Annotated in this window: 106 protein-coding genes and 4 tRNA genes (2 of these 110 cut by a window edge); 79 read left to right on the top strand and 31 right to left on the bottom strand. The window is 70.7% G+C overall.

What is annotated here, in order from left to right; translation table 11 throughout:
• A protein-coding gene (locus EUA94_RS02580) for a lytic transglycosylase domain-containing protein (RefSeq protein WP_207210369.1) crosses the window boundary here: on the bottom strand, window positions 1-642 show its 5' portion. Its footprint begins 555 nt before the window's first position; only the first 642 of its 1,197 coding nucleotides appear in the window; it begins with the start codon at window positions 640-642; the stop codon falls past the left edge of the window.
• 179 nt (window positions 643-821) lie between these two features.
• Between EUA94_RS02580 and hemL the strand changes: the two genes are divergently transcribed.
• The 8 genes from hemL (at window position 822) to EUA94_RS02540 (ending at window position 8,266) form a co-directional block, all read left to right on the top strand.
• Window positions 822-2,150 (top strand): glutamate-1-semialdehyde 2,1-aminomutase, encoded by a 1,329-nt coding sequence (gene hemL, locus EUA94_RS02575; RefSeq protein ID WP_422879876.1) that lies wholly within the window; start codon window positions 822-824, stop codon window positions 2,148-2,150.
• A 1-nt stretch (window position 2,151) separates the two neighbouring features.
• Complete coding sequence (locus EUA94_RS02570; protein WP_129424375.1) at window positions 2,152-2,829, top strand: histidine phosphatase family protein; 678 nt, start codon at window positions 2,152-2,154, stop codon at window positions 2,827-2,829.
• Between the two features lie 29 nt (window positions 2,830-2,858).
• Window positions 2,859-3,398 carry a TlpA family protein disulfide reductase gene (locus tag EUA94_RS02565; RefSeq protein WP_242494632.1) on the top strand — a complete coding sequence of 180 codons (540 nt, stop codon included), beginning with the start codon at window positions 2,859-2,861 and terminating at the stop codon, window positions 3,396-3,398.
• Window positions 3,391-4,137 (top strand): cytochrome c biogenesis CcdA family protein, encoded by a 747-nt coding sequence (locus tag EUA94_RS02560; RefSeq protein WP_129424373.1) that lies wholly within the window; start codon window positions 3,391-3,393, stop codon window positions 4,135-4,137. Before EUA94_RS02565 ends, EUA94_RS02560 begins: the two co-directional genes overlap by 8 nt.
• A complete protein-coding gene (resB, locus tag EUA94_RS02555) occupies window positions 4,134-5,768 on the top strand; it encodes a cytochrome c biogenesis protein ResB (RefSeq protein WP_242494631.1) in 1,635 nt (544 codons plus the stop codon). Before EUA94_RS02560 ends, resB begins: the two co-directional genes overlap by 4 nt.
• Entirely contained in the window at window positions 5,765-6,799 is a 1,035-nt protein-coding gene (gene ccsB, locus EUA94_RS02550; protein WP_129424371.1) for a c-type cytochrome biogenesis protein CcsB, read from the top strand. The genes resB and ccsB overlap by 4 nt, the downstream gene beginning before the upstream one ends.
• Window positions 6,800-6,929: 130 nt before the next feature.
• Complete coding sequence (locus EUA94_RS02545; RefSeq protein WP_129424369.1) at window positions 6,930-7,193, top strand: DUF4229 domain-containing protein; 264 nt, start codon at window positions 6,930-6,932, stop codon at window positions 7,191-7,193.
• 2 nt (window positions 7,194-7,195) lie between these two features.
• Window positions 7,196-8,266 (top strand): DNA glycosylase AlkZ-like family protein, encoded by a 1,071-nt coding sequence (locus tag EUA94_RS02540; protein WP_165356773.1) that lies wholly within the window; start codon window positions 7,196-7,198, stop codon window positions 8,264-8,266.
• Here EUA94_RS02540 and EUA94_RS02535 read toward each other — a convergent pair.
• From EUA94_RS02535 to EUA94_RS02520, 4 genes are read right to left on the bottom strand one after another with little or no spacing between them, the layout of a single operon-like run.
• Window positions 8,253-9,509, bottom strand: coding sequence for a GNAT family N-acetyltransferase (locus tag EUA94_RS02535; protein ID WP_129424365.1), 1,257 nt, complete (start codon window positions 9,507-9,509; stop codon window positions 8,253-8,255). The genes EUA94_RS02540 and EUA94_RS02535 overlap by 14 nt on opposite strands.
• A 51-nt stretch (window positions 9,510-9,560) precedes the next feature.
• Window positions 9,561-10,070: a DUF1707 SHOCT-like domain-containing protein gene (locus EUA94_RS02530; RefSeq protein ID WP_129424363.1), complete on the bottom strand. Its 510-nt coding sequence runs from the start codon at window positions 10,068-10,070 to the stop codon at window positions 9,561-9,563.
• Between the two features lie 51 nt (window positions 10,071-10,121).
• Window positions 10,122-11,009 (bottom strand): 1,4-dihydroxy-2-naphthoate polyprenyltransferase, encoded by an 888-nt coding sequence (locus tag EUA94_RS02525; RefSeq protein WP_129424361.1) that lies wholly within the window; start codon window positions 11,007-11,009, stop codon window positions 10,122-10,124.
• Window positions 10,993-12,348 carry an MFS transporter gene (locus EUA94_RS02520; RefSeq protein WP_129424359.1) on the bottom strand — a complete coding sequence of 452 codons (1,356 nt, stop codon included), beginning with the start codon at window positions 12,346-12,348 and terminating at the stop codon, window positions 10,993-10,995. The genes EUA94_RS02525 and EUA94_RS02520 overlap by 17 nt, the downstream gene beginning before the upstream one ends.
• A 162-nt stretch (window positions 12,349-12,510) precedes the next feature.
• Between EUA94_RS02520 and EUA94_RS02515 the strand changes: the two genes are divergently transcribed.
• The 3 genes from EUA94_RS02515 (at window position 12,511) to EUA94_RS02505 (ending at window position 14,960) form a co-directional block, all read left to right on the top strand.
• Complete coding sequence (locus tag EUA94_RS02515; RefSeq protein ID WP_129424357.1) at window positions 12,511-13,977, top strand: HNH endonuclease signature motif containing protein; 1,467 nt, start codon at window positions 12,511-12,513, stop codon at window positions 13,975-13,977.
• A 104-nt stretch (window positions 13,978-14,081) separates the two neighbouring features.
• Window positions 14,082-14,432, top strand: a complete 351-nt coding sequence (locus EUA94_RS02510) for a hypothetical protein (protein WP_129424355.1) — start codon at window positions 14,082-14,084, stop codon at window positions 14,430-14,432.
• 75 nt (window positions 14,433-14,507) lie between these two features.
• Window positions 14,508-14,960 (top strand): mycothiol transferase, encoded by a 453-nt coding sequence (locus EUA94_RS02505; protein ID WP_165356772.1) that lies wholly within the window; start codon window positions 14,508-14,510, stop codon window positions 14,958-14,960.
• A gap of 71 nt (window positions 14,961-15,031) precedes the next feature.
• Here EUA94_RS02505 and EUA94_RS02500 read toward each other — a convergent pair whose 3' ends face one another.
• From EUA94_RS02500 to EUA94_RS02490, 3 genes are read right to left on the bottom strand one after another with little or no spacing between them, the layout of a single operon-like run.
• Complete coding sequence (locus tag EUA94_RS02500) at window positions 15,032-15,322, bottom strand: hypothetical protein (protein WP_129424351.1); 291 nt, start codon at window positions 15,320-15,322, stop codon at window positions 15,032-15,034.
• A 31-nt stretch (window positions 15,323-15,353) separates the two neighbouring features.
• Window positions 15,354-15,695, bottom strand: a complete 342-nt coding sequence (locus tag EUA94_RS02495) for a DUF1801 domain-containing protein (protein ID WP_129424349.1) — start codon at window positions 15,693-15,695, stop codon at window positions 15,354-15,356.
• Between the two features lie 3 nt (window positions 15,696-15,698).
• Entirely contained in the window at window positions 15,699-15,992 is a 294-nt protein-coding gene (locus EUA94_RS02490) for a DUF1330 domain-containing protein (RefSeq protein WP_129424347.1), read from the bottom strand.
• A gap of 166 nt (window positions 15,993-16,158) precedes the next feature.
• Between EUA94_RS02490 and EUA94_RS02485 the strand changes: the two genes are divergently transcribed.
• From EUA94_RS02485 to menD, 3 genes are read left to right on the top strand one after another with little or no spacing between them, the layout of a single operon-like run.
• Window positions 16,159-17,178 (top strand): AMP-binding protein, encoded by a 1,020-nt coding sequence (locus EUA94_RS02485; protein WP_242494630.1) that lies wholly within the window; start codon window positions 16,159-16,161, stop codon window positions 17,176-17,178.
• Window positions 17,178-18,134, top strand: a complete 957-nt coding sequence (locus EUA94_RS02480; RefSeq protein WP_129424345.1) for an o-succinylbenzoate synthase — start codon at window positions 17,178-17,180, stop codon at window positions 18,132-18,134. Before EUA94_RS02485 ends, EUA94_RS02480 begins: the two co-directional genes overlap by 1 nt.
• Window positions 18,131-19,732 carry a 2-succinyl-5-enolpyruvyl-6-hydroxy-3-cyclohexene-1-carboxylic-acid synthase gene (menD, locus tag EUA94_RS02475; protein ID WP_129424343.1) on the top strand — a complete coding sequence of 534 codons (1,602 nt, stop codon included), beginning with the start codon at window positions 18,131-18,133 and terminating at the stop codon, window positions 19,730-19,732. Before EUA94_RS02480 ends, menD begins: the two co-directional genes overlap by 4 nt.
• Before the next feature lie 53 nt (window positions 19,733-19,785).
• On the opposite strand, the gene EUA94_RS02470 is transcribed toward menD, so the two are convergent.
• Window positions 19,786-20,991 (bottom strand): glycoside hydrolase family 16 protein, encoded by a 1,206-nt coding sequence (locus tag EUA94_RS02470; RefSeq protein ID WP_129424341.1) that lies wholly within the window; start codon window positions 20,989-20,991, stop codon window positions 19,786-19,788.
• Between the two features lie 137 nt (window positions 20,992-21,128).
• Here EUA94_RS02470 and EUA94_RS02465 point away from each other — a divergent pair, with 137 nt between their 5' ends.
• Window positions 21,129-21,764, top strand: a complete 636-nt coding sequence (locus EUA94_RS02465) for an MBL fold metallo-hydrolase (protein ID WP_129424339.1) — start codon at window positions 21,129-21,131, stop codon at window positions 21,762-21,764.
• Window position 21,765: 1 nt separating this feature from the next.
• Here EUA94_RS02465 and EUA94_RS02460 read toward each other — a convergent pair whose 3' ends face one another.
• Complete coding sequence (locus EUA94_RS02460) at window positions 21,766-23,016, bottom strand: isochorismate synthase (RefSeq protein WP_129424337.1); 1,251 nt, start codon at window positions 23,014-23,016, stop codon at window positions 21,766-21,768.
• A gap of 119 nt (window positions 23,017-23,135) precedes the next feature.
• On the opposite strand from EUA94_RS02460, the gene EUA94_RS02455 reads away from it, so the two are divergent.
• The gene (locus EUA94_RS02455; RefSeq protein ID WP_165356771.1) at window positions 23,136-24,326 is read left to right on the top strand and encodes an AMP-binding protein; all 1,191 of its coding nucleotides are present in this window, start codon (window positions 23,136-23,138) and stop codon (window positions 24,324-24,326) included.
• A 3-nt stretch (window positions 24,327-24,329) separates the two neighbouring features.
• Here EUA94_RS02455 and EUA94_RS02450 read toward each other — a convergent pair whose 3' ends face one another.
• Window positions 24,330-25,322, bottom strand: a complete 993-nt coding sequence (locus EUA94_RS02450; protein WP_129424333.1) for a L,D-transpeptidase family protein — start codon at window positions 25,320-25,322, stop codon at window positions 24,330-24,332.
• 100 nt (window positions 25,323-25,422) lie between these two features.
• Here EUA94_RS02450 and EUA94_RS02445 point away from each other — a divergent pair, with 100 nt between their 5' ends.
• From EUA94_RS02445 to EUA94_RS02365, 17 genes are all read left to right on the top strand, one after another.
• Window positions 25,423-26,112: a demethylmenaquinone methyltransferase gene (locus EUA94_RS02445; RefSeq protein WP_129424331.1), complete on the top strand. Its 690-nt coding sequence runs from the start codon at window positions 25,423-25,425 to the stop codon at window positions 26,110-26,112.
• Between the two features lie 191 nt (window positions 26,113-26,303).
• Entirely contained in the window at window positions 26,304-26,663 is a 360-nt protein-coding gene (locus EUA94_RS02440; protein ID WP_129424329.1) for an NADH-quinone oxidoreductase subunit A, read from the top strand.
• 10 nt (window positions 26,664-26,673) lie between these two features.
• On the top strand, window positions 26,674-27,228 hold the full coding sequence (locus EUA94_RS02435; RefSeq protein WP_129424328.1) for a NuoB/complex I 20 kDa subunit family protein: 555 nt from the start codon (window positions 26,674-26,676) through the stop codon (window positions 27,226-27,228).
• Complete coding sequence (locus EUA94_RS02430; RefSeq protein WP_129424326.1) at window positions 27,225-28,043, top strand: NADH-quinone oxidoreductase subunit C; 819 nt, start codon at window positions 27,225-27,227, stop codon at window positions 28,041-28,043. The genes EUA94_RS02435 and EUA94_RS02430 overlap by 4 nt, the downstream gene beginning before the upstream one ends.
• Window positions 28,043-29,383 carry an NADH-quinone oxidoreductase subunit D gene (locus EUA94_RS02425; protein ID WP_129424324.1) on the top strand — a complete coding sequence of 447 codons (1,341 nt, stop codon included), beginning with the start codon at window positions 28,043-28,045 and terminating at the stop codon, window positions 29,381-29,383. The genes EUA94_RS02430 and EUA94_RS02425 overlap by 1 nt, the downstream gene beginning before the upstream one ends.
• Window positions 29,380-30,111 carry an NADH-quinone oxidoreductase subunit NuoE gene (gene nuoE, locus EUA94_RS02420; protein ID WP_129424322.1) on the top strand — a complete coding sequence of 244 codons (732 nt, stop codon included), beginning with the start codon at window positions 29,380-29,382 and terminating at the stop codon, window positions 30,109-30,111. The genes EUA94_RS02425 and nuoE overlap by 4 nt, the downstream gene beginning before the upstream one ends.
• Window positions 30,108-31,418, top strand: coding sequence for an NADH-quinone oxidoreductase subunit NuoF (gene nuoF / locus EUA94_RS02415; RefSeq protein ID WP_129424320.1), 1,311 nt, complete (start codon window positions 30,108-30,110; stop codon window positions 31,416-31,418). Before nuoE ends, nuoF begins: the two co-directional genes overlap by 4 nt.
• On the top strand, window positions 31,415-33,859 hold the full coding sequence (locus EUA94_RS02410; RefSeq protein ID WP_129424319.1) for an NADH-quinone oxidoreductase subunit G: 2,445 nt from the start codon (window positions 31,415-31,417) through the stop codon (window positions 33,857-33,859). The genes nuoF and EUA94_RS02410 overlap by 4 nt, the downstream gene beginning before the upstream one ends.
• On the top strand, window positions 33,859-35,196 hold the full coding sequence (gene nuoH / locus EUA94_RS02405) for an NADH-quinone oxidoreductase subunit NuoH (RefSeq protein ID WP_129424631.1): 1,338 nt from the start codon (window positions 33,859-33,861) through the stop codon (window positions 35,194-35,196). The genes EUA94_RS02410 and nuoH overlap by 1 nt, the downstream gene beginning before the upstream one ends.
• Entirely contained in the window at window positions 35,189-35,734 is a 546-nt protein-coding gene (gene nuoI / locus EUA94_RS02400; RefSeq protein WP_129424318.1) for an NADH-quinone oxidoreductase subunit NuoI, read from the top strand. Before nuoH ends, nuoI begins: the two co-directional genes overlap by 8 nt.
• Window positions 35,735-35,757: 23 nt before the next feature.
• Window positions 35,758-36,546: an NADH-quinone oxidoreductase subunit J gene (locus EUA94_RS02395; RefSeq protein ID WP_129424629.1), complete on the top strand. Its 789-nt coding sequence runs from the start codon at window positions 35,758-35,760 to the stop codon at window positions 36,544-36,546.
• Between the two features lie 99 nt (window positions 36,547-36,645).
• Window positions 36,646-36,939: an NADH-quinone oxidoreductase subunit NuoK gene (nuoK, locus tag EUA94_RS02390; RefSeq protein ID WP_129424317.1), complete on the top strand. Its 294-nt coding sequence runs from the start codon at window positions 36,646-36,648 to the stop codon at window positions 36,937-36,939.
• Between the two features lie 64 nt (window positions 36,940-37,003).
• Window positions 37,004-38,929, top strand: a complete 1,926-nt coding sequence (gene nuoL / locus EUA94_RS02385; protein ID WP_242494628.1) for an NADH-quinone oxidoreductase subunit L — start codon at window positions 37,004-37,006, stop codon at window positions 38,927-38,929.
• Window positions 38,926-40,404 carry an NADH-quinone oxidoreductase subunit M gene (locus EUA94_RS02380; RefSeq protein ID WP_129424316.1) on the top strand — a complete coding sequence of 493 codons (1,479 nt, stop codon included), beginning with the start codon at window positions 38,926-38,928 and terminating at the stop codon, window positions 40,402-40,404. Before nuoL ends, EUA94_RS02380 begins: the two co-directional genes overlap by 4 nt.
• Complete coding sequence (gene nuoN / locus EUA94_RS02375; protein WP_129424315.1) at window positions 40,401-41,993, top strand: NADH-quinone oxidoreductase subunit NuoN; 1,593 nt, start codon at window positions 40,401-40,403, stop codon at window positions 41,991-41,993. Before EUA94_RS02380 ends, nuoN begins: the two co-directional genes overlap by 4 nt.
• Window positions 41,990-42,988, top strand: coding sequence for a polyprenyl synthetase family protein (locus EUA94_RS02370; protein WP_129424314.1), 999 nt, complete (start codon window positions 41,990-41,992; stop codon window positions 42,986-42,988). Before nuoN ends, EUA94_RS02370 begins: the two co-directional genes overlap by 4 nt.
• A gap of 109 nt (window positions 42,989-43,097) precedes the next feature.
• On the top strand, window positions 43,098-46,079 hold the full coding sequence (locus tag EUA94_RS02365) for a reprolysin-like metallopeptidase (protein ID WP_207210368.1): 2,982 nt from the start codon (window positions 43,098-43,100) through the stop codon (window positions 46,077-46,079).
• 60 nt (window positions 46,080-46,139) lie between these two features.
• On the opposite strand, the gene rarD is transcribed toward EUA94_RS02365, so the two are convergent.
• Window positions 46,140-47,048 carry an EamA family transporter RarD gene (gene rarD / locus EUA94_RS02360; RefSeq protein WP_129424312.1) on the bottom strand — a complete coding sequence of 303 codons (909 nt, stop codon included), beginning with the start codon at window positions 47,046-47,048 and terminating at the stop codon, window positions 46,140-46,142.
• 102 nt (window positions 47,049-47,150) lie between these two features.
• On the opposite strand from rarD, the gene EUA94_RS02355 reads away from it, so the two are divergent.
• Window positions 47,151-47,561: a hypothetical protein gene (locus EUA94_RS02355; protein ID WP_129424310.1), complete on the top strand. Its 411-nt coding sequence runs from the start codon at window positions 47,151-47,153 to the stop codon at window positions 47,559-47,561.
• Window positions 47,562-47,574: 13 nt separating this feature from the next.
• On the opposite strand, the gene EUA94_RS02350 is transcribed toward EUA94_RS02355, so the two are convergent.
• Together EUA94_RS02350 and EUA94_RS02345 are read right to left on the bottom strand one after the other, a co-directional pair.
• Window positions 47,575-48,693: a 2-oxoacid:ferredoxin oxidoreductase subunit beta gene (locus EUA94_RS02350; RefSeq protein WP_479724694.1), complete on the bottom strand. Its 1,119-nt coding sequence runs from the start codon at window positions 48,691-48,693 to the stop codon at window positions 47,575-47,577.
• Window positions 48,694-48,701: 8 nt separating this feature from the next.
• Entirely contained in the window at window positions 48,702-50,822 is a 2,121-nt protein-coding gene (locus tag EUA94_RS02345) for a 2-oxoacid:acceptor oxidoreductase subunit alpha (protein WP_479724692.1), read from the bottom strand.
• Window positions 50,823-50,854: 32 nt separating this feature from the next.
• Between EUA94_RS02345 and EUA94_RS02340 the strand changes: the two genes are divergently transcribed.
• The 5 genes from EUA94_RS02340 to EUA94_RS02320 are packed head-to-tail and all read left to right on the top strand — an operon-like array spanning window position 50,855 to window position 55,353.
• Window positions 50,855-51,901 carry a sulfate ABC transporter substrate-binding protein gene (locus tag EUA94_RS02340; RefSeq protein WP_129424306.1) on the top strand — a complete coding sequence of 349 codons (1,047 nt, stop codon included), beginning with the start codon at window positions 50,855-50,857 and terminating at the stop codon, window positions 51,899-51,901.
• 17 nt (window positions 51,902-51,918) lie between these two features.
• Entirely contained in the window at window positions 51,919-52,767 is an 849-nt protein-coding gene (gene cysT, locus EUA94_RS02335) for a sulfate ABC transporter permease subunit CysT (protein ID WP_129424304.1), read from the top strand.
• Window positions 52,760-53,632 (top strand): sulfate ABC transporter permease, encoded by an 873-nt coding sequence (locus tag EUA94_RS02330; RefSeq protein ID WP_242494625.1) that lies wholly within the window; start codon window positions 52,760-52,762, stop codon window positions 53,630-53,632. Before cysT ends, EUA94_RS02330 begins: the two co-directional genes overlap by 8 nt.
• 41 nt (window positions 53,633-53,673) lie before the next feature.
• A complete protein-coding gene (locus EUA94_RS02325; RefSeq protein WP_129424302.1) occupies window positions 53,674-54,651 on the top strand; it encodes a sulfate/molybdate ABC transporter ATP-binding protein in 978 nt (325 codons plus the stop codon).
• Between the two features lie 48 nt (window positions 54,652-54,699).
• A complete protein-coding gene (locus EUA94_RS02320) occupies window positions 54,700-55,353 on the top strand; it encodes a cobalamin B12-binding domain-containing protein (protein ID WP_129424300.1) in 654 nt (217 codons plus the stop codon).
• Here the strand turns inward: EUA94_RS02320 and EUA94_RS02315 are convergent.
• Entirely contained in the window at window positions 55,337-55,828 is a 492-nt protein-coding gene (locus tag EUA94_RS02315; protein WP_129424298.1) for a YajQ family cyclic di-GMP-binding protein, read from the bottom strand. The genes EUA94_RS02320 and EUA94_RS02315 overlap by 17 nt on opposite strands.
• Window positions 55,829-55,922: 94 nt before the next feature.
• Here EUA94_RS02315 and EUA94_RS02310 point away from each other — a divergent pair.
• The 5 genes from EUA94_RS02310 (at window position 55,923) to EUA94_RS02290 (ending at window position 60,700) form a co-directional block, all read left to right on the top strand.
• Window positions 55,923-56,004: transfer RNA gene (locus EUA94_RS02310), tRNA-Tyr, on the top strand.
• Between the two features lie 101 nt (window positions 56,005-56,105).
• On the top strand, window positions 56,106-57,341 hold the full coding sequence (locus EUA94_RS02305; protein ID WP_129424296.1) for an AGE family epimerase/isomerase: 1,236 nt from the start codon (window positions 56,106-56,108) through the stop codon (window positions 57,339-57,341).
• A 7-nt stretch (window positions 57,342-57,348) separates the two neighbouring features.
• Complete coding sequence (locus EUA94_RS02300) at window positions 57,349-58,302, top strand: carbohydrate kinase family protein (protein WP_129424294.1); 954 nt, start codon at window positions 57,349-57,351, stop codon at window positions 58,300-58,302.
• The gene (locus tag EUA94_RS02295; protein ID WP_129424292.1) at window positions 58,299-59,639 is read left to right on the top strand and encodes an MFS transporter; all 1,341 of its coding nucleotides are present in this window, start codon (window positions 58,299-58,301) and stop codon (window positions 59,637-59,639) included. Before EUA94_RS02300 ends, EUA94_RS02295 begins: the two co-directional genes overlap by 4 nt.
• Before the next feature lie 128 nt (window positions 59,640-59,767).
• A complete protein-coding gene (locus EUA94_RS02290) occupies window positions 59,768-60,700 on the top strand; it encodes a hypothetical protein (RefSeq protein ID WP_129424290.1) in 933 nt (310 codons plus the stop codon).
• 6 nt (window positions 60,701-60,706) lie between these two features.
• Here the strand turns inward: EUA94_RS02290 and EUA94_RS02285 are convergent, their stop codons facing one another.
• The 4 genes from EUA94_RS02285 to EUA94_RS02270 are packed head-to-tail and all read right to left on the bottom strand — an operon-like array spanning window position 60,707 to window position 64,407.
• On the bottom strand, window positions 60,707-61,387 hold the full coding sequence (locus EUA94_RS02285; protein ID WP_129424288.1) for a histidine phosphatase family protein: 681 nt from the start codon (window positions 61,385-61,387) through the stop codon (window positions 60,707-60,709).
• An 8-nt stretch (window positions 61,388-61,395) separates the two neighbouring features.
• Entirely contained in the window at window positions 61,396-62,304 is a 909-nt protein-coding gene (locus EUA94_RS02280) for a phosphodiesterase (RefSeq protein ID WP_129424286.1), read from the bottom strand.
• Between the two features lie 28 nt (window positions 62,305-62,332).
• On the bottom strand, window positions 62,333-63,547 hold the full coding sequence (gene fahA / locus EUA94_RS02275; RefSeq protein ID WP_129424284.1) for a fumarylacetoacetase: 1,215 nt from the start codon (window positions 63,545-63,547) through the stop codon (window positions 62,333-62,335).
• Window positions 63,544-64,407, bottom strand: a complete 864-nt coding sequence (locus EUA94_RS02270) for a hypothetical protein (RefSeq protein ID WP_129424282.1) — start codon at window positions 64,405-64,407, stop codon at window positions 63,544-63,546. The genes fahA and EUA94_RS02270 overlap by 4 nt, the downstream gene beginning before the upstream one ends.
• A 52-nt stretch (window positions 64,408-64,459) precedes the next feature.
• Here EUA94_RS02270 and EUA94_RS02265 point away from each other — a divergent pair, with 52 nt between their 5' ends.
• Entirely contained in the window at window positions 64,460-65,704 is a 1,245-nt protein-coding gene (locus EUA94_RS02265; protein ID WP_479724691.1) for a homogentisate 1,2-dioxygenase domain-containing protein, read from the top strand.
• Between the two features lie 51 nt (window positions 65,705-65,755).
• Window positions 65,756-66,988, top strand: coding sequence for a multidrug effflux MFS transporter (locus tag EUA94_RS02260; protein WP_207210367.1), 1,233 nt, complete (start codon window positions 65,756-65,758; stop codon window positions 66,986-66,988).
• A 93-nt stretch (window positions 66,989-67,081) separates the two neighbouring features.
• Here EUA94_RS02260 and EUA94_RS02255 read toward each other — a convergent pair whose 3' ends face one another.
• The 3 genes from EUA94_RS02255 to nemA form a co-directional block, all read right to left on the bottom strand.
• On the bottom strand, window positions 67,082-68,998 hold the full coding sequence (locus EUA94_RS02255) for an ABC transporter ATP-binding protein (RefSeq protein WP_129424280.1): 1,917 nt from the start codon (window positions 68,996-68,998) through the stop codon (window positions 67,082-67,084).
• Window positions 68,995-70,881 (bottom strand): ABC transporter ATP-binding protein, encoded by a 1,887-nt coding sequence (locus EUA94_RS02250; protein WP_129424278.1) that lies wholly within the window; start codon window positions 70,879-70,881, stop codon window positions 68,995-68,997. Before EUA94_RS02250 ends, EUA94_RS02255 begins: the two co-directional genes overlap by 4 nt.
• A 74-nt stretch (window positions 70,882-70,955) precedes the next feature.
• Window positions 70,956-72,050 carry an N-ethylmaleimide reductase gene (nemA, locus tag EUA94_RS02245; RefSeq protein WP_129424276.1) on the bottom strand — a complete coding sequence of 365 codons (1,095 nt, stop codon included), beginning with the start codon at window positions 72,048-72,050 and terminating at the stop codon, window positions 70,956-70,958.
• Window positions 72,051-72,101: 51 nt separating this feature from the next.
• Here nemA and EUA94_RS02240 point away from each other — a divergent pair, with 51 nt between their 5' ends.
• From EUA94_RS02240 to EUA94_RS02190, 11 genes are all read left to right on the top strand, one after another.
• Window positions 72,102-74,504: an FdhF/YdeP family oxidoreductase gene (locus tag EUA94_RS02240; RefSeq protein ID WP_340640848.1), complete on the top strand. Its 2,403-nt coding sequence runs from the start codon at window positions 72,102-72,104 to the stop codon at window positions 74,502-74,504.
• Window positions 74,505-74,559: 55 nt separating this feature from the next.
• Window positions 74,560-75,501 (top strand): pirin family protein, encoded by a 942-nt coding sequence (locus EUA94_RS02235; protein WP_129424274.1) that lies wholly within the window; start codon window positions 74,560-74,562, stop codon window positions 75,499-75,501.
• Between the two features lie 244 nt (window positions 75,502-75,745).
• Complete coding sequence (locus tag EUA94_RS02230) at window positions 75,746-77,419, top strand: MFS transporter (protein WP_129424272.1); 1,674 nt, start codon at window positions 75,746-75,748, stop codon at window positions 77,417-77,419.
• A gap of 35 nt (window positions 77,420-77,454) precedes the next feature.
• On the top strand, window positions 77,455-78,045 hold the full coding sequence (locus EUA94_RS02225) for a DNA-3-methyladenine glycosylase I (RefSeq protein WP_129424270.1): 591 nt from the start codon (window positions 77,455-77,457) through the stop codon (window positions 78,043-78,045).
• A 112-nt stretch (window positions 78,046-78,157) separates the two neighbouring features.
• Window positions 78,158-79,600, top strand: a complete 1,443-nt coding sequence (locus EUA94_RS02220) for an amidase (RefSeq protein ID WP_129424268.1) — start codon at window positions 78,158-78,160, stop codon at window positions 79,598-79,600.
• Window positions 79,601-79,647: 47 nt separating this feature from the next.
• Window positions 79,648-79,720, top strand: a tRNA-Thr gene (locus EUA94_RS02215).
• Between the two features lie 38 nt (window positions 79,721-79,758).
• Window positions 79,759-79,832 (top strand) — tRNA-Met (locus EUA94_RS02210).
• Window positions 79,833-79,889: 57 nt separating this feature from the next.
• Complete coding sequence (gene rpmG / locus EUA94_RS02205) at window positions 79,890-80,060, top strand: 50S ribosomal protein L33 (RefSeq protein WP_090969093.1); 171 nt, start codon at window positions 79,890-79,892, stop codon at window positions 80,058-80,060.
• Between the two features lie 80 nt (window positions 80,061-80,140).
• Window positions 80,141-80,536: an FAS1-like dehydratase domain-containing protein gene (locus EUA94_RS02200; protein WP_129424266.1), complete on the top strand. Its 396-nt coding sequence runs from the start codon at window positions 80,141-80,143 to the stop codon at window positions 80,534-80,536.
• The gene (locus EUA94_RS02195; RefSeq protein WP_129424264.1) at window positions 80,533-80,934 is read left to right on the top strand and encodes a MaoC/PaaZ C-terminal domain-containing protein; all 402 of its coding nucleotides are present in this window, start codon (window positions 80,533-80,535) and stop codon (window positions 80,932-80,934) included. Before EUA94_RS02200 ends, EUA94_RS02195 begins: the two co-directional genes overlap by 4 nt.
• A complete protein-coding gene (locus tag EUA94_RS02190) occupies window positions 80,927-81,988 on the top strand; it encodes a UDP-N-acetylmuramate dehydrogenase (RefSeq protein WP_242494624.1) in 1,062 nt (353 codons plus the stop codon). Before EUA94_RS02195 ends, EUA94_RS02190 begins: the two co-directional genes overlap by 8 nt.
• Before the next feature lie 92 nt (window positions 81,989-82,080).
• On the opposite strand, the gene EUA94_RS02185 is transcribed toward EUA94_RS02190, so the two are convergent.
• Window positions 82,081-83,097, bottom strand: a complete 1,017-nt coding sequence (locus EUA94_RS02185) for an adenosine deaminase (protein WP_129424262.1) — start codon at window positions 83,095-83,097, stop codon at window positions 82,081-82,083.
• A 116-nt stretch (window positions 83,098-83,213) separates the two neighbouring features.
• Here EUA94_RS02185 and EUA94_RS02180 point away from each other — a divergent pair.
• From EUA94_RS02180 to EUA94_RS02155, 6 genes are all read left to right on the top strand, one after another.
• Window positions 83,214-83,286, top strand: a tRNA-Trp gene (locus EUA94_RS02180).
• Window positions 83,287-83,328: 42 nt separating this feature from the next.
• A complete protein-coding gene (gene secE / locus EUA94_RS02175; protein WP_340640847.1) occupies window positions 83,329-83,586 on the top strand; it encodes a preprotein translocase subunit SecE in 258 nt (85 codons plus the stop codon).
• A gap of 106 nt (window positions 83,587-83,692) precedes the next feature.
• Window positions 83,693-84,556, top strand: a complete 864-nt coding sequence (gene nusG / locus EUA94_RS02170; RefSeq protein WP_242494622.1) for a transcription termination/antitermination protein NusG — start codon at window positions 83,693-83,695, stop codon at window positions 84,554-84,556.
• A gap of 107 nt (window positions 84,557-84,663) precedes the next feature.
• Complete coding sequence (rplK, locus tag EUA94_RS02165; RefSeq protein ID WP_129424260.1) at window positions 84,664-85,092, top strand: 50S ribosomal protein L11; 429 nt, start codon at window positions 84,664-84,666, stop codon at window positions 85,090-85,092.
• A gap of 62 nt (window positions 85,093-85,154) precedes the next feature.
• On the top strand, window positions 85,155-85,877 hold the full coding sequence (gene rplA / locus EUA94_RS02160) for a 50S ribosomal protein L1 (protein ID WP_129424258.1): 723 nt from the start codon (window positions 85,155-85,157) through the stop codon (window positions 85,875-85,877).
• A gap of 144 nt (window positions 85,878-86,021) precedes the next feature.
• Window positions 86,022-86,903: an SCO4651 family lipoprotein gene (locus tag EUA94_RS02155; RefSeq protein ID WP_129424256.1), complete on the top strand. Its 882-nt coding sequence runs from the start codon at window positions 86,022-86,024 to the stop codon at window positions 86,901-86,903.
• A 4-nt stretch (window positions 86,904-86,907) separates the two neighbouring features.
• Here the strand turns inward: EUA94_RS02155 and EUA94_RS02150 are convergent, their stop codons facing one another.
• Window positions 86,908-87,897 (bottom strand): DnaB-like helicase C-terminal domain-containing protein, encoded by a 990-nt coding sequence (locus tag EUA94_RS02150; protein WP_165356770.1) that lies wholly within the window; start codon window positions 87,895-87,897, stop codon window positions 86,908-86,910.
• 289 nt (window positions 87,898-88,186) lie between these two features.
• Here EUA94_RS02150 and rplJ point away from each other — a divergent pair, with 289 nt between their 5' ends.
• The 3 genes from rplJ (at window position 88,187) to EUA94_RS02135 (ending at window position 90,318) form a co-directional block, all read left to right on the top strand.
• Window positions 88,187-88,852: a 50S ribosomal protein L10 gene (gene rplJ, locus EUA94_RS02145; protein WP_129424252.1), complete on the top strand. Its 666-nt coding sequence runs from the start codon at window positions 88,187-88,189 to the stop codon at window positions 88,850-88,852.
• Between the two features lie 78 nt (window positions 88,853-88,930).
• Window positions 88,931-89,317 carry a 50S ribosomal protein L7/L12 gene (rplL, locus tag EUA94_RS02140; protein ID WP_129424251.1) on the top strand — a complete coding sequence of 129 codons (387 nt, stop codon included), beginning with the start codon at window positions 88,931-88,933 and terminating at the stop codon, window positions 89,315-89,317.
• 155 nt (window positions 89,318-89,472) lie between these two features.
• Window positions 89,473-90,318, top strand: a complete 846-nt coding sequence (locus EUA94_RS02135) for a methylenetetrahydrofolate reductase (protein ID WP_129424249.1) — start codon at window positions 89,473-89,475, stop codon at window positions 90,316-90,318.
• Here the strand turns inward: EUA94_RS02135 and EUA94_RS02130 are convergent.
• The 5 genes from EUA94_RS02130 to EUA94_RS02110 are packed head-to-tail and all read right to left on the bottom strand — an operon-like array spanning window position 90,315 to window position 95,241.
• On the bottom strand, window positions 90,315-90,971 hold the full coding sequence (locus tag EUA94_RS02130) for a DUF1638 domain-containing protein (RefSeq protein WP_165356769.1): 657 nt from the start codon (window positions 90,969-90,971) through the stop codon (window positions 90,315-90,317). The two genes, EUA94_RS02135 and EUA94_RS02130, sit on opposite strands and share 4 nt — an antisense overlap.
• Window positions 90,910-92,901, bottom strand: a complete 1,992-nt coding sequence (locus EUA94_RS02125; RefSeq protein ID WP_207210365.1) for an ASKHA domain-containing protein — start codon at window positions 92,899-92,901, stop codon at window positions 90,910-90,912. The genes EUA94_RS02130 and EUA94_RS02125 overlap by 62 nt, the downstream gene beginning before the upstream one ends.
• Window positions 92,898-93,782, bottom strand: coding sequence for a dihydropteroate synthase (locus tag EUA94_RS02120; RefSeq protein ID WP_129424247.1), 885 nt, complete (start codon window positions 93,780-93,782; stop codon window positions 92,898-92,900). Before EUA94_RS02120 ends, EUA94_RS02125 begins: the two co-directional genes overlap by 4 nt.
• Window positions 93,782-94,447 (bottom strand): corrinoid protein, encoded by a 666-nt coding sequence (locus tag EUA94_RS02115; protein WP_129424245.1) that lies wholly within the window; start codon window positions 94,445-94,447, stop codon window positions 93,782-93,784. Before EUA94_RS02115 ends, EUA94_RS02120 begins: the two co-directional genes overlap by 1 nt.
• The gene (locus tag EUA94_RS02110; protein ID WP_165356768.1) at window positions 94,444-95,241 is read right to left on the bottom strand and encodes an IclR family transcriptional regulator; all 798 of its coding nucleotides are present in this window, start codon (window positions 95,239-95,241) and stop codon (window positions 94,444-94,446) included. The genes EUA94_RS02115 and EUA94_RS02110 overlap by 4 nt, the downstream gene beginning before the upstream one ends.
• Before the next feature lie 137 nt (window positions 95,242-95,378).
• Here EUA94_RS02110 and EUA94_RS02105 point away from each other — a divergent pair, with 137 nt between their 5' ends.
• Complete coding sequence (locus EUA94_RS02105) at window positions 95,379-96,818, top strand: trimethylamine methyltransferase family protein (RefSeq protein WP_129424241.1); 1,440 nt, start codon at window positions 95,379-95,381, stop codon at window positions 96,816-96,818.
• Window positions 96,819-96,836: 18 nt separating this feature from the next.
• Here the strand turns inward: EUA94_RS02105 and EUA94_RS02100 are convergent, their stop codons facing one another.
• Window positions 96,837-98,516 (bottom strand): formate--tetrahydrofolate ligase, encoded by a 1,680-nt coding sequence (locus EUA94_RS02100; RefSeq protein ID WP_129424239.1) that lies wholly within the window; start codon window positions 98,514-98,516, stop codon window positions 96,837-96,839.
• Between the two features lie 32 nt (window positions 98,517-98,548).
• A complete protein-coding gene (purU, locus tag EUA94_RS02095; RefSeq protein WP_129424237.1) occupies window positions 98,549-99,421 on the bottom strand; it encodes a formyltetrahydrofolate deformylase in 873 nt (290 codons plus the stop codon).
• Window positions 99,422-99,524: 103 nt separating this feature from the next.
• On the opposite strand from purU, the gene EUA94_RS02090 reads away from it, so the two are divergent.
• The 12 genes from EUA94_RS02090 to EUA94_RS02035 form a co-directional block, all read left to right on the top strand.
• Window positions 99,525-100,355 (top strand): IclR family transcriptional regulator, encoded by an 831-nt coding sequence (locus EUA94_RS02090; protein WP_129424235.1) that lies wholly within the window; start codon window positions 99,525-99,527, stop codon window positions 100,353-100,355.
• A gap of 124 nt (window positions 100,356-100,479) precedes the next feature.
• A complete protein-coding gene (locus EUA94_RS02085; RefSeq protein WP_129424233.1) occupies window positions 100,480-101,976 on the top strand; it encodes an aldehyde dehydrogenase family protein in 1,497 nt (498 codons plus the stop codon).
• A gap of 3 nt (window positions 101,977-101,979) precedes the next feature.
• On the top strand, window positions 101,980-103,731 hold the full coding sequence (gene betA, locus EUA94_RS02080; protein WP_129424231.1) for a choline dehydrogenase: 1,752 nt from the start codon (window positions 101,980-101,982) through the stop codon (window positions 103,729-103,731).
• Window positions 103,728-104,753: a quaternary amine ABC transporter ATP-binding protein gene (locus tag EUA94_RS02075; RefSeq protein ID WP_129424229.1), complete on the top strand. Its 1,026-nt coding sequence runs from the start codon at window positions 103,728-103,730 to the stop codon at window positions 104,751-104,753. The genes betA and EUA94_RS02075 overlap by 4 nt, the downstream gene beginning before the upstream one ends.
• Window positions 104,750-106,855, top strand: coding sequence for an ABC transporter permease (locus tag EUA94_RS02070; protein WP_129424227.1), 2,106 nt, complete (start codon window positions 104,750-104,752; stop codon window positions 106,853-106,855). The genes EUA94_RS02075 and EUA94_RS02070 overlap by 4 nt, the downstream gene beginning before the upstream one ends.
• A 59-nt stretch (window positions 106,856-106,914) precedes the next feature.
• The gene (locus EUA94_RS02065; protein WP_129424225.1) at window positions 106,915-107,907 is read left to right on the top strand and encodes an ABC transporter substrate-binding protein; all 993 of its coding nucleotides are present in this window, start codon (window positions 106,915-106,917) and stop codon (window positions 107,905-107,907) included.
• Window positions 107,908-108,048: 141 nt separating this feature from the next.
• Window positions 108,049-110,574, top strand: coding sequence for a GcvT family protein (locus EUA94_RS02060; protein ID WP_129424223.1), 2,526 nt, complete (start codon window positions 108,049-108,051; stop codon window positions 110,572-110,574).
• The gene (locus EUA94_RS02055; RefSeq protein WP_129424221.1) at window positions 110,571-111,344 is read left to right on the top strand and encodes an electron transfer flavoprotein subunit beta/FixA family protein; all 774 of its coding nucleotides are present in this window, start codon (window positions 110,571-110,573) and stop codon (window positions 111,342-111,344) included. Before EUA94_RS02060 ends, EUA94_RS02055 begins: the two co-directional genes overlap by 4 nt.
• A complete protein-coding gene (locus tag EUA94_RS02050; protein ID WP_129424219.1) occupies window positions 111,341-112,321 on the top strand; it encodes an electron transfer flavoprotein subunit alpha/FixB family protein in 981 nt (326 codons plus the stop codon). Before EUA94_RS02055 ends, EUA94_RS02050 begins: the two co-directional genes overlap by 4 nt.
• Before the next feature lie 122 nt (window positions 112,322-112,443).
• Complete coding sequence (locus EUA94_RS02045) at window positions 112,444-113,400, top strand: ABC transporter ATP-binding protein (protein ID WP_129424217.1); 957 nt, start codon at window positions 112,444-112,446, stop codon at window positions 113,398-113,400.
• An 18-nt stretch (window positions 113,401-113,418) separates the two neighbouring features.
• Window positions 113,419-114,192 (top strand): MlaE family ABC transporter permease, encoded by a 774-nt coding sequence (locus tag EUA94_RS02040; protein WP_129424605.1) that lies wholly within the window; start codon window positions 113,419-113,421, stop codon window positions 114,190-114,192.
• 2 nt (window positions 114,193-114,194) lie between these two features.
• Window positions 114,195-114,311, top strand: the 5' portion of a protein-coding gene (locus EUA94_RS02035) for an MlaE family ABC transporter permease (RefSeq protein ID WP_129424215.1). It continues 693 nt past the right edge of the window; the window shows 117 of its 810 coding nt (coding positions 1-117); its start codon is at window positions 114,195-114,197; its stop codon lies beyond the right edge, outside the window.

The following is a 114,311-nucleotide window of genomic DNA, read 5'->3' as shown; positions in this document are numbered from 1 at the left end:
GTCGTCGTCGCCGGAGCAGAGGTAGACGGCGGTCGCGAGCGCCGCGTCGTCGATGTCCTGCGGGTTGCGGGTGCCGTCGGCGTCGCCGTCCACGCCCACGACCGACCAGGTCGAGGGGATGAACTGCATCGGGCCGACGGCGCGGTCCCAGCGGGTGTCGTCGTCGTACTGGCCGGCGTCGGTGTCGCTGATGCTCTGGGTGTTGTTCTTGCCGTTGAGCGGGATGCCGTAGATGCCCGGCCGGGCGACGCCCTCGTCGTCGAGGACGTTGCCGCCGAAGCGACCGTGGTCGGACTCGACACGACCGATGGCGGCGATGAGCTCCCACGGGAGGCGGCAGCCGCGGTCGGCCTGGTTGATCACGGCCTCGGCGCGCTGGTAGGCCGACAGCGCGGCCTGCGGGATGCTGCTGGCCGAGCCGGGGGTGAGGGCGGCGGCGCGGGAGACGGGGTCGCCGACGCTGGCGGGCGCCTCGATGGCGGAGGCGGGGAGAACCGTGCCGTCCGGGAGCGTGCCCGGGCCGTCGACGTCGGCACTCGCGGAGTTCACGCCCGCGCCGATGAGGCTGGCGGTCCAGGCGGCACTGAGCACGGCCAACGGGACGATCGTGGCCGCCCTGTGGAGTCGGCTGGATGTCGACATGTGGTGGTCTCCCCTGTGATGCGGTGGTGTCATGATGCCCCCTCCGGGCTCACCTACACCCTCCAACGAGGAACAATCCCCCCAAGTTACGCGCCAGTCACTTGTGGGCCAAGCCACATCCCACCCGCAGGGGCGCAGCCGCCTGTGGCCGGCTTGCGCGGCTACGCGACAATGAGCCGGTGACCCCCGTGAGCACGCCCGCCACCACCGCGGCCAGCGAGGCGCTCTTCGAGCGTGCCCGCGCCGTGACGCCGGGAGGCGTGAACTCGCCGGTCCGGGCGTTCACCGCCGTCGGCGGCACTCCCCGCTTCATCACCTCGGCGTCCGGAGCCTGGCTGACCGACGCCGACGGCAACGACTACGTCGACCTGATCTGCTCGTGGGGGCCGATGCTGCTCGGCCACGCCCACCCCGACGTCCAGGCCGCCGTCGCCGGCGCGGTGGCCCGCGGCACGTCGTACGGCACCCCCACCGAGCCCGAGGTCGAGCTCGCCGAGGAGATCGTCGCGCGTACGCCGGTCGAGCGGGTCCGGTTCGTCTCGTCCGGGACCGAGGCGACGATGTCGGCGATCCGCCTGGCGCGCGGCGCCACCGGCCGCGACCTGGTCGTGAAGTTCGCCGGTTGCTACCACGGCCACGTCGACACGCTGCTGGCCGAGGCCGGCTCCGGGCTCGCGACGCTGGCGGTCCCCGGCACCAGTGGCGTACCGGCGTCGTCGGCCGCCGAGACGCTGGTCCTGCCCTACAACGACCGCGCGGCCGTGCTCGCCGCCTTCGAGGCCCACGGGGCCCACATCGCCTGCCTGATCACCGAGGCCTCGCCCGGCAACATGGGCGTCGTCCCGCCGGCGCCGGGCTTCAACGCCTTCCTCGCCGAGACCTGCCGTGCTCACGGTGCGCTCTTCATCAGCGACGAGGTGATGACCGGCTTCCGCGCCACCGCGCAGGGCGGCTGGGGCCTGGACGGTGCCATCGAGGGCTGGGTGCCCGACCTGATGACCTTCGGCAAGGTGATGGGCGGCGGCTTCCCCGCCGCCGCGTTCGGCGGCCGCGCCGACCTCATGTCCCACCTCGCTCCGGAGGGGTCGGTCTACCAGGCCGGCACGCTCTCGGGGAACCCGGTGGCCACCACCGCCGGGCTTGCCACGCTGCGGCTCGCCACGCCCGAGGTGTACGCCCACCTCGACGCCACGGCCGCCACGATCCGCGCGGCTGTCTCCGAGGCCCTCCACGCGGCATCGGTGCCGCACACCGTGCAGGTCGCGGGCACGATGTTCTCGGTCTTCTTCCGCGAGGCGCCGGTGCGCGACTTCGCCGAGGCCGGCCAGCAGGACACCGCGGCCTACGCCGCCTTCTTCCACTCGATGCTCGACCAGGGGGTCTACCTCCCCCCGTCGGCGTACGAGGCGTGGTTCGTCTCCGCGGCCCACGACGACCGCGCCGTCTCGACGATCCTCGACGCGCTCCCGGCCGCCGCGCTCGCGGCCACCACGGCAGGAGGCTTCTGACATGGGTGTGCAGACCACGGTCCACCTGCTGCGCCACGGCGAGGTCCACAACCCTGAGGGCGTCCTCTACGGCCGCCGCGACGGGTTCCACCTCTCCGACCTCGGCAACCAGATGGCGCAGCGGATCGCCGAGTCGGTCGGCGACCGCGACATTGTCCACATGCGTACGTCGCCGCTCGAGCGGGCCCAGGAGACGGGCGCGCCGCTGGCCGCGGTCCGCGGGCTCACGCCGGTCATCGACCCGCGGGTGATCGAGTCGACCAACGACTTCGAGGGGCTCAGCTTCGCCGACGGCGCGATGACGATCGTGAAGCGCCCGCACCTGTGGCGCCACCTCTACAACCCGTTCAAGCCCTCGTGGGGCGAGCCCTACGACGAGATCGCCGGGCGCATGGTCGCCGCGATCCACGACGCGCGCGACGCGGCGGCGGGCCACGAGGCGGTCATCGTGTCCCACCAGCTGCCGATCTGGACGACGCGGCTCTTCCTCGAGAAGCGCAGCTACATCCATCACCCCAAGAACCGCCAGTGCACGCTCTGCTCGCTCACCAGCGTCGTCTTCGACGACGACCGGATGGTGCAGGTGCGCTACTCCGAGCCCGCGGGCGACCTGATCCCCGCCGGCGACCGGTCGGCCCCGTTCTCGGCCGGCGGCGCCCCGCAGGAGGACCGGCCCTGAGGTTCCTCCGCCTGCTCGTCGCTCCTCTCGTGGGACTCGTCTGCCTGGTCGCCCTGGCGGGCTGCACGAGCCTGTCCGGCACCGGTGACAAGGGCTACATCTCCGGTGAGGGCGTGCCCACAGAGGTGCGGGCCGTCGACCGGGGGAGCCCGATCGAGCTGACCGGCACCGACCTCGACGGCAACGACGTCGACCTGGCCGACCTCCGCGGCAAGCCCGTGGTCGTCAACGTGTGGGCGTCCTGGTGCGGCCCGTGCATCGTCGAGCAGCCCGACCTCAACGAGGTGGCGGCGGAGCTCGGCGACGACGTCACCTTCCTCGGCCTCAACATCCGCGACGCCTCCCAGGACGACGCCGCCGCGTTCACCCGCAAGCTCGACGTGGGCTACGCGTCCGTCTACTCGCCCGACGGCGCGGCCCTGCTGCCCTTCGCGGGCACCCTGACCCCGCGGTCCATCCCGAGCACGGTGGTGCTCGACGCCGACGGCCGGGTCGCCGCGTCGATCCAGGGCCGCATCCCCACCCCGCAGACCCTGGTCTCGATCGTCGAGAAGGTGCTCGGTGAGTGACTGGTTCCAGGACACCGCGATGTCCGGGTCGATGGCGCTGGCGCTGCCCGTCGCGCTGCTCGCCGGACTGGTGTCGTTCTTCAGCCCGTGCGTGATCCCGCTGCTGCCCGGCTACCTGTCCTACGCCACCGGTCTCTCGGGCGGTGAGCTCGCCGACGCCCGGCGCAGCCGGCTGGTCGCCGGAGCGGTGCTGTTCGTCCTCGGCTTCTCCGTCGTCTTCGTGCTGCTCGGCAGCCTCACCGGTGCGGCGGGCGCGTGGCTGTTCGTCCACACGCGCGAGCTCAACGTCGTGCTGGGAATCCTGACGATCCTGCTCGGCATCGCCTTCCTCGGCGGCATCGGCTTCCTGCAGCGTGACTGGCGCATCCACCGGGTGCCGGCCGTCGGCCTGGCCGCGGCGCCGCTGCTCGGGTTCCTCTTCGGAGTCGGGTGGACGCCCTGCGTCGGGCCGACACTGGGCGCGATCAACCTGCTGTCGGTCAACGAGGCGACTGCCGGGCGCGGCGCCGTGCTGTCGGGCGTCTTCGCCCTCGGTCTCGGGCTGCCCTTCATCGCCGCTGCCCTGGCCTACCGCCGGATGATCCGCGCCTTCGCGGTCGTACGCCGCCACCAGGTGCTGGTCATGCGCCTCGGTGGCGCGATGATGATCGTCATCGGGCTGCTCCTCGTGAGTGGCTGGTGGGACCGGCTGGCGCAGGCGCTGCAGGGTGCCGTGCTCGGATTCTGGGTGCCGGTGTGACGCAGCTCGACCGTCGCCCCTCCGACGACCGCCAGGCGCCCGCGCTCCCCGCCGACCTCGACGCGCGCTCCCTCGCCCGGTGGACCTGGCGCCAGCTCACGTCGATGCGTACGGCGCTCGTGCTCCTGCTGCTGCTCGCGCTCGCCGCGATCCCGGGCTCGGTGATCCCGCAGGAGGACATCGACTCGCTCGCGGTCGCGCAGTGGCGCGACAACCACCCACGGCTGGCGCCGATCTGGGACCGGCTCGACCTGTTCGCGGTCTACGGCTCGGTCTGGTTCTCCGCGATCTACATCCTGCTGATGGTCTCCCTCGTCGGCTGCATCGTGCCGCGCCTCTTCGTGTACGCCCGCGCGATCGGCGCCCGACCGCCGCGCGCGCCGCGCCACCTCTCGCGCCTGCCGGACAGCACGTCGTACACGACCGACGAGGCCCCCGACGTCGTCCTGGCCCGCGCTGAGAAGGTCGTCAGACGACGGCACTTCCGCGTCGAGCGGGCCGAGGGTGCCGACGCCGTCGCGGCTGAGCGCGGCTACCTCCGCGAGGCGGGCAACCTGGTCTTCCACTTCGCCGTGATCGTCGTGCTGGTCGGCGTCGCGACCGGCAGCCTGTTCGGCTACAAGGGTGGCGTCATCCTGCTGAACGGCGACGACTACGGCTTCTCCAACAACCTCACGCAGTACGACGACTTCGCCCCCGGCAGCCTCTTCGACCCGGCCGTGATGGAGCCCTTCACCTTCACGATCACCGACTTCGACGTCGAGTGGATGACCGAGGGTCGCCGGGCCGGCCAGGCCCGCAAGTTCGTCGCGCACCTCGACTACAAGACCGACAAGGACGCGCCGACGCAGCAGTACGACCTGAAGGTCAACCACCCGCTGTCCATCGGCGACACCGACATCTTCCTCATCGGCCACGGCTACGCGCCCGTCATCACGATCCGCGACGGCGAGGGCAACGTGACCAAGTCCGGTCCCGCCGTCTTCCTGCCGACCAACGGCCAGACCTTCGAGTCCTTCGGGGTGATCAAGGCCCCGTTCGCCGAGCCGACGCAGATCGGGCTGGAGGGCACCTTCTACCCGACCTTCCAGCTGGGCCGTGACGCCGACGGCAACCTGTCGATGCCGTCCTCGGCCTTCGGCAACGCCATCGACCCGCTCGTGTCGCTCCAGGTCTGGACCGGCGACATCGGCGTGGACGACGGCTCCGCCTCGTCGGTCTACGTCCTCGACAAGGCCAGGGCCACCCGGCTCACCAAGGCCGACGGCCAGCCCTTCCGGATGGACCTGCGGCCCGGCGAGACCGTGACCCTCCCCGACGACCTCGGCAGCGTGACGTTCGAGGGCCTCGAGCGGTGGAACAAGATCCAGATCAGCCGTACGCCCGGCAAGCTCGTCGCCCTCGGCGGCATGGTGGTCGCGCTGCTCGGACTGCTCGGCTCGCTCTTCGTGCGACCGCGCCGACTCTGGGTGCGGGCACGTCGTCAGGACGACGGGACCACACTGGTGGAGGTGGCGCGGCTCGACCGCTCCTCCGGAAGCGACCCGGAGTCCGGTCGCGCCGAGCTCGCCGGGATCGTGGCCGGCCTGCAGATCAACCAGCAGAGAAGCAAGGAAGAGGACAGGTCATGACCGACGCACAGTGGGAGACCCTGAGCAACCAGGGCGTGGCGGCCGCCGGGGTGGTCTACTTCCTCGCGCTGCTCGCGTACGCCGTCCAGTGGGCCGCGCTGCGTGACGTGCCGGTCCGGCAGTCGGTCGCGGCCGGCGGCGGCGGGACGATCGTCGACGACGCGGACGACCAGGACGTCGCCCCGCGCACCGAGATGGCCGGTCGACTCGGCGTCCTGCTGGTCGGGATCGGCGCGCTGGCCCACTTCATCGCGCTGCTCGGGCGCGGCATGGCCGCGGACCCCAACCGGGTGCCGTGGGGCAACATGTACGAGTTCACGCTGAGCGGCACCTTCGTCGTCGTCGCGCTGTTCCTCGCCACCACGAACCGCTGGCGGCTCGCCTGGCTGGGCCCGATCGTCGTCGGCTTCGTGCTGTGCGTGCTGCTCGCCGACGTCCTGTGGCTCTACGAGCCGGTCGCCCCGCTCACCGAGGCGCTCGAGTCCTACTGGCTGGTGATCCACGTCGTGTCCGCCGTCATCGCGACCGGCGCGTTCACCCTCGGCGGGATCACGTCGCTCCTCTACCTGCTCAAGGCCCGCTCGACGAAGGAGAAGGGCTACCTCGCCCGCCTCCCCGAGCTCCCGGCCCTGGACCGGATCTCCTACCGGATGCACGCGTTCGGCTTCCCGGTGTGGACGTTCGGGGTGCTGATCTCTGGCCCGATCTGGGCGCACCAGGCGTGGTCGTCGTACTGGAACTGGGACCCCAAGGAGGTGTGGGCCTTCATCACCTGGGTGGTCTACGCCGCCTACCTCCACGCCCGCGCGACGGCGGGCTGGCGCGGGCGCAACGCGGCGATCCTGGCCCTCGTCGGTGTCGCGACGCTGTGGTTCAACTTCATCGGCATCAACTTCTTCAGCACGACGAGCCGGCACTCGTACGCCGACGGCGTGGGCGAGGAGCGGTCAGTCGTCCTCAGGCTTGCGGGGCCGGTCGAGGCCACGGAGGAAGTCCGGGTCGTCGTCGGGGCCCATCGTCCGGGGACGTGACGCACCGCCTCCGTCGAGGCGCCGCAGCATCAGCTTCACGAGCACCCACACGAGCAACGCGATCGCGGCGACGACGAGCACGACCTTCAGCATTCCTCCAATGTAGTCGCGCAGACCTAGGCTGGTGGCCGTGAAGGAGTTCGTGGTCTACACCGTCCTGCGGATCGTGCTGTTCCTCGCCTCGTTCGGCGTCATCATCGGCGTCATGGCGCTGGCCTTCGACGGCCGCTACCACCTGTTCTGGGCCGTGGTGCTGTCGTTCCTGGTCTCCGGCGTCGCGTCGTACTTCATCCTCGAGCGGCAGCGCGAGGCCTTCGCCCGACGGGTCGAGACGCGCGCCGCCAAGGCTGCCGCGGCCTTCGAGGAGCGCAAGGCGCGCGAGGACGCGGACTGACCGTGCCTGTGCCGTCGGTGACGCGCCAGCAGGCGCTGTCGTGGCGGCTGCGTCGTCAGCACCTCATCAGTGGTGCGGCCGACGCGACCGAGGTCGTGCGCACGTTGGGCGCCGTCTCCATCTTCGGCAGCGATGCCGACCTCGCCGTACGCCGTCGGCTCGCGTCGCCCGGACCGCCGGGCGAGGTGGCGCGGGCGCTGGCCGACGGCCGGTTGATGCGGACGTTCTCGTTCCGCGGCTCCGTCCAGTTGATGGCTCCCGAGACCGCCGGCGCCTACCTCGCGCTGCGCGCCGCCGGCCGGCAGTGGGCACTGAAGAGCTGGGTCGAGCACTACCGGCTGCAGTCCGACGAGTGGCCCGACCTGCGCGAGATCGTGCGCGACGTCGTGGCGGGCGGACCCGTGTCTCCCCAGGCAGTCGCCGACGCGCTCGAGGGGCGCGCGCGTTTCGGCCACCTGGCGCAGGAGTTCGCCGAGCCCAACTACACCTTCCTCAAGCCCTTTGCGTGGCAGGGCGACGTCGCGCTCGGTCCAGACCTCGACGGGCCCTTGACGTTGCATAGCCCTGCGACCGCACCTGCTTGGGCCGCCATCCCGCCGCTCGACGAGGCCGGCCCCGCCGCGATCCGCGACTACCTCGGCGCGTACGGCCCGGCGGCGCCCGAGCACCTCGACTACTGGCTCGGTGAGGGCCTCAGCGCCGGCCGCTCCCGGCTGACCCGCTGGTGGGCGGACCTCGAGGCCGACCTGGTCGAGGTCGACGTCGAGGGTGATCGGCGGTGGCTGCTCGCCGAGCACGCCGACGAGCTCGGCGCCGGACGGCCGGAGACGTCAGTCGTGCTCCTGCCGGGCAAGGACGACTGGGTGATGGGGCCGGGCACCAAGGACACCTGGGTCGTGCCATCTCGACAGCGCACCGCGATGACGCGCGGCGCCAACCCCGTCCTCGTCGACGGTGTGGTCCGCGGCACGTGGAAGGTCCACGACGGCGCGGTCGTGCTCGACGCCGGCGAGCTGCCCGACGAAGCGGCGGCCGAGGTCGAGCGCCTGGAAGGCCTGCTCAGAACCCCGTGAGGCAATAGGGCGGCTCGACGAGGTCCGCCATCGCGGCGAAGCGGCGTACGGCCTCGGCGGTGCCGTGCACGCGGCCGGCTGCATGCAGCAGGCTCACCCGCGGACCGCCGAGGTAGAGCGAGCCCAGCGTCTCAGCGGTGAGGGTGACGTCGGCGGGCTGCTCGGTGCGGGTCACGCGCGCCCGGCCCCCGGAGGTCTCGACCGCGAAGTGCCCGGACGCGTGGCCCTGCGGGTCGTCGACGGCCAGGACGACCTGTCCGTCGGCGGTCCACGGCCGCGCGGCCAGGGCCCGCTCGACGTCGAGGACCCGGATCCAGAGGAACTCCCCGAGTGCGGTGACCTTGACCCGGTTGAGGTCGACGAGCGCCCACTGGAGCGGGTCGTCGGGGTGGGCGATGTTGAAGGTCACCGACTTCACCAGGTCCGAGGTGGCCAGGAAGGACCAGAGGCTGAGCTGGGCTGCGGGGTTGAGGGCGACCATCTCGTCGACCTTGGTCACGCCCTTCTCGCCGGGCGTGTAGACGACGAAGCCGTCGATCGTCCCGTCGGCGTCGAGGTGGACCGCCGCACGTACCTTCGAGTTGGGGCTGCGGTCGTTGAAGTCGTACGCGCCGGTGTGGATGTCCTTGTACTGCGCGGGCCACTCGACCGAGCCGCGCTGCCGGGAGTGGAAGGTGTCGAAGACGCCCTTCACGTGGACCCAGGCGTCGGCGGGCTCGACGAGCTCCACGCGACCGGGGTCGGTGAAGTCGCGCAGCGCGAAGCCGGGGGAGGCGTCGAGCTCGATCGTCATGTTGAAGGTCGCCGGGCCGAAGCCCCAGCGGCCGTAGATCGTGGCCTCCGAGGCGGTCAGCGCGGCGACCGGTACGCCCTGGGCGACGGCGTCGGCCAGGTCGTCCTCGATGAGTCGCGTGAGGAGGCCGCGACGTCGGTGGGTCGGGCTGGTGGTGACATCGGTGATCATCCGCAGCGGCAGCAGCTCGTGGCCGGCGTTGAGGGTCTTGTCGAGGCTGGCGTACGTCGCCACCGGCAGCGGGCCCGCGCCGAACTCGCCCTCGGGGAGCCAGGCGCCGCTCACGTTGACGCGGTCGTTCCGGTAGTGGTCGACCCAGCGCGTGATCATCTCGTCGTCGGGACGGGGGTCGCGGAAGCCGCGCAGCACCGCGCCGATCCAGCCGCGCCGGCGCGCGGTGGCCTCGTCGGAGTCGTCCGCGAGGTCGAGGAGGGCGAAGTCGTAGTCCACCCGGATGACGCTAGTGAGCGCGCGCTGCTGCGGCCACGGGTTTTCGCGTGGTCAGCGCGTGGACGGCCAGCGCGCCGCGGCGGTCTTGGGGAAAGCCCACCGGTGCAGCGCGAACAGGCCGGGCGCGAAGAGCATCAGGAGGAAGAACCCGACGATGTGCGAGCCCAGGCCGCTGCCGGCGAGGAACAGGCCGAGGCCCATCATCAGGAACGGTGACGTCATCACCGTGACGCCCCAGAAGACCACCTTGCGGGCTCCGGGGACGCGGGCCGGTGCGGCAGTGACCTGGAGACCGGTCAGGACCTGGTCGAGGTCGCCGTGCGTACGTGCGGTGAAGGCGCGAGTGGTGCGCTCGGCGTGCTCCTCCGACGTCAGCCGGCCCTGCGCGAAGGCGTCATTGAGGACGTTGGCTGTCAGGTCCCGGTCCGTGTCCGAGGCAAGCGTGCTGCTGCGCAGCGTCGCCTCGGCGTCCTCCCGTTCGCGGCGGCGACGGGTGGCGTCGGCGATGTGTCGCTGCACGAACTCGTCGAGCGGTGCGGTCTCGTCGGGCTGCTGGGACATGGCACGAGAATCCCATGGCCGCGCCGGGCCGGCTGGAGAATCCCGGGATTCTCAGGCCAGCAGCAGGGGCACGGCGACGAGGACCGACCAGGCCAGCTCGGAAGCGCCCGTGCCGGCCAGCACCGGGATGAGGGCAGGTCCGGTCGCGCCGGAGAGGACGGCCCGCGTCGGGGCGGCGGCGCGCGCGAGGAAGCCGAGGCCGAGCAGCGCCCACCAGGTGGTGGCCGAGGCGACGGCGACGACCGCGGCCGCCGCGACGAGCACGAGGAAGGCGTACAGGTAGCGGGTGCGCTCGTCGCTGAGCCGCACCGCGAGCGTGCGCTTGCCGGCAACGGTGTCGGTGGGGATGTCGCGCAGGTTGTTGGCGACGAGGATCGCGCACGCGAGCGCACCGACGCCGACCCCGGCGTAGAGGGCGGGCCACTCCCAGGTCTCGGTCAGCACGTACGTCGTCCCGATCACCGCGACGAGCCCGAAGAAGACGAACACCATGACCTCGCCGAGGCCGAGGTAGCCGTAGGGCTTGTCGCCTCCCGTGTAGAACCAGGCGGCCACGACGCAGACGACACCGACGGCGACGAGCCACCACGCGGTCGTGGCGGCGAGGACGAGGCCGGCGAGGGCCGCGACCCCGAAGGCCGCGAAGGCGGCGGTCTTCACGGCCCGCGGCGTCGCCCGACCGGAACCGACCAGGCGCATCGGGCCGACCCGGTCGGCGTCGGTGCCGCGGATGCCGTCGGAGTAGTCGTTGGCGTAGTTGACGCCCACCTGCAGGGCAAGGCTGACGACAAGGGCGAGGAGCGCCTTCCACCACTGGAGGTCGACGAGCGCAACCTGGTCGACGTACGCCGCGACTCCGGTGCCGGCGAGGACGGGAGCCACGGCGGCAGGGAGGGTGCGCGGCCGGGCGCCGGCGATCCAGTCAGCGGATGAGGTCACCGGTGGATTCTGGCAGTGCAGCGTCGGGATCCATCAGCGAGGGCGGTCCCGCTGCTGCGGCGTCCTCGGTGTCGGGGGCGTCGGCGCGCGCGTCGGCCAGCACGTCGGCCGGGACGTGCTCCTCGAGGAAGCGTCGACCGGCGTGCGCCGCGACGTGCAGCCCCGCCGCTCCGGCGGTGACGATGGCAGCGATGGTGAGCCAGCCGAAGGCGCCCCACTCCATGGCGAGGAAGCCGTAGACGGCCGGCGCCCAGAACCGGCCCAGGGTGCCGCCGAGCTCTGAGACGCCCTGGTAGTCGCCGCGTCGCCGCGGGTCCATCAGCTCGGCCTCGAGGGTCCAGCCGGACGCGGACAGGAAGAGCTCGGCCCAGGTGAGGACGACGTGGCCCAGGAAGAACATCGCGATCGTCAGCCAGCCCACGGTCTCGTGCGTGGCGAGCGTGATCAGGCAGGTCAGCACGAAGAAGAGGGTGGAGAACCGCACCGCCCGCAGCGCCGTGGTGATGTCGTGGATGCCGCGGGACGCCAGACGTGGGAGCACGATGCACATGACCGTGTTGGTGCCGAACAGGATCGCGACCAGCACCTCGGGGGCGTCGGTCTCGGTCAACAGCCACACCGGGATCACCGTGTGCAGCAGCACCTGGTTGGTCCACATGACGCCGGTGAAGGCGGTGACCGCGATCCAGGCCCGGTTGCGGATCGCGGGGATGCCCTCCGGCTTGGCGCGCGGTTCGCTGCTGCGCACGTCGTGGCTGGCGTCCGGCAGCCGCAGGATCGCGGCGCTGTTGGCCACGAACAGCACGGCGCTCAGCAGGGGTGCCCACCGCACGACATCGGTGCCGAAGGCGATCGCCCCGCCACCGATCAGGGCGCCGAGGCTGAAGCCGACGTTGAGGGCGGAGTACATGTACGCCCGCGACTCGACCCGCTCCGACGGCGGCAGGACGTCGATGACGTACGCGCCGTGAGCCGTCCCGCCCAGCGTGCCAGCGACCTCCATCGCAATTGCCAGGGCGACGTACTCCGGGAAGCTGTCGATGAACGGCCAGGCGAAGAACAGCGCGCCTTGGATCACGGCGCTGAGCGACCACATCCGCTTGGGGCCGAAGTGGTCGACCAGCTTGCCCATGGGGACGGCCACCACGAAGCTCGCGATCGCGGCGACGGTGAGGCCGATGCCGATCTGGCCCAGCGACAGGCCCACGACCATGGTGAAGAACACCGCCGAGCCGGCCAGGAAGGTGCCGTCGCCGGAGGCGAAGATCAGGGACTGCAGCGAGAGTCTCCCGGCGAGCGAGGACGGGGGAGTGGCGTAACGGATCAGTGCGGTGAGCATCGCCGTCATTGTCGCCCGCGGCACCGACAACCGTCCTGCCATTTACTGTGCGCTGCGTCTCGGTGGCGATCCGCTCCGAGTGCGGTCACCTGTTCGGAAACTGCTCTCCACAGATCTGTTTGCGCAGGTGGGAGTGTCGGTGGTCTCTGGGATGATGGACGCATGTCCACCTCCACGCTCGCCTCCGGCGCCCGGGTCTCTGACCGGGTGGCGCTGGATCGCGCGGCCGCGGCTCTGGCTGCGCGTCGTCACGCGGACGTGGAGGTGCTGGACTCCGCGCTGGCGTGGGCGCAGGCACACGTGGTGTCTCCGAACGCTGATCCTTGCGAGGTCGCGGGCTGGCGCTCGGACACGATCCGCACGCCCGGGACTGCGGCGGCGTTGTTCGGTGAGCGTGCGCTCCCGATCGCCGGGGAGGGCACGCCGTCGGTGGCGGAGTTCTGCGTGATGGAGCTCGCCGCGGTGCTGGACCTCTCCCACGAGGCGACGCTCGCGCTTCTGGGTGACGTGCTGGACCTGGCCCATCGCCTCCCGCGCGTATGGGCGTTGGTGCGTGGGTTGCGGGTGCCGGCTCACCTGGGCCGCGAGGCGGCGCGGGAGTCGCGTGACCTGTCCGTGGCTGCGGCTTCCCATGCGGACCGGTTGCTGGCCTGGCAGCCGCGTCGGCTCAACCCCCACCGGATCGGGACCTTGGTCCACGAGGCCCGGTTGTACGCCGACCCGGACCGCGCGATCGCCGACCACGACGCGGCCCTCGAGACGCGGAAGGTCGAGGTGCGTCTCGACCGGGGCGCGCCGGGCACCGGCGAGGTGTTCATGGTCCTCGACGAGGCGGACACGATCGCGTTCGACCACACCGTGTCGACCATGGCCGCGACGATGCGATCGCTCGGGCACGAGGGTGATCTCGGTGTACGGCGTGCTCACGCCGTCGGGCTGCTCGCCGACCCGCAGGCCGCCCTCGACCTGCTGGCAGCCCAGGACATCGCGGACGCGGACCGGGCCGTCGACCCCGACGACGATCCCACGGTCTGTGTGGCAGGGGACGTCGCCCACGAGCCGGCGAACCCGTTCCGGCGGCCTGCTGGTGAGCAGGCGGGTAGGCAGGCGGGTGGTCAGGCGGGTGAGGGTGGTGGGGTGGTGCTGGTCTTCCACGTCACCGACCGCGACCTCCTCGACGACCGTCACGGTGTCGCCCACTCCCCGAAGCTCGGACCGATGCTCGTCGGACGCCTGCGGTCATGGCTGCTGTGCGCGGGAACGGTCACGATCAAGCCGGTCGTGGACCTCGACCCCGACGCGCACCCGCCGGTCGACTTCCACGACCCGCCGGCCCGGATGGCCGCGATGGTCCGGCTGCGCGACGAGACCTGTGTCTACCCGCACTGTGGGCGTCCCTCGGTGGCCTGCGACCTCGACCACATCGAGCCCTACGTCGCGATGGGTGACGGCGGGCCACCGGGCCAGACCCATCCGGGGAACCTGGCACCCCTGTGCCGGCGGCACCACCGCGCCAAGACCTTCGGCCGCTTCACCTACCGACGCCTGGGCGACGGGTCGTACGAGTGGACCCTCCCCACCGGAACCACGATCACGACCGACCCGCCCGGGCAACGCCCGAGACCGTGACCGCCCTGTCAGCCCGACACCACCCGGTGATCGGGCCACAGGCACGTGCGGAGCTTCCGACAAACACGTGCCGTCGCGGGAGCCAGCCCGCTTAGGCTCAGCGCGTGTACGACGACTCCTACGTGGATGCCCTCTTCGGTCGCCTTCGGTCGCCATTCGTCGACGTCCGTGCGTTGGCTGCCGATGAGGCCACCGACCGAGTGTCCGCTTGGGGCAATCACTCCTACACGGCGTCGCAGGCCGCTCGGATCACGGGCGCTCTCGTCGATGCGCTCGCACGCGAGACCGCGGCCGTTTCACGCGAGGCGACACTGAACGCCATTGCCACGCTCGTGGAGTGGGATCTTGCTCCGATCGGGGACATCCGCCGAGCAATCAGGCTTCCCCGTCCGCAGGACCACGCCCTCGCCGACTACTGGCAGTACATCGCGGAATGCGCCGAGCGGCAGGACTGACTTGTCGGATCTGCCGCGGCCCAGGCGATGCCACCTCCGACGACTGATCTCATTCGGACCGCTTTACTGGACTGCGTGACCACCTCCGACGACCTCGTGCGCGACGAGCTGCTGGGCTGGTTGGACAGCAAGCGCCGACACGTCATCGCCCAGGTCGAGGCGATGCCCGCCGAGGCGCGGCGGCGTACGCACGTGCCGTCCGGTTGGACTCCGCTGGGGCTGGTGCGTCACCTGACGCTCGATGTGGAGCGGGTGTGGCTGCGCGGCGCGATGGCGGGCGAGCCGGTGGAGATCCCGCAGGGCTACGACGGCTGGGTGGCCCCGGACGGCCTTTCGGACGAGCAGGTGCTGCAGGACTACCGAGACGAGTGCCGGGAGGCCAGTGCGGCGGTCGCGTCGATGCCGCTGGGCCAGGGACTCGCCTGGTGGTTCGACGGCGAGCGGCCGTACTCATCGCTGCGCGAGGTGCTGCTCCACGTGCTGGTCGAGACGACCACCCCACGCCGGCCACCTCGACATCTGCCGTGAGCTGGTCGACGGCGGTCAGCGTCTCGTCCTCGACAAGCCAGACTGACCAGCTCGCCGCCGGCCGGCACATCTCACTCGGCCCCGCCGGCGTCCCAGCCGCGAGCCTGGGAATCCTGCCGAAGCTCGTCCCGGATCGGCACAAGATCGACCGCCAGTCGGCTGAGGGCCCGTTCGTCGACGCGGCCCCACTGCGGCCAGAGCTCCCAGAGTCGATGGGCCAGGGGCTGCCCGTCCTGCAGGAGCGAGTCGCCACCCAGGTGCCTGATCTCCCTGATGAGCGAGTCCGTCGGCTCGCCGAAGGCCGGGCGTTCCCAGGTGAACATGTCGGTGTACCAGTGGTCGCCTGGTCCGCCCATACTCACGGCAGTAAGTCTCTCACCGGCCGCACCGGGCTCACGCCCGGTTCGCCGCGACTGCCTCGCGTACGAGCGCGACGAAGGCGTCCTCGTCGAGCTCGTCACCCTCGAGGACATCGATCGCGCGGCGGGTGCCGGCGTCGAGGCTGGCGTTGAAGACGCCGTTCGGATCATCGAGCGAGGCGCCCTTGGCGAAGGTGAGCTTGATCTTGTCCTTGTAGGTCTCGACGGTGCAGATGAGGCCGTCGAGGAAGAAGGTCGGCACCCCGTCGGGGTTGGACGCCTTGCGCCACTTCACGTCCTCGGTCGCGTCGGGCTCGGCCTCCAGGATGAGGGAGCGCATGCGGTTCACGGCCTGCTCACGCCAGTCACCGCTCACGCGTCAGCCCTCCCAGCCCGGCACCACCCGGAGGTCGCGGTCGGCGCCGTCGCCGAGCGCGCGCAGCGCCTCCTGGTAGGCCTCGCTGTCGTGGGTCGCGACGGCCGCCTCGACCGACGGGAACTCGATCACCACGGTGCGGGTGACCTCGGCCTGCTCGAAGGTCGCCTCGGGGTTGCCGCGGGCGAGGAAGCGACCGCCGCCCGCCTTGATCGCCGGACCGGCGAGCTCGGCGTACGCCGTCACCTTGTCCTGGTCGTGCACGGCCTTGTAGACGCAGATCCAGTACGCACTCATGTCGCCGAGCCTATGACGTCACCCGAGCCTCACACAGCCGACCCGTGGCGGGCGCCACAGCGCTCGGCGGAAGCTGCCTGCGCCACCACGAGTCGCGCTGCGTGCCGTCCTGTGTGTCCGCCCGTTCCATCGCGCCCATGGTGGCAGAGCGACTAGCGTTCGTCCCGTGAGTTTCCTCCGGCCCTCGGACGAGCCCTCGGTCGCGATCAGGCAGCTGTCGCGATGGCTCGAGGCCGACAACCCAGACCCGCTGCTGATCGAGACCTCCGGTTCCACCGCGAGGCCCAAGGGAGTCGTGCTCCCGCGTCGCGCGGTGCTGGCGAGCGTCGAGGCCTCGGCCGCACGACTCGGCGACACCGGGCGGTGGCTGCTGGCGCTTCCGTCGTCGTACGTCGCCGGCGTGCAGGTGATCGTGCGATCACTCATCGCCGGCCACGAGCCGATCGTCGTCGACGGCCTGGACGTCGGGCGCGCTGCCGCGTCCGACCACAGCACCACGCCGGCATTCGTGTCGCTGGTGCCGACGCAGCTGCACCGCATCATGACCAACCCCGACCAGCTCGCCGCGCTCGCGCACTGCCACACCGTGCTCGTCGGCGGCGCCGGGCTCGACCGTGACCAGCGCAGCCGCGCCGTGGAGGCCGGGGTCAACGTCGTCACCACGTACGGCTCCTCGGAGACCGCAGGCGGCTGCGTCTACGACGGCCTGCCCCTCGACGGCGTCGCGGTGACCCTCGGCCTGGGAGGGCGCGTCCGGATCGCCGGACCGACCATGTTCAGCCACTACGAGAGCGACCCCGAGCTCACCGCGCAGTCCGTCGTCGACGGCTGGTACCTCACGTCCGACGAGGGCAGGTTCGCCGAGGACGGCCGGCTCGAGATCGTCGGCCGCATGGACGACGTCGTGATCAGCGGCGGCGTGAAGATCCCGCTGGCGGCCGTCGCCGACCGGATGCGCCAGCACCTCCAGGTCGAGCAGGCCGAGGTCTTCGGCGTGCCCGACGTCGAGTGGGGCCAGAAGGTCGTCGCGGTCATCGTCGGCACCGCCAACGAGGCCGAGCTCCGCGACTGGATCAGCATGGTCCACCCCCGGTCGTGGGCGCCGCGGGAGTTCGTCCGGGCCGCCAGCCTCCCGATGCTCGCCAACGGCAAGGTCGACCGGCAGGCCATCCAGGCCGGACTCTGATGCCGGACCACGATCTCGTCGTCTTCTCCATCCCGCTCCGCACCCGCTTCCGCGGGATCACCGTGCGCGAAGGCGTGCTGCTCCCCGGCGAGGCCGGATGGGGTGAGTGGTCGCCGTTCCTCGAGTACGACGACGCCATCTCGCGCCCGTGGCTGGCGTGTGCGCGCGAGGCCGCCGACGAGGGCTGGCCGGAGCCGCTGCGCCACCGGGTGCCGGTCAACGTCACCGTCCCTGCGACGGACCCCGAGCACGCCCACGCGATCGTGGTCGCCGGGGGTTGTCGCACCGCGAAGGTGAAGGTCGCCGAGCGCGGGCAGGTCCTGGCCGACGACCTCGCCCGGGTGGAGGCCGTCCGCGACGCCCTCGGCGCCGGCGGCCTCATCCGGGTCGACGCCAACGGTGCATGGGACGTCGACGAGGCCGTACGCGCGATCGCGGCGCTCGACCGCGCCGCAGGAGGGCTGGAGTACGTCGAGCAGCCGGTCGCCTCGGTCGAGGACCTCGCGGTCGTACGCCGCCGGGTCGGTGTCCCGATCGCGGCCGACGAGTCGATCCGGAGGGCCGAGGACCCCTACCGGGTGCGGGACCTCGAGGCCGCGGACATCGCCGTGCTCAAGGTCCAGCCGCTGGGCGGCGTACGCGCCTGCCTGCGCATCGCCGAGGACATCGGGATGCCGGTGGTCGTCTCCAGCGCCGTCGAGTCGAGCGTCGGCATCGCCGCCGGGGTCGCGCTCGCGGCCGCCCTGCCCGAGCTGCACCACGCCTGCGGGCTGGCGACGATCCAGCTCCTCACCGACGACGTCGCCATCGAGCCGATGCTGCCGGTCGACGGGATGCTCGCCGTGACCCGGCCCGAGCTGGACGACGACGCGCTCCACCGGCTTTCGGCGCCCGCCGACCGGGTGGCCCACTGGCGCCAGCGGCTCGCGTCGGTAGGGCAGGATCAGCCAGCGTGACCAACCCCTCGACCCAGCTCGCCCGCACCGTGGTGACGGCGCTCCGCGGCTCCCGCGTGGAGCACGTCGTGCTGGCGCCGGGATCGCGCAACGCACCGCTCTCGTTCGCGCTGTACGACGCCACGGAAGCCGGCGGCCTCCACCTGCACACGCGGATCGACGAGCGCACCGGCGCCTTCCTCGCGCTCGGCCTGGCGAAGGTCAGCGGTCGACCGGCTGCCGTCGTCTGCACCTCCGGGACCGCCGTGGCCAACCTGCTCCCGGCCGTGGTCGAGGCGGCCCACGCCGGCGTACCGCTCGTGGTGGTGACCGCGGACCGGCCAGCGAGGTTGCGCGGCACGGGCGCCAACCAGACCACCGACCAGGTGGGGGTCTTCGGCACCTTCGCGCCGACGCTCGACGTGGCGGGCGCCGACCTCGACGAGCTGCTGGACTTCGTCCGCACGCACGACCACCGGCGTCCGGTTCACCTCAACGTCCAGCTCGACGACCCGTTGCTGCCCGACGACGGCTGGACCGGGGGAGAGGCGCCCACCTGGGCGGTCACCCTCCAGGCCTCGGAGCGCGACGTCGTCGACCTCGACCTCGGTCCGCGCACCGTCGTGGTCGCGGGCGACGACGCCGGACCGCCGGCCCGCCAGCTCGCGGAGAGCGGGAACTGGCCGCTCCTGGCCGAGCCGAGCAGCGGCTGCCGCACCGGCGACACCGTGATCCGCACCTACCGGCTCCTGCTCGGCAGCGAGCTGGGCGACCGCATCGAGCGCGTGGTCGTCTTCGGCCACCCGACCCTGTCCCGACCGGTCTCGCGCCTGCTCGCCCGCGACGACGTCGAGGTGGTCTCGGTCCGGCACCGAGGTCGCTGGCCCGACCGCCCCTTCCCGGTGGCGAGCGAGCACGACGGCGTACGCGTCGCCGTGGCCGAGGACCCCGCGTGGCTGGAGGAGTGGCATCTCGCCGACCTGTCCGTCGGACGACAGCTCGACCGCCTCCTCGCCGCCGAGCCCGACCTCACGCCCCACGAGGTCGCAGGCGCGGTCAGCCGCGCGCTTCCGGCCGGAGGCCTGCTGTTCGTCGGCGCGTCCAACCCGATCCGCGACCTCGACCTCATGGTCGCGCCGTACGACGTGGGCGGGCGCCGCAAGGTCATCGCCAACCGCGGCCTTGCCGGCATCGACGGGACCACCAGCTCGGCGATCGGGGCGGCGCTCGGCCGCCCGCGGTCGTCGCGCGCCCTGGCCCTGATGGGCGACGTGACCTTCCTCCACGACACGACCGGCCTCTTCCTCGGACCGCGCGAGGCCCGGCCCGACCTGACGATCGTCGTGGTCAACGACGACGGCGGGTCGATCTTCGCGACGCTCGAGCAGGGGGCGCCGGCGTACGCCGACCGCTTCGACACGTTGTTCGGCACCCCGCACGGCGTGGACCTCGCCAGCCTGTGCGCGGCCGCCCGCGTCGCGCACCTGCGGGTCGACAGCCTGCCCGAGCTCGAGCAGGCGCTGGCGATGCCCAACGGCGGCATCGAGGTCGTCGAGGCCCGCGTACGGCGCGACAACCGCGCGGACCTCGACCAACGAATCCGCGCCCTGACCCCCTAGGGGTCAAGGCGCGGAACGGTGGATCAGTTGTTCTGTGGCTCAGCGGGAGCCGGTCAGGAGACCGGGGTCTCCCAGACGCGCACCCAGTCGACGTACATGTGCTGGGGGAGCTTCGTGTCGGCCATCTCCAGCGCCTCGTAGTCCGAGGCGAGCAGGCTCAGGATGAGGTACTGCTGGGCCTTGGAGACGCGGGCCGACGTGCGCCAGGTCTCCTTGCCGTCGATGTAGAAGATGATGACGTTGGGCGTCCACTGGACCGAGAACACGTGGTAGTTCTTCGACCAGCCGTCGCGCTTGTTCTGCAGGAACGTGGTCGAGTTCTTGATCCACGAGCCGGTCTTGATCAGGCGCTGGCCCTTGTACCAGTGGATGAAGCTCGTCAGGCCACCCTGCGGGTGCTTGTCACCGAAGTACTCGATGATGTCGATCTCGTGGCCGTCGCTGCCGGGCTTGTTCTCGCCCAGGGGCTGCATCCAGAAGCTGGAGTGCTGGCCCTGCAGCTTGTGCATCTTGATGCGGGCCGACGCGACGCCGTAGCGGAAGCTGAAGGCCTTGGCGGTGCCGACGTGCCCGTTGAGGCGGTAGGAGATCCGCTTGGTCTCCTTGCGCGAGACCGCCTTGCACTTGTCGGTGCGCGAGCGGTCCTTGATGACGCTCAGGCGCAGCGTGCCGCCGGAGACGTCGACGGCCGACGGATCGCCCTTCGAGCAGACCCGCTTGCTGGTGGGCTCGTACTCCTGGCCGCGCATGCCCCAGACGGGGTTGAGCGTCGAGCCGCTGAACTCGTCGGTGAAGGTCGGGGTGAGCCACCGCGTCGTGTCGACGCTGGCGCTCTTCACGGCCTTCAGCGAGCCGAGCTTCTGCGCGGTCACGCGGTAGGTCAGCGCCGCGCCACTCTTGGAGACGGCGGCCTTGAAGTAGGCCTTGCCGGACTTCTCCTGCTTGGCGGTGCCGACCTTCTTCCACGACGAGCCGTTGAGCTGCTCGAGGACGACCGAGCGGCCGACCTTGACCGGCTTGATGGTCGCGATCGCGGACCCCTTCGCCGCGTTGGCGCTGGCGGCGCGCTTGCCGGGCTGGACGATCTGCGGCAGCACCTCCAGCGAGATCTTCTGACCGGCCTTCTTCGTGACCGACGTCGACGCGGCGCGGGCCGCGGAGTCGGAGTCGGTGGCCGAACCCGTCTCGGTGTTCAGGAGCAGGGACGCGGGCAGGATCAGCGCGAGTGCGCTGCCTGCGAGCACGCGGCGTGCAGACATGTGAACTCTCTTCGTCTCGGGTGCGATGGACGTACTTCCCCCAGGGCTCTCCACCCCAAGGAGGCGCCTCCACCCTAACCGCGCACCCCTCCGCCGGGGCGATTCGGCCGACATTCGGCGGGCCTAGTCTGGACGGCATGCGGATCACCAAGTTCGGTCATGCGTGCGTACGGATCCAGGCAGAGGGCGGGGTCGTCGTCATCGACCCGGGCAACCTCAGCGAGGCAGAGGCGCTCGACGGTGCCGATGCCGTCCTGATCACCCACGAGCACGCCGACCACGTGCACCCGGCCCACCTGCGCGGCTCCGACGCCCCGATCTGGACGATCGCGGCCGTCGAGCGGATGCTGCGGACCGAGGCTCCCGACGTGGCCGAGCGCGTCACGGTCGTACGCCCCGGCGACCGGTTCGAGGTCGCGGGAACGTCCGTCGAGGTGATCGGCGAGAAGCACGCCGTGATCCACCCCGACTACGACCGCTTCGACAACTCCGGCTACGTCCTCGAGTCCGGGGGCGCGAGCGTCTACCACCCGGGGGACGCGCTGACCGGGCCGGGCCGCGCGGTCGACGTGCTGCTGGCTCCCGCCAGCGCGCCGTGGCTCAAGGTCGGCGAGGCCGTCGACTTCGTCCGCGAGGTGGCGGCCCCGACGTCGCTGGCGATCCACGACCGGATCTACAGCGACATCGGCCTCGCGATGGTCGAGCGGCACATGGCCAACCTGCTGCCCGACGGCCAGGCGTTCGTGCGCAGGCAGTCCGGACAGGACCTGTAGGTCAGGCCTCGAGGGCGTCGCGCACCGGGACGAACTTCGCCTGCGACTCGGCCAGCTCCGCCTCGGGGTCCGAGCTCGCCACGATGCCGCAGCCGGCGAACAGGCGTACGCCGCTGTCGGTGACCATCGCCGAGCGCAGCGCGATGCCCCACTCGCCGTCGCCGGAGGCGTCCATCCAGCCGACCGGTCCGGCGTAGCGATCGCGCGGCATGCCCTCGATCTCGTCGATCAGCGCCGTGGCGGACGCGGTGGGCGTGCCACCCACCGCCGCGGAGGGGTGGAGCGACTCGGCCAGCTGCAGCGACGACGCGAGGTCGTGGACCACGCCGTTCACGTCGGTGGCCAGGTGCATCACGTTGGGCAGGTGGAGCACGAACGGCGCCTCGGGGACGTTCATCGACGAGCAGTGCGGCTCGAGCGCGTCGGCGACCGAGCGCACGGCGTACTCGTGCTCCTCGAGGTCCTTCGACGAGCGAGCCAGGGTGGCGGCGAGTGCGAGGTCGCGCTCGTCGTCGCCCGTACGCCGGATCGTGCCCGCCAGCACCCGTGAGGTCACCAGGCCTCGCTCGCGGCGCACCAGCATCTCGGGGGTGGCGCCGAAGAGGCCGTCGACGTGGAACGTCCAGCACATCTCGTACTGGTCGGCCAGCCGGTGCAGCGGCCAGCGCACGTCGAGGGGCTCGTCGGTCGAGGCGATCAGGTCGCGGGCCAGCACCACCTTCTCGAGCTCGCCGGAGGTGATCCGGCCGACGGCCTCGGCCACGACGGACATCCACTCCTCGCCGTTGCGGGCGCCGTCGGAGAAGGTCAGGCCCGCGGGCGCGCGGGGTGGGGACGCGGGCGCGAGGTCAGGGGCCTCGACCGAGACGGTCGTCAGCCAGGTGCGGTCCCCGCGGCGACCGACGATGACCTGGGGGATGACCAGCACGGAGTCGCCGGGCTCGTCGGCGAACGCGAACGCCCCGAAGCAGACCGGGCCGCTGCCCGGCTCGCCCACCCGGTCGTCGACGTCGGCGCGGAGGATGATCTCCGACCACCACTTCACGGCGTCGCTGAACCGGGTCGGTCCCGAGGTGTCCAGGCGGGCGGCGACGCCCCACCCGACAAGGCCCTCGCCACGGCGCAGCCAGCTCACCGGCTGCTGCTCGGGCAGCAGGTCGAGCAGCGGGAGATCCGCCAGGTCCACCGGGACCGTGCGCACGACGAGGGGTGCGGCTGATCCGCCGAGGGGGGCGGACGCGGGGATCGTCACGAAGCGGGAGCCTACGCCGGGGCTCACAGCGCCCGGACGCGAGATCGGCCAAACGGCGAACAAGGACACCCCTCGTCGCCTACCTTTCGTCGGTACACGACGTACGGAGGAGGTCGCAAGTGCCTGTTCACGAATCGCCACTCGCACGGCTCGAGCGGCACGCCCGCGGGCGTGCCCTCGATGTTGCCGTGGTCGAGCAGCGCATGGTGGACGGCCGCACCGAGTGGCCCTCCCTGACGTGGAACGAGCTCTACCGACGCGTCATCGACGGGGCCGCCGGCATGATCGAGGCCGGCGTCAACCCCGGCCAGGTCGTCGTGATCCGGGTACCCACCGGCATCCGTCAGCTCGAGCTGGAGCTGGCCACCCGGGTCGCCGGTGCCGTCCCGTTGCTGCTGCCCGACCACATGCACCCTGTCGAGGTCGGCCGACTCCTCGACGAGATCCAGGTGCGCCTGGTGATCGTCGACCACGAGAGCCGACTGCCGCTGCTGCGCCGCGCCGCGCTCGGCGAGGCCCAGCTCTTCGAGTGCGACGACCACTCGTGGGAGCGGCTGCGCGGGATGGGCCTCGAGCGCCGCAAGCGCCAGCCCGACCTGCTGTCGTACGTCGACTCGGTGCGCGCCGACGCTCCCTCGGGCGCCGTGCTCGGCCTCACGCGCGAGAAGGCGCAGGCCTGGCTCTTCCGTCCCGAGTGCTCCGGCACGCTCTCCGACCTGAGGGCCGACGACGTCGTGCTGCTCGCAGGCGAGGCCACCGACCGTTTCACCGCGGTCGTCCGCGATGCCCACCTGACCGCCGGCTGCACCCTGGCCTGGGTGGAGACGCCCGACCAGCTCGAGGCCGCACTGGCACACGTCCGGCCGACCCACGTGCTGCTGGACCACACCACCGCCAAGGTGCTCGAGGAGCTCCTCGAGGCCGGCCTCGTCCATGGTGCCCCGTGGCACGAGACGCCGCGCGACGTCCTGGAGGCCACGTCGGCCCGCGTCGCCGACGCCCGGCTCACCTCCCGCACCAGAAAGCTCGCCGCCGACGTCACGGCGCTGGAACCGTGGTGGGGCGGGCGGGTGCGGCTGCTGGCCCTCGACACGCGGGTCAACCGGACGATCAGCGGCCTGGCGAACGCACTCGGGTTCCGGATCGGGCGCATCGCGCACCACCCGGCCGTCCGGCTCGAGCTCGCCCGCGAGCACTCCGTGGTGACGGTGCCCGAGGCGTCCACCATCGCGGTGTCGACCGTGACGCTGCCGCGCCGCGGTGGCGTCGGCGCCGACCTGGACTCCGCCTTCTCGCTCGCCGGCTCCTAGCGCTCAGGAGCGGTAGACGATCACCTTGTCGCCGAGCTGGACCTCGTCGAAGAGCCACTCGACGGCGGCGCGGTCGCGCACGTTGACGCACCCGTGCGACGCCCCGTTGTAGCCGTTGGCCGCGAAGTCGGGGGAGTAGTGCACCGCCTGCCCGCCGGAGAAGAACATGGCGAAGGGCATCGACGTGTCGTAGAGGCTGGACACGTGGTCGCGCGACTTGCGGAACACCGCGAAGGCGCCCTCGCGCGTCGGCAGCTCGTCGGAGCCGAAGCGCACCTCGACCGTACGGAGCACCACGCCGTCGACCACCCAGCGCAAGGATCGCGACGACTTGTCGACGCACATCGCTCGCCCGGTCTGGCAGCGCGGGTCGAGGGCCGGGCCCTGCGGGACGATGTTGAAGAGCTCGGCCTTCGTGGGCTCCCGGGTCATGTCCTTGAGCCGGGTGAGGGTGCGCCGGTCGACCTGTCCGGTGACGGGGATCTTCCGCTTGGCCTGGAAGCCCTCGACGGCCGTGACGGTCGTCCCGGTGTAGCGGCCGCTCACCTTCGCGTCGTACCACCGCACCTGCTGTAGCCGGGCCTGCACCTGGCGCACCCACATGCCGCTGTCGCCGCGCTCGAGCAGCGGGCGGCCGGGCGTGTAGACGTTGTGCAGCGCCTCGGGCGTGGGCTCCGTGGTGAGGCTGAGGAGCTTGGTCCAGGTGCGCTCGTCGACCACGCCGGCGGTGTCGGGCCCGTGGCGGCGCTGGAACCTGGCCACCCCGGCGCGGGTCTCCGCGTCATAGCGGTTGGTCACGACCTCGGAGTGGAGCCCGAGCTGGTGCAGCCGGCTCTGCAGCTCGCGTACGCGCCAGCTGCTCTCGCCGGGACGGATGGGCGCGAACTCCGCGCGGGACGAGGAGTCGGCCGATGCGGTGCCGGCGCCGACGCCGACGGAGAGGGTGCCGAGCGAGCAGATCAGGGCGAGCAGCAGGGCGACGAGACGGCGTGGCATGGATGGTTCCCCCGGAACGGTGTGAGTGTGTCGAGTGTAGGGACGCAGCAGGAGGCCCCCAAGTTGCACCGGACGTGTGACCCACGCCTACGCTCGGAGCGTGGCCCGCGCTGACCTGGACAAGCAACCGACCGACGTACGTCGGATGTTCGACACCGTGGCCAAGCGCTACGACCTGACCAACGACCTGATGACCGCCGGCATCCAGCGCAGCTGGCGCCGGTCGATGGTCGAGGCCGTCGCCCCCCACCGCGGCGACCTGGTGCTCGACCTCGCCGCCGGCACCGGGTGCTCGAGCGAGCCGTTCGGTGCGCACGGCGCCACCGCGGTCGCCTGCGACTTCTCGGTCGGCATGCTCCGGCAGGGCAAGAAGGACCGGCCCGGCCTGCCCTTCGTGGCAGGGGACGGCACGCGGTTGCCGTTCCTCGACGACACCTTCGACGCGGTGACCATCTCCTACGGCCTGCGCAACTTCGTCGACCCGGTCGCCGGGCTGAAGGAGATGCTGCGAGTCACCCGCCCCGGCGGCCGCCTGGTGGTGTGCGAGTTCAGCCGGCCGACCAACGGCGCGCTGCGCACGGTCTACCTCGACGGCTTCATGCAGGCCCTGCCGAAGATCGCCGCCGTCACGGCGAGCGCAGCCGACGCGTACGTCTACCTCGCCGAGTCGATCCGGGCCTGGCCCGACCAGGCCGGGCTCGCCGACATGATCGCCGCGGCCGGCTGGCAGCACCCGGAGTGGCGCAACCTCACGGGCGGCATCGTCGCGCTGCACCGCGCCACTGCCTGACCCCGACCGCGACCCCATTTAGGGCACGCGCGTATGGCCTAAATATGCAGGTCATACGGCCCGAGATCGGTCCCACCCCCGACGTGACGCACGCCGCATCCGAGTCCTAGACTGTGGCCCGCGCCACTCGTGAAGCCATTCACAAAGTCACATGCACCACCGACCTGGCGCGGTCCACCGGAAGGGAATCGATGGAGCTCTACACGCCGGTCCTGGCCCTGGCCCTCCTCGCGACGGGCTTCGCGGTCTTCTCCGTCGCCATCAGCGCCTTCGTCGGCCCCAAGCGCTACAACCGGGCCAAGCTCGACTCCTACGAGTGCGGCATCGAGCCGACGCCGCAGCCCGTGGGCGGCGGCCGCTTCCCGGTGAAGTACTTCATCACCGCGATGCTCTTCATCGTCTTCGACATCGAGATCATCTTCCTCTACCCGTGGGCCGTGCACTTCGACGCGATGCGCCTGTTCGGCCTGATCGAGATGGTCCTGTTCATCGCCACTGTCTTCGTCGCGTACGCCTACGTGTGGCGCCGCGGCGGACTCGACTGGGACTGAGGGAAACACCATGGGACTCGAAGAGAAGCTGCCGAGCGGCGTCCTGCTCACCACGGTCGAGGGCGTCGCCGGCTACATGCGCAAGGCGTCGTTCTGGCCCGCCACCTTCGGCCTGGCCTGCTGCGCCATCGAGATGATGACCACCGGCGGCCCGAAGTACGACCTCGCGCGCTTCGGCATGGAGGTCTTCCGGGCCAGCCCGCGCCAGGCCGACCTGATGATCGTCGCCGGTCGCGTCAGCCAGAAGATGGCCCCCGTCCTGCGCCAGATCTACGACCAGATGCCTGAGCCCAAGTGGGTGATCGCGATGGGTGTCTGCGCCTCGTCGGGCGGCATGTTCAACAACTACGCCGTCGTCCAGGGCGTCGACCACGTCGTCCCCGTCGACATGTACCTCCCCGGCTGCCCGCCGCGCCCGGAGATGCTGATCGACGCGATCCTCAAGCTCCACGACCAGGTGCAGGCCACCAAGCTGGGCGTGAACCGCACGAACCAGATCGCCGAGCTCGAGACCGCGGCCCTGCGCGCGCTGCCCACCTCGGAGATGAAGGGCCTGCTGCGGTGACCGACGACAAGACCGACGACAAGTCCGACAAGAACGAGTCCGCCCGGCCCGCCGAGGAGCGCAACCTCGAGGCGGCCAAGGACAAGACGGGCACCGGCACCGGTGTCGAGCAGGCCGCGCCCGAGCAGTCCCCGGAGAACGTGCCGGCGCCGACCGGCGAGGTCCGCGCGGTCGGCGTACGCCACGGCATGTTCGGCACGTCCGGCACCGGCGACACCTCCGGCTACGGCGGCCTGGTCAGCGCCAAGGTCTTCCCGACGCCCACCCAGAAGCCCTACGGCGGCTGGTTCGACGAGGTCTCCGACGCGCTCGAGGCGCGGCTCGGGTCCACCGACCTCACCTCGGCGATCGAGAGCGTCGTGGTCCACCGCGGCGAGATCACCTTCCACGTACGCCGCGAGGACCTGCCCTTCGTCGCGCAGATGCTGCGCGACGACGAGGCGCTGCGCTTCGAGTTCTGCTCCGGCGTCAGCGGGGTGCACTACCCCGACGACGCCGGCCGCGAGCTGCACGCGGTCTACCACTTCACCTCGATGACCCACAACCGTCGGATCCGCGTCGAGGTCTCCGTGCCGGACAGCGACCCGCACGTCCCCAGCCTGGTGAGCATCTACCCCACCCTCGACTGGCACGAGCGCGAGACGTACGACATGTTCGGGCTGATCTTCGACGGTCACCCCGCTCTGACCCGGGTGCTCATGCCGGACGACTGGCCCGGCCACCCGCAGCGCAAGGACTACCCCCTCGGCGGCATCCCCGTGGAGTACAAGGGCGGTTCCATCCCTCCGCCCGACCAGCGCAGGAGCTACAACTGATGACGACAGAACAAGACTTCTACGCAGCGCCCGGCGACACCAGCCAGGGCAAGGTCTTCACCGTCACGGGCCAGGACTGGGACTCGATCACCCAGAGCATCGGCGAGTCCGCCGAGGAGCGGGTCGTGGTCAACATGGGCCCGCAGCACCCGTCCACCCACGGCGTGCTCCGACTCATCCTCGAGCTGGAGGGCGAGACCGTCACCGAGGCGCGGTGCGGCATCGGCTACCTCCACACCGGCATCGAGAAGAACATGGAGTACCGCTCCTGGGTGCAGGGCGTGACCTTCTGCACCCGGATGGACTACCTCTCCCCGTTCTACAACGAGGCGACCTACGTCCTCGGCGTCGAGCGGCTGCTCGACATCGAGGACGACATCCCGGAGAAGGCGCAGGTCATGCGCGTGCTCCTGATGGAGCTCAACCGGATCTCCTCCCACCTCGTCGCGATCGCCACCGGCGGCATGGAGATCGGTGCCCTGACCGTGATGACCATCGGGTTCCGCGAGCGCGAGCTCGTGCTCGACCTGTTCGAGCTCATCACCGGCCTCCGGATGAACCACGGCTTCATCCGCCCCGGCGGTGTCGCCCAGGACCTGCCTCCCGGCGCCCTTGACGAGATCCGCGACTTCATCGTCCTGATGAAGAAGCGCCTGCCCGAGTACGCCGCCCTCTGCAACGCCAACCCGATCTTCAAGGGACGCCTCGAGGGCGTCGGCCACCTCGACCTGGCCGGGTGCATGGCGCTCGGCCTCACCGGTCCGGTGCTCCGCTCGACCGGCTACGCGTGGGACCTCCGCAAGACCCAGCCCTACAGCGGCTACGAGGACTACGACTTCGAGGTCCAGACCTGGGACACGAGCGACTCGTACGGTCGCTTCCGGATCCGGCTCGACGAGATGTGGGAGTCGCTCAAGATCGTCGAGCAGGCCGTCGACCGGCTCGCCGGCCTCGAGGGTGCGCCCGTCATGGTCGGTGACAAGAAGATCGCCTGGCCCAGCCAGCTCGCGATCGGCAGTGACGGCATGGGCAACAGCCTCGACCACATCCGCCACATCATGGGTGAGTCGATGGAGGCGCTGATCCACCACTTCAAGCTGGTCACCGAGGGCTTCCGGGTCCCGGCAGGTCAGGCCTACGTCCCGATCGAGTCGCCGCGCGGCGAGCTCGGCGCGCATGTGGTCTCCGACGGCGGTACGCGCCCCTTCCGCGCGCACTTCCGCGACCCGTCGTTCACCAACCTGCAGGCAACGAGCGTGATGAGCGAGGGCGGCATGGTCGCCGATGTCATCGTCGCCATCGCCTCCATCGACCCCGTCATGGGAGGAGTCGACCGATGAGTGTGGACACCAATCCGGGAGACAACAGCCTCGAGCGCGCGGGCCTGGACCAGAAGACCTGGGACGAGCTGCGCGAGATCGCGGCCCGCTACCCCGAGGCTCGCTCCGGGCTGCTCCCGATGCTGCACCTCGTGCAGTCCGTCGAGGGCCGGATCACCCCCGAGGGCATCGAGGCGTGCGCCGAGGTCCTCGGCATCAGCGCCGCCGAGGTCAACGGCGTGGCGACCTTCTACACGATGTACAAGCGCAAGCCGGTCGGCGACTACCACGTCGGGGTGTGCACCAACACGCTGTGCGCGGTGATGGGCGGCGACCTGATCTTCGAGCGTCTCAAGGACCACCTCGACGTCGGCAACGACGAGACCACCGAGGACGGCAAGGTCACCCTCGAGCACATCGAGTGCAACGCGGCCTGCGACTACGCCCCGGTGATGATGGTCAACTGGGAGTTCATGGACAACCAGACCCCCGAGTCGGCCATCCAGGTCGTCGACGACCTGCGCGCCGGTACGGAGGTCCACTCCACCCGCGGGCCGCGGCTGGGCACCTGGCGCGAGGCCGAGCGCGTGCTCGCCGGCTTCCCCGACGACCGTGCCGACGAGGGCCCCGCGGCCGGAGCACCGTCGCTGGTCGGCCTCAGGATCGCCCGCGAGAACGGCTGGACGGCGGGCACGGACACGACCGGCCAGGACGCCACGGCGGCATCGACCAAGGGAGACGACCAGTGACGGACATGCTCACCCCGGTCCTCACGGACAACTGGGACGCCGAGCGCGCCTGGACCCTGGCGTCGTACGAGGAGCACGGTGGCTACGCCGCCCTCGACAAGGCCTTCGCGATGGCCCCCGACGACGTGATCAACGCCGTCAAGGAGTCGGGCCTGCGCGGCCGCGGCGGCGCGGGCTTCCCCACCGGCATGAAGTGGGGCTTCATCCCGCAGGACAACCCGAAGCCGAAGTACCTCGTCGTCAACGCCGACGAGTCCGAGCCGGGCACCTGCAAGGACACCCCGCTCATGCTCGCCAGCCCGCACACGCTGGTCGAGGGCGTGATCATCAGCTCGTACGCCATCCGCGCCAACACCGCGTTCATCTACGTCCGCGGCGAGATCATCCACGTCATCCGTCGGCTCCAGCGTGCGGTGCAGGAGGCCTACCTCGCGGGCCATCTCGGCAAGAACATCCACGGCTCGGGCTACGACCTGGACCTGATCGTCCACGCCGGTGCCGGCGCGTACATCTGCGGTGAGGAGACTGCGCTGCTCGAGGGGCTCGAGGGCCGCCGCGGCCAGCCGCGCCTGCGTCCGCCGTTCCCCGCGGTCGCCGGCCTCTACGCCAGCCCGACGGTCATCAACAACGTCGAGTCGATCGCCTCCGTGCCGAGCATCATCAACCACGGCGCTGCCTGGTTCGCCGGCATGGGCACCGAGAAGTCCAACGGCTACGGCATCTTCAGCCTCTCGGGCCACGTGACCAAGCCCGGCCAGTACGAAGCCCCGCTGGGCATCACGCTGCGCGAGCTGATCGACCTGGCCGGCGGCATGCGCGAGGGCCACGAGCTGAAGTTCTGGACGCCCGGCGGATCGAGCACCCCGCTCCTGACGCCCGAGCACCTCGACGTGCCGCTCGACTTCGAGTCGGTCGGTGCGGCCGGCTCGATGCTCGGCACCCGCGCCCTGCAGCTCTTCGACGAGACCACCTGCGTCGTACGGGCCGTGCTGCGTTGGACCGAGTTCTACAAGCACGAGTCCTGCGGCAAGTGCACCCCGTGCCGCGAGGGCACGTGGTGGCTGACGCAGACCCTCGCCCGGCTCGAGAAGGGGCAGGGCAGCGAGGCCGACCTCGACCTGCTCCTCGACCAGTGCGACAACATCCTGGGCCGGTCGTTCTGCGCGCTCGGCGACGGCGCCACCAGTCCGATCTCGAGCTCGATCCAGCACTTCCGCGACGAGTACCTCGCGCACCTGTCCCACGGCGGCTGCCCGTTCGACCACGCCGCATCGACCGTCTTCTCACCTGTCGGAGCTGACGCATGACGACCACCGACAAGGCGCCCGACACGGTTGACACCGACCTGGTCACGCTGACCATCGACGGCGTCCAGGTGAGCGTCCCCAAGGACACCCTGGTGATCCGTGCGGCCGAGCAGGTCGGCGTGCAGATCCCGCGGTTCTGCGACCACCCGCTGCTCGACCCGGTCGGCGCCTGCCGCCAGTGCCTGGTCGACATCCCGGACGCGGGCAACGGCCGCGGCTTCCCCAAGCCGCAGGCGTCCTGCACGCTGCCGGTCGCCGAGGGCATGGTCGTCAACACCCAGGCGACCAGCGAGGTGGCCGACAAGGCCCAGCAGGGCGTCATGGAGTTCCTGCTGATCAACCACCCGCTCGACTGCCCCGTCTGCGACAAGGGCGGCGAGTGCCCCCTGCAGAACCAGGCGATGAGCAACGGCCGCGGCGAGAGCCGCTTCGCCGAGTCCGGCGGTGTGAAGCGCACCTTCCCCAAGCCGATCAACATCTCCGCCCAGGTGCTGCTCGACCGCGAGCGCTGCGTGCTGTGCGCCCGCTGCACCCGCTTCTCCGAGCAGGTCGCCGGCGACCCGTTCATCGCCCTGGCCGAGCGCGGCGCGCTGCAGCAGGTCGCGATCTACGAGCGCGAGCCCTTCGAGAGCTACTTCTCCGGCAACGCCATCCAGATCTGCCCGGTGGGCGCGCTCACCTCGGCCGACTACCGCTTCCGCTCGCGCCCCTTCGACCTGGTCTCGACGCCGGGTGTTGCCGAGCACGACGCCTGTGGCGCCGCGATCCGGATCGACCACCGTCGCGGCAAGGTGATGCGTCGTCTCGCCGGCAACGAGCCCGAGATCAACGAGGAGTGGATCAGCGACAAGGACCGCTTCGCGTTCCGCTACTCCCAGGTCGACGACCGGATCACCTACCCGCAGGTCCGCGAGGACGGAGAGCTCCGGCCCGCGTCGTGGACCGAGGCCTTCGCGGTCGCGGCCCGCGGCCTGCGTGACGCCGGTGCCGGCGCCGTCCTCACCGGTGGTCGGCTGACCGCCGAGGACGCGTACGCCTACGCCAAGTTCGCCCGCGTGGCGCTCCAGACCAACGACGTCGACTTCCGCGCCCGCCCGCACAGCGCCGAGGAGGCCTCGTTCCTGGCCTCGCACGTCGCGCTGTCCGGCGGCGTGACGTACGCCGACCTCGAGGCCGCACCCGTCGTGGTGCTGCTGGGTCTCGAGCCCGAGGACGAGGCGGCGACGATCTTCCTGCGGCTGCGCAAGGCGGCCCGCCAGGGTCGTACGCAGGTCGTGTCCGTCGCACCGTGGACCTCGCGCGGCCTGCAGAAGATGAAGGGCCGCCTCGTGCCCGCCGTTCCCGGCACCGAGGCCGAGGTCATCGCCTCGCTCGCCGACGCCGAGCACGGCGTCTCGAAGGACGCGGTCATCCTCGTCGGCGAGCGCCTCGCCGGCACCCACGGCGCCCTGTCGGCCGCGGCCGACCTGGCCGCCCGGACCGGCGCCCGCCTGGCGTGGGTCCCGCGGCGTGCTGGTGACCGCGGTGCGGTCGAGGCCGGCGCCCTGCCCAACCTGCTGCCCGGTGGCCGACCGCTCGCCGAGGCCTCGGCCCGCGTCGACGTGGCCGCCGCCTGGGGCGTGGAGTCGCTGCCCGCCAAGGTCGGCCGCGACGGCAACGCCATCGTCGCCGCGCTCGCCAAGGGTGACCTCGGGGGCCTGGTCGTCGCCGGCGTCGACCCCGACGACACGGCCGACCCCGCTGCCTTCCGCGCGGCGCTCGACGCGGCCGGCTTCGTGGTGAGCCTCGAGCTGCGGGCCACCGGCGTGACCCGGGTGGCCGACGTCGTCCTGCCGGTCGCCCCGATGACCGACAAGGCCGGCACCTTCGTCACCTGGGACGGACGCGCGCGCGACTTCGACGCCGTCTTCACCAACCCGGCGTCGCTGCCCGACCTGCGGATCCTGTCCGGCATCGCCGACGAGCTGGCCGCGCTCGGCCAGGGCGCGCCGCTCGGCTTCCGTACGGTCGGCGAGGTGCGTGCCGAGATGCAGGCCCTCGGCCCGTGGGACGGCGCCCGCCCGGCGCACGACGCGGGCAAGGCGCCGCGCGTCGGCAAGGCACCCAAGGCCGACTCCTTCACGCTCGCCACCTGGAAGCAGCTCATCGACCTCGGGTCGATGCAGGACGGCGAGGTGCACCTCCGCGCCACCGCCCGGACCCCGGTCGTCCGGCTCAACCGGGCGGCGTACGAGTCGGTCTTCGGCATGCTCGAGGGTGAGCCCGGTCGCGACCAGCTCGCCACCGTCACCGGTGACCGCGGCAGTGTCACGCTGCCGGTCGCGGTCGCCGACCTGCCCGACGGCGTGGTCTGGGTCCCGGCCCGGTCCTTCGGCCGCGGAGTCCTCGCCGAGCTGGCCTCGCCCGGCAGCTCGGTCACCGTGAAGGGAGCCCAGCAATGATGAGCCTCGTGCCGTTCGCCGCGGACCTGCCCGAGACCGAGCTGGCCGCGTTCGGCCAGGACCCGTGGTGGGTCATCCTCCTCAAGGCCGTCTTCATCTTCCTGATCCTCGTGCTGCTCACGCTCTTCAACATCTGGTTCGAGCGCCGGGTGGTGGCCCGGATGCAGCACCGCGTCGGTCCCAACGTGCACGGCCCCTTCGGCCTGCTGCAGTCGCTCGCCGACGGCGTGAAGCTGGCGCTGAAGGAGGACATCATCCCCAAGGCGGCCGACAAGGTCGTCTTCCTGCTGGCGCCGATCATCGCGGTCGTGCCGGCGTTCATCACGTGGGCAGTCATCCCGCTCGGTCCCGAGGTGAACTTCTTCGGCCACCGCACGCCACTGCAGCTGACCGACATGCCGGTCGCCGTGCTCTTCATGCTCGCGATCGCCTCGATCGGGATCTACGGCATCGTCCTCGGCGGCTGGTCCTCCGGCTCGACGTACTCCCTGCTCGGCGGCCTGCGCTCGAGCGCGCAGATGATCTCCTACGAGGTCGCGATGGGCCTCGCGCTGGTCGCGGTCTTCCTCTACGCCGGCTCGATGTCGACGTCGGAGATCGTCGCGGCCCAGGACCGCCTGTGGTTCGGCCTGATCCTGATGCCGTCGTTCGTCATCTACGTCATCGCGATGATCGGCGAGACCAACCGCGCCCCCTTCGACCTCCCCGAGGCTGAGGGCGAGCTGGTCGGCGGCTTCCACACCGAGTACTCCAGCCTCAAGTTCGCGCTGTTCTTCCTGGCCGAGTACATCAACCTCGCGACCGTGTCCGCGATCGCCACGACGCTGTTCCTCGGCGGCTGGGCAGCTCCGTGGGGCATCGAGAACGTGTGGGAGGGCGCCAACACCGGCTACTGGCCCCTGCTCTGGTTCTTCAGCAAGATGTTCATCTTCATCTTCCTGTTCGTCTGGCTGCGCGGCTCGCTGCCCCGCATGCGCTACGACCAGTTCATGGCTCTCGGCTGGAAGGTCCTGATCCCGGTCTCGCTGGCCTGGACCGTCGCCGTCGCCACCATCCGCGTCATCTCGCTCGAGGCGGACAACGGCATCAACCGCTCCTACCTCGTGGCCGCGATCGCCGTGCTGCTCGTCCTGACCGTCGCGCTGATGTTCGTCGGCGAGGGCAAGGACGACAGCGAGCCGGTCGAGGTCAGCCAGGAGCCGCACGACGCGTTCGCGGGCGGGTTCCCCGTCCCCCCGATGCCGGCGGGAGGCGCCGTACGCGGTGCTGCCGAGCCGCTGTCGTTCGCCTCGGGCCGCACCACCGTCACCGCTTCAGCGGAGGAGAACCATGAGTGAGTCTGGCAAGGATTCCAAGGGCATCAAGGAAAGCCTCTGGGACCCGATCGCGGGCTTCGGGGTCACGTTCCGGACGATGTTCAAGAAGGTCGTCACCGAGCAGTACCCCTTCGAGAAGCTCCCGACCGCGCCGCGCTTCCACGGCCGCCACCAGCTCAACCGCTGGCCCGACGGCCTGGAGAAGTGCATCGGCTGCGAGCTGTGCGCGTGGGCCTGTCCTGCCGACGCGATCTACGTCGAGGGTGCGTCCAACTCCGACGGTCCCGACGGGGAGCGCTTCAGCCCCGGCGAGCGCTACGGCCGCGTCTACCAGATCAACTACCTGCGCTGCATCCTCTGCGGCCTGTGCATCGAGGCATGCCCGACCCGTGCGCTGACGATGACCAACGAGTACGAGCTGGCCGACAACAACCGCGCCGACCTCATCTACGAGAAGTCCGACCTGCTGGCGCCGCTGCTGCCCGGCATGGAGCAGCCGCCGCACCCGATGCGCCTCGGCGACGACGAGGGCGACTACTACAGGGGGACGACCCGGTGACCTTCTGGATCCTCGCGCCGCTGATGGTGCTCGCCGCCCTCGGCATCCTGTTCGTCCGCAAGGCCGTGCACGCCGCGCTGCTCCTGGCCGTGGTCATGATCAGCCTGGCGTTCCTCTACGCGGTCATGGACGCGCCGTTCCTCTTCGCGGTGCAGATCATCGTCTACACCGGCGCCATCCTCATGCTCTTCCTGTTCGTGATGATGCTGATCGGCGTCGACGCCTCCGACTCGACCGTGGAGACCATCCGCGGCCAGCGGGCGATGGCGACCGTGCTCGGGCTCCTCTTCGGCACCGTGCTCGTGGTCGGCGTCAGCCAGGTCACGCTCGGCACGGTGGTGGGCCTCGACGAGGCCAACAGTGGTGGCAACGTCCCGGCCATCGCCAACATCCTGTTCTCGCGCTACGTCTTCGCGTTCGAGGCGACCAGTGCCCTGCTGATCACGGCGGTCCTCGGCGCCATGGTGCTCGCGCACCGCGAGCGGCTCACGCCCAAGGCGACGCAGGCCAGCCTCGCCGCGCAGCGCATCCGCGACTTCGGTGACCACGGCAAGCACCCCGGACCCCTGCCGTCGCCCGGTGTGTACGCCCGCCACAACGCGGTCGACACCCCGGCCCTCCTGCCCGACGGCACCGCCGCCGAGTCCTCGGTCTCCCGTGTGCTCGCCGCGCGTGGCACGGTGCGCTCGGCGCCCGCGCTGGCTGACGACATCGACCTGGTGACCGCCCAGATCGGCGACCCGGCCAAGGCGCCCGACACGTCCGGCAAGGCCGGCGCTCCGGCGAACACCGAAGAGGACGTGACCAAATGACCCAGTACGTCGTGGCCACCCCAGCGACTTCTTCGCTCCTCCGCTGCGCTCCTCCGCGAACAACTCGCCGGGGACCCCGACCCTCGAAGAGGTCGTGCCTTGACTGAGTACGTTGTCTTGTCCGCCATCCTCTTCACGATCGGCTGCGTGGGTGTCCTCACCCGCCGCAACGCGCTCGTCGTGTTCATGTGCGTCGAGCTGATGCTCAACGCCTGCAACCTCGCGTTCGTCGCCTTCGCCAAGCAGCACGGCAACCTCGACGGCCAGATCACCGCCTTCTTCGTGATGGTGGTGGCTGCTGCCGAGGTCGTGATCGGACTCGCGATCATCATGACCATCTTCCGCACCCGACGCTCGGCCTCGGTCGACGACGCCAGCCTGCTGAAGTACTGAGGGAGAGCTCGTGAACCTGTTGTCCCACTCAGTCCTTCTGTCGGCCGAGGGAGGCGCTGCGCCCGTGGTCGCGCCCGACACCGGCGCCGGCGGCGTGTTCGACCTGCTGTGGCTGGTCATCGCGCTGCCGCTGCTCGGCGCGTTCCTGCTGCTCGGCGTCGCCCCGTTCCTCCAGGGCTCCCTCAAGGCGAGCGCCGACAGGCACGGCCACCTCGTCGGCACCGCCGCGGCTGCCGCGTCGTTCGTGCTCAGCCTCGTGCTGTTCATCGCGCTGCTGGGTCGCGGTGCCGAGGAGCGCCAGATCGGCCAGCACCTCTGGACCTGGTTCGAGACCGGCACCATCAGCGTCGGCATGGACCTGCTCTACGACCAGCTCGCTGCGCTGTTCCTGCTGCTCATCACCGGTGTGGGCTCGCTGATCCACGTCTACGCCATCGGCTACATGGAGCACGACGTACGCCGCCGCAGGTTCTTCGGCTACCTCAACCTCTTCGTCGCGGCGATGCTCACGCTGATCCTCTCGGCGAACTTCGTGGGCCTGTTCCTGGGCTGGGAGGGCGTCGGCCTGGCGTCGTACCTGCTCATCGGGTTCTGGCAGCACAAGCCGTCCGCCGCCGCGGCCGCCAAGAAGGCCTTCGTCATCAACCGCGTCGGTGACATCGGCCTCTCGCTCGCGATCGCACTGCTGTTCGCGACGTACGGCACGACCGACTTCGCCGGAGTCAGCGAGCACGCGGCCGACGCGTCGCAGGACACCCTGACCGCACTCGGCCTGCTCCTCCTCCTCGGGGCCTGCGGCAAGTCCGCCCAGGTGCCGCTGCAGGCCTGGCTGCTCGACGCGATGGAGGGCCCGACCCCGGTCTCCGCCCTCATCCACGCGGCGACGATGGTCACCGCCGGCGTCTACCTCGTGGTCCGCTCCAACTTCATCTTCGAGCTCGCGCCGATCGCGCAGACCGCGGTCGTCGTCGTCGCCACCGTCACGCTCCTCTGGGGTGCGGTCCTCGGCTGCGCCAAGGACGACATCAAGAAGGCGCTGGCCGGCTCGACGATGAGCCAGATCGGCTACATGATGCTCGCCGCCGGCCTCGGCCCGGTGGGCTATCCCTTCGCGATCTTCCACCTGCTGACGCACGGCTTCTTCAAGGCCAACATGTTCCTTGGCGCCGGCTCGGTCATGCACGGCATGGACGACGACGTCGACATGCGCCACTACGGCGGTCTCAACAAGGCGATGCCGGTCACCTTCCTGACGTTCGCGATGGGCTACCTCGCGATCATCGGCTTCCCCGGCTTCTCCGGCTTCTGGTCCAAGGACCGGATCATCGAGTCGGCCCTGGCCGACAACCTGCTGGTGGGCGTGCTCGCGATGCTGGGCGCCGGCATCACGGCGTTCTACATGACGCGCCTGATGCTGATGACGTTCTTCACCGAGAAGCGCTGGGCGAAGGACGTGCACCCGCACGAGTCGCCCAAGGTGATGACGATCCCGCTGATGGTCCTCGCCGCACTCTCCGTGCTCGGCGGCGTGCTGCTCGCGGGCGACTGGATCGTCACCTGGCTCGAGCCGGTCACCGGTCACGCGGAGCACTACGAGCCCCCGCTGCCGGCGCTCGTGATCACGCTCCTCATCACCGCTGTCGTCGCCGTCGGTGTCGCCACCGCCTGGTTCCTCGTCGGCAAGCGCGACGTCCCGCGCGAGGCACCCCGTGAGGTGTCGTTCGCGACCCGGGCGGCCCGTGCCGACCTGTACGGCGACGCGATCAACGACGCGGTCGTGGTCCGGCCCGGCGCCTCGCTCGTCGGTGGCCTGACGACGTTCGACCGGGTCGGCGTCGACGGGGCTGTCGAGGGCGGCTCGTCCGCCGTCGGCGGGATCTCCACCACGATGCGACGCCTGCAGAACGGCTTCGTCCGCTCCTATGCCCTGTCCGTCCTCGCCGGTGCGCTGCTCGTGGTCCTGGCACTCCTGGCGGTGAACCTCGCATGATCCTGACCATCCTCATCCTCCTGCCGCTCGTCGGCGCGCTCGCGACCGCATTCGCGCCCGCAGCGCTCGCGCGGACGCTCGGCCTCGGCTTCGCCGTCGCGACGCTGCTCGCCGGCGTCGTCGCGGCCAGCCAGTACGAGCTCGACGCGGGCATGCAGCTCACCGAGACCCACACCTGGATCGAGTCGCTCGGCGTGCACTACGCCCTCGGCGTCGACGGGCTCGGCCTGCTGATGGTGCTGCTCACCGTCGTCCTCGTACCGATCGTGCTCCTCGCCGGCTGGCGCGAGTCCGACGCGGCGGGCAACGGCGGCGCCAAGGCGTTCTTCGCCTGGACCCTTGCCCTCGAGGCGATGTCGCTGGCCGTGTTCACCGCGACCGACGTGCTGCTCTTCTACGTCGTGTTCGAGGCCACCCTCATCCCGGCGTACTTCCTCATCGGCGGCTTCGGTCGCGCCGGGCGCGGCCGCGCCGCGACGAAGTTCCTGATCTACCAGCTCGCCGGTGGGCTCGTGATGCTCGCCTCGGTGATCGGGCTCTACGTCGTCTCGGCCAACGCCGGCAACCCGAGCTTCCTGCTCAGCGACCTCGCCGCGATCGACATCGACCCGATCACGCAGCGCTGGCTGTTCGTCGGCTTCTTCATCGCCTTCGCGATCAAGGCCCCGATGTTCCCGGTCCACACCTGGCTGGCCGACACCACCGAGAAGGCGACTCCCGGCACCTCGGTGCTGCTGGTCTGCATCCTCGACAAGATCGGCACGTTCGGGATGCTGCGGTTCTGCCTCGGCCTGCTGCCCGACGCCTCGCAGTGGGCGACGCCCGCGGTCGTGGTGCTCGCGCTGATCTCGATCATCTACGGCGCATTGGTCGCCATCGGCCAGGACGACGTCCTGCGCCTCATCGGCCTCACGTCGCTCTCGCACTTCGGCTTCATCGTGCTGGGCATCTTCGTGCTCAGCCCGACCGGCGGCACCGGTGCGATCCTCTACATGGTCAACCACGGCATCGCGACCGCACTGATGTTCCTGGTCGCCGGGTTCCTCATCCAGCGCACCGGCACCGCGTCCATCCGCGAGATGGGCGGCGTCGAGAAGTCCGCGCCGGTCCTCGCCGGGTTCTTCCTCGTCGCCGGCCTCGCCGCCTGTGGCCTGCCCGGCCTGTCGCCGTTCGTCTCGGAGATGATGGTGATCATCGCCGCGTTCGACCACCACTGGCTGGTCGGCTCGGTCGCGGTGCTGGCCATCGTCCTGGCCGCGTTCTACGCACTCTGGATGTACCAGCGCACGATGACCGGTCCCGGCCTGGTGTCGGTGGCCGACCTCGACCGGCGTGAGGTGGGCATCGTGGCGCCGCTGCTGCTCGCGCTGGTGCTCTTCGGCTTCTTCCCGATGCCGCTGCTCGACGTCATCAATCCCGTCGTCCACGACACTCTCGCCGGAGTGGGCATCGCCCAGGAGGGTGGTCACCAGTGACCGAGTTCACCAAGCCCAGCGTCGAGTACTTCGAGCTCTGGCCCCTCCTGGTCGTCTTCGGTGTCGCCTGCCTCGGCGTCGTCGTCGAGGCGTTCGCGCCGCGCGCCGCGCGCTACGTGTCGCAGGTCGTACTGGCCCTCGCAGGCCTCGTCGCCGCGATGGTGGGCGTCGTCCTCATCGCCCGCGACGTCACGACGTACGACGACGGTGCCGCCCGCGGCATCCTCGCCGTCGGCGGGACGATCGCCGTCGACGGACCGAGCCTCTTCATCTGGGGCCTCGTGCTGGCCCTGGCCATCGGTGGCGTCCTGCTGTTCGCCGAGCGTCACCTCGACGGCGGTTCGTCCGCCTTCGCGGGGCAGGCGTCCGCGGTGCCCGGCACCGACGCGGAGACCGCGGCGCTCGCGGCCCGCCGCGAGCACACCGAGGTCTACCCGCTGCTGATGTTCGCGGTCTTCGGGATGATGCTGTTCCCCGCCGCCAACGACCTGCTCACCATGTTCGTCGGCCTCGAGGTGCTCTCGCTCCCGCTCTACCTCCTGTGCGGCCTCGCGCGTCGCCGCCGCCTGCTGAGCCAGGAGGCCGCGCTCAAGTACTTCCTGCTCGGTGCCTTCTCGTCGGGCTTCTTCCTCTACGGCGCCGCGCTCATCTACGGCTACGCCGGGTCGATGGACTTCGCCCTCATCAACGAGGCCGTCCGCAACGACGTGGGCAACAGCAGCCTGCTGCTCATCGGCACCGGGCTGCTCTCGGTCGGCCTGCTCTTCAAGGTCGGCGCGGTCCCGTTCCAGGCGTGGACGCCCGACGTCTACCAGGGCGCCCCGACCCCGGTCACCGCGTTCATGGCCGCCGGCACCAAGGTGGCGGCGTTCGGCGCGCTCATGCGCCTGTTCTACGTCGCACTCGGCGCGGACCGCTGGTCGTGGCAGCCGATGCTCTGGATCATCGCCGTGCTCTCGATGTTCGTCGGCGCGGTGCTGGCGATCACGCAGAACGACATCAAGCGGCTGCTCGCCTACTCCTCGGTCGCCCACACCGGGTTCATCCTCACCGGTGTCCTCGGCCTGCAGGCCTCCGACCAGCTCGCGATCGGTGAGATCACCTCGATCCAGGCGGTGCTGTTCTACCTGACGACGTACGGCTTCGCGACGCTCGGCGCCTTTGCCGTCGTCAGCCTGGTCCGCGACGCCGGGGGCGAGACGACGGCGATCGACCGCTGGGCCGGGCTCGGCAAGGAGTCGCCGGTGGTGGCCGCGGTCTTCGCGTTCTTCCTGCTGGCGATGGCCGGGATCCCGCTGACGTCGGGCTTCGTCGGCAAGCTCGCGGTGTTCTCCGTGGCGCTGGCCGCCGGCGCCTGGCCGGTCGTGGTGGCCGCGGTGATCGCGAGCATCATCGCCGCGTTCCTCTACATCAAGGTCATCAAGGTCATGTACTTCGACGAGCCTGTCGGCGACGGACCCACCGTGGCGTACCCGTCGGTGCTGACCGCCACGACGATCGCCGTCGGTGCCGCCGTGACGCTGGTCCTGGGCGTCTTGCCGGGCCCGGTGCTGGATCTGGCTGCCGCTGCAGGAGAATTCATCAGGTGACCGAATCGCCCCTCGCACTGCCGGTCGTCGACGCCGAGCTCGAGCATCGGCTCGTCGGCCGGTTGGCGCGCATCGAGGAGCTCCTCGCGGTGCACTGCCAGGGGCGCACGCCGTACGTCACCCGCGCCGCGACTCACCTCATGATGGCCGGCGGCAAGCGGTTCCGGCCGCTGCTGGTGCTGCTCGCCGCCGAGGCGGGCCCCCACCCGGAGGCCGAGGAGGTGGAGACCGCGGCCTGCGTCGTGGAGCTCACCCACGTCGCCTCGCTCTACCACGACGACGTGATGGACGAGGCCGCGCTGCGCCGCGGTGCCGACACGGCCAACGCCCGCTGGGACAACCACGTCGCGATCCTCACCGGCGACTTCCTCTTCGGCCGGTCCTCGGAGCTCACCGCCGACCTCGGCCCCGACGCCGTACGCATCCAGGCCACGACGTTCACCCGGCTCGTCGAGGGCCAGATCCTCGAGACGGTGAAGCCCGGTCCCGACGAGGACCCGCTGGCCCACTACCTCGAGGTCGTCGCCGGCAAGACCGGTTCGCTGATCGCCACCTCGGCGCGCTACGGCGCGATGTTCTCCGGTGCCCACCCCGACGTGGTCGAGGCGCTGCGTGCCTACGGCGAGATCGTCGGCTCCGCCTTCCAGCTCTCCGACGACATCCTCGACATCGCCTCGGAGTCAGTCACCTCGGGAAAGACGCCCGGCACCGACCTCCGCGAGGGCGTGCCGACCCTGCCAGTCCTCATGGCCCAGGCTTCGACCGACCCTGCCGACGCTCGCCTGCTCGAACTGCTCGCCCGCCCGCTCACCGACGACGCAGAGCACGCCGAGGCCCTCGCGCTGCTGCGCCGGCACCCCGCGATGGACGAGGCCAAGGCGTACGTCCTCGGCCAGGCGACCGAGGCCAAGAAGCGGCTCGAGGCCCTCGAGCCCGGCCCGGTGCGTACGGCCCTCGAGTCCTTCGTCGACGTGGTGGCGAACCGGAGCTCCTGAGCTCGTACGCGGCCCTCGGACCTGACCCCGGACCTTCGTAGGGGTGGCGCACGTGGACCGCAAAGGCTTTACTTTGCAGCCTCCACCACTGCGAGAGTCTCGAGGGCTCATGTCTGGTCTGCTGCGTTCCCTGTCCGTGCTCGTTGCCGTCGTCCTTGCACTCGCAGGGATCCAGGCGCTCAGCCTGTCCGGCTCGGCGGCACCGCCGGGTGGTGGCTACTGGACCGCCACCGACGCGCGACCGGGCGGTGACCGGGGAGCCGTCGAGCGGCGCGTCGAGCCGCGGCGCTACGCCGCCTTCACGCTCGACCGGGCAGGCATCAGGGCGGCCCTCGACCAGGCTCCCGGCGAGGACGCTGCGCGAGCGGCCGACGATGCGGGTGCAGTGATCACCGTGCCCGCTCCCACGGGCGAGCTCGTCGAGTTCCGGGTCCACGAGGTCGCTGTGATGGAGGCGGGACTCGCCGCCCGGCACCCCGAGCTGACGACGTACGCCGGCCGCGCTGTCGGCGACCCGACCGCAACCATCCGGCTCGACCTCACGCCGATGGGCTTCCACGCTTCCGTGCGCGGCTCGGGCGACCGGGCGGCGTGGTACGTCGACCCCGCGTGGAACGGCGACGACAGCATCTACCTCTCGTACCGCAACGGGGACCTGCCGCGGTCCGACCGCGGACTGGTCGAGCCCGAGCTCGACGAGGACACCCTCAAGGACCTCACGGCCAACCTGGCCGAGGCGCCGGGCGCCGAGGTCTCGCTGCGCACCTACCGGCTCGCGCTCGTGACCGACCCGTCGTACGCCACCTATTTCGGCACGCAGAACGTGCTCGCCGAGAAGGTGACGCTGATGAACCGGGTCAACCAGATCTACAACGACGACCTGGCCGTGCGCATGGTGCTCATCAACGACACCGACAAGCTCAACCTCGACACCGCCGCCAAGGCCACCGAGGCCAACGGGCCCTGCGGCTCATCCGCGTGCTTCACGACCGCGCAGCTCACCAGCTGCTCGGGATCTGCCCTCAACCGCAACCGCATCGTGCTCGGCCAGCTCGTCGGCGCGGCCAACTACGACATCGGCCACCTCGCGCTCGGGGTGAACGGCGGCGGCGTCGCCGGCCTCGGAGTCGTCGGCGGCGACGGCAAGGCCCGCGGCTGCACCGGGCTCCCGACTCCCGAGGGCGACTACTTCGCCGTCGACTACGTCGCTCACGAGATGGGGCACCAGTTCGGTGGCCCCCACACCTTCAACGGCACCGAGCTCAACTGCTCCGGCGGCAACCGCAGTGCGTCGTCGGCGTACGAGCCGGGCTCGGGCAGCTCGATCATGGCGTACGCCGGCATCTGCCAGCAGGACAACCTGCAGCCGCACAGCGACCCCTACTTCTCGCAGCGCAGCATCACCGACATCAGCAACACGGTCACGGCCAGCAGGCCGGCGATCAACGACGTGCAGACCGTCTCCCTGCGCGGCTTCGACACCGACGGTGAGTCCTTCGTCCTGTCGTTCAACGGCGCGCAGACCTCGCCGATCACGCGGGGCACCCCCTACACCCTCGCCGGCATCGACCTCGCGATCGAGGCGGTGACCGGCGTCGGGAGCGTGGACATCCGCGGCTTCGGTGGCAGTGCCACCCTCGACGACACCGGGTTCGAGGTGCGCTTCACCGGAGCGCCGTACGCCGAGACCGACGTCCCCAGCCTCGGTTTCGCGCCGCAGACCGGTGACGTGACCGGCTTCGTCGGCGAGACGGCCCAGGGTGGGCCGATCGAGAACGGCGGCTTCACCGTCACCGCGTCCGGCAACCGTGCCCCCGTGGCGACCGTGCCGGTCACCAGGACCATCCCGATCCGTACGCCGTTTGCGCTGACCGGCCAGGCGACCGACCCGGACGGCGACCCCCTCGTCTACATCTGGGAGCAGAACGACAAGGCCGGCGCCGTCGCGACGACGCTCGGCAGCCAGACCAAGCTCGACGGCCCGCTCTTCCGGATCTTCGGCGCCTACGCGCCGGTCACCCCGGCCGGAGCGCTCCAGATCGGTTCGCCGGGCGAGAACCATGCCGGGTCCAGTCCGACCCGGGTGTTCCCGGACATGCAGCAGATCCTGGACAACAACACCAACGCGATCACGGGCACCTGTCCGGCGATGCCGCCCAAGCCGGCGAGCGGCGGGGCGACCAACGTGCCCGTCCCGGTGATCGAGTGCTTCGCCGAGTGGCTGCCGACCGCCGACTACGTGGGCGCACCCGCGGAGCCCAACGTCGGGTGGGCGGGCAACACCGAGCCGTCGCTCAACTTCCGGTTCACCGCGCGTGACCTGGCGCCCGAGGGCGGCGGCTACGCGTCCGGCGACGTCAAGCTGCTGGTCGACAAGACCGTCGGACCCTTCCGGGTGACCTCGAAGGGCGCCACCACGGCCGCGGCTGTGGCCGGGCGCACCGAGACGGTCTACTGGACGGCCACCACCACGGCGCTCTCGCCCCACGTGAAGATCAGCCTGTCCCTCGACGGGGGCCAGACCTTCCCGACGGTCCTGGCGGAGAGCACGCCCAACGACGGCAACGCGCAGGTCACCTGGCCCGATGTGAACACCACGAAGGCGCGGATCAAGGTCGAGGCGGTCGAGAACTACTTCTTCGACGTCAACGACGCCGACATCACCATCACCGGCGGCACGGCGCCCACGACGACCCCGACCACGACCCCGACGGCCACCCCGACGACAACGCCGACGACGGCCCCGACGACGACTCCCACCACGCCGCCGGCGGTCGACCAGGTGGCGCCGAGGATCGGCACCAAGATGGTGAAGCCCGTCGAGGTCCGTACGCGGGTCAGGCTGCGGATCACCGTGCGGGCCGACGACGTCGTGCCGTCCGGCGTGGTCAGGGTCAAGATCCGCGGGGCCGGCAAGACGAGGTCCTGGACCGAGACCCTGACCAGGCGCGGCAGGACCAGCGTCCTGCTGCCGTCGTTCAAGCGGACGGGCCGCGTCAAGGTCGTCGTCCGGTACCGCGGCGACGATGCCGTGGAGGCGGGCCGCAAGGTCATCACGTTCACGGTCGTCAACCGCAACAGGGTGCGTTGACCTGAGCTGAGCAACGGCGAGGGGCCATCGGTCGGAGGACCGGTGGCCCCTCGTGCGTCCTCAGGCGGCGCTGGCGTGGGCGACCAGCCGCGGCTGCTGGCGGCGGTGGTTGAGGGCCTCGATCGTGAAGATCGCGAGCGCCAGCCACACCAGCCCGAAGCCGATCCAGCGGCTGGCAGGCATCTCCTCGTGGAAGACCAGGATGCCGAGGGCGAACTGGATCGTCGGCGCGAGGTACTGCAACAGGCCGAGCGACACCATCGAGACACGGATCGCGGCCGCGCCGAAGAGCATCAGCGGCACCGCGGTGATGATGCCGGTGGTCGTGAAGAGCAGGGCATGCCCGACGCCGTGGGAGCCGAAGTTGGACGCGCCGGTCGCCATCAGCCACACGACGTACGCCAGTGCGAACGGCGTCAGCACCACCGTCTCTACCGTGATGCTCTCCACGGCACCGACGCCGGCCTGCTTCTTGAGCAGGCCGTAGGTGCCGAACGAGAAGGCGAGCAGGAGCGCGATCCACGGCGGCCGGCCGTAGTCGAGCGCCAGCACGACCACCGCCACGAAGGCGATGCCCATCGCCGCCCACTGCAGGTTGCGCAACCGCTCGCCGAGGACGAACACGCCCATCAGGACGGTGACGAGCGGGTTGATGAAGTAGCCCAGCGAGGTCTCGACGACGCGGCCGTTGTTGACGCCCCAGATGTAGCCGCCCCAGTTGAACGTGATGACGACTGCCGCGCAGCAGATCAGCAGCAGCCGGTGCCGGTCGCGCAGGAGCGCCTTGAGGTAGGGCACGCGGCGCCACAGGAGGAGGACCAGGACCATCGTGATGCTGGACCACACGATGCGGTGCGCCAGGATCTCGACGGCTCCGCCCGGCTCGAGCAGCGTCCAGTAGAGCGGGAAGGTGCCCCAGAGGACGTACGCCGTCGCGCCCACGATGAGTCCGCGACGGTTGTCTGGCACTCGCGGAGTCTAGGTCGCAGATGTCGCCTACGATGGGGCGGTCTCGGGGTTGGGACCCCGGGTCGCCCAGATCGTCATCGTCTCTCGAGGGGGAGTTCACTCATGCGGAAGTTCCGCGCCGTCCTGGCAGCGCTCGTCGCTGCACTGCTCGTCGGAGGGATGCTCATGTCGAGCGCCTCCGCCGGATCACTGCCCAAGCGCATCATCGACGAGGAGCGCCCGGGCGACAACCAGGTCTCCTACAACGCCTTCAAGCTCAAGGGCAGCGTCATGGAGCCGCAGGCCGACGGCACGCTGCTGCCGTACGCCGACCAGCAGGTGAAGATCCTCAAGAAGAAGTGCGGCACCTGCAAGTGGAAGACCGTGAAGAAGATCAAGACCAACGAGCTCGGCGTCTTCAAGACGCGCATCTTCGCGCCCGAGCAGGGTCGCTGGAAGTGGCGCTCGAAGGTCGACCACTCCAACGGCTTCGGCAACACCAAGGGCAAGGTCTGGACGCTCTACTTCGACTGACCACCCGCGACGGTCAGAGAATCGTCCAGGTGTCTCCGCCGCCGATCAGGGCCGCCAGCCGCGCGGTCCGGTCGGCGGCGTCGTCGTTCGCCGAGCCGTTGCTGGCCACAGACACCTGCTCGCGCGCGGCGTCGTCGTACGTCCGGCGCTCCACCTGGCGGAAGATGCCGATCGGTGAGGTGTTGAGGTAGCCCGCGTCGGTCAGCCGGGAGATGGCGAACGCCATCGTCGGGTCGGGGCTGTGCGCGTCGTGGACCACGATGTCCTCCGCGGCCACGTCAGCGGTCGCGACGATCTTCACGCCACCGGTCTGCTCGTCACGCACCAGCGCCTTGGCGCCCTTCCCTGCCATCGGGCCGTCATCGAGGGTGGCACCGAAGGTCACCGGCTGGCCGTGCACGAGCGGGATGAGCGCGTCGGCCTTGGTGTCGGGGTTCTTGATCGCGTCGAAGGCGCCGTCGTTGAAGATCGGGCAGTTCTGGTAGATCTCGACCAGCGAGGTGCCGCGGTGGGCGGCGGCTGCTGCCAGCACCCCGGTGAGGTGCTTGCGGTCGGAGTCGATGGTGCGCGCCACGAAGGTCGCCTCGACGCCGAGCGCCAGGGACACCGGGTTGAACGGGTGGTCGAGCGAGCCCATCGGCGTCGACTTGGTGACCTTGCCGGTCTCCGACGTGGGGGAGTACTGCCCCTTGGTGAGGCCGTAGATCCGGTTGTTGAAGAGCAGGATCGTCATGTTCACGTTGCGGCGCAGGGTGTGGATCAGGTGGTTGCCGCCGATCGACAGCGCATCGCCGTCGCCGGTGACGACCCACACCGAGAGGTCCTCGCGCGCGGTCGCGATGCCGGTCGCGATCGTCGGCGCGCGACCGTGGATCGAGTGCATGCCGTAGGTGTCGAGGTAGTAGGGGAAGCGCGACGAGCAGCCGATGCCCGAGACGAACACGATGTTCTCGCGGCGCAGCCCCAGGTCGGGCAGGAAGGACTGGACGGCCTTGAGCACGGCGTAGTCGCCGCAGCCCGGGCACCAGCGCACCTCCTGGTCGGACGTGAAGTCCTTGCCCGTCTGCTTCTCGTCGGTCGTCGGGACCGACTCGGTCCCGGAGCGGAACGCCGGGATGCCCAGCTCGGTCAGTGGCTCGGTCATCGCACGCTCTCCTGATCGGTCGAAGTGGGAGTCAGGTCGACCTCGATGCCCTCGGCCTCGGCGACGAGGCCGCCGATCACGTCGGCCAGGACGGCGGCCTTCAACGGGAGGCCGCGGACCTCGTTATAGCCGACGACGTCCACGAGGTACTTCCCGCGCAGCAGCAGCGAGAGCTGGCCGAGGTTCATCTCGGGCACCAGCACCCGGTCGTAGCGCTTCAGGATCTCGCCGAGGTCGTTCGGGAACGGGTTGAGGTGGCGCAGGTGCGCCTGGGCCACGTGGTAGCCGGCCTTGCGGACGCGGCGTACGCCCGCACCGATCGGGCCGTACGTCGATCCCCAGCCGATGACCAGCACCTTCGCCCGGCCGTCCGGGTCGTCGACCTCGAGCGGCGGCAGCGAGTCGGCGACCCGGTCGACCTTGGCCTGCCGGGTGCGGACCATGAAGTCGTGGTTGGCCGGGTCGTACGAGATGTTGCCGTGCCCGTCGCCCTTCTCGAGGCCGCCGATGCGGTGCTCGAGGCCGGGCGTGCCCGGGATCGCCCACGGGCGGGCCAGCGTGGCGTCGTCACGGAGGTAGGGCCAGAACTCGGCGTCGTCGCCGTCGCCGTAGTTCTTCGACGTCGCGAAGTTCGGGTCGATCGTGGGGAGCTCGTCGAGGGCAGGGATCCGCCACGGCTCCGAGCCGTTGGCGAGGTAGCCGTCGGACAGGATGATCACCGGGGTGCGGTAGGTGACGGCGATCCGGACCGCCTCGACGGCGGCGTCGAAGCAGTCGCCGGGGGACTGCGGAGCCACGATCGGCAGCGGCGCCTCGCCGTTGCGGCCGAACATCGCCTGCAGCAGGTCGGCCTGCTCCGTCTTGGTCGGCAGGCCGGTCGACGGGCCGCCGCGTTGTACGTCGACGACGACCAGCGGCAGCTCGGTCATGATCGCGAGGCCGATGGCCTCCGACTTGAGCGAGACGCCCGGACCGGACGTCGTGGTGACGCCGAGCTGGCCGGCGAACGAGGCGCCGATGGCGGCGCCGACGCCGGCGATCTCGTCCTCCGCCTGGAAGGTCATCACGCCGAACCCCTTGTGCTTCGACAGCTCGTGGAGGATGTCGGAGGCAGGCGTGATCGGGTAGGAGCCCAGGAAGACCGACAGCCCGGACTGCACGCCGCCGGCGATGAGGCCGTACGACAGCGCCAGGTTGCCGGTGATGTTGCGGTAGGTGCCGGGCGGCATCACGGCGGGCTTGATCTCGTAGCGCACCACGAACGTCTCGGTGGTCTCGCCGAAGTTCCAGCCGGCCTTGAACGCGGTCAGGTTGGCGTCGCGGATGTCGGGCACCTTGGCGAAGCGCTTGGTGAGGAACGCCTCCGTCGACTCGGTCGGGCGCCCGTACATCCACGACAGCAGGCCGAGGGCGAACATGTTCTTCGCGCGCGAGGCGTCCTTGCGGGAGAGGCCGAACTCCCTGACGGCCTCGACCGTCATGCCGGTGAGGTCCACCGTGTGGAGGGCGTACTCGGCGAGGGTGTCGCCGTCGAGGGGGTTGTCGGAGTAGCCCGCCTTCGTCAGGTTGCGGGCGGTGAAGTCGTGGGAGTCGACGATGATCGTGGCGCCCTTGGGCAGGTCGCCGAGGTTGGCCCGCAGCGCGGCGGGGTTCATCGCGACGAGGACGTCGGGGGCGTCGCCCGCGGTCAGGATGTCGTGGTCGGCGAAGTGCACCTGGAACGACGAGACGCCCGGCAGGGTCCCCTGGGGCGCCCGGATCTCGGCGGGGAAGTTCGGGAGCGTGACCAGGTCGTTGCCGAAGGCCGCTGTCTCCTGGGTGAAGCGGTCGCCGGTGAGCTGCATGCCGTCACCGGAGTCGCCGGCGAACCGGATGATGACGCGGTCCAGCTGCTTGACCTGCTTGGCGGGGTGGCTCACCTGTGCCCTGCTTCCTACGAGTCCCGGGGAGTGTTCCCCCGACCTCCACATTAGCCGCGTCGCCGCGTGGAACAGGCCCGTCCCCACGTGATGGACGCCTCCTCCACGCAGGGACGACGGGGCACGTGACACACGACACGCGACCGAAGTCCGGGCAATGTCATCGAGATCCATAAAGTCATGTATCTTTCTCGACATTGCACACCGATCAAGAAAGTCGAGATCCCCCCATGCAGATCCGTTCACGTGCCGCTCTCGCGGCAGCTCTGGTCGGGGCCACCTTGTCCGGACTGGCCCTGTCCGCCTGCTCCCCCGGCGGCGCCAGCAGTGAGGACGACGCGGCCAACACCATCTCCATCGTCGGCTTCGCGGTGCCCGAGGCCGCCAACAAGAACATCGCCACCGAGTTCAACAAGACCGACGAGGGCAAGGGCGTGAGGTTCCAGACGTCCTACGGTCCCTCCGGCGACCAGAGCCGCGCGGTCGCGGCCGGTCTCAAGGCCGACTACGTCCACTTCTCCGTGCCGACCGACGTGACCCGTCTGGTCGACGAGGGCCTCGTGGCCGACGACTGGGACTCCGGCGAGAACAAGGGCGTCGTGTCCACCTCGGTCGTCGTCTTCGGCGTCCGCGACGGCAACCCCAAGAACATCCAGACCTGGGCCGACCTGGTGAAGCCCGGCGTCGAGATCGTCACCCCGAACCCCGCCTCGTCGGGTGCTGCCCGCTGGAACGCCCTCGCCGCCTACGGCCAGGTCATCAGCGACGGCGGCACCGAGGAGGAGGCCACGGAGTTCGTCAACAAGTTCTTCAAGAACGTCGTCTCGCTCCCCGGCAGCGGCCGTGACGCCACCACGGCGTTCCTCGGCGGCACCGGCGACGTGCTCATGGCGTACGAGAACGAGGCCATCCTGGCCGCGCAGAACGACGAGGCCTTCGAGTACATCCTCCCGGACACCACGCTGAAGATCGAGAACGCCGGCGCCATCCTCAAGGACGCCTCCAAGCCCTCGCAGGCCTGGCTGGACTTCGTGCTCTCCGACGAGGGCCAGACGCAGTTCGCCCTCACCGGCTTCCGCCCGCTCCGCGACGACATCGACTACGGCGGCACCGTCGAGGGTGCGACCGACCCGTCGAACCCGTTCCCGGAGGTCCCGACCCTGCTGACCGTCGACAACGACTTCGGTGGCTGGGACGAGGTCTCGACCAAGTTCTTCGACGAGGAGAACGGCCTGATCTTCCAGGCCATCCTCGGTGCCGGCCTCTCCCTCGAGTGAGCTGACCACCCCTCCTCATGACCTCAACTGAGATCGCACGCGTCCGACCGGCGAGGACTCTTCGCCGGTCGGGCCCGCGTTCCACGCTGACGCGCTCCTCCGGGCTCGGGCTCGGCATCGCCATGATCTGGTTCAGCGCGCTGGTCCTGATCCCGCTCGCCGCCATCGTCGTCACTGCCATCGACGGCGGCTGGGGCATCTTCTGGAACACCATCACCAATGGCCAGACGCTGTCCGCCATCAAGCTCACGGTCTTCACCGCCGCGGGCGTCACCCTCGTCAACATCATCATGGGCCCGCTCATCGCCTGGGTGCTGGTGCGCGACCGGTTCTGGGGCAAGTCGGTCCTCGAGGTGATGATCGACATCCCCTTCGCCCTCCCCACGATCGTGGCGGGCCTGGTGCTGCTCTCGCTCTACGGCACCGACAGCCCGCTCGGCATCGACATCGCCAACAAGCGCCCCGCGGTCTTCCTGGCCTTCCTGTTCGTCACACTCCCGTTCGTGGTGCGCATGGTCCAGCCGGTGCTCGAGGAGCTCGACCGCGACGTCGAGGAGGCTGCCGCCTCACTGGGCGCCAACCGGATCACCACCTTCCGGCGCATCATCCTGCCGAGCCTCACGCCCGCCATCGCGGCCGGCGCGGCCCTGTCGTTCGCCCGCGGCGTCAGCGAGTACGGCTCGCTGGTCCTGCTGTCGGGCAACCTTCCCTTCAAGACCGAGGTCACCTCCGTGCGGATCCTCAGCAGCATCGAGAACGACAACGTCGCGGGGGCAGCAGCCGTCGCGACGGTGCTGCTCGCCATCTCGCTGACCGTGATCGTGGTCCTCGACCTGATCCAGAGGCGGGTGGCTGCACGTGGCTGACACCTTGATCCACGACATCGTCGAGCCGGCTCCCGTCGAGCAGCGCCTCCGCCCGCCGCGGGTGCGCAAGACGCCGACCACGTACATCCTGCGCTTCATCGCCACCGCCTACCTGTTCTTCCTGGTGGCGTGGCCGGTGTCGCTGGTCGTCACGCACACCTTCGACGACGGCTTCTCCTCGATCCAGGCGCTGCTCTCGGACCCCGACACCGTCGTGGCCCTGGAGCTGAGTGCGTACGTCGCGGTGTTCTCCGTCGTGATCAACACGATCTTCGGCGTGGGGATCTCGATGCTGCTGGTCCGCCAGCAGTTCCCTGGCAAGCGGCTGCTCAACGCCCTGCTCGACATCCCACTGTCGGTCTCGCCGATCGTGGTGGGCCTGGCGCTCGTCCTCGTCTACAGCGGACGCAACGGCTGGTTCGGGCCGATCCTGTCCGACATCGGTTTCCAGATCATCTTCTCGACTCCCGGCATCATCATGGCGACCACCTTCGTGGCGCTGCCGCTGATGATCCGCGAGCTCGTGCCGGTGCTCGAGGAGATCGGCATCGAGCAGGAGCAGGCAGCCCAGAGCCTCGGCGCCAACGCCATGCAGCGGTTCTGGCGGATCACCCTGCCGTCGATCAAGTGGGGCATCGTCTACGGCGTGGTGCTGACCCTGGCCCGCTCGCTGGGCGAGTTCGGCGCGGTCAAGGTCGTCTCGGGCAACATCCTCGGCCAGACCCGCACCGCCACGCTCGTGGTCGAGGAGAAGTACCTCAACTTCGACCCGCAGGGCGCGTACGCGACGGCATTCCTCCTCGCGATGGTCTCGGTGGCCTGCATCGTCGTCGTCGCCATCATCCGCCCCAAGAACCACCACTGAGCCCGGCTCAGACACCCCAGAAACCCCGAAAGGCCACCCTCATGAGCATTGAAGTACGTGGGCTCAACAAGAAGTTCGGCGACTTCGTCGCGCTCGACGACGTCAACGTGTCGATCCCGACCGGCCAGCTCACCGCGCTGCTGGGCCCGAGCGGTGGCGGCAAGTCCACCCTGCTGCGGATCATCGCCGGCCTCGAGAAGGGCGACAGCGGCACCGTCAACATCGAGGGCGTCGACGCCACCAACCTGCCGGCGCAGAAGCGCAACGTGGGCTTCGTCTTCCAGCACTACGCCGTCTTCAAGCACATGACGGTCGCCAAGAACGTCGCGTTCGGCCTCGAGATCCGCAAGCGCCCCAAGGACGAGATCGAGCATCGGGTCGACGAGCTGCTCAAGCTCGTGCACCTCTCGCAGTTCTCCCACCGGCTCCCCTCGCAGCTCTCCGGCGGCCAGCGCCAGCGGATGGCACTCGCGCGGGCGCTCGCGGTCGAGCCGAGCGTGCTGCTCCTCGACGAGCCGTTCGGCGCGCTCGACGCGAAGGTGCGCAAGGAGCTGCGCGACTGGCTGCGGCGCCTGCACGACGACGTGCACGTCACGACCGTGTTCGTGACCCACGACCAGGAGGAGGCCCTCGAGGTCGCCGACGAGATCGTGGTGGTCAACGAGGGCCGCGTCGAGCAGGTCGGCACCCCCGACCAGCTCTACGACGAGCCCGCCAACGACTTCGTGATGTCGTTCCTCGGCGAGGTGACCCACCTCGGTGGCGTCTCGCTGCGTCCCCACGACATCGAGCTCGACACCCAGCCGCGTCTTGCCGGCGGCGTCGAGGGCACCGTGTCGCGGATGGTCCGGATCGGCTTCGAGGTACGCCTGACCGTGCTCACGGTCGACGGCGACGAGGTGTCGGTCGTGGTGACGCGGACGCACGCCCGCTCGTTCGGCCTGGAGGAGGGCAGCACCGTGTGGCTCACCCCTGCGGATGGTGCCACCCTGATTCCCCGCATGGCCGTTGCTGGCTAGCGTGGCGAAGGCCCCCCGGACGTCGGTCGCAGCGGCTAGCGTCGGCTCGTGACCATCACCACGACGACCGGCGAGCTCTGGGTGGCCGTCGAGACGTTCGACGCCGAGACGGCGGAGATCGCGCTCGCCCGGCTGTTCTGGGACGTCCCCCTGTCCGGGGCCGTGACCGGAGTCGTGCTGCCGTTCCTCCGCGAGGTCGGCGACCGCTGGGAGGCGGGCACGCTGTCGGTGGCCCACGAGCACTTCGTGAGCGACATGCTGCGCCGCAAACTCTCGGCGCTGTCGTCGGTGCCGCCCCAACAGGTCCTGGCGGACGCCTCGGCGCCGTCGCCGGTCGTCCTGCTCGCCTGCCCGCCGGGGGAGCGCCACGACCTGGTGCTGCTCTGCGTGGCGCTGATGCTGCGCGAGCGCGGCGTACGAGCCCGCTTCCTCGGCGCCGACACCCCGATCCCGGCCGTCCTGACGGCCGCCCGTGCGTGCGGTGCTGACGCCGTCGTGCTCGCCGCGACCCGCTCCACCGCGTTCACGGCCCACGGCACGTCGCTGCTGAGGATCGCGGAGGACCACGCCCTCTACGTCGCCGGTCGCGGCGCCGACGAGCAGACGGTCGCCGAGATCGGCGCCACCGCGCTGCCGGAGGACCCGGTCCGCGCCGTGGTCTTCCTCATCGGCGCGCTCAACCGGGTCAGCGGTAGTTGGTGAACTGCACCGCGAAGTCGTAGTCCTGCGACTTCACCAGCTGCTGCACGGCCTGCAGGTCGTCGCGCTTCTTCGACGACACCCGCAGCTCGTCGCCCTGCACCTGGGCCTTGACGCCCTTGGGGCCCTCGTCGCGGATCAGCTTCGAGATCTTCTTGGCGTCCTCGGAGGTGATGCCCTCCTTGAGCGCGATGTCGATCTTCGAGACCTGGCCGGACTGGCGCGGGTCGGAGGTGTCGAGGATCTTCAGGCTCTGGTTGCGCTTGATCAGCTTGTCCTGGAAGACGCTGAGCACCGCGCTCGCGCGGTCGTCGGCGGAGGCGGTGATCTCGATGGCCTGCTCGCCCTTCCACTCGATGCTCGCGCCGGTGCCCTTGAAGTCGAAGCGGTTGGCGATCTCGCGTGCTGCCTGGCTCAGGGCGTTGTCGACCTCCTGGCGGTCCAGCTTGCTCACGATGTCGAAGCTCGAGTCAGCCATGGTGTGCCTCCTTGGATTGGGCTTGTGTGGCGCTGCCGGGGTGCCCCGGCGATTCGTAGCGGTGTCCGTGCCTTGCTATTGTTCCGCACGCCCCGGCAGGTTGCCCGAGCGGCCAAAGGGAGCTGACTGTAAATCAGCCGGCAACGCCTACAGAGGTTCGAATCCTCTACCTGCCACTGGACAGAACACTGGTCCAGTCGCCAGACCCCCTCACCTCGTGCGGGGGTCTCGTGCGTTGTGGGCCCCCGCTGGTTGACGGCGCTGGTTGACTGCCCGGGTGAGCCACCCTGCGCCCCCCGACGATGCCTGGCTCGACGCCGAGTGCCGCCGCCTGCTCCAGTTCGGCCGCCGCGTCATCCACCCGGTCGGCGGCGCCGCCTGGCTCGACGGCGACGGCGTGCCCGACCTCGACCGCCCGGTCCACACGTGGATCACCAGCCGTACGGTCCACGTCTTCGCGATCGGGCACCTGCTCGGTGTCGAGGGCTGCGCGCCGATCGCCACCGCCGCGCTCCACGGGCTGCGCTCGACGCTCCACGACGACCTGGACGACGGCTGGTTCAGCGCCGTCGACGCCGCGGGCGCACCGACCGGCGCTGCCGCAAAGTCGTGCTACGACCACGCCTTCGTGATGCTGGCCGGCTCCTCGGCGGTCGTGGCCGGGCTGCCGGGTGCGGATGCGCTCCTCGCCCACGCTACGCGCGTCTTCGAGCAGCGCTTCTGGGACGAGGCCACCGGCCGTGTGGTCGACGAGTGGGACCGCGCCTGGACGGAGCCGGCGCCCTACCGCGGGCTCAACGCGGCCATGCACTCCGTCGAGGCGATGCTGGCGGTCGGCGACGTGACCGGTGCGGGCGTCTGGCACGAGCGGGCCGCGCGCATCGCGGCGTACGTCGTTGGGCTCGCGTCGTCGTACGACGGCAGGCTGCCCGAGCACTTCGGCCCCGACTGGTCGGTCGACCTCGACCTCAACCGCGACCGTCCTGACGACCCGTTCAAGCCCTACGGCGCGACGGTCGGCCACGGTCTCGAGTGGTCGCGCCTGCTCCTCCACGTCGAGGCGACGCTGGGCGACGACGCACCGGCCGGCCTGCTGGAGACGTCACGACTGCTCTTCGACCGGGCCGTCACGGACGGCTGGCACGCCGACGGCGAGCCCGGCTTCGTCTACACGACCGACTGGGACGGCACGCCCGTCGTACGCCAGCGCATGCACTGGGTCGCGGCCGAGGGGATCGCGGCCGCTGCGGCACTGCACCGCCGGACCGGCGAGACGGCGTACGCCGAGCGCTACGCCACGTGGTGGGACTATGTCGTCACGCACCTCCGCGACGTCGAGCGAGGCTCGTGGCACCACGAGCTCGACCCGGGCAACCGGCCGCAGGCGTCGGTGTGGCCGGGCAAGCCCGACCTCTACCACGCGGTGCAGGCGACCCTCCTGCCGCGACTGCCGCTGAGCCCGAGTCTCGCGAGCGCGGTGGCTCTGTCGGACCGCACCCCGCCACCGGCATGATGGAGGCATGACGGACGCACAGCCGCGGGTCCTCGTCGTCGGCGAGGCGCTCGTCGACGTCGTCCCGGACCTCGACGGCCACCCCCAGGACCTCCCCGGCGGGAGCCCGGCCAACGTCGCGATCACCCTCGGGCGGCTCGGTCGCGACGTGCGGCTGGTGACGCTGCTCGGCGACGACGACCGCGGTGCGGCGGTCCGCGCCTGGCTCGAGGCCAGCGGCGTGACCGTCCTGGCGCAGCCGACCGCCTCGGGCCGTACGTCCACAGCGGCCGTCACCCTCGACGCGACGGGCGCGGCGTCCTATGTCTTCGACCTCGACTGGAACCTCGCGTCCGTGCCGGACGAGGAGTGCGACGTGTTCCACGTCGGCTCGATCGCGACCGTGCTCGAGCCGGGTGCCGACGCCGTCCTCGAAGCCGTCCGCTCACGTCGTGGTCGCGCCCTCGTCTCGCTCGACCCCAACGCCCGTCCCTCGATCACGCCGGACCGCGCCGGGCCGGCCGCCCGGGTCGAGGAGCTGGTGGCCCTGGCCGACGTGGTCAAGGTCAGCGACGAGGACCTCGAGTGGCTCCACCCCGACAGCAGTCCCGTCGAGACGGCCACGCGCTGGGCGGCTGCAGGTCCGGGGCTGGTCGTCGTCACCCGCGGCGGTGACGGCGCGATCGCCGTACGCCACGACGGCACGACGCTCGAGGTGCCGGGCGTGCCCGTCGTCGTCGCCGACACCGTCGGTGCCGGCGACACCTTCAGCGGGGTCCTCATCGACTCGCTGCTCGCCCTCGGCGTCGGCGGCGCGGACGGGTCCGCCGCCCTGCGCGCCCTGACCGACCGCGACGTCCTCGAGGCCGTCGCGACCGCCGCGATCGGCGCAGCGGTCACCGTCTCCCGTCCGGGCGCGGACCCGCCGGACCGGGCCGAGCTCACGGTGGCCCTCGGCGGTTCCGGAGCGCCCACGGAGTGAGTGCCGAGCAGATCCACGACATCGGCCGGCGTCGGGCGTGGGTGATCTGGCTGGTCTCGCTCGCGGTCTACGTCCTGGCCGTCTTCCACCGCAGCTCGCTCGGTGTCGCGGGGATCATCGCGGCCGAGCGCTTCCACATCAGCGCCACCAGCCTGGCGACGTTCACCGTCCTCCAGCTCGTCGTGTACGCAGGCATGCAGGTGCCGGTGGGTGTGCTGCTCGACCGCTACGGCTCGCGAGCCCTGCTGATCTGGGGCCTCGTGCTGATGACCGTCGGTCAGCTCGGGTTCGCCTTCTCGGCATCGTTCGCCGGCGCGGTGCTGTCGCGCGCGGTGGTCGGCGCCGGCGACGCGATGGTCTTCGTCAGCGTGATCCGTCTCGTCACAGCGTGGTTCCTCGTGCGGCAGGGGCCGATGGTCACCCAGCTCACGGGCCTGTCCGGGCAGCTCGGTGCCATCGCCGCCGCCGGCCCGCTGTCGTACCTCCTGCACGCGCTCGGCTGGACCCGCGCCTTCGCGCTGACCTCGAGCTTCGGTGTGGTCCTGCTCGTCGCCGTGCTGCTCGTGGTCAAGGACTCGCCCTACCGGCGCGACGACGTGGTGGCGATCAAGCTCCGCGCGCTGGCGCAGTCGGTGCGTACGGTCTGGGGCAACCCCGGCACCCGGCTCGGCATGTGGTCGCACTTCTCTTCGCAGTTCTCCGCCACGGTGTTCGCGCTGCTGTGGGGCTATCCCTTCCTGGTGCAGGGGCTCGGGTGGACCCCGACCGGCGCGAGCACGCTCCTGATGGCGATGACCGCCTGGGCGGTGGTGAGCGGCCTCGCGCTCGCCCGCCTGGTCGGTCGGCTGCCCTTCTACCGCTCGTGGATCGTGGTCGGCGTGGTGATCGCCATGGTCGTCCCGTGGACGGCGGTCCTGCTGTGGCCCGGTGCGGCGCCGGACTGGCTCGTCGTCGTGATGGCCTTCGCCACGGCCAGCGGGGGTCCGGCCGCGATGGTCGGCTTCGACCTGGCGCGCTCCTTCACCCCGGCCCACGCGATCGGCCGCGCGAACGGTCTGGTCAACGTCGGCGGCTTCACCGCGTCCCTGCTGACGATGGCCCTGATCGGGATCGTGCTCGACCTGTCGTCGTCCGGCGGGATGGACTCGTACACGCTCGGCGACTTCAAGCTCGCGCTCGCCGTGCAGTACGTGTTCTGGGCGCTCGGCGTCATCCAGGTCCTGCGCTACCGGCGCCGCGGGCTCGCGCACCTCGCGCGGGTGCACCCCGGCTCCGTCGAGCAGATGCGCGCCGGGCAGCCGTTCGTCCACCCGGGGATCGGCACCGAGGGCGTCTGACCCCTTTGCCCCAGTGATCCCAGCCCGACACGAGCGACACCTGACGTCATGAGATCGTCGGGTCCGAACCCTGATTTCCCATGACGTCCCGGTGACGGCCAGCCTGCTCGGTCAGGCAGGATGCCGCCATGGGGTTGTTCAACAGGTCACGGGGGCAGGCAGTCGGACCGGCGGACGAGGCGCTGCCGTTCCTCACGGTGGAGCAGGCGGATGACTTCCGGACGCTGTTCGGTACGGCCTTGCGCGAGCGCGGGCTCGAGGTGCAGATGCATCCGGACCACGCGGTCGATGCCGCCGACCGGCAGTTCGGCCTCTGGAACCTTGCCGCCCAGTGCGCCGACGCCAAGCGCCGCCAGTGGCCACGGCTGGTGGCCGAGCACGTGGAGAGGGTCCTCGCGAGCTTCGACGCGCCCGACCCCTTCGACGGCCTCTCCGAGCAGGAGGTGGTCCGGCAGACGTACGCGCGGTTGAGCGCCGAGGACGGCCTGCCTCCGCTGGAGAACTTCCCCCACCGCGAGTTCGTGCCCGGTGTCGTGGAGATGCTGGCACTGGACCTGCCCGAGACGATCGCGATGTACAACCACGAGCACGCGACCCGCCTCGGCGGCTGGGAGGCGCTGCGCCGGCACGGTGTCCGGAACCTGCGCTCCCTCCCGGTCGAGCAGTTCGAGACGCTCGACGCCCCCGGCGGCGGAACCTTCCAGCTGCTCCTCGGTGACTCCGTGCACACGGCGAGCCGGGTGCTCCTGCTGCCCGGTCTCGCGTCGACGCTGGGCGGGCCCGAGGAGAGTGGTCACGGCTGGCTGATGAGCATCCCGAACCGGCACCAGGCGACGTGGCACATGATCAGCGATGCCACCGTGATCCCGGTCGTGCAGGCCATGGCGCACTTCGCCCGCCTCGGTCACGCCGACGCGCCGAGCCCGGTCAGTCCCCACGTCTACTGGTGGAACGGGTCCGGCTACGAGCAGCTGACCCACACCGATGACGAGGGGAACCTGTCCATCCACGCGAGCCCCGCGTTCACCGAGGTGCTCAACGCACTCGTCGGCGACGACTAGGAGCCCTCAGCCGATCTCGCCGTCCCCGTCGGCATCGAGGTCGCCGGTCGGGTCCTCGGCCGTCGGGTCCTCCAGGTAGTCCCCGCCGACCGGGTGGCCCTGCCACGACACCATCCGCCAGCCGGCGTCGAAGTCGCCCTCGAGCACGATGAGCGCGGTGTTGTGGAGCGGCTGGGTCGCGGGCGGAGCATCCGGGTGGGGCTCCATCCTGGTGGAGACCCACGTACGGAGGGCGGCGCCGTGGCTGACGATCAACGCCGCGCGGTGGCCGGCGTCGACGATGGTGCGGACCGCGGCGTCGAAGCGGGCCAGGAACTCCTCACCGGTCTCGCCGCCGGGCATCCGGTGGGTGAGGTCGCCCTCGAGCCAGGTGGCGACCGTGCCGATGTAGCCGGCGACGGCGTCGTGGTCGGCGCGCATCTCGAACTCGCCGGCCTGGATCTCCTCCAGTCCCTCGAGCTGGGTGAGAGCGAGGTCGCGGGTCTCGGCGGTCGGCGCCGCTGTCTGGTGCGTACGCACGCGGCTGGAGACGTAGATCGCATCGAGGTGCTCGTCGGCGAGGGCCTTGCTCGCGGCGACCGCCTGGGCGCGGCCGAGGTCGGTGAGGTCGAGGCCGGGGTGGGCGGTGTCGAGCTCGCCCGACACGTTGGCGTGGGTCTGGCCGTGCCGCATCAGCAGGAGTCGCACTGGAAGCCCTAGTTGTTGAACTGCGAGGTCTTGGAGGAGGCCAGCTCGAAGGCCTGCTCCAGCGGGATGTCCTCGAGGGCCGCGGCGACGTCCGAGCCGACGTGGCTCACCTCGGTTCCTCGCTTGAGCGGGACGAGCGTGTGCACCAGCCGGTCGTCGTACGTGTGGACCATGGTGAAGGCCTGGGCGGCGTCGACGCCCGAGATGAAGCGGTCGACCGGTGCCGGGTCGCTGGTGTAGCAGCTGGCGGAGGCCACCGACACCGGGACGCCGGCGAAGGTCGACCAGGTCGACATGTGCAGGTGCCCCGCGAGGATGCCCCGGACGTCGGTGCCGGCGATGACGTCGGCCAGCGCCTGCTGGTCGTGCAGCTCGATGAGCTCGGCCGCGCGCAGCATCGGCAGGGGGAGCGGCGGGTGGTGCATGGCGAGCAGGGTGCCGTGCTCGGCGGGTGTGGACAGCACATCGGCGAGCCAGGCCAGCTGCTCGGGCCGGAGCTCGCCGTGGTGGTAGCCCGGCACGCTGGTGTCGAGCGCCACGATCCGCAGGCCGTCGACCTCGTGCACGCGGTCCTGGAAGCCGGCGTCGTCGGAGTCGAAGAGCCCCTCGGCGAACGGCGCCCGCTCGTCGTGGTTGCCCATCGTCCAGACAACGATCGCGCCCATCTCCGCGGCCACCGGCTCGACGATCGAGCGGAGGGTGGCGTACGCGTCAGGAGCGGCCTGGTCGGCCAGGTCGCCGGTGAAGACGAGCGCCTGCGGCGCGGGGCGTACGGCGGCGAGCCGGTCGAGCGCGCGACGCAGGTTGGCGACGTTGTCGACCACGCCGTAGTGCAGGCCGCCGTCGGCGATCAGGTGCGGGTCGGAGAGGTGCGCGATGACGTGCCGGGGAGCGGCGTACTGGCCGAGCTGCTTCACGTGCCCAGCCTAGTGATGCGGCCCGTGCTCAGTGGGCCGGGAGGATGCGTCCGGTGACCTCGCCGAGCGAGATCCGGCCGCCGCCGGTGCCGGGCGCGGTGTAGCGCAGCACGACCTCGTCGCCGTCCTCGAGGAAGGTTCGATCGCGACCGCCCGCGGTGAACGGCTCCTTGCCGCCCCAGCACAGCTCCAGCAGCGAGCCGCGCTGGCCGGGCTCGGGGCCGGACACCGTGCCCGAGCCCCAGAGGTCGCCGGTGCGGACACTCGCGCCGTTGACGGTGGTGTGGGCGAGCATCTGGGCGGGCGACCAGTACATGGTGCGGAAGGGCGGGCGGGCGACCACCTCGCCGTCGAGCACCACCTCGATCTCGATGTCGAGACCGGCGGGGCCGTCGACGCGCAGGTACTCCAGCACCTCGGGGTCGTCCTGCCCCGGAAGCTCGGTCCAGGCCGCGTCGAGCGCGGCCAGCGGCGTCACCCACGCGCTGATGGAGGTGGCGAACGACTTGCCGAGGAACGGGCCGAGCGGGACGTACTCCCAGGCCTGGAGGTCGCGCGCCGACCAGTCGTTGAGGCCGACCACGCCGAAGGTGTGCTGCGCGAAGTCCGCCGTTGCGACGCGCTCGCCCATCGCCGACGGCACGCCGACGACGAAGCCGAGCTCGGCCTCGATGTCGAGGCGCTGCGAGGGACCGTACGTCGGTCGCTCGTCGGTCGGTGCCTTGCGCTGGCCACTGGGGCGTACGACATCCGTGCCCGACACGACGATGGTGCCGGAGCGGCCGTGGTAGCCGACGGGCAGGTGCTTCCAGTTGGGCAGCAGCGGCTCCTGGTCGGGGCGGAACATCCGGCCGACGTTGGACGCATGGTGCTCGGAGGCGTAGAAGTCGACGTAGTCGCCGATGATGAACGGCATCAGCATCCGCACCGAGTCCACCGGTGACAGGGCGGGCTCGACGAGGTCGCGCTCGGTCTCGTCGGTGAGCAGCCCGGTGATCCAGGCCCGGGTGGAGTCCCAGACCCGCGGGCCGGCCGCCAGGAACGGGTTGAGGGTCGGCTGGTCGAAGAGGGCGTGCGTGTCCACCATGTCGGCGGCCGCGACGATGCTGAGGTCGAGCACCTGGTCGCCGATCCGGACGGCGACCCGCGGGTGCTCGCCGGAGCGCGCGAAGACGCCGTAGGGGAGGTGGTCGACGTCGAAGCCGGAGCCGGCGGCTCCCTCGACCCAGCTCTGCGCGGTCATGACTTCTCCTTGTTGTCGGGGACGAGTCCCAGGTCGATCAGGTCGTCGAGCGGCTCGGCGACCGAGCACGAGCCGAACGAGGTGAACCAGCGGCGGGCAGACGGCAGGTCGGTGGCCGCCAGGGTCGCGCCGTCGCGCTGCTCGAGCGCCTCGGTCGCGTCGGCGACGGTGCCCCCGTCCCAGAGGGCCTGGGTGGCGACGAGGACGTTGAGGAAGCCGTGCGCGCCACCGCCCTCGGGATCGTGGCGTACGGCCCGGTGCAGGCCGGCCGTGGCCTTGAACCGCGTCTCCCGGTCGAGCGCGGCGTCGATCCACGCGGCGACGGTGGACGCGTCGGGGACCAGGTCGTGGTCGACGTGGCCCAGGCGCAGCTTGAGCCGGAGGTCGGCGGCGGCCACCTCGTCGGCCGCGGCCAGCCAGGAAGCCGTGGGCGGCCCGGGGATCTCGACGTACACGGGCACGTCGTCGCCCAGCGTGCCCTCGGCGCGAGCCTGGTCGACCGCGGTCACGACCCGACGTACGTTGGCCGCCGGGTCGTCGGGGTCGCGCAGCGCGATCTCGACGCCGGCAACCGCCAGGCCGAGCCGCTTCGCAGCCCCGAGGGGACCGACCACCTGCCCGGCGCCACCGGTGACCACGACGGAGAGCGGGGCACCGAACCCGCGGACGAGGGGCAGGTCGGTGTCGCGCAGCACGAACGAGGCCACCAGGTCGGCAGCCAGCCCGTCGCGCGCGGCGTACGTCGCGGTCGCCTCGTGGATCGGCGCATCGCCCGGCGGGAAGATCGCCGCGTCGTCGACGAGGGCTCGCCACGGCTCCGGCAACGGGCCTGGCGGGACGGGTGCTGGACTCGGTGTCACGCCGCTACTCTAGCTACCAGATAACGGACGCCAGCGTCCGATGATCGGACGAATGGAGCGGACGATGGCCCACTACCGAGCAGTCGGGCGGCTGCCCCGCCAGCGGCACACCCAGCTGCGTGACGACGACGGTCACCTGTTCCGCGAGGAGCTGATGGGCGAGGAGGGCTTCTCGTCCGACTCGTCGCTGCTCTACCGCCGCGGCGTGCCGAGCGCGATCACCGACAGCACGGTGTGGGAGCTCGCCGACCAGTCGCGCACGCCCAACCACCCGCTCAAGCCGCGCCACCTCACGCTCCACGACCTCGAGACCGGGACCTGCCCGGTCGAGGGTCGTCGCCTGGTCCTCGGCAACAACGACGTCCGGATCGGCTACGTCCTGACCGGGACGGATCCGTCCCCGGTCTACCGCAACGCCATCGGCGACGAGTGCGTCTACGTCGAGTCCGGCACCGGCACGGTCGAGACGGTCTTCGGCACCGTCTCCTACCGCGCCGGCGACTACGTGCTGGTCCCGCGCGCGACGGACCACCGCTGGGTCCCGGCCGAGCCGTCGCGGCTCTACGCCATCGAGGCCAACAGCCACATCCACCCGCCCAAGCGCTACCTCTCCCGCTTCGGCCAGCTCCTCGAGCACGCGCCCTACTGCGAGCGCGACCTCCACGGCCCTGAGGGGCTCGACGAGCTGGTGGCGAGCTGCCGCGACCTCACCGACGTCGAGGTGCTGGTCAAGCACCGGACCAGTGCCGGGATCGTCGGCACGCGGATGACGTACGCCACCCACCCGTTCGACGTCGTCGGTTGGGACGGCTGCCTCTACCCGTACACGTTCAACATCGAGGACTACATGCCGATCACCGGCAAGGTCCACCAGCCGCCGCCGGTCCACCAGGTCTTCGAGGGCTGGAACTTCGTGATCTGCAACTTCCTGCCCCGCAAGGTCGACTACCACGACCTCGCGATCCCGGTGCCCTACTACCACTCCAATGTCGACTCCGACGAGGTCATGTTCTACGTCGGCGGCGACTACGAGGCGCGCAAGGGCTCGGGCATCAACATCGGCTCGATCAGCCTGCACCCCGGCGGCCACGCCCACGGCCCGCAGCCCAGCGCCATCGAGGCATCGCTCGGGGCGGAGTTCTTCGACGAGTCGGCCGTCATGGTCGACACGTTCGCCCCGCTCGACCTCGGCGAGGGCGGCCGCGCCGTCGAGGACCCGGCGTACGCCTGGACCTGGGCCGGCCGCGGCCCCGGCGTCGGCGACGACGGCGGGCCGGCGGTCTTCAGCAACAGCTAGGACCTCAGCCGCGATGCCGCCGGGCTCCCTCCCGGGTGGTGTGATGTCCGGGTGACGACGGGGGAGCGGGTGCAGCCCACGGTCCTCACCCCCCGAGCCGTGGCGCTCATCCCCCTCGTGCTGGCGACGCTCGCGATGATCGGGCCGTTCAGCATCGACACCCCGTTCCCGGCGTTCGCCGAGATGGGCGACGAGCTGCGGGTGTCGTCGAGCGAGCTCCAGCTCGTCGTGACGGCGTACATGCTCGCGTTCGCGTCGATGAGCCTGTTCCACGGCCCGCTGTCCGACGCCATCGGACGCAAGCCGGTCATCATGGGCTCGCTGCTGGTGTACGCCGTCGCGTCGGTGGCGTGCGCGTTCGCGCCGTCGCTCGAGTGGCTGCTCATCGGCCGCGTCGCCCAGGGCCTGGCCGCCGGCGGCTCGACGATCGTCAGCCGCACCGTCATCCGCGACCTCTTCGACGGTCCCAAGGCCCAGCGGATGATGAGCCAGGTCGCGGTCATCTTCGGGGTGGCTCCCGCGATCGCGCCGATCGTGGGCGGGCTGCTGATCCAGGTCGGCCCGTGGGAGACGGTCTTCTGGTTCATGGCGGCGCTGGCCCTGGTGCTCGCGATGGTCTCGGTCGCGCTGCTGCCCGAGAGCCACCCGCCCGAGAGCCGCGTGCCGCTGCGCGTCGGTGAGATCTTCCGCGGCCTGGCCGAGGTGATGCGGGCCCCCGCCTTCCACCGGATGACGTGGGCCGCGACGCTGGTGTTCGGTGCGCAGTTCCTCTACATCGGCGGCGCCTCGATCTTCGTGGTCGACCTGCTCGGTGAGGGCGAGCTCGACTTCTGGAAGCTCTTCGTCCCGATGATCGGGGCCATGGTCGTGGGCTCCCTGGCGAGTGGCCGCTTCGGCCGGACGTTCACCAGCTCACAGCTGATCACCCTCGGCTACGCCGTCAGCACGGCCGGCGCCGCGATCGGCGTCGTCGTCGCCCTCACCCCAGCCGGGGAGGTGCTCCCTTGGGCCGTGGTCGGCATCTCGCTCGTCGCGTTCGGTAACGGGCTGGCCTTCCCCAACATCCAGATGCTGATGCTCGACCTGCTCCCCGGCCGCCGCGGCGCGGTGATGTCGGCGTCGACCTTCGTCACGCTCGTCTTCAACGCGGCCAGCGCGGCCCTCGTGGCGCCGTACGCCGGTCGCTCCGTGCTGGGCTTCGCCGTCGCGGCCGCCGTGAGCGTGGTCCTCGGCTGGGGCTGCTGGCAGTGGCACCGGGTGGCCGGCCGCCGCGCCGCCGCCTGATCCCTTCCGGCGCCCCGAGGTGGCGGCGTACGACAGTCGGTGAGCCAGTACGCGTGCGATGTGCCGCCACCCCCGAGCGGGACTGGGCGGACCTCAGGAGGTCCAGGCGCGCCAGAGGCCGGCGTACTCCCCGTCGAGGTCGATGAGCTCGTGGTGGCTGCCGAGCTCGACGATGCGACCGTCGATGACGACGGCGATGCGGTCGGCGTCGTGCGCGGTGTGCAGCCGGTGGGCGATGGCGACGACGGTGCGGCCCTCGAGCAGGTTGTTCATCGAGCCCTCGAGCGTACGGGCGGTGCGCGGGTCGATGAGCGACGTGGCCTCGTCGAGCACGAGCGTGTGCGGGTCGGCGATGATCAGCCGGGCGAGCGCGACCTGCTGGGCCTGGGCGGGCGTGAGGGCGAAGCGGCCGGAGCCGATCATCGTGTCGAGCCCCTGCGGCAGCCGCTCGACCCACAGCAGGGAGCCGACCGCGCTGAGGGCCTCGCGTACGTCGTCGTCGGTCGAGCCCTCGCGCGCCAGCACGATGTTGTCGCGCACCGAGCCGATGAAGACGTGGTGTTCCTGCGTGACGAGGGCGACCTCCGTACGCAGTACCTCGAGCGGCAGGTCGACGAGCTCGACCCCGCCGACGCTGGCCGACCCGGTGCGCGGCCGGTTGATGCCCGACAGCAGGCGGCCCAGGGTCGACTTGCCCGACCCGCTGGGCCCGACGATGGCCAGTCGCTCGCCGACGCCGATCCGCAGGTCGACGCCGTGGAGCACGTCGTGGCCCTCGCGATAGGCGAACCGGAGGTCCTCGCCCCGCAGCTCGACGCCGTCGGGCAGGCGCTCGCCGGCCTCGCGGTCGGGCCGCACCTCGGCGATGCCGAGCAGCCGGCTCGTCGACGCCGCGCCGACCTGCAGCCGGTCGACCTCGCCGATCAGCCGGTCGAGGGGGTCGCTCAGCGCCTCGACGTAGAGCACGGCGGCCGTGATCTGGCCGAGGTCGACCCAGCCGCGCGAGTATGCGTAGGCGCCGACCAGCAGGGTGATCACCCGCGGCGTCTGGAAGGCGAAGTTGAGCGCCATGAAGAGGATGTTGCGCAGCGTCATGCCGTAGCGCTCGGCCTGCGCCGAGACGACGATGTCGTCGTCGCCCGCCCGCACGCGGGCACCGGACAGGCCCAGCGCCTCGACTGTGCGGGCGCCCTCGACGGTCTCGGTGAGGGTCGTGTTGATCCGGGAGTACGTCGCTCCCTCGGTGATGTAGCCCTTGGGCGCCCGGCGGAGATAGCTGCGTACGGCCCACGACGAGGTCGCGAAGGTGAGCAGCGCGGGCACGGCGAGGACCACGGAGTTGAGCAGCATCGCGCCGACCGACAGGAGCACGGTCAGCAGGGAGATGATTGCCATCGGCAGGCCGTACTGCACGGAGCGACTCATCGTGCCGACGTCGCGGGTCACCCTGGTCACGAGGTCGCCGGTGCTGGCGGTCTCGACCGCGCCCAGCGGGAGCCGGAGGATCGTCCGGACGATGAACTCGCGGGCCGTCGACAGCAGGTCCTGACCGAACAGCGTCGACGTACGCTGCGCGACGAACGTCAGCGCTGCCTGCAGCAGCACGACGCCGATGATCACCAGGGCGAGCTCGTCGAGGGACCGGCCGCCGCCGTCGACGGTCGTGTTGACCAGCTCGCCGAGCAGACGCGGCACCACGAGTCCGGCGGCGGCGGCGAGCGCGTTGAGCACGACCAGCGCGGCGAACATCCCGCGGCGGCTGGTCAACAGGTCGCGGAAGAAGGTGAGCACGGCGCGATTGCCCGACACGGGCCATCCCCGGTCGGGGTTGCGGGACGCGTCGTACACGGCCTCCGCACGTCGCCGGCGCAGGTCGTGGCGCGCCCACAGGGCGCGGTTGCGCTCCAGCGGCGTCGCGTCCGCGGGAGGGACCAGCTCCGGCGGGATCACCGGCGGGTCGAGGCTGCGGTCGCGCCAGGTCTCGGGCGAGGTGGCGAGCAGGTCGGTCATCGCGAGACCTTCTCGGCGTCATCGAGCGTCCGGGCGACCACGGCGCGGTAGGCGGCGTTGTCGCGGAGCAGGCCGGCGTGCTCGCCGTCGGCCACGACGACACCGTCCTCGAGCAGGACGACGCGGTCGGCGTGGTGCAGCCACAGCGGCGAGACGGTGCACACGACGGTCGTCCGACCCTGGCGCAGGTCGCTCACCCGCTCGGCGATGCGGGCCTCGGTGTGCGCGTCGACCGCGGAGGTGGGCTCGACCAGCACCAGGATCGGCGCGTCGACCGCGAGCGCGCGGGCGAGCACGACGCGTTGCCGCTGACCGCCGGAGAGGCCGCGACCGCGCTCGTCGAGCTGGCCCTGCCAGCCCTCGGGCAGCGCGTCGTACACGTCCTCGGCGTTGGCCACGCGCAGCGCGGCCTCGGCCTGCTCGCGCGTCAGCCGGCCATGGGGGTCGATGGCGTCCTGGAGGGTGCCGGCGAACAGTCCGCTGCCGGTGTCGCTGACCAGCACCTGGCGGCGTACGTCGACGAGGCGGGCAGCGGACAGGTCGACACCGCCCAGCCGGACGCCCCACTCGCGGGTGGCGGCCTCCTCGTCGCGCGCGGCGATCCGCGCACGGCGTCGCTCGCGGTCGGCCCGGGCCCGGCGAGCGGTGCGGCCCTTGAGGCCTGCGCCGTCGTCCTCGGCCACCGGGTCGGTGTCGGGCAGGAGGTAGCGGCCCAGCCGGTCGGCCAGTGCAGCGCTCTGCTCGGGCACGGCGCTGACGACGACCGTCAGCCGCCCCGGGCGGGCGCTGAAGCCGCTGAGGTCGTCGACGATCTCGGCGGACCCGTCGAGCGGCTGCGGGTCGGCCGGCTCGCGCCACGGCGGGCGCTGCTCGAAGATCGCGATGGCCTTGCGGGCGCTCACGAGTGCCCGGGTCGACTTCTGGGCGAGCTCGAAGAAGGTGCGGATCGGCCCGACCATGAAGAGGCCGTAGCCGAGGAAGGTCACCAGCTGGCCGACGCTCAGGTCGCCCGAGCTGACCTGACGGGTGCCGAGCCAGACCAGGCTGACCAGGAAGACACCCGAGAAGAGCACACCGACTGCCTCGACCGCGGCCTGCCAGATCCCGGAGGACACGCCCGCCCGTCGGGCCGACTGCGACTGCCGGGCGTAGTTGTCGCCGAAGGTGTCCTCGCCGCCGATGCCGCGCAGGATGCGCAGCCCCGCGACGATGTCGGTGGCCATCGAGGTCAGCTCGGAGTTGCGGCTGCGCTCGACCTCCTGGCGCCGGTGCAGCGGCCGCAGGAGCGGCAGCGCGGCGCCGAGCAGGATGGGACCGGCCGCCAGCACCAGCAGGCCGAGCTGCCACGACATCGACAGCACGATGGCCGCGACGGTCAGGTACGACACCAGCTGGGCCACCGAGCGGGCCAGGATCTCGGTCAGGGCGCCGAACTCGTCGGAGTCGCTCGACGAGACGCTCAGCACCTCGCCGGTCGGCGACCGGCGGGGCAGCACGTGGCCCATCTGGGCGATCTTGCGGGTGACCATCTGCGTCGTGCCGTACAGGCTGATCAGCCAGCTGCGCACGACGAGGGTGTGGAAGACCACGCCGAAGACGCCGCCGACGAGCACCACGGCCAGCATCACGCCGGCCCAGCCGAGCAACGCGCTCGTCGAGCCGGCCAGGATCCCGTCGTCCACGGCCCGGCCGAAGATGTACGGGCCGAAGGTCAGCGGCATCAGCCACAGCAGGCAGGAGACCGTCGACCACGCGATGACCTGCCACTGCTGGCGCAGCATCCACCTGAGGAACGCCGCAGGCGACCGGGTGTCGGGGTCCGGCGTGGGTGCGGCGTCGGTTCCGGTGAAGAACGTCGCGATCCGGGGAGGAAAGTCCTGCATGTCGATGTCGACCCTAGGCGCCGCCACCGCTCCGGCACGAAGCATTAAGCGCCGCAGCGGTGACGCGCGGCGGCTCAGGCCGCGCCGTACGCCGGGTAGTCGGTGTAGCCCTCGGCGGTGCCGCCGTAGAAGGACTCCGGGCGCTGCGGGTTGAGGGGGAGGCCCTCGGCCAGGCGCCGCGGCAGGTCCGGGTTGGCGATGAACGACCGGCCGAACGCAGCGGCGTCGACCAGTCCGGTGTCCAGGAGCCGCTCGGCCTTCGCGAGGTCGTAGTTGCCGGCGCCGACGATGGGTCCGGGGAAGGCCTCGCGCAGCGCTCGCCGGTAGTCGTCGTCGAGTTCCGGGCCGCCCGCCCAGTCGGGCTCGGACAGGTGCAGGAACGCCAGTCCGCGCCGACCGAGCTCGCCCGCGACGACGAGGCCGGCGTCCGCACCCTCCGGGTCCTCGGTGCCGTTGAAGGCGCCGATCGGGGAGATCCGGATCGCCACCCGGTCCGCCGACCACGCGTCGACGACGGCGTCGGTGACCTCGAGCATGAGCCGCGCCCGAGCGGCGAGCGAGCCGCCGTACGCGTCCGTGCGCTGGTTGCTGTCAGCGGCGAGGAACTGGTGGAGCAGGTAGCCGTGGGCGCCGTGGATCTCGACGAGGTCGAAGCCGGCCGCCCGGGCGTTCTCGGTCGCGCGGCGGTAGTCGTCGACGACCCGGGGGATCTCGTCGAGCTCCAGTGCGCGCGGGGTCGGGCACGCGACCCGCGTGGGCAGGCCGTCCGCGCCACGCACGCTCGTACGGTTGCGGTAGGGCTGGGCGCTGGCCGACACCGGCAGCTCGCCGCCGTGGAACGACTCGTGCGAGACGCGGCCCGTGTGCCACAGCTGGGCGGCGATCAGGCCGCCGGCCTCGTGCACGGCGTCGGTGACCTCGCGCCAGCCGGCGACCTGCTCGGCGCTGTGGATGCCCGGGGTGTCCATGTAGCCCTTGCCCTCCGGGCTGATCTGGGTGCCCTCGGAGATCAGCAGCCCACCGCTGGCGCGCTGGACGTAGTAGTCGCGCATCAGCGAGTTGGGTACGTCGCCCGGCGCCGTGGCGCGCATCCGGGTGAGCGGGGCCATGAGGACGCGGTTGGCGGTGCGGACGGCACCGAGCGTCAGGGGTTCGAAGAGGGAGGGCACGACCCCTCCAACGGGTGTCCCCCGTCAGGACATTCCGTGCAGGATGGGTACGTGAGCCTTTTCACGTCGGTCCCGTCCAGCCTGATCAAGCGGTGGAGGGGTGTCCCCGACGCCGACATCGACGAGAGCGATGCCGAGGTGGAGAGCTCGGCACATGCGGCCGCCGGTGCCACCGCGGTCGCCGTGGCGATGCGACGGGCAGTCGGCCAGATGGGCGTACGGCGCACCGCGTCCACGCTGACCCGGCTCAACCAGGTCGACGGCTTCGACTGCCAGGGGTGCGCGTGGCCCGACCCGGCACCCGGCGAGCGGCACACGGCCGAGTTCTGCGAGAACGGCGCCAAGGCCGTCGCCGAGGAGGCGACCCGCCAGCTGCTCGACCGCGAGTTCTTCGCCACTCACTCCGTCGAGGACCTCGCCGGTCGTACGGAGTACTGGCTCGGCAAGCAGGGCCGCATCACCGAGCCGATGGTCCTGCGACCGGGCGCCACCCACTACACGCCAGTCTCGTGGGACGACGCCTTCGCGACGATTGCCGGCCACCTGCAGCGTCTCGACCACCCCGACCAGGCGACGTTCTACACCTCGGGCAAGACCTCCAACGAGGCGGCGTTCGCCTACCAGCTGTTCGTGCGGGCCTTCGGGACCAACAACCTGCCCGACTGCTCCAACATGTGCCACGAGTCCTCCGGCTCGGCGCTCGGCCAGACGATCGGCATCGGCAAGGGCTCGGTCAGCCTCGAGGACATCCACCAGGCCAAGCTCCTCCTCGTCGTCGGGCAGAATCCCGGCACCAACCACCCGCGGATGCTGTCGGCACTCGAGGAGGCGAAGTCCCGCGGTGCCCGCATCATCTCGATCAACCCGCTGCAGGAGGCGGGACTGGTCCGCTTCAAGAACCCGCAGCACGCCAAGGGGCTGACGGTCGGGACGGCGCTCGCCGACCTGCACCTGCCGATCCGGCTGAACGGCGACCTCGCGTTCTTCCAGGCTGTCGGTGCGCTCCTGATCGAGTGGGACGCGGTCGACCACGACTTCCTCGAGGAGTACACCACCGGCTTCGAGGCGTACGTCGCCCACGTGGCGGACCTCGACTGGGCCAAGGTCGAGGCGTCGACGGGCCTCACCCGCGAGCAGATCACCGAGGCTGCCCGGATGATCGCGGACTCGACGGCCACGATCACGTGCTGGGCGATGGGCATCACCCAGCACCACAACTCGGTGGGCACGATCAAGGAGATCGTCAACGTCGCGCTCCTGCAGGGCAACATCGGCAAGCCCGGTGCGGGCCTGTGCCCGGTCCGCGGCCACTCCAACGTGCAGGGCGATCGCACGATGGGCATCTGGGAGCGCGTCCCCGACCACTTCCTCGACGCGATCCGCGACGAGTTCGGGTTCGAGCCGCCGCGCAAGCACGGGCTCGACACCGTCGGCTCGATCGAGGCGCTGCGCGACGGCAAGGTCCGCGTCTTCTTCGCGATGGGCGGCAACTTCGTGGGCGCCGCCCCCGACACCCAGGCCACCGAGGCGGCGATGCGCAATGCCGCACTGACCGTCCACGTCTCCACCAAGCTGAACCGCTCGCACGTCGTGCACGGCGGCGAAGCGCTCATTCTGCCTGCGCTGGGCCGCAGCGAGAAGGACCTCACCGGCGGTCGGGTCCAGCGCGTGACGGTCGAGGACTCGATGTCGGCCGTGCACGCCTCGCACGGGCCGCTCGACCCGCCGTCGGAGCACGTGCGCTCCGAGGTCGACATCATCTGCTCCCTCGCCCTCGCCACCCTCGGCGAGGACTCGCCTGTGCCGTGGGCGGCCTTCCGCGACGACTACACCGAGATCCGGCGGCGGATCGCCCGCGTCGTCCCCGGCTGCGCGTCGTACGAGGAGAAGGTCAACGAGCCCGGGGGCTTCGTGCTCCCGCACCCGCCCCGCGACAACCGCGTGTTCGAGACGGCGAGCGGCCGGGCGGTCCTCACGTCCACGCCGCTCGACGTCCTCGACGTGCCGAAGGGGCGCTTCCTCCTGCAGACGATGCGCTCGCACGACCAGTTCAACACCACCATCTACGGCCTCGACGACCGCTACCGGGGCGTCAAGGGCGGGCGACGGGTCGTCTTCGTCAACCCCGACGACCTGCGCGACCTCGGCTACGCCGACGGCGAGGTCATCGACCTGGTCAGCGAGTGGCGCGACGGCGTCGAGCGGATCGCCCGCTCGTTCCGGGTCGTGCCCTACGACCAGCCGCGCGGGTGCGTGGCCGCCTACTACCCCGAGGCCAACCCGCTCGTCCCGCTGGACTCGACGGCGGAGAAGAGCAACACCCCGGTCTACAAGTCGATCGTGGTCCGCCTCGACCGTCCCGGGCAGCCGGGGCAGGGGACGGGTGACTCCCACGGCTCGGCCGACCAGGGCGAGGGCTCGATGCGCCAGGACGACCCGCACCACCTGAGCTGACGCGGTCACCCGAACCCCGCGCGCGGGTTCACCCCTGCGGGTACGGTGGCGCACGATGACCACGCACATCGACGTGCTCACCCCGCGCGAGGTCCCGCTCGGTGGTCCGCGGGCCATGCGCGTACGACGCACGCTCCCGCAGCGGCACCGGTCGCTGATCGGCGCCTGGTGCTTCGTCGACCACTACGGCCCCGACGAGGTCGACGAGACCGGCGGCATGGTCCTCCCCGCGCACCCGCACACGGGCCTGCAGACCGTCAGCTGGCTCTTCGGCGGGGAGATCGAGCACCGCGACTCGGTCGGCAGCCTGGCGACCGTACGCCCGGGCGAGGTCAACCTGATGACTGCCGGACGCGGGATCAGCCACACCGAGGTCTCCACCCCCGGCACCACCCTGCTCCACGGCGCCCAGCTGTGGATCGCGCTCCCCGACGCCAGCCGCGACTGCGACCCCCGCTTCGAGCACTTCGCCCCGGAGCCGGTGCGCGGCCCGGGCTGGGAGGCGCGCGTCTTCATCGGCTCGGCGTTCGGCGCGAGCTCGCCCGTGACCACCCACACCCCGCTGCTCGGCGCGGAAGTGATGCTCGCGACCGGCGCGCGCATCGAGATCGAGGTCGACGAGTCCTTCGAGCACGGCGTCCTGCTCGACGTCGGCCTGGTCGAGGTCGATGGCCAGGACCTCGAGCCCAGCGACCTCGCCCACGTCGCCCGCGGGCGTACGACGATCACCGTGACCGCCCACGAGGAGGCCCGCCTGCTGCTGCTCGGCGGCCCGCCGTTCGGCGAGCCGATCGTGATGTGGTGGAACTTCATCGGGCGCGACCACGACGAGATCGAGGTCTATCGGCAGGCCTGGCAGGACCAGATCACCGCCGACGGCACCGTCGTCGCTTCCGGCACCGACGTCGCGGACGGCCGCTTCGGCCGGGTCGACCTCGACCTCCCGCCGATCCCGGCGCCCGAGCTGCCCAACGTCAGGCTCAAGCAGCGCCGCTGAAGCCCGTATCCACCGACCTCTCGCCTGCTGCGCGCCACCATGTGGGCGCGCTGGCTGCGTTGTCGCGCACTCGACGGGCCAAGCGGCCCGCCTTCGGCCCTCCGCCTTGCCATCACACCCACCTGATGACGCTCGCGACGGCGTCGATCGGTGGAACGGGCTGCCCGATTCTCCGACCTTTCTTGACCCATCGGGCGGTACTCCGCGAGGGACGCGGAGGCCGTCGCGGACCTACAGTCGGACGATGGGGGAGGCGACGGCGCGCACGCACCGGCTCGCCGACGCCGCGTCCGCCTTCACCAGCAACGCCCGCAACCCCGATCTCCGCCGTGCCCAGCTGAGCTTCCTGGGCGCCTGGACCGCTGAGTGGGCGTTCACCGTCGCGCTCGGCATCGTGGCCTACCGCGACGGCGGAGCGGCCGCCCTCGGCCTCGTCGGGCTGCTGCGGATGGTGCCGTCCGCGGTGTGCGCGCCGATCCTGTCGCCCTTCGCCGACCGCGGCCGGCGCGAGCGGGTCCTGGTGGTCGTCTCGACGGTCCGCGGCCTCGTGACGGCCGCCGCTGCGGCGGTCGCGGCGCTCGGGGGTGCCCCGGTCGCGATCTACGCGCTGGCGGTGCTCTCCACGATCGCCGCGACCCTGTTCCGGCCGGCCCACTCGGCGCTGCTGCCGTCGCTGTGCCACACCGGCCACGAGCTCGCCAGCGCCAACGTCGTACGCGGCATGCTCGACTCGCTCGCCACCCTCGTCGGTCCGCTCCTGGCCGCCGTCCTCCTCGAGGTCGCCGACGTCGACGTGGTGTTCGCGGTGGCAGCCGCCGCGTCGCTGTGGTCGGCGGCGCTCCTGCTGCGCCTGCAGTACGACGCCCCGCCCCGCCCGTCGGCGACCGGCCCGCACCTCGTCCGCGAGATCGTGGAGGGGTTGGGCGTGGTCGCCCGCAACCGCGACCTCGCCCTGGTGCTCGGCCTCGCCGCCGCCCAGTCCCTCACCCGCGGAGCGCTCACCGTCTTCTCCGTGCTGGTCTCGATCGAGCTGCTCGGCCGCGGCGAGCCCGGCGCGGGCACGCTCATGACGGCGGTGGGTGTCGGCGCGGTGGCCGGCTCGCTGGCGGCGTCGCTCCTCGTGGGAACCCGGCGGCTGGGCGCCTGGTTCGCGCTGGGGGTCACCCTGTGGGGACTCCCGCTCGTCCTCGTCGGCCTCCTGCCCCACGACCTTCCGGCGCTGGTCTTCATGGCGCTCATCGGTGGGGGCAACGCGCTCATCGACGTCGCCGGCTTCACGCTGATGGGCCGGATGGCTCCCGACGCCGTGCTCGCCCGGGTCTTCGGCGTGCTGGAGAGCCTGGTGGCCGTCTCGATCGGCGTGGGCGCGGTGGCGGCCTCGTGGATCGTCGGTGAGTGGGGACTGCGCCCCGCCCTGGTCGCCGTCGGACTGGTCTGCCCCGTGCTGGCTGCCGCCTCCTGGTGGCGGCTGCGCGCACTCGACGGCACGGTCGGGGTGAACGACGAGGTGGTCGGGCTGCTCCAGCGGGTGCCGATGCTGCGGACCCTGCCGCTGCCCTCGGTCGAGCAGCTTGCCCGCGGCCTCGAGGTCGTCGACGTCCCCGCCGGGACGGTCGTCTTCCAGCGCGGCGACGTCGGGGACCGCTACTACGTCGTCGAGTCGGGCAGCGTGGACGTGCTCGGCGAGGGTCGGGTCATCGCCTCCCTCGGACCGGGCGAGGGCTTCGGCGAGATCGCCCTCCTGCGCCGCAGCACCCGCACCGCCACCGTCGTCGCGACTGCCGACTCACGCCTGCGGTCGCTGGCCTCGGAGCACTTCCTGGCCGTCGTCCTCGGGTACACCCCCAGCGCGCGGGAGGCCTCCGTCGAGGTCGACCACCTCCTCGACCGCTACGACCCCGACCGTCCCGACTCCTGACCGCCCCTGTCGGTGCCGTGCGCGAGGATGAGTCCATGAGCACGGGCATCGCGGCGGTGGTGGGCGACGACGGCGTGGCCCGCTGTCCCTGGGGCACCGGCGACCCGGTGAACCTCGCCTACCACGACACCGAGTGGGGCCTGCGGGTCTCCGGCGAGGCCGCCCACCTCGAGCGGCTGACCCTCGAGGCGTTCCAGTCGGGCCTCTCGTGGCTCACGATCCTCAACAAGCGCGACAACTTCCGGGCCGCGTTCGCGGGCTTCGACGCCGACACGGTGGCGGCCTTCGACGCCGGTGACGTGGAGCGGCTGATGGCCGACGCCGGCATCGTGCGCAACCGCCGCAAGGTCGACGCCGCCATCGCCAACGCGCGCGCCACCGTCGCCCTGCGGGACGGGGGCGGGCTGGAGGCGTTCATCTGGTCCTTCCGGCCGGAGCCCTCGCCCGCGCCGCGTACGACCGCCGACGTCCCGACCACGTCCCCGGAGTCCCTCGCGCTGTCCAAGGCCCTCAAGAAGATCGGCTTCGCCCACGTCGGTCCTGCGACGATGTACGCGCTGATGGAGGCCATCGGCCTCGTCGACGACCACCTCGCGGGATGTCACCGCCGGGGCTGCGCCTCCTAGACCCCTGGGTCTCGATACGCCCCGTCGCGGCCTCGCGAGCTCGGCCGCGGGGCCACTCGACCTCCCTCTGCACGCCGCGTGCTCGTGCCTCGCGCGCGGCTAGCATCGGGACATGACCCGCGTGCACGCCTTCTCCGCCGACGACGCCCTGATCGACCTCGACGCCACCGGGCTCGTGGAGGCGCTGCGGGAGGGGACCGTCTCGGTCCCCGAGGTGGTCGACGCCGCGATCGCCCGCACCGAGCGGGTCGACGCCGACCTCGGCGCGGTGGCGCACGCCGCGTACGACCGGGCCCGCGCCGAGGCACGCCACCCGCGCGGCGGCTGGTTCGCCGGCGTGCCGACCTTCGTCAAGGACAACGTCGACGTGGCGGGCATGCCCACCCAGCACGGGGCCGACGCGTTCACCGCGGCGCCCGCGACCGCTGATGGCGACTTCGCCCGGATGTACCTCGCGACCGGGCTGATCCCCCTCGGCAAGACCCAGCTGTCGGAGTTCGGCTTCTCCGGAGCGGCCGACCACGTACGCCTCGGCCCGGTCCGCAGCCCGTGGCACACCGACCACTACGCCGGCGCCTCGTCGGCCGGGTCGGCCGCGCTGGTGGCGGCCGGCGCCGTGCCGATCGCCCACGCCAACGACGGCGGTGGGTCTATCCGCATCCCGGCGGCGGTCAACGGCCTGGTGGGCCTCAAGCCCACCCGCGGCCGGCTCGCTCAGGACCGGATGATGCGCGAGATGCCGGTGCGCATCGTCTCCGACGGCGTGCTGACCCGGAGCGTCCGCGACACCGCCGCGTTCTACCGCGAGGCCGAGAAGGTCTGGCGCAACCCGCTCCTCGCGCCCATCGGCGACATCACCCGACCGAGCCGGGCGCGGCTGCGGATCGCGGTCGTCACCCAGGGCATCGGCCGCGACTCGAGCCCCGAGGTGCGTGACCTGACCCTGCGGACCGCCCGCCTGCTCGAGGACCTCGGCCACCACGTAGAGGAGATCGACAACCCGGTGCCCGACAGCTTCCCCGAGCACTTCGTGCGCTTCTGGTCGATGCTGGCGCTGGCCATCTCGCGCCGCGGGAAGAAGGACTTCGGTCCCACGTGGGATCCGACGAAGCTCGACAACCTCACCCTCGGACTGGCCCGTCACGCCGCTCGCAACCTGCACAAGCAGCCGTACTCGATCGCCGTGCTGCGCGGCTCCCAGCGGGTCGCCGCGCGCCACCGGGCGTCGTACGACGTCACGCTCACGCCGACGCTCGCCACCGAGACGCCGCGGGTCGGGCACCTGCGCCCCGACCAGGACTACGACCAGATCATGGAGCGCCTGATAGAGTGGGTGGCGTTCACGCCGCTGCAGAACGCGACGGGCGAGCCGGCGGTCTCGCTGCCCCTCGCGACCACCTCCGCCGGGCTGCCGCAGGGCATGATGCTCGGTGCCGGATCCGGTCGCGAGGCCCGCCTGCTGGGACTGGCCTACGAGCTCGAGGAGGCCGTCGGATGGCCCCGGATCCAGGGTGCGCCCGAGGCCGCCGAAGGGGCGGTCGGAGGGCTCTCTTGAGCCGATTTCTCATCGCGGTGGGAGCGTGTGTATCGTTCTCCGTCGTTGCCCCTTTAGCTCAGTCGGCAGAGCGTCTCCATGGTAAGGAGAAGGTCTACGGTTCGATTCCGTAAAGGGGCTCTGGATCGGATTTCCCCCCGGGGGCGTCCGGCCTCCGCGGCGGGGTAGCTCAGGTGGTTAGAGCACACGGCTCATAATCGTGGTGTCGCGGGTTCGAGTCCCGCCCCCGCTACACCGGCAGTCTCAGCAAGCCTCACCCCGCACCACCCAGCAATGAGAAGGTTCTCCCATGGCCAGCAAGTCTTCTGACGTTCGCCCCAAGATCACGCTCGCGTGCACCGAGTGCAAGGAGCGCAACTACATCACCAAGAAGAACCGTCGCAACGACCCCGACCGCATCGAGCTGAAGAAGTTCTGCCCGCGTTGCCGCAACCACACCGCGCACCGCGAGACCCGCTGACGTTTCTCCGCCACTGCAGACCCGTCCGAGCACCTCGGACGGGTCGCTGTGTTTCCCGGGCGCACGGCTAGGGTCGTGACATGCCTGTCGACCCCTCGCTGGTGGGGCGTGAGTTCCCCGCACCAGCGCCCCTGACCGTCACGCCCGACCGGGTCGCCGCGTTCGCTGCGGCCGTCGGCCACCCGGGGGAGTCGGTGCCGCCGACCTTCCCGATCGTCCTGGCCTTCGACGCCATGCAGGCCTTCCTCGACGCCGAGCGGATCGACCTGCACCGCATCGTCCACGGCGAGCAGCGCTTCGCGTACGTCCGGCCGCTGGCCGCGGGTGACGAGCTGAGCGCCACGCTCACCGTCACCGGCCTGCGCCAGATCGGCGGCGCCGACATCATCGCCACGACGAGCGAGATCACCGACGCCACCGGCGCGGTCGTCTGCACCGGCAAGGCGACCCTCGTCCACTCGGGAGGCGCAGCATGAACGCCGGTGACACCCTCGAGACGAAGACGTTCACTATCACCCGCGCCGACCTCGTGGCGTACGCCGACGCGAGCGGCGACCACAACCCGATCCACCAGGACGAGGGGGTCGCCCGCAGCGTCGGCCTGCCCGGCGTCATCGCCCACGGGATGTACACCCTGGCCCTGGTCGGCCGTGCCGTCGCGGAGTGGACCGGAGGAGCCGAGGTCGTCGACGTCGGCGCGAAGTTCACCAGCCCCGTCGTCGTACCCGCAGAAGGCGGCGCCGAGGTCGTCATCGGCGGGACGGTGAAGTCCGTCGCCGACGGCCTGGTCACCCTCGCCCTCGAGGTCACCTGCGACGGGCAGAAGGTGCTGGGCATGCCGAAGGCCGTCGTGAAGCACGTCGACCGTGCCTGACCCGGTGCCCGACCTGCGGGACCACACCACGCTGCGCCTCGGCGGCCCCGGTCGCGAGTGGGTGCGCGCGACCACCGAGGCCGAGCTGATCGCGGCAGTCTCCGAGGCGGACGTCGTCGGCACGCCGGTGCTGCTCCTGGCCGGTGGGTCCAACCTGGTGGTGGCCGACGCCGGCTTCGACGGCCGCGTCGTCCAGGTCGCCACCACCGGCATCAGCGCCGACGTGGACTCCTCCGGCGATCCCTCCTGCTCGGGGGCGACCGTGACGATCGCCGCCGGCGAGGGGTGGGACGACGTCGTGGCCGAGGCCGTCGAGCGGCGCTGGGTCGGCATCGAGGCGCTGTCCGGCATCCCGGGCTCCGTCGGCGCGACGCCGATCCAGAACGTCGGCGCCTACGGCCAGGAGGTCGCCCAGACCATCGCCCGGGTACGGGTCTGGGACCGCAAGCTCAACGGCGTACGCACCTTCGCGGCCTCGGAGTGCCAGTTCGGCTACCGCTCCAGCCGGTTCAAGGCCGACCCCGGTCGCCACGTCGTCCTCGACGTCACGTTCCAGTTCCGGCAGGGCACGCTGGGCGCGCCCGTCCGCTACGCCGAGCTCGCCCGCACCCTGGGGGTCGACGAGGGCGCTCGGGCTCCCCTCGCCGACGTACGGTCCGCCGTCCTGGACCTGCGCCGGGGCAAGGGGATGGTGCTCGACGCCGACGACCACGACACGTGGAGCGCTGGCTCGTTTTTCACCAACCCGTTCCTCACCGCCGACCAGGCCGCGGCCCTGCCCGCCGACGCGCCACGGTGGGAGCAGCCCGACGGCACCGTGAAGTCCAGCGCCGGGTGGCTGATCGAGCACGCCGGATTCGACAAGGGCTGGACGAGCCGTGCCGCGGGGGAGCGGGTGTCGCTCTCGACCAAGCACACGCTCGCCCTCACCAACCGCGGCGGCGCCACCACCGACGAGCTGCTGACCCTCGCCCGCGAGGTCCGCGACGGAGTCGAGTCCCGCTTCGGCGTACGCCTGGTCAACGAGCCCGTGACCGTCGGCTGCGCCCTCTGAGCGAGGCTTCACCCCCCAAACTGGAGCCTTGCCCGCGAAACTTCGGGGTGGAGGCTCCAGTTTCCCCGGGTACCCGGGGATCGCGACGGGGGTCAGGCGAGCCAGGCGGCGATGTCGCGGCGGGCCGCCTCGACCACGTCCGACGGAGCCCGCGAGGCCGCGAAGGACATCTCGGCCAGACGGGCCAGGGTCCCGTCGTCGAGGTCGTGGGCGGCACGCATCGTGGCGTACTGGCCGGCCAGTCGCGAGCCGAAGAGCAGCGGGTCGTCGGCACCCAGGGCCACGGTCGCGCCCGCCGCCAGGAGCTGGGGGAGCGGCACCGAGGTGAGGTCGGAGTAGACGCCGAGAGAGACGTTGGAGACCGGGCACACCTCCAGCGCGACCCCGGCGGCCACGATCCGGTCCAGCAGCTCCGGGTCCTCAGCACTGCGTACGCCGTGTCCGAGCCGCTGCGCCCCGAGGCTGTCGAGGCAGGCGCGGACGTGGTCGGCCCCGCGCAGCTCGCCGCCGTGGGGCACCAGCAGGAGCCCGGCCCGCTCGGCGATCTGGAAGGCCGCCGCGAAGTCCTCGGTGCGACCGCGCCGCTCGTCGTTCGAGAGACCGAAGCCGACCACGCCGCGACCGGCGTACTGCGCCGCGAGCCGGGCCAGCGTCCGGGCGTCGAGGGGGTGGCGGGTGCGGTTGGCCGCGATCACGACCGCGATGCCGAGCCCGGTGCGCTCGGTGGCGTCGCGCACGCAGTCGAGCACCAGGTCGGTGAACTCCGTGATCCCGCCGAACCGCGCGGCGTACCCGCTCGGGTCGACCTGGATCTCCAGCCAGCGCCCGCCGTCACGGACGTCGTCCTCGGCCGCCTCCAGCACCAGGCGGCGTACGTCGTCGGGCGTACGCAGCACCGAGCGCGCCACGTCGTAGAGGCGCTGGAACCGGAACCAGCCCTTCTCGTCCGCCGCGCTGAGCTGCGGTGGCCAGTCCTCCACCAGCGAGTCGGGCAGCACGATCCCGTCGCGCTCGGCGAGCTCCAGGAGCGTCGGGTGACGCATCGATCCGGTGAAGTGGAGGTGCAGGTGCGCTTTCGGCAGGGCCGATACGTCACGGTGCCCATCCACGGCCCTACCTTGGCATGCCTCGGTTCGACGGCGCTGGCCCCCTCCCCGTATGCTTCCCGATTGGTGGTTTCGCCAGATGCTTCGGCATGCCCCAGATGGGGTTTGAAAGCCACCGGAGGGCACTAGCTCAACTGGCAGAGCATCGGTCTCCAAAACCGAAGGTTGGGGGTTCAAGTCCCTCGTGCCCTGCGAGGAAGCACTGCACACAGCAACAACGAGAAGGTGGGAAACGTGGCCGACGGCAACGCGGTTCAGGACCGGCGCGACTCGCGCGGTGACGACCGTGGGCGCACCAGCCCCGTCACGTTCATGCGCCAGGTGGTGGCCGAGCTCCGCAAGGTGGTGTGGCCCACCCAGCAGCAGCTGATCACCTACTTCTTCGTCGTGCTGGTCTTCGTGATCGCCATGATGGCCCTGGTGACGGTCCTGGACCTGGCCTTCGGGAAGCTCGTCTTCCAGATCTTCGCCGGTGGCTCCTCCACCCAGTGATCGACGGCCGAGCGATGGACCCCACCGCTCGTGTCCCCGCCGGGTGCGCCCGGCCCCGGTCCCGGTGACCGGCCCCGGCAGCACCAACGAACGTACGGAGTGAGACGTGTCTGAGAACAGCGACGTGGACCAGGTCGACGACCAGGTCGAGTCCAGCGACGAGACGACCCCGGAGGACTCCCCCGAGGAGGTCCTCGTGGAGCAGCCCGCCGACGACACGACCGAGGACAGCCTCGAGGACGCCGCCGACGAGACGGCCGAGGACAGCCTCGAGGTCGCCGACGCGGATGACGACGCGGACGACGAAACGGACGACGACACGGACGGCGAGCCCGCCGAGCCCGAGGAGAACGACCCGCTCGAGGCGTTCCGCCGCGAGCTGTGGGCCAAGCCGGGCGACTGGTTCGTCGTGCACACCTACTCCGGCATGGAGAAGCGGGTCAAGCACAACCTCGAGAACCGCATCATCTCCCTCAACATGGAGGACTACATCCACGAGATCGTGGTCCCCACCGAGGAGGTCGCGGAGATCAAGAACGGCCAGCGCAAGATGGTCACCCGCACCGTCCTGCCCGGCTACGTCCTGGTTCGCATGGACCTCACCGACGAGTCCTGGTCGGCCGTACGCCACACGCCGTCCGTCACCGGCTTCGTGGGCCACAGCCACCAGCCCGTCCCGCTCAGCATGAGCGAGGTCGAGGACATGCTCGCGCCGGCCGTCGTCCAGGCCGCCGAGGCCGAGGCCGCCGCCTCGGGCGAGAAGGGCACCAGCACCACGCCGCGCAAGCCGGTCGAGGTCGCGGACTTCGACGTGTCCGACTCGGTCATGGTGGTCGACGGTCCGTTCGCCACGCTCCACGCGACGATCACCGAGATCAACGCCGAGTCCCAGCGGGTCAAGGCGCTCGTCGAGATCTTCGGCCGGGAGACCCCGGTCGAGCTTTCGTTCTCGCAGATCCAGAAGGTCTGACGATTTCGTCCGGGCCGCGTGTCGGCCCGACAATGCAGTAGCGACAACCCGTGGCAGAGGGCGAAGTGCCCTCGTCGTGACCACACGAGAGAAAGAGAAGGACGGCTATGCCTCCGAAGAAGAAGATCGCAGCGCTGGTGAAGGTGCAGCTGCAGGCCGGTTCGGCCACGCCGGCCCCGCCGGTCGGTACGGCGCTCGGCCCGCACGGCGTCAACATCATGGACTTCTGCAAGGCCTACAACGCCCAGACCGAGTCCATGCGCGGCAACGTCATCCCCGTCGAGATCACCATCTACGAGGACCGTTCGTTCGACTTCATCACCAAGACCCCGCCGGCCGCCGAGCTCATCAAGAAGGCCGCCGGCCTCTCCAAGGGCTCCGGCGTCCCGCACAAGGAAAAGGTCGGCAAGCTGACCAAGGACCAGGTCCGCGAGATCGCGACCACCAAGCTTCCTGACCTGAACGCCAACGACATCGATGCGGCCATGAAGATCGTCGAGGGCACTGCGCGCTCGATGGGCGTCACGACCGACTGAAACGTGGGAGAGCCGCGCTGGCTCGCTAACCACATCCTTCGCACCACAGAAACGAGAAGAACATGCAGCGCAGCAAGACCTACCGCGCAGCGGCAGAGCAGTTCGACCAGGACGAGCTCTACGCCCCGCTGGCCGCCATCAAGATCGCCAAGAGCGGCTCCAAGAAGAAGTTCGACGAGACCCTCGACGTCGTCATGCGCCTGGGTGTCGACCCGCGCAAGGCCGACCAGATGGTCCGCGGCACCGTCAACCTCCCGCACGGCACCGGCAAGACCGCACGCGTCCTCGTGTTCGCGACCGGCGACAAGGCCGACGCCGCCCGTGAGGCCGGCGCCGAGTTCGTCGGCAGCGACGAGCTGATCGAGAAGGTCGCCGGCGGCTGGCTCGACTTCGACGCCGTCGTCGCGACGCCCGACATGATGGGCAAGGTCGGTCGCCTCGGCCGCGTCCTCGGCCCGCGCTCCCTCATGCCGAACCCGAAGACGGGCACGGTGACCCCCGACGTCGCCAAGGCTGTCACCGACATCAAGGGCGGCAAGATCGAGTTCCGCGTCGACCGCCACTCGAACCTGCACTTCATCATCGGCAAGGCGTCCTTCTCCGAGCTCCAGCTCGCGGAGAACTACGCCGCCGCCCTCGACGAGGTGCTGCGTCTGAAGCCGGCCAGCTCCAAGGGCCGCTACATCCGCAAGATCACCGTCTCGACGACGATGGGCCCCGGCATCCAGGTGGACCCCAACCGCGTCAAGAACGTCGCCTCGGAGGACGAGGCCGTCCAGGCCTGATCCACCCGAGCCGCACCGGCCCGGTCGCCCCTCGGGGGCGGCCGGGCCGTTTGTGTGTCCGGCCCCGTTTCGGTGTGGAACCATCGGGTAGAACCGGGTCAGGCGCTCGCGCCGCCCCACCAGCCACCGCAACCAGGAGCTCCCATGCGCCTCACCTCTCTCTCCCGCCGCCTCGGTACGGCCGCCCTGGTGCTCACCATCGGAGTGGGCGTGTCCGCGTGCGGCGACGACTCCGGGTCCACCGACTCCAGCTCGAGCAGCGACGACTCGACCGATGCCAGCACGGACGAGGCCACCGACACCGCCGAGGAGGAGTCCGAGCCCGAGCCCGAGCCCGATGAGGAGGGGGCGGAGGCCTCGCTCGCCGAGCTGTCGGTCGACGACTTCTACCCGTCCGTCATGGCGGCACTGCGTGAGGCCGAGACCTTCACCTTCACCACGACCTCCGACAGCGCCGGGCAGGCGCAGGAGATGGCCGGCGAGGCGCGCTTCGCCGACGAGGGGGTCGAGATGAAGGCCACCGGCACCGGCGCCCAGGCGATGGAGATGATCCTCGTCGACAAGGCGATGTACATGAAGTCCCCCAGCTTCGGCACCGGCGACAAGTGGCTCAAGATCGACCTCAGCGACCCCAACTCGCTCTTCGGGATGATCGGCAAGGCGACCGACCCCGAGGTGATGTTCAAGGCGATGGAGTCACCCAAGAAGCTCGAGCTGGTCGGGAGCGAGGACGTCGACGGCGTGGAGACCAACCACTACCGGATCACGATGGACCCGACGCAGTACCTCAAGGCCATGGAGTTCCCCGCCGCGATGGCGGACATGCTGCCCAAGGAACTGGTCACCGACATGTGGGTCGACGCCGACAACCTGCCGCGCCGGTTCACCCAGACCGTCGAGGTGAAGGCCTCCGGTGGCGGTGCGCCGACCACGTCGACCACGGAGGGGACGTACGCCGACTTCGGCGCCGACGTCGAGATCGAGGCCCCGCCGGCCAGCCAGGTCACCCAGGCGCCGGGCATGTGAACCCCTATTCGCGGAAGACCCGCTCGTCGATCAGCTGCTCCTTGACCTCGGTGCCCTCGGCCTCGTAGCGGCCCTGGTCGAAGCGGGTGCGGAACTGCATCGTGACGCCGTCGCGGCCGAAGCGGTTCTTCTCGACGGTCAGGACCGCGAAGTCGCGGAACCGCTCGGCGTTGCTGAGGTTGTAGGTCAGGTGGTGGCGCGCGACGATGTCGAACTTGTTGTTCAGCACCAGGACCACGTCGGCCTCGTAGGCGAGGGCGCTGGATCCGCGGAGGTCGTTGGCGCGCATCCGGCGCCCGGAGCGCAGCGCCTCCTTGTCGGCCGCCGCGATGGCGAGCACGGGAGCGCTGATGTCGATCGCGATGTCCTTGAGCCCCTCGACGACCTCGGTGGACCGGGCCTCGTCGTCGGTGAAGGACGACTTCACCTTCTGCAGGTAGTCGATGATCACCAGCGGCGTCGTGCCGGCCAGCTCGCGTACGGCCTCGATCGCGGCCTGGATCGCGGCCAGGTCGGTGCGCGTGCCGGTCGAGCGGTGCACGAAGAGCATCTCGGAGTAGTGGGAGACCCGGGCCAGCGCCTCGACGCCCGAGGGCACCGACTCGAGACGGTGGTCGAGCGAGCTCACCCAGAGGTCGTCGAAGATCGAGCGGATGCTCGTCATCCGGACCTGGTCGGAGTCGTCGAGCTCGCCGGCCTCCATGGCGATGAGCTTCTGCGTCATGTCCTCGGCGTCGTGCTCGTAGGAGAAGTAGAGGACCGGGCGTCCGGTCGCCGCGTTGTTGCGGGCGACCTGGAGTGCGAAGGTCGACTTGCCGAGACCTTGCGGACCGGCGAGGAGGATCAGCGACCCGGCTCGCATGCCGCCGCCGATCAGCGGGTCGAGCCCGCCGAAGCCGGTCTTCCAGACCCGGCCCGCAGCATTGCGTCCAGTGAGCATGCGTTCGTCGCTGCGGGCGAGCGAGGCCCCGACGGTCGTGAGCTGTTGATCCACGCGGACCATCGAACCAGTGTTGGGCCCCCCGCGGGAGGTGAATGCCGTGTTTGCCGCGGGCGGCCCGCGATTTGTCTGGTCCGGGAGCCGGGGCGTACTGTTCCATCTCGAAACCCAAGACCGCAGGTTCATCACGAGCTCCAACGCTCGGGATGCGAAGGTTCGCAGCAGCGAACGGCCGGCGCAGGTGACAGAGCAGCGGCCTCGCCGCATCCACGCCCTGAGCCTGCGCTCGGGGCGTTCGTCGTCTGTGGGCCGGGCGCCGGTGGTCGACACCGGAAGGAGACCCATGGCGCGGCCAGAAAAGACTGCCGCCGTTGCGGAGATCGTTGACTCGTTCAACGATGCCGCCGGCGCTGTGCTGACCGAGTACCGCGGTCTCACCGTGAAGCAGCTGCAGGACCTGCGGCGCTCCCTCGGCGAGAACGCCCACTACGCCGTGGTCAAGAACACGCTTGCCAAGATTGCCGCCACCGAGGTGGGAATCGAAGGCTTCGACGACCTGCTGACCGGCCCCACTGCCATCGCCTTCATCAATGGAGACGTGGTCGAGGCCGCCAAGGGTCTGCGTGACTTTGCCAAGGCAAACCCCGCTCTTGTCATCAAGGGCGGTGTCCTGGACGGCAAGTCCCTCGACGCTGCAGAGATCGCCAAGCTGGCCGATCTCGAGTCGCGTGAGGTGCTGCTGGGCAAGCTCGCGGGCGGCATGCTCGCTTCGCTGTCCCAGGCCGTCTACCTCCTCAACGCCCCGCTCGCCCAGGTCGCCCGGCTCGCCGGCGCCCTGGAGGCGAAGGCGACTGAGGACCCCTCGATCCTCGCAGGTGGTGCCGGTACGCCGGATGCTCCCGCTGCCGAGGACGCCCCGGTCGAGGAGGTCTCCCCTTCTGAGGAGGCCGCCGAGCCCGAGGCGACCGACGAGGCAGCCGACACGGCCGCCGAGTCCACGGACGCCTGACCAGGCCGACGTACACCACCTGAAACCCCGGCACGGGACGCACCCGCTCCCGCGCCACATACGGAAGGAACCGCCACCATGGCGAAGCTGTCCACCGTCGAGCTGCTCGACGCGTTCAAGGAAATGACCCTCATCGAGCTCTCCGAGTTCGTGAAGGAGTTCGAGGAGACCTTCGGCGTCACCGCCGCTGCCCCGGTCGCCGCTGCCCCCGCCGCGGGCGCCCCGGCCGCCGGTGCCGAGGCCGCTGCCGAGCAGGACGAGTTCGACGTCGTCCTCGAGGCCGCTGGTGACAAGAAGATCAACGTCATCAAGGAGGTGCGCGCCCTCACGAGCCTCGGCCTGAAGGAGGCGAAGGACCTCGTCGAGGCCGCCCCGAAGCCGATCCTCGAGAAGGTCGACAAGGCTGCGGCCGCGAAGGCGAAGGAGGCCCTCGAGGCCGCCGGCGCCACGGTCACCGTCAAGTGACTTCCTGACGGCCCGGTCTCGCGACCGGCCGTCGACCGTCCGAGGGCGGCCACCCCACACGGGTGGCCGCCCTCGGCGTATTTCCGGTCTGTCGCGGGACGCCCGGACGCACTAGAGTGGGCGCAATCGATGCGCATCACGAAACGAGTTGCTCCATGCGCAACAAAAGCACCGCTGCGACGCTGACCCGCCTGCTGGAGAACGCTCGCTACGAGGTGTTGCCCACGGCGACCACCGAGGACAAGGTGCTCGCCCACGTGCCGCGCGAGCGCACCATCACCGTGACAGCCTCGCCGTCCAAGGGTCTGGAGTCCACCTTCGACCTGACGGAGCGGTTGGCCGGGCACGGCTACACCGTCGTTCCCCACATCGCCGCCCGGATGGTGTCCGGGCGGAGCGAGCTCGAGGAGATCGTCGAGCGGCTCCGGGGCAAGGGCATCACGAGCGTGTTCGTCCCGGGTGGGGACGCCGAGGCGGTCGGCGACTACCCGGACGCCCTCGCGCTGCTCGAGGACCTCAAGGCGCTCGGCTCGCCGTTCTCGCACGTCGGGATCACCGGCTATCCCGAGTCGCACCCGACCATCCACGACGACCTCACGGTGCAGTCCATGTGGGACAAGCGTCGCCATGCCACGCACATCGTCAGCAACCTGACGTTCGACCCGGCCGTCGTACGCGACTGGGTGCGGCGGCTGCGTGCCCGCGGTGTCGCGATGCCCGTGCTGCTCGGCATCCCCGGTCCGGTCGAGCGCACCAAGCTGCTCGGCATGGCCACGAAGATCGGGGTGGGGGAGTCGACGAAGTTCCTCGCCAAGAACAAGGGCCTGTTCGCCCGGCTCGCCGCACCTGGCGGGTTCACCGGCGAGAGCTTCCTGGAGAAGTGCGCCCCCGCCCTCGGCGAGGAGAACGCGCTCGTCGAGGGCCTCCACGTCTTCACGTTCAACCAGATCGGCGAGACCGAAGCCTGGCGCACCGACATGATTGAGCGCCTCCGCGACTAGACGGCAAGGACGAGGTCGGCCAGGGCCTGCTCGAGCCCGTGGTCCCCGGTCTCCACCACGGTGAGGGGCAGGCCGATGCTCGCCGCCGCGGCCTCGGCCTGGGCGCGCAGCTCCTCGTCGGGGTCCTGGGCCAGCCACACGACGCGCGTGTAGTTGCCGAAGTAGGTGTCGCGGAGCTCGGGGTAGCGGTCGAGGCCCATCTCCTGCAGCACCGTGCGGGCGAAGGACCGGACCAGGAAGTCGGTCAGCAGGTAGGTGCCGGGCTGCTCGTCGAAGAACGTCTCCAGTCGGGACGGGCCGGCGTACAGGTCGTAGCAGTGCAGTCCGGGCAGCCGCGCCACCCCGAGTTCGCGGCACACCTCGTCGAGGGCGCCGTACGTCCCGCAGTCGGCATAGCCGATGACGACCCGGTCGTACGACTCGCCGAGCTGCTCGGCCAGGGCGCGCACCTCGGCGGCGATCCGCTCGGGGTGGTTGTGCAGCAGCGGTGGGAGCGGGTGTACGTCGACGGGCCAGGCGCGGCGCTCGACGACCGCGGCCGCGGGCTGGGCGATCGCGCCGCAGGCGATCAGGGCGACCCGTCCGGAGCGATCAGAACGAGAGCTGCTCGACGAAGGCGTCGTTGAAGTCGGGGCGGTCCGAGAGCTCGACATAGGTCACCTCCTCGAGCAGCGCCAGCGCACCGGCGCGCTCGCGCACCGAGAGCAGGGCCATCTTCGCCCCTTCACCGGCGACGTTGCCCGCGGCCACGATGCGCAGCACCGGGAGCTGGGGCACCAGGCCGATGCGGACCGCGGACGCGGGGGAGAGGTAGCTGCCGAAGGACCCGGCGAGCAGGACCTGCTGCACGTCGCGGTGCTCGAGGCCGAGCTCCTCGAGCAGGAGCGACCAGCCGGTGGAGATGGCAGCCTTGGCGAACTGGAGCTCGCGCACGTCGCGCTGCGACAGGTAGACGCACTCCACCGTGTCGGCGTCCGGTGTGGGGCGGTGCAGGATGAAGACCCGCTCCTCACCGATGCGGGCCAGGCGGTCCGCGAGGGCCGGGGCGATCTCCTTGGCCGCCTCGTCGGTGACCAGTCGACCCGTGCTGTCGAGGAGCCCGACCCGGACGAGCTCGGCGACGGCGTCCACGAGCCCGGAGCCGCAGAGGCCCATCGGCTCGACGTCGCCGATGACCCCGAGGGTGACAGGGGGGTCGTCGCCCTCGGCGTGGGGATCGACCTTGATCACCTCGATGGCGCCGTCGGCGGCGCGCATGCCGCAGCGGATCGCCCCGCCCTCGAAGGCCGGGCCGGCGGGAGCGGCCGTGGAGAGGATGGTCTCGCCGTCGCTGAGGACGATCTCGCAGTTGGTGCCGACGTCGATGAACAGCCGGGTCCGCTTGTCGCGGTCCATGCCGGTGGCGAGCATGCCGGCCACGATGTCGCCGCCGACGTACGCGCCGAGGGCGGGGAAGAAGAACGCCCGCGCGCGCGGGTGCAGGCTGAGCCCGATCTCCGAGGCGAGCACCGAGGGCGGCTGGGCGGACGACATCACGAACGGGGCCACCCCGAGCGGCTCGGGGTCAATGCCGAGGACCAGGGCGGTCATCGTGGCGTTGCCGGCGACGGCGACCTCGTAGACCTGCTGGGGGTCCACGCCCGCCTCGCGGCACACCTCGCGGGCGAGGTCGGACAACGTGGTGGCAGCAGCCCGCTGCAGCCGGCCGAGGGCCTCGGGGTCCATCATCGTGGCGCTGATCCGGGTGATGACGTCTCCGCCGAACGGCTGCTGGGCGTTGAGCATCGACGCGACCGCCATCGGCGTCCCGGTGCCGACGTCGAGGAGGGTGCCGACGACTGTCGTGGTGCCGAGGTCGAAGGCGATGGCGTAGCGCGCCGCGGTGGTGTCACCCGCCTCGATGTCGATCAACGCCTCATCGAGGACCACGGCCGTGACCTTGAAGTCGGCCTGGCGCAGGACGGTCGAGAGGCGCCGGAGGACGTGCAGGTCGGCGGTCAGCTCGAGGTCGTCGATGGCGTCGGTGAGGCGGACCAGGTCGGTGCGCTGGTCGGCGAGGGTGGCCTCGGCCAGCTCGACGTAGCGCTTCTGCAGTGCCGGTCGCAGGATCACCTGCCGGCCGATGCCCACGGTGGCGGCCTTGGGCCGCGTGGTCAGCGAGGGCACCTCGACGGCGAGGTCGCGCGTCGCGTGGACGAGGCAGCCCAGCCGCCAGCCCTCCGCGAGCTGGGCCGGGGTGAAGGTGCGGGTGTCGTGCCGCGTCACCGGCACCTCGACGTCGGTGGTGACCTGGATCTTGCACTTGTGGCAGGTGCCGTGGCCGCCGCAGGTCGAGTCGATCGCGATGCCGTTCCACGACGCGGCGTCGAAGACCGTCACGCCGGGCGGCACGCGTACGCCGCGCTGCGTCGGCGGGAGCACGGCCCCGTCCTCCGCCTTGCCGTGGATGGTGAAGGTGAGGTCCACGCGCCCGGTGCCGTCGTGCGAGGGGGCGTCGACCCCCGGCCTCTCCATGAGGCCCTCGCGGGCCACGTCGGCGAGCGAGAAGTCCGGCCCCTCCGGCCCCTCGGGCGTGTCGCTCACGCTGAGGCCGCCTCCGCTGCCAGCTTGGCGCGGTGGGCCGCGATCCAGGCCGAGCCCCAGTCGTCGTGGCCCAGGAACAGGTCGGCGGCCTTGACTGCCTCGACGACGTGGGGCGTCCGGGCGTCCATGATCGCGCTGGTCAGGCCGGAGGTCATGGCCATGGGCAGCCAGGTGCCGTTGAGGGTGTGCCGACCCGGCATGCCGAACGAGACGTTGGAGGCGCCACAGGTCATGTTGACCCCGAACTCGTCGCGGATCCGTCGCATCACCTCGAAGGTCACCAGGGTGGTGCCCGCGTCGGCGCCGATGGGCATGGCCAGCGGGTCGATGACGATGTCGGCCTGGGCGATGCCGTACTCCTCGGTGGCCACGCGGATGATCTTGGCGGTGAGGTCGACGCGCTTGTCGGCCTCCATCGGGATCTCGTCGTGGTCGTTGGGGAGCGCGATGATCGCGGCGTCGTACTTCTTGACCAGCGGGAGGATCGCCGCCATGCGGTCGTCCTCGGCGGTGATCGAGTTGACCAGCGCGCGGCCCTGGTAGACCGCGAGCCCCGCCTCGAGCGCCTCGACGACCGAGGAGTCGATGCAGATCGGGAGGTCGCAGAGCTCCTGGACCATCTGCACGGCCTTGGCCAGCAGCTCGGGCTCGTCGGTCAACGGGACGCCCATGTTGATGTCGAGCACGTCGGCGCCGCCCTCGACCTGCGCCTTGACGTCGCGTTCGATGGCGGAGAAGTCGCCCGCGCGCAGCTGCTCCTGGAAGATGCGGCGGCCGGTGGGGTTGATCCGCTCGCCGATGAGGGTGAAGCGGTTCTCGTGGCCGATGACGTGCTCGCGGGTGGCCGAGCGGAGGACGGTCCGGAGGGGCTCGGCCGCCATCAGGCAGGGACCTTGGTGCGCTTGGCCTCGATCAGGCTCTTGGCGCGCTTCACGGTTTGGGAGGCGTCGGCCGCGTAGCCGTCGGCGCCCACTGCGTCGGCGTACTCCTGGGTGACGGGGGCACCCCCGACCATCACGATCACGTCGTTGCGCATGCCGGCCTTCTCGAGGGCGTTCATGTTGGCCTTGAACATCGGCATCGTCGTGGTGAGGAACGCCGAGAAGCCGACGATGTCGGGCTGGTGCAGGTCGATCGCCTCGATGAACTTCTCCGGGGCGACCTGCACGCCCAGGTCGATCACCTCGAAGCCGGCGCCCTCGAGCATGATGTTGACGAGGTTCTTGCCGATGTCGTGGACGTCGCCCTTGACCGTGCCCATCAGGAACTTGCCGATGGTCTGGACGCCGGTCTCGGCGAGCAGTGGCCGGAGCCGCTCCATCGCGCCGGACATGGCACGACCGGCGATCAGCATCTCCGGGACGAAGAAGTCGCCGCGCTCGAACCGCGCCCCGACCTCCTCGAGGGAGGGGATGAGGGCGTCGAAGAGCAGCGTCTGCGGCTCCATGTCGAGGGTCAGGCCCTCGTTGGTCAGCTCGAGCACGCGCGGCGCATTGCCGACCAGCGTCTCGTCGTAGAGGGCTTGCAGGATCTCCTCGGGGGTCATGCGACCACCTCCTGGGTACGAGCGGTTCGGCGGGCAGGGTCGGTGTGAGCAGGGCCGCGCAGCAGTGTCGACAGCGCGGTGGACTGGTCCAGCAGGTGGTGGCCGAGCTCGTCGAGCCGCCCCTCCAGCCGGGGGGTGGGTCCCGAGACCCCGAGGGAGGCGACGACGTCGCCGTGGATGCCGAAGACGGGGACGGCGATGCCGGTGAGCCCGATCTCGAGCTCGTCGCACGTGAGTGCCCAGCCCCGGTCACGGCTGCGTACGCCGTCGCGGCGCAACTCGGCGGGGTCGGCGATCGTCGCCGGGGTGGGCCGCTCGAGCTCGCCCGCGGGTATGTCGAGCGCGTGCCAGGCGAGGAAGACCTTGCCCAGCGCGGAGCAGTGGACGGGTACGTCGACCTCGGTCCAGTCGCGGGTGCCGAGGAGGTAGGTGGAGTCGACCTGGGCGACCTGCACGACGCGCTCGCCCCGGGTGACGCTGAGGTGGACGGTCTCGCCGGTGCCGGCGCCGGTGCGCTCCATGACCGGGCGGGCGAGCCGGACCAGCTCCTCCCACGGGTCGTGCCGCGCGGCGTACAGCCAGAACAAACGGCCGGCGACGTAGGACCCCGCCGGGTCGCGCTCCACCAGGCCTGAGCGCTCGAGGGCGGTGAGCAGGCGGGACGTTGTCGACTTCGCCAGGCCGCTGGCGTCCTGGAGGTCGGCGAACGACATCGGCTCGTCGGCGTGGACCACCGTGGCCACCAGGTCGGTGGCGCGGTCCAGCGCTCGCGTGCCGGTAGCGGCCTCGCTCACGGACAGCTCCTTCGTTTGCGCCGGAGGGGTTCCCACAGGTTCCATCATGTGGAACCGTGTTCCACATCATGAGGCTAAGAGCCGTCATGAGTCGAGGTCAAGACCCGCCACCCCCCGTTCGTCCCACAGGAGGACCCGTGTTCCGCAACACGATGCCGCGCTACGAGGTGCTGTCCGAGGACGCCATGGCCACCCTGGACAAGGGCTGGCGGCGACTGATGACCGAGATCGGCGTCGAGTTCATGGACGACCGTGCCCTCGAGCTGTTCCGCAAGGCGGGCCAGCGGGTGGAGGGCAACACGGTCTTCCTGGACCCCGACTTCGTGCTGGAGCAGGTGGCGAAGGCGCCGCGCGAGTTCGACGTGCAGGCCCGCAACCCCGCGAACAACATCCACATCGGCGGCGACTCGATGGCCTTCGGCGCGGTCTACGGACCGCCGTTCGTGCGGCAGGGCGACGTACGCCGCGACGCGACGATGGACGACTTCCGCAACTTCACCAAGCTGGCCCAGTCGTTCTCGGCGCTCGACTCGGCCGGCGGCGTCATCTGCGAGCCCAACGACACCCCGCTCGACAGCCGGCACCTCGACATGACGTACGCGCTGCAGACGCTGACCGACAAGATCTACATGGGCAACGTGGTGTCCGGCGTCAACGCCGCCGACACGATCGCGATGTCCTCGATCCTCTTCGGCTCCCGCGAGGCGATCGAGCAGACCCCGGCGACGATCTCGCTCATCAACTGCAACTCGCCGCTGCGCTGGGACGACCGGATGCTGGAGGCCCAGTTCGAGTACTCGGGCGCCGGGCAGCCCGTCGTCCTCACGCCGTTCATCCTGATGGGCGCGATGTCGCCGGTGACCATCCCCGCGGCGCTGGTCCAGCAGATCGTCGAGGCGTTGTCGGGCATCGCGCTGTCCCAGCTGATCCGCCCCGGCACCCCGGTGATCTTCGGGTCGTTCCTCTCCAACATCGACATGCAGTCCGGCTCGCCGACGTTCGGCACGCCCGAGTCCGGCATCGGCCTGCTCTGCACCGGCCAGATCGCCCGGCACTTCGGGCTGCCCTTCCGCACCGGTGGAGGCCTGACGTCGTCGCAGGTGGCCGACGCGCAGGCGGGCTACGAGGCGCTGATGACGCTGATGCCGACCTTCCTGGCCGGCGCCAACTGGGTGATGCACTCGGCGGGCTGGCTCGAGGGCGGCCTGGTCGCCGGCTACGAGAAGTTCATCGTCGACATCGAGCTGCTCCAGATGCTCCGCCACGAGTTCACGCCGCTGGAGATCGACGAGGCCTCGATGGCCTTCGACGCCCACCAGGAGGTCGGCCACGGCGGCCACTTCCTGGGTGCGGCGCACACCATGGAGCGCTTCCGTACCTGCTTCTACCGACCGCTGCTCTCCTCCTCGGAGAACTACGAGCGGTGGATGCGCAACGGCGGCAACGACGCCAACGACCGCGCCACCGTGGCCTACCAGAAGACCCTGGCGGAGTACGAGCAGCCGGCGATCGACGACGCGATCCGCGAGGAGCTCGAGGACTACGTCATCCGGCGTCGCGCCGAGCTCGGCGACTGAGCCGGTCCGTCCTCGGGCTCAGCTGAGCCCGAGGATCGTGCCGTCGTCGGCCAGGTCGATGCGGGCCGCCGACGGGTCGCGGGGGAGGCCGGGCATGGTCATCATGTCGCCGCAGACCACGACCACGAACCCGGCGCCGGCCGAGAGGCGTACCTCCCGGACGTGCAGCTCGTGGCCCGACGGTGCACCGAGCGACGTGGGGTCGGTCGAGAACGAGTACTGCGTCTTGGCGACGCAGACCGGCAGGCCGGAGTAGCCGTCGCGCTCGATCCGCAGCAGGCGGCGGCGGGCCTTCGCGTCCCACGTCACGATGCCGGCGCCGTAGAGCCGGGTGGCGATGGCCTCGACCTTCTCGGTCAGCGAGGCGTCGTCGTCGTACGTGAAGGAGAACTCGTGGGGTGAGGGCTGCGCCAGCGAGGCCAGCACTCCCTCGGCGAGGTCCTTCGCGCCGTTGCCGCCGTCGGCGAAGTGGGTGGCCGGGAAGGCCTGCACGCCCGCGTCCGCCACGAGCTCGACCACGCGCGCCACCTCCGCCTCGGTGTCGGTCGGGAAGCGGTTGACCGCGACGACGCACGGGATGCCGTAGACGTTGCGCACGTTGTCGAGGTGCCGGCGCAGGTTCACCATGCCGGCCTCGACCGCCGCGACGTCCTCGGTGCCGAGGTCGGCGAGGGCCACGCCGCCGTGGTACTTCAGGGCGCGTACGGTCGCGACGACGACGGCGACGTCGGGTCGCAGCCCGGACTTGCGGCACTTGATGTCGACGAACTTCTCGGCGCCCAGGTCGGCACCGAAACCGGCCTCGGTGACGACGATGTCGGCGAGCCGGAGCCCGGCGCGGGTCGCCATCACCGAGCTGCAGCCGTGGGCGATGTTGGCGAACGGACCGCCGTGCACGAAGGCCGGCGCACCCTCCAGGGTCTGCACGAGGTTGGGGGCGAGCGCGTCGCGCAGCAGAGCGGCCATCGCGCCGTGCGCGTTGAGGTCACGCGCGGTGACCGGCTGGGTCGACCGGTCGTAGGCGACGACGATGTCGCCGATGCGCTTCTTGAGGTCGGCCCACGACTCGGTCAGGCAGAAGATCGCCATCAGCTCGGACGCCACGACGATGTCGAAGCCGTCGGAGCGCGGGAAGCCGTTGGCGTGCCCGCCGAGGGCGACGGTGACCTCGCGCAGCGCCCGGTCGTTCATGTCGATCACGCGCTTCCACGTCACGCTGCGTACGTCGATGTCGAGCTCGTTGCCGTGGTGGACGTGGTTGTCGATCAGCGCGGCGAGCAGGTTGTTGGCCGCCGCGATCGCGGCGAAGTCGCCGGTGAAGTGCAGGTTGATGTCGGTCATCGGCACGACCTGGCTCCAGCCGCCGCCGGCCGCGCCGCCCTTCATGCCGAACACAGGGCCCATCGAGGGCTCGCGCAGGCACGCCACGGTGCGGTGGCCCATCCCGTGGAGCGCGTCGGTGAGGCCGACGGTCGTGGTCGTCTTGCCCTCGCCGGGCGGCGTCGGGGACAGCGCCGTCACCAGCACGAGCTTGCCGAGCGGTCGGTCCGTCAGGGAGTTCAGGTAGCCGATGTCGACCTTGGCCTTGTAGTGGCCGTACGGGACCAGGTGCTCCTCGCCGATCCCGAGCGTCTCCTGCGCGATCTCCCGGATCGGGCGCAGGACGGCGGCGTTGGCGATCTCGATGTCGGACTGCATGCCCTGGTTCCTCCTGTGGTGGTGTCGTCTCCTCAGCGGAAGACGACGGTGCGGTCCCCGTTGAGCAGCACCCGCGACTGGGCGTGCCAGCGCACCGCTCGCGAGAGCACCTGCGCCTCCACGTCGCGGCCTGCCGAGACGAGCTGGTCCTGGTCGTAGCCGTGGTCCACGCGCAGCACGTCCTGCTCGATGATCGGGCCCTCGTCGAGGTCGCCGGTCACGTAGTGCGCGGTCGCGCCCACCAGCTTCACGCCCCGATCGAACGCCTGGTGGTAGGGCCGGGCGCCCTTGAAGCTCGGCAGGAACGAGTGGTGGATGTTGATCGCGCGCCCCGACAGCTGGCGGCACAGGTCGTCGGACAGCACCTGCATGTAGCGGGCCAGGACGACGAGGTGGGAGCCGGTCTCGTCGACGAGCTCGAGCAGCCGCTTCTCCGCGTCGGCCTTGGAATGAGCGTCGGGCGTGACCGGGACGTGGTGGAAGTCGATGCCGTACGACCGCGCGAGCGCGCCGGCGTCGGGGTGGTTGGACACCACGGCCGGGATCTCGATCTGGAGTGCGCCGGTGCTGGCGCGGAAGAGCAGGTCGTTGAGGCAGTGCAGGTGCTTGGAGACCATGATCAGCGTGCGGTAGGGCGCGGCGGCCGCCCACAGCTCGAACTCCATCCCGAACCGCTCGGCCACGCCTGCGAACTCGGCCCGCAGGTGGTCGGCACCCGTGGACGCGTCGGCGACGAAGGCGATCCGCATGAAGAACCGGTCGGTCAGGCGGTCGCCGAACTGCTGGCTCTCCACGATGTTGGCGCCGTGCTCGACGAGGAAGCCGGAGACGGCGTGGACGATGCCGGGGCGGTCCGGGCACGAGAGGATGAGGACGTACTCGGCAACGTCTTGGCCCGCGGGCATGGTGTCTCCTGGAGCGTGGGGGGAGCGTGGTGGGGTCCGATGCTGTTGCGCTCGACGGAACGCAGTCTGCGATACGCAACAGCGGCTGCGCTAGTGTCCACCCATGGCGAACGTGGTCGGGACGCCGGACCAGACCGAGGACCGGGCCGGAGAAGCGGTGCTCGTGAGCTCCGCGGTGACCGGCGCCGGAGTGCAGTCGGTCGATCGTGCACTGGGCATCCTCGAGGTGCTGGCGCGCACCGGCGAGTCCGGGGTCACCGAGATCGCCGTCGAGCTCGGCGTGCACAAGAGCACCGCGTTCCGGCTGGTCGCCACCCTGGAGGCGCACCGCCTCGTCGAGCAGACCAGCGATCGCGGCCGCTACCGCCTCGGGATGGGCATCCTGCGGCTCGCCGGCGCGACCACGGCCAGGCTCGACCTCGTGCAGGAGGCGCGGCCGATCTCGCGCCAGCTGGCGGCCGACACCGGCGAGACGGTCAACCTCGCCGTCCTGGCGGAGAGCTCCGCGCTCTACCTCGACCAGGTCGCCGGGTCCTCGGCTCTCCAGCCCCACAACTGGGTCGGCCAGCACATCCCGCTGCACGCGACCAGCAACGGCAAGGTCCTCCTCTGCGGCCTCGACGACGCAGGCCTCGACGCGGTGCTCGGCAAGCTGGCGACGTACACGCCCCACACGATCACCGGACGGGCCCAGCTGCGCGCGGAGCTGGACCGCGTACGCGAGCAGGGGTACGCCGTCGCGATCGACGAGCTCGAGGTCGGCCTCACCGCCGTGGCCGCGCCGATCCGCAACGCGCACGGCGACGTGGTCGCCTCGATGAGCGTCTCCGGGCCGTCCTTCCGGCTGCCCGAGGAGCGGGTGGCCGAGGTCGTACGACTGGTGCAGAGTGCCGCACTGGAGGTCTCGCACCGCCTCGGCTGGGGTCACCGATAGGTCACGCTGTCTCGACCACCCTTGACGGGAGGGTGTCCTCACAGCATCCTTCGGGTGTCTGGCTGGTTGCGCTCGGAGCATCCGGTTGCGACATGCGCAACAAAACTCACCGAGGGTAGGACGCGTGCCGGATCTCCACATCGACGGAGCGTGGGTCACCGCGCGCGCCGGTGAGCTCAGGGAGATCCGCTGTCCGGCCGACGGCAGCCTCGTCGCCGAGGTGGACGAGGCCGGTGCGGCCGACACCGAGGCGGCCATCGCCGCGGCCCACGCCGCGTTCCACGACGGCCCCTGGCCGCACACCTCCAGCCGCGAGCGGGGCGACCTGCTCCTGCGGCTCGCTGACCTCCTCGAGCGCGACACCGACGACATCGCCCGGATGGAGGCGCTCGACACGGGCAAGCGCTTCGTCGAGGGGCAGTACGACGTCGCCGACGTGGTCTCGGTGTTCCGCCACTACGGCCGGATCGCCGCGGAGGAGTCGGGCCGGGTGGTCGACACCGGCAACGCCGACGTCGTCAGCCGCATCGTGCACGAGCCCATCGGTGTGTGCGGGCTGATCACGCCCTGGAACTACCCGCTCCTGCAGGTGTCGTGGAAGGTCGCACCGTGCCTGGCCGCGGGCAACACCTTCGTGCTCAAGCCGAGCGAGCTGACGCCGCACTCCGCGATCCACCTGATGCGGCTGCTGGCCGAGGCCGGACTGCCGGCCGGGGTCGGCAACCTGGTCCTCGGTGCCGGTGCCACCGCCGGTGCGCCGCTGTCGACCGATCCCCGCGTCGACATGGTGTCGTTCACCGGTGGTCTCGAGACCGGTCGCCGGATCGCCGCCGCCGCGGCCGCGACGGTCAAGAAGGTCGCCCTGGAGCTCGGGGGCAAGAACCCCAACATCGTGTTCGCGGACGCCGACCTCGAGGTCGCCCTCGACTACGCGCTCACCGCCGTGTTCCTGCACTCCGGGCAGGTCTGCTCGGCCGGCGCGCGGCTGCTCGTGGAGGAGTCGGTCCACGACGCCTTCGTCGACGCGCTCGTCGCGCGGGCGCAGCAGATCCGGCTCGGCGGCCCGTTCGACGACGCGGCCGAGACCGGGCCACTGACCAGCGCCGCTCACCGCGACAAGGTGGAGGCGTACGTCGCCCGCGGTCTCGCCGAGGGAGCGGTGCTGCGCTGCGGCGGTGCCCGCCCCGACGACCCCGCCCTGGCCGACGGCTTCTACTACCTGCCCACCGTCCTCGACGGGTGCACCACCTCGATGTCGGTGGCCCAGGACGAGTCGTTCGGTCCGGTACTCACCGTCGAGACGTTCCGCGACGAGGACGAGGCGGTGACGATCGCCAACGACAGCATCTACGGCCTCGCCGGCGCCGTGTGGACCCAGGACGCCGGCCGCGCGCAACGCGTCGCCGGTCGCCTGCGGATGGGCACCGTGTGGATCAACGACTACCACCCCTACGTCCCCCAGGCGGAGTGGGGCGGCTACAAGCAGTCGGGCACCGGCCGCGAGCTGGGCCTGGTCGGGCTCGAGGAGTACCGCGAGACCAAGCACGTCTGGCACAACATCCGGCCGGCCGTGCAGCACTGGTTCTCACCGGACGGTTCCTCACCGGGCGGGGCGGGGTAGGCCATGGGCGCGGACCGGTACGACGTCGTCATCGTGGGTGGTGGGTCGGCCGGTTGCGCGCTCGCGAACCGCCTCTCGGCGGATCCGTCGACCTCGGTGCTCGTGCTCGAGGCGGGGCGTACGGACCGCTTCGACCCGCTGATCCACGCGCCCGCCGCGCTGCCGTTCCCCATCGGGAACTCGCTCTACGACTGGAAGTACGAGTCCGAGCCGGAGCCGGCGATGGGGGACCGGCGGGTCTACCACGCGCGCGGCAAGGTGCTCGGTGGCTCGTCGTCGATCAACGGCATGATCTTCCAGCGCGGCAACCCGATGGACTACGAGCGGTGGGCCGCCGAGCCCGGTATGGAGGCGTGGGACTTCCGCCACTGCCTGCCGTACTTCAAGCGGATGGAGTCGCTGGTCATGCCCGACGGGCAGGTCGGCGCCGACGCCTGGCGTGGTGGCGCGGGCCCGTTGAAGCTCGAGCGCAGCCCGGCGACGAACCCCCTGTTCAGCGCCTTCTTCGAGGCCGCGGAGCAGGCCGGATATCCGCTGACCGACGACGTCAACGGCTACCGGCAGGAGGGCTTCGGCCGCTTCGACCGCAACATCGTCAAGGGCGTACGGATGTCCGCCGCGCGCGCCTACCTGCACCCGGTGATGGGTCGCAAGAACCTCACCGTCGAGACCTACGCACACGCCACGAAGGTGCGCTTCGACGGCAAGCGGGCGGTCGGCGTGGAGTACCTGCGCGCGGGTCGCCTGCACCAGTACGTCGCCGCCGGCGAGGTCATCCTGTGTGGCGGCGCGATCAACTCGCCGCAGCTGCTGCAGCTCTCCGGCATCGGCAGCCCCGAGCACCTCGAGCCGCTAGGCGTCCAGATGGTCCACGACCTCCCCGGTGTCGGGGAGAACCTCCAGGACCACCTCGAGGTCTACATCCAGTACTCCTCGCTCCAGCCGGTCTCGATCGTCGAGGGACTCAAGTGGCGCAACCGGCCGCTGATCGGTCTGGAGTGGCTTCTCAAGCGCACCGGCACGGCCGCGTCCAACCACTTCGAGGGCGGCGGCTTCGCCCGGTCCAACGAGGACGTGGACTGGCCCAACCTGATGTTCCACTTCCTGCCGATCGCGATCCGTTACGACGGCTCCCCGCCTGCCGGCCAGGACAAGTACGCCCACGGCTACCAGGTGCACATCGGGCCGATGTACGCCGACACCCGCGGGTGGGTGCGCATCGCCTCGGCCGACCCGCGCCAGAAGCCGAAGATGCTCTTCAACTACCTCAGCACGCCCAACGACCGGCGCGAGTGGGTCGAGGCGGTGCGGGTGGCGCGAGACATCCTCACCCAGCCGGCGTTCGCGCCGTTCAACGGCGGCGAGATCTCGCCCGGACCGTCGGTCAACACCGACGAGGAGATCCTGGAGTGGGTGCGCAAGGACGCCGAGACCGCCCTGCACCCCTCCTGCACCGCGAAGATGGGCACCGACGAGATGTCGGTCGTCGACCCGGCGACCATGCGCGTCCACGGCACCGAGGGGTTGCGCGTGGTCGACGCCTCCGTCTTCCCGTTCGTCACCAACGGCAACATCTACGCCCCCGTGATGATGGTCGCCGAGAAGGCAGCTGACCTGATCGCGGGCAACACCCCGCTGGCCCCCGCGGACGTGCCGTTCTACCGGCACCGCGGCAACACCCCGCTCTATCCGCCCGGCGACCGTCGCAACGACCTCGTCGACCGCCCGACCCAGCCCGTAGGGGAGCAGTCATGACCGCAGCACTGTCCGTCGACAGCCTCTGGAAGATCTTCGGCACCCGCGCAGACAAGATCATCGGCACGCCCGACGCCGAGCTCTCGCGAGCCGACCTCAAGGCCAAGACCAACTGCGTGGTCGGGGTCAAGGACGTCTCCTTCGAGGTCGCGCCGGGGGAGGTGTTCGTGGTGATGGGGCTGTCCGGCTCCGGCAAGTCCACGCTGGTGCGCCTGCTGACGCGACTCATCGAGCCGACGAGCGGCACCGTGTCGCTCAACGGGATGGACATCACGTCCGCCTCGGCGAGCCAGCTCCGCGACGTACGCCGCAAGCAGGTGTCGATGGTCTTCCAGCACTTCGGCCTGCTGCCCCACCGCCAGGTGATCGACAACGTGGCTTACGGCCTCGAGGTGCGTGGCGTCTCCAAGAAGGAGCGGCGCGCCAAGGCGTCCGAGATCGTCGAGCTGGTGGGGCTGCAGGGCTACGAGAAGTCCTACCCCGACCAACTCTCCGGCGGCATGCAGCAACGTGTCGGGCTCGCCCGGGCGCTCGCCGGAGACCCGGAGATGCTGCTGTTCGACGAGCCGTTCTCCGCGCTCGACCCGCTGATCCGGCGCGACATGCAGAACGAGGTCATCCGGCTGCACCGCGAGCTCGGCAAGACGATGGTCTTCATCACCCACGACCTCGCCGAGGCCCTCAAGCTCGGCGACCGGATCATGATCCTGCGCGACGGCGAGATCGTGCAGATCGGCACTCCCGACGAGGTCGTGGCCCAGCCCGCCGACGACTACGTCAAGGACTTCGTGTCCGAGGTGCCCAAGGCCCACGTGCTGACCCTGAAGTGGGTGATGCGCGAGCCACGGCCGGGGGAGTCCATGGACGGCCCCGCGCTGCCGGTGTCCACGATCGTGCGCCACGCTGCCCGGGCGGCCATCGCCTCCGAGGCACCGATCCGGGTGATGGACGGCGACACCATGGTCGGCGTCGTCGACGAGGAGGACATCATGCGCGTGGTCGTGGCGGAGGAGGAGCAATGAGCGAGACCTCGGCAGGATCCGGCATTGCCGCTCGCGGTCTGGTCGAGAGCGAGAGGCTCACGAACCCCGCGCCCAAGAAGCCGGTCGAGCCGGGTGCGCCGCCGCCGGGCGTCGAGGACGCGGGCATCAGCCGCTGGATCCCCGCCCTCGGCATCCTTCTCGTCTGGATCGCGGTCTGGTCGTTCACCAAGGGCAACAACACCTTGGCGCTGCCGGGTCGTGAGCACACCGACCTGCACCAGTCGCTGACCGACTTCAACAACCGGCTGCTCGCGGGCCGCGAGACCAACCCGGTCATGCAGTTCACCAACGGGATCTCCGACATCCTCCGCACGGTCTTCGACTGGCTGCAGCGGCTGTTCGTGCGACCCAACCTGCCCCGTCCGGTGCCCGAGATCGGGTGGCTCGGCATCGTGGCCGTCGCCACCTGGGTCGGATACGCGATCGCCAGCTGGCGGATCGCCCTGCTGGTCCTGGTGTCCTTCCTCTCCTTCGGCGTCTTCGGCTACTGGGAGGACTCGCTCGACCTGCTGATCGTCACCGGCATGGCCGTCGGCATCTCGCTACTGGTGGGCCTTCCGCTCGCCGTGCTCGCAGGCACGAGCGTCCGTGCCAACAAGGCGATCACGGTCGTCCTCGACTTCATGCAGACGATGCCGACCTTCGTCTACCTCGTGCCGGTGGTCCTGTTCTTCGGCATCGGCGTCGGCGGTGCCGTGGTCTCGACGCTCATCTACGCGGTCCCGCCGCTGGTGCGGATCGGCGGGTTCGGCATCCGCGAGGTGTCCACCACGACGATCGAGGCCACCGACTCGGCCGGGCAGACCTACTGGCAGCGGCTCTTCAAGGTCCAGCTGCCGATGGCCCGCAAGACGATCATCGTCGGCCTCAACCAGACCACGCTCGCGGCGCTGTCGATGGCCACCATCGCGGCCTACATCAACGGACCCGGCCTCGGGAAGCCCGTGATCAACGCGCTGGTCGCCAACGACTTCGGCAAGAGCTTCGTGCCCGGCGTGCTGATCGTGGTGATGGCCGTGATGCTCGACCGGACGACCACCGCCGCGAGCGAGCGCTCGGAGAAGGTGGCGCGCGGTGGCGGCGGGAACCTCCGCGTGCGCCGCATCGCCCTCGCGGCCACCGGTGTGATCGCCCTCGTCGCGGTCTTCCTGTCGCGGCGCGACCTGAGCCTGGCGGAGTTCCCGACCTACACGATCGGCAGCAAGGTCGCCGACGCGGCCGACAGCACGATGAGCGGCTTCATCGACCTCGTCGGCGGGCTCGCCGAGTCGGTGAAGAACGGGATCAGCTACGGCTTCCTCAACCCCATGCAGTCCCTGCTGGCCGAGTCGCCGTGGTGGCTCGCAGGGTTGGGCATCGTGGCCCTCGCGGTCGTGTTCGGCGGCGTGCGCGCGCTCCTGACCACAGTGGTCTGCCTGGCGGGCATCTGGTTCCTCGACCTGTGGCACGACGCAATGCTGACGCTCACCATGGTCCTGGTCGGCACCGTGCTCGTCATGGTCCTCGCCCTGGTCTTCGGCGTCTGGATGGCGCGCAACCGCTGGGTCGACATCGGCATCCGGCCGCTGCTGGACGCCGGTCAGACGATCCCGCCCTTCGTCTACCTGATCCCGGTGCTCGCGCTCTTCGGCTTCAGCCGGTTCACCGCGATCGTCGCGGGCGTCGTGTACGCCGCTCCCGCTGCGATCAAGCTCGTGGCCGACGGCGTGAAGGCGGTGTCCCCGACCACGATCGAGGCCGGCCGATCGACGGGCCAGACCACCTGGCAGGAGATCACCAAGGTGCAGCTGCCGATGGCCAAGGGCTCGCTCGTGCTGGCCACCAACCAGGGCCTGCTCTACGTCTTGTCGATGGTCGTCATCGGCGGGCTCGTCGGTGCCCAGGCGCTCGGCTACGACGTCGCGCTCGGCATCTCGCGCAGCGAGGAGTGGGGCAAGGGCGCCGCCGGCGGCCTGACCATCGTGCTGCTCGGCGTGATGCTCGACCGGATCACCCGCGCCGCCGCCGAGGTGCGCCGCGACGACGGTCCGACGACCCGCCGGGCCTTCAACGTCCGGCTCCCCATCGGTCCACCCCGATAGGGCCCACCCCAGTTTCCGCACCAATCGATCACCACATCGCACCAGCGAGGAGAAGCATCATGAGGATTGCCAGAAGTCGAGGGGCCCGGCTGGGCGCCCTCGCCGTCGTCGCCAGCGTGGCGCTCTCCGCCTGCGGGGGTGGAGGGTCCATCGACGAGCAGACCCAGGCCAACGAGGAGCAGGCCGCCGAGTCCGGCGGCGAGTGCGGCGACCTCAACATGGCGGTGAACCCGTGGGTCGGCTTCCAGGCCAGCGCGTACGTCGTCGGCACGGTGGCCGAGCAGCAGCTCGGCTGCACGGTCAACTACAAGGACCTCAAGGAGGACGTCTCCTGGCAGGGCTTCGGCACCGGCGAGGTCGACGTCGTCATCGAGGACTGGGGCCACCCCGACCTCGAGAAGAAGTTCTTCGCCGACCAGGGCGACGGCTCGGCTGAGGACTTCGGTCCCCAGGGCAACGTCGGCATCATCGGCTGGTTCGTGCCGCCGTGGCTCGCCGAGGAGCACCCCGACATCCTGGAGTGGTCGAACCTCAACAAGTACGCCAAGGAGTTCGCCACCTCGGAGTCGGGCGGCCAGGGCCAGTTCATCGGCGCCGACCCGTCCTACGTCCAGTTCGACGAGGCGATCGTCAGCAACCTCGACCTCGACTTCAAGGTCGTCTTCTCCGGCTCCGAGGCCGCCTCCATCGAGGCGTTCCGCAAGGCCGAGGAGAACAAGGAGTGGGTCATCGGCTACTGGTACGAGCCGCAGTACTTCAACGCCGAGGTCGCGATGCAGCGCGTCGCCCTGCCGGCGTACGAGGACGGCTGCCAGGACGACCCGCAGACGGTCGCCTGCGACTACCCCGAGACCGAGCTGAAGAAGATCGTCGGCTCCGACTGGGCGGCCAGCGACTCCACGGCCGTCTCGCTCGTCCAGAACTTCGAGTGGACCAACGAGGACCAGAACGTCGTCGCCGGCTACATCGCGAGCGACGGCATGTCGCCCGAGGAGGCCGCGGCGAAGTGGATCGAGGAGAACCAGGACAAGGTCGACGCCTGGCTCGAGTGATCGCGTAGGCCGTCGCCCCTGACCATCTTGCCGCCGGCGGGGGCGACGGCGTACATTCGCTGACGTCGCACATCACGCAACACGTTGCATGATACGCAACACCGAAACACCACTCCCCGCCCGGCCCAGGAGGCACCCCCCATGGCAGAGGTCCCCGCGACCGCCGACGTCGTCGTCATCGGAGCCGGCATCGTCGGCAACAGCCTCGTGCACCACCTCACCCGCCTCGGGTGGAAGAACGTGGTGCAGATCGACAAGGGGGCGCTGCCCAACCCGGGCGGCTCGACCGGCCACGCCTCCAACTTCATCTTCACCGTCGACCACTCGCGCGAGATCACCGACATCACGCTCGACTCGGTCGCGCAGTACAAGGAGATGGGCGTCTTCACCGAGTCCGGCGGCTTCGAGATCGCCCGCACCGAGGAGCGGATGGAGGAGCTGCGCCGCCGCATGTCGAGCGCGAAGGCGTGGGGCATCGAGGCCGAGCTGGTCAGCCCCGCGTTCGTGAAGGAGAAGGTCCCCTTCATCGAGGAGGACCAGTTCATCGGCGCCTTCTGGACCCCTGGCGTCGGGGTGGTCGACTCGCTGCGCGCCGGCACGATCATGCGCGAGCGGGCCCTCGCGACCGGTGAGCTGACGGTCGTGCCGACCGTCGAGGTCATCGGCTTGGACACCGAGGACGGCCCCCACGGCACGCGCCGCATCACCCGCGTGCGTACGACGGGGGGCGACATCGAGGCGAAGACCGTCGTCATCGCCGCCGGCGTCTGGAGCCCGAAGCTCGGCGACATGGCCGGCATCAGCATCCCGCTGACCCCCGCGGTCCACCAGATGATCAGCGTCGGGCCCTGCCCGCAGCTGGCCGGGACCGAGGGCGAGATCTCGTTCCCGATCGTCCGCGACATGGACACCTTCTGCTACGAGCGCCAGCACGGCGCCGACATGGAGGTCGGCTCGTACGCCCACCGCGCGATCCTCCACGAGCCCGAGGACATTCCCTCGATCGAGCAGGCGAAGCTGTCGCCGACCGAGATGCCCTTCACCGAGGACGACTTCGACCCGCAGCTCGAGCAGGCCTACGAGCTGATGCCGGAGCTGCTCGGCGCCGAGGGCGCGGAGATGCGCTACGCCATCAACGGCCTGCTGTCGCTCACCTGCGACGGCAACCCGATCCTGGGCGAGAGCGAGGTGGGCGGGCTCTGGACCGCCTCGGCCGTCTGGATCAAGGAAGGCCCCGGCGTCGGTCGCGCGGTCGCGGAGTGGATGACCCACGGCCACTCCGAGATCGACCTGCACCACAGCGACATCGCGCGCTTCCACCAGCACCAGAAGCGGCGCGAGCACACCCGGCTGCGCACCACCGAGTCGTTCATCAAGACCTACGGGATCATCCACCCGGCCGAGCAGTACGAGTCCGACCGCGACCAGCGGCTCGCGCCGATGCACGACTCGCAGGCCAAGCTCGGGGCGGTGTTCTTCGAGACCGCCGGCTGGGAGCGGCCGTTCTGGTACGAGTCCAACGCCGCGCTGCTCGAGGAGTACGGCGACGCCGTGATGCCGCGCGAGCACGAGTGGGACTCGCGCTGGTGGAGCCCGATCATCAACGCCGAGCACCTCCGGATGCGCGAGGCCGCCGCCGTGATCGACCTGTCGGCGTTCTGCATCTTCGACATCGAGGGACCCGAGGCGCTGGACGTCGTCCAGGGCACCTGCGTGGCGCAGTGCGACGTCGCCGTCGGCAAGGTCATCTACACGCCCGTCCTCGACGCAAAGGGCGGCTTCCGCTCCGACCTCACGGTGATGCGGCTCGGCGACGACCACTTCCGCGTGGTCACCGGCGGCGCCCACGGCATGGCCGACCGCGCCTGGTTCTCCGGCCACCTGCCCGAGGCCGGCACCACCACCCTGACCGACCTCACGGACGACGTCTCGACGATCGGCATCTGGGGTCCACGCGCCCGCGACATCCTCTCCTCGCTGACCTCCGCCGACGTCTCAGACGGCGGCTTCGGGTTCCTGTCCTGCCGCGAGGTCGACGTCCAAGGCATCACCGTGCTGGCGTCGCGCATCTCGTACGTCGGCGAGCTCGGCTGGGAGCTCTACGTCCCGATGTCGCAGGCGGCCGACCTGTGGGAGGCGCTGCTCGAGGCGGGCGCTCCGCACGGAGCGGTCCCGGCCGGCATCGGTGTGTACGGCACGACCGGTCGCATCGAGAAGGGCTACCGCGCCTACGGCGCCGAGCTCGACGGCGAGCGCAGCATCATGGAGGCCGGCATGCAGCGGCCCAAGGTGAAGGCGGCCGACTTCGTCGGCAAGGAGGCATACCTCGCCCAGCGGGAGGCGTCCTTGCAGACGGTGCTGTGCACGCTGACCGTCGACGACCACACGTCCGCGTCCGGGGTGAAACGCTACATGCTCGGCGGCGAGCCGATCCTGACCCGCGAGGGCGGTGCGCTCACCGACGGCCACGGCCACCACCCGTACGTCACCAGCGCGGGCTCCGCGCCGTCGCTCGGCAAGCACGTGCTGCTCGCCTACCTCCCGCCCGAGCAGGCCGTCATCGGCACCGAGCTCGCCGTGTCCTACATGGAGGAGCTCTACCCGGTCACCGTCGGCTCGATCGACGCCACCCCGCTCCTCGACCCGACCAACGAGCGCATCAGATGACGAACCCGCTGGTCTGCGTCAAGCGCGTCGTCGACTCCTCGAGCGAGGTCGTCCTGACCGAGGACGGCCAGGGCGTCGACGGCCGCTTCGCGGGCTTCACCATGAGCGCCCACGAGGAGTGCGCCGTCGAGATCGCCGTCCAGGTGGCCGCCGCCGAGGGCGGCACGGCCACGGTCATGACCCTCGGTGACGCCGACGCGGTCGAGCAGCTCCGCGCCGCGCTCGCCGTCGGGTGCACCGCCGCGACCCACGTCGTGGCCGAGTCGCAGACCTACGGCCCCGCCGACGTCGCCCGGGAGATCGCCGCGGTCGTACGCGACCACGAGGCGGCCGGCACGCCCCACCAGCTCGTGCTGCTGGGCAACGACGCCGCCGACAGCGGCGACTTCCAGGTCGGGATCCGGCTGGCGTACGAGCTCGGCTGGCCGGTCGTCAACGGCGTCAGCTCCGTGTCGGTGTCGGGGGGCGAGGTCACCGCCAACGGCTCCGGACCGGACGGCCACGAGACCTTCCGGCTGCCGCTGCCCGCGGTGGTGACCGTGCTCGAGGGCGGGGTCGAGCCGCGCTACCCGTCCGTGCCCGGCCGGATGAAGGCCAAGAAGGTCCCGATCGAGGAGCGCCAGCCCGCGGCCGCTCCCGTTGGCCCGTCCCGCGTACGCCTCGTGCTCCCGCCGCCGTCGCCCTCGACCGTCCAGGTCCTCGGTGAGGGCGCCGCCGCCGCACCCGCGGTGGTCGACCTCTTCGAGCAGCTGGGGGTGCTGGCCCGATGATCCTCGTCCTGGTCGAGGTCTCGCCCGCGGGCGAGGCCGTCGAGACCTCCCGCGAAGCCGTCACGCTCGCCCGCGAGCTGTCCGCCGCCGGCGGCGGGGTGCCGATCGACGCGGTCGTGGTCGGCACGCCCCACGACGCCCTCGTCGGCGTGCTCGCCTCCTACGGCGTCCGGCGCGTGCACGCCCTCACCGGGTCGGCGTACGACTCCTTCGCCGGCGCCGCGTGGGCCGCGGGGTTGCTCGACGTCCGCGAGCGGGCGGGATCGGTCGTCGTGATGGCCGCCGGCACGCCCCGCGGCAACGAGGTGCTCGCCCACGTCGGCGCCCGGACCGGGGTGCCGATGGCAGCCAACGTGATCTCCTTCGGCGGGCTGTCGCCGTTCACCGTGACCCGGCAGGTCGTCGGTGGCGCAGCGCTCGAGGAGATGCGGCTGTCACAGCGACCGGCGATCTTCACCGTCGCGGGGCACGCCGTGCAGGCCGCCCCCGCGGACGCCGCCGGTGCGGGTGAGCTGGTGGTCGAGAAGCCCGACATCGCCGACGCGGACCTGGTGGCACGGGTCGTCTCGACCGACGAGCCCGAGCCCGACCTGTCGGGCGCCCTCAAGTCAGCGCGCGTCGTCGTCGGCGCCGGTCGCGGCGCCGGCTCGGCCGACGGCTTCGGCGACCTGTTGGAGCTGGCCGAGCTCCTGGACGCCCCGCTCGGGGTCTCCCGCGTCGTGACGTCCCTGGGCTGGCGGCCGCACCACGAGCAGGTCGGCCAGACCGGCAGCCGGATCTCGCCCGACCTCTACATCCCGTGCGGCATCAGCGGCGCCATCCAGCACTGGGCGGGGTGCAGCACCGCGAAGGCGATCCTGGCCATCAACACCGACCCGGACGCCCCGATGGTCACCAAGGCGACCCACGCCGTGATCGGCGACCTGCACGAGGTCATCCCGGCGATCAACGCCGAGATCCGCCGCCGTCGCGCCTGACCTCACATCTGCCGCGCCTCACCCCTAGGTTGAGTGACGATCGTCGCACCAGGGCGTAACCTCACGCCCACTTGTCCGTTGCTCTACTGAGCAGTAGCGACTGGGAGGAAGGGGCGACGTACATGGGCGTGGAAATCGTGGTCAACGACCTCTCGAAGTCGTTCGGCAAGCAGCTGATCTGGGGCGACGTGAGCCTCACGATCCCGGCGGGGGAGATCTGCGTGATGCTCGGCCCGTCCGGCACGGGCAAGTCGGTCTTCCTCAAGACCCTCATCGGCCTGCTCAAGCCCGACAAGGGCTCGATCCTCATCGAGGGCACCGACATCGCGAGCTGCTCCGAGCGCGACCTCTACGAGATCCGCAAGCTCTTCGGCGTGCTGTTCCAGGACGGCGCCATGTTCGGCTCGATGAACCTCTACGACAACGTCGCCTTCCCGCTGCGCGAGCACACGAAGAAGAGCGAGTCCGAGGTCCGCGCGATCGTCATGGAGAAGATGGACCTCGTCGGCCTCCTGGGCGCCGAGGACAAGCTCCCCGGTGAGATCTCCGGCGGCATGCGCAAGCGCGCCGGCCTGGCCCGCGCCCTCGTGCTCGACCCGGAGATCGTCCTGTTCGACGAGCCCGACTCCGGCCTCGACCCCGTGCGCACGGCGTTCCTCAACCAGCTCATCATCGACCTCAACGCCCAGATCGACGCGACCTTCCTGATCGTCACCCACGACGTCAACACCGCCCGTACGGTGCCCGACAACATCGGCCTGCTCTACCACCGCCACCTGGCGATGTTCGGTCCGCGCGAGCAGCTGCTGAGCTCGGAGGAGCCGGTCGTCCGGCAGTTCCTCAACGCGCAGCGTGTGGGGCCGATCGGCATGTCGGAGGAGAAGGACGCCGACGAGCTCGCCTCCGAGGAGGGCCAGGAGCTGCCCCCGCTGCCCCCCATCCCGCTGCAGCAGGAGCCGTCCAACGGGATCCCGCGCCGCAGCCAGCGCCCGCCGGGCGAGTGGTGCAAGGAGCACGGCATCACGCCGCCGCCCGGATCGTTCGAGACCAGCAACGCCGGCCTGGCCCCGGGAGCCTGACGACCAGTGGCCACCTCCATGTCCTCGCGCGCGCTCGCGCCCCTCAGTGTCGCGGGCAACCTCTTCGCCTTCGCCCTCGACGTGTTCCGGGGGCTCTTCCGGCGACCGTTCCAGCTGCGCGAGTTCATCCAGCAGGCGTGGTTCATCGCCTCGGTCACGATCGTGCCCACGGCGCTCGTGGCCATCCCGTTCGGTGCGGTCATCGCGCTGCAGGTCGGTGGCCTCATCAAGCAGTTCGGCGCGCAGTCGTTCACCGGCTCCGCCTCGGTGCTCGCGGTGATCCAGCAGGCGGCGCCCATCGGTACGGCCCTCCTGATCGCCGGCGCCGGCGGCTCGGCGATCGCCGCCGACCTCGGTGCCCGCAAGATCCGTGAAGAGCTCGACGCGATGATGGTGCTGGGCATCGACCCGATCCAGCGCCTGGTCGTGCCGCGCGTCCTGGCGTGCATGCTCGTCGCGTTCTTCCTCAACGGCATGGTCAGCGTCGTGGGCGTGACCGGCGGCTACGTCTTCAACGTGATCCTGCAGGACGGCACCCCCGGCGCCTACCTGGCCAGCTTCACCGCGCTCGCGCAGCTCCCCGACCTCTGGATCGGCCTCATCAAGGCGCTCGTGTTCGGCCTGATCGCGGCGATCGTGGCGTCCTACAAGGGCATGAACGCCAACGGCGGGCCGAAGGGCGTGGGTGACGCGGTGAACGAGTCCGTGGTCATCACGTTCCTGCTGCTCTTCGTGGCCAACTTCGTGCTGAGCCTGATCTACCTCCAGATCATCCCCCCGAAGGGCGGCTGACCATGGCCTTCAAGCCCCTCTCCTCGCTCGACACCCTCGGCGGACAGCTCGCCTTCCACCTCGGGGTGCTCAAGGCCGTGCCCCGCTCGGTCAGCCGCTACCCGCGCGAGATCCTGCGG

Source organism: Nocardioides zhouii (assembly GCF_004137345.1).
Classification (GTDB): Bacteria; Actinomycetota; Actinomycetes; order Propionibacteriales; family Nocardioidaceae; genus Nocardioides; species Nocardioides zhouii.
This window is presented reverse-complemented; position numbering and strand designations above follow the sequence as displayed.

Bases quoted from the DNA above. Each gene is read 5' to 3' on its own strand.
- EUA94_RS02570 (WP_129424375.1), top strand. From the start codon at position 2,152: ATGGGTGTGCAGACCACGGTCCACCTGCTGCGCCACGGCGAGGTCCAC.
- ccsB (WP_129424371.1), top strand. From the start codon at position 5,765: ATGACCGACGCACAGTGGGAGACCCTGAGCAACCAGGGCGTGGCGGCC.
- EUA94_RS02530 (WP_129424363.1), bottom strand. From the start codon at position 10,070: ATGTCCCAGCAGCCCGACGAGACCGCACCGCTCGACGAGTTCGTGCAG.
- EUA94_RS02520 (WP_129424359.1), bottom strand. From the start codon at position 12,348: ATGCTCACCGCACTGATCCGTTACGCCACTCCCCCGTCCTCGCTCGCC.
- EUA94_RS02515 (WP_129424357.1), top strand. From the start codon at position 12,511: ATGTCCACCTCCACGCTCGCCTCCGGCGCCCGGGTCTCTGACCGGGTG.
- EUA94_RS02490 (WP_129424347.1), bottom strand. From the start codon at position 15,992: ATGAGTGCGTACTGGATCTGCGTCTACAAGGCCGTGCACGACCAGGAC.
- EUA94_RS02480 (WP_129424345.1), top strand. From the start codon at position 17,178: ATGCCGGACCACGATCTCGTCGTCTTCTCCATCCCGCTCCGCACCCGC.
- EUA94_RS02470 (WP_129424341.1), bottom strand. From the start codon at position 20,991: ATGTCTGCACGCCGCGTGCTCGCAGGCAGCGCACTCGCGCTGATCCTG.
- EUA94_RS02465 (WP_129424339.1), top strand. From the start codon at position 21,129: ATGCGGATCACCAAGTTCGGTCATGCGTGCGTACGGATCCAGGCAGAG.
- EUA94_RS02450 (WP_129424333.1), bottom strand. From the start codon at position 25,322: ATGCCACGCCGTCTCGTCGCCCTGCTGCTCGCCCTGATCTGCTCGCTC.
- EUA94_RS02440 (WP_129424329.1), top strand. From the start codon at position 26,304: ATGGAGCTCTACACGCCGGTCCTGGCCCTGGCCCTCCTCGCGACGGGC.
- EUA94_RS02435 (WP_129424328.1), top strand. From the start codon at position 26,674: ATGGGACTCGAAGAGAAGCTGCCGAGCGGCGTCCTGCTCACCACGGTC.
- EUA94_RS02425 (WP_129424324.1), top strand. From the start codon at position 28,043: ATGACGACAGAACAAGACTTCTACGCAGCGCCCGGCGACACCAGCCAG.
- nuoE (WP_129424322.1), top strand. From the start codon at position 29,380: ATGAGTGTGGACACCAATCCGGGAGACAACAGCCTCGAGCGCGCGGGC.
- EUA94_RS02410 (WP_129424319.1), top strand. From the start codon at position 31,415: ATGACGACCACCGACAAGGCGCCCGACACGGTTGACACCGACCTGGTC.
- nuoH (WP_129424631.1), top strand. From the start codon at position 33,859: ATGAGCCTCGTGCCGTTCGCCGCGGACCTGCCCGAGACCGAGCTGGCC.
- nuoI (WP_129424318.1), top strand. From the start codon at position 35,189: ATGAGTGAGTCTGGCAAGGATTCCAAGGGCATCAAGGAAAGCCTCTGG.
- EUA94_RS02395 (WP_129424629.1), top strand. From the start codon at position 35,758: ATGGTGCTCGCCGCCCTCGGCATCCTGTTCGTCCGCAAGGCCGTGCAC.
- EUA94_RS02380 (WP_129424316.1), top strand. From the start codon at position 38,926: ATGATCCTGACCATCCTCATCCTCCTGCCGCTCGTCGGCGCGCTCGCG.
- EUA94_RS02365 (WP_207210368.1), top strand. From the start codon at position 43,098: ATGTCTGGTCTGCTGCGTTCCCTGTCCGTGCTCGTTGCCGTCGTCCTT.
- EUA94_RS02355 (WP_129424310.1), top strand. From the start codon at position 47,151: ATGCGGAAGTTCCGCGCCGTCCTGGCAGCGCTCGTCGCTGCACTGCTC.
- EUA94_RS02345 (WP_479724692.1), bottom strand. From the start codon at position 50,822: ATGTCGAGAAAGATACATGACTTTATGGATCTCGATGACATTGCCCGG.
- EUA94_RS02340 (WP_129424306.1), top strand. From the start codon at position 50,855: ATGCAGATCCGTTCACGTGCCGCTCTCGCGGCAGCTCTGGTCGGGGCC.
- cysT (WP_129424304.1), top strand. From the start codon at position 51,919: ATGACCTCAACTGAGATCGCACGCGTCCGACCGGCGAGGACTCTTCGC.
- EUA94_RS02325 (WP_129424302.1), top strand. From the start codon at position 53,674: ATGAGCATTGAAGTACGTGGGCTCAACAAGAAGTTCGGCGACTTCGTC.
- EUA94_RS02315 (WP_129424298.1), bottom strand. From the start codon at position 55,828: ATGGCTGACTCGAGCTTCGACATCGTGAGCAAGCTGGACCGCCAGGAG.
- EUA94_RS02300 (WP_129424294.1), top strand. From the start codon at position 57,349: ATGACGGACGCACAGCCGCGGGTCCTCGTCGTCGGCGAGGCGCTCGTC.
- EUA94_RS02290 (WP_129424290.1), top strand. From the start codon at position 59,768: ATGGGGTTGTTCAACAGGTCACGGGGGCAGGCAGTCGGACCGGCGGAC.
- fahA (WP_129424284.1), bottom strand. From the start codon at position 63,547: ATGACCGCGCAGAGCTGGGTCGAGGGAGCCGCCGGCTCCGGCTTCGAC.
- EUA94_RS02265 (WP_479724691.1), top strand. From the start codon at position 64,460: ATGGAGCGGACGATGGCCCACTACCGAGCAGTCGGGCGGCTGCCCCGC.
- EUA94_RS02255 (WP_129424280.1), bottom strand. From the start codon at position 68,998: ATGACCGACCTGCTCGCCACCTCGCCCGAGACCTGGCGCGACCGCAGC.
- EUA94_RS02250 (WP_129424278.1), bottom strand. From the start codon at position 70,881: ATGCAGGACTTTCCTCCCCGGATCGCGACGTTCTTCACCGGAACCGAC.
- EUA94_RS02235 (WP_129424274.1), top strand. From the start codon at position 74,560: ATGACCACGCACATCGACGTGCTCACCCCGCGCGAGGTCCCGCTCGGT.
- EUA94_RS02230 (WP_129424272.1), top strand. From the start codon at position 75,746: ATGGGGGAGGCGACGGCGCGCACGCACCGGCTCGCCGACGCCGCGTCC.
- EUA94_RS02225 (WP_129424270.1), top strand. From the start codon at position 77,455: ATGAGCACGGGCATCGCGGCGGTGGTGGGCGACGACGGCGTGGCCCGC.
- EUA94_RS02220 (WP_129424268.1), top strand. From the start codon at position 78,158: ATGACCCGCGTGCACGCCTTCTCCGCCGACGACGCCCTGATCGACCTC.
- rpmG (WP_090969093.1), top strand. From the start codon at position 79,890: ATGGCCAGCAAGTCTTCTGACGTTCGCCCCAAGATCACGCTCGCGTGC.
- EUA94_RS02200 (WP_129424266.1), top strand. From the start codon at position 80,141: ATGCCTGTCGACCCCTCGCTGGTGGGGCGTGAGTTCCCCGCACCAGCG.
- EUA94_RS02195 (WP_129424264.1), top strand. From the start codon at position 80,533: ATGAACGCCGGTGACACCCTCGAGACGAAGACGTTCACTATCACCCGC.
- rplK (WP_129424260.1), top strand. From the start codon at position 84,664: ATGCCTCCGAAGAAGAAGATCGCAGCGCTGGTGAAGGTGCAGCTGCAG.
- rplA (WP_129424258.1), top strand. From the start codon at position 85,155: ATGCAGCGCAGCAAGACCTACCGCGCAGCGGCAGAGCAGTTCGACCAG.
- EUA94_RS02155 (WP_129424256.1), top strand. From the start codon at position 86,022: ATGCGCCTCACCTCTCTCTCCCGCCGCCTCGGTACGGCCGCCCTGGTG.
- rplJ (WP_129424252.1), top strand. From the start codon at position 88,187: ATGGCGCGGCCAGAAAAGACTGCCGCCGTTGCGGAGATCGTTGACTCG.
- rplL (WP_129424251.1), top strand. From the start codon at position 88,931: ATGGCGAAGCTGTCCACCGTCGAGCTGCTCGACGCGTTCAAGGAAATG.
- EUA94_RS02135 (WP_129424249.1), top strand. From the start codon at position 89,473: ATGCGCAACAAAAGCACCGCTGCGACGCTGACCCGCCTGCTGGAGAAC.
- EUA94_RS02130 (WP_165356769.1), bottom strand. From the start codon at position 90,971: ATGTCGAGCTCTCGGACCGCCCCGACTTCAACGACGCCTTCGTCGAGC.
- EUA94_RS02120 (WP_129424247.1), bottom strand. From the start codon at position 93,782: ATGGCGGCCGAGCCCCTCCGGACCGTCCTCCGCTCGGCCACCCGCGAG.
- EUA94_RS02115 (WP_129424245.1), bottom strand. From the start codon at position 94,447: ATGACCCCCGAGGAGATCCTGCAAGCCCTCTACGACGAGACGCTGGTC.
- EUA94_RS02100 (WP_129424239.1), bottom strand. From the start codon at position 98,516: ATGCAGTCCGACATCGAGATCGCCAACGCCGCCGTCCTGCGCCCGATC.
- purU (WP_129424237.1), bottom strand. From the start codon at position 99,421: ATGCCCGCGGGCCAAGACGTTGCCGAGTACGTCCTCATCCTCTCGTGC.
- EUA94_RS02090 (WP_129424235.1), top strand. From the start codon at position 99,525: ATGGCGAACGTGGTCGGGACGCCGGACCAGACCGAGGACCGGGCCGGA.
- betA (WP_129424231.1), top strand. From the start codon at position 101,980: ATGGGCGCGGACCGGTACGACGTCGTCATCGTGGGTGGTGGGTCGGCC.
- EUA94_RS02075 (WP_129424229.1), top strand. From the start codon at position 103,728: ATGACCGCAGCACTGTCCGTCGACAGCCTCTGGAAGATCTTCGGCACC.
- EUA94_RS02070 (WP_129424227.1), top strand. From the start codon at position 104,750: ATGAGCGAGACCTCGGCAGGATCCGGCATTGCCGCTCGCGGTCTGGTC.
- EUA94_RS02065 (WP_129424225.1), top strand. From the start codon at position 106,915: ATGAGGATTGCCAGAAGTCGAGGGGCCCGGCTGGGCGCCCTCGCCGTC.
- EUA94_RS02060 (WP_129424223.1), top strand. From the start codon at position 108,049: ATGGCAGAGGTCCCCGCGACCGCCGACGTCGTCGTCATCGGAGCCGGC.
- EUA94_RS02055 (WP_129424221.1), top strand. From the start codon at position 110,571: ATGACGAACCCGCTGGTCTGCGTCAAGCGCGTCGTCGACTCCTCGAGC.
- EUA94_RS02050 (WP_129424219.1), top strand. From the start codon at position 111,341: ATGATCCTCGTCCTGGTCGAGGTCTCGCCCGCGGGCGAGGCCGTCGAG.
- EUA94_RS02045 (WP_129424217.1), top strand. From the start codon at position 112,444: ATGGGCGTGGAAATCGTGGTCAACGACCTCTCGAAGTCGTTCGGCAAG.
- EUA94_RS02040 (WP_129424605.1), top strand. From the start codon at position 113,419: ATGTCCTCGCGCGCGCTCGCGCCCCTCAGTGTCGCGGGCAACCTCTTC.